This is a genomic window from Collinsella sp. BM28 (genome assembly GCF_054551995.1).
On sequence record NZ_JBTOLJ010000001.1, the window covers coordinates 1609299 to 1724020 of the forward strand.

The 114722-nt window shown below is 61.8% G+C and carries 99 protein-coding genes (2 of these 99 cut by a window edge); 22 read left to right on the top strand and 77 right to left on the bottom strand.

Translation table 11 applies throughout. The features are described from left to right. Positions 1 to 106 carry the beginning of a galactose-6-phosphate isomerase subunit LacA gene (lacA, locus tag ACX9NZ_RS07075; RefSeq protein ID WP_294122666.1) on the bottom strand. Its footprint begins 323 nt before the window's first position, so only the first 106 of its 429 coding nucleotides appear in the window; the start codon lies at positions 104 to 106; its stop codon lies beyond the left edge, outside the window. Positions 107 to 409: 303 nt separating this feature from the next. Here lacA and ACX9NZ_RS07080 point away from each other — a divergent pair, with 303 nt between their 5' ends. Beyond that, on the top strand, positions 410 to 748 hold the full coding sequence (locus ACX9NZ_RS07080) for a PTS lactose/cellobiose transporter subunit IIA (RefSeq protein ID WP_294122663.1): 339 nt from the start codon (positions 410 to 412) through the stop codon (positions 746 to 748). Here the strand turns inward: ACX9NZ_RS07080 and ACX9NZ_RS07085 are convergent. Next, a complete protein-coding gene (locus ACX9NZ_RS07085; protein WP_407496264.1) occupies positions 745 to 1794 on the bottom strand; it encodes a LacI family DNA-binding transcriptional regulator in 1050 nt (349 codons plus the stop codon). The genes ACX9NZ_RS07080 and ACX9NZ_RS07085 overlap by 4 nt on opposite strands. A 286-nt stretch (positions 1795 to 2080) precedes the next feature. On the opposite strand from ACX9NZ_RS07085, the gene ACX9NZ_RS07090 reads away from it, so the two are divergent. Beyond that, a complete protein-coding gene (locus ACX9NZ_RS07090) occupies positions 2081 to 3895 on the top strand; it encodes a PTS transporter subunit EIIC (protein ID WP_407496263.1) in 1815 nt (604 codons plus the stop codon). Between the two features lie 33 nt (positions 3896 to 3928). Continuing rightward, the gene (gene lacG / locus ACX9NZ_RS07095) at positions 3929 to 5374 is read left to right on the top strand and encodes a 6-phospho-beta-galactosidase (RefSeq protein ID WP_294122657.1); all 1446 of its coding nucleotides are present in this window, start codon (positions 3929 to 3931) and stop codon (positions 5372 to 5374) included. A gap of 357 nt (positions 5375 to 5731) precedes the next feature. On the opposite strand, the gene ACX9NZ_RS07100 is transcribed toward lacG, so the two are convergent. The 7 genes from ACX9NZ_RS07100 to ACX9NZ_RS07130 all read right to left on the bottom strand — a co-directional run bounded on the left by ACX9NZ_RS07100 (position 5732) and on the right by ACX9NZ_RS07130 (position 12378). Further along, on the bottom strand, positions 5732 to 6337 hold the full coding sequence (locus ACX9NZ_RS07100) for a hypothetical protein (RefSeq protein WP_294122652.1): 606 nt from the start codon (positions 6335 to 6337) through the stop codon (positions 5732 to 5734). A gap of 70 nt (positions 6338 to 6407) precedes the next feature. Next, entirely contained in the window at positions 6408 to 7895 is a 1488-nt protein-coding gene (locus tag ACX9NZ_RS07105; RefSeq protein WP_407496262.1) for an arylsulfatase, read from the bottom strand. 82 nt (positions 7896 to 7977) lie between these two features. Further along, positions 7978 to 9474 (bottom strand): sulfatase-like hydrolase/transferase, encoded by a 1497-nt coding sequence (locus tag ACX9NZ_RS07110; RefSeq protein ID WP_294122646.1) that lies wholly within the window; start codon positions 9472 to 9474, stop codon positions 7978 to 7980. A gap of 98 nt (positions 9475 to 9572) precedes the next feature. After that, the gene (locus ACX9NZ_RS07115; protein WP_407496261.1) at positions 9573 to 10403 is read right to left on the bottom strand and encodes a PTS system mannose/fructose/sorbose family transporter subunit IID; all 831 of its coding nucleotides are present in this window, start codon (positions 10401 to 10403) and stop codon (positions 9573 to 9575) included. After that, complete coding sequence (locus ACX9NZ_RS07120) at positions 10403 to 11212, bottom strand: PTS mannose/fructose/sorbose/N-acetylgalactosamine transporter subunit IIC (RefSeq protein WP_294122642.1); 810 nt, start codon at positions 11210 to 11212, stop codon at positions 10403 to 10405. The genes ACX9NZ_RS07115 and ACX9NZ_RS07120 overlap by 1 nt, the downstream gene beginning before the upstream one ends. Before the next feature lie 82 nt (positions 11213 to 11294). Then, a complete protein-coding gene (locus tag ACX9NZ_RS07125) occupies positions 11295 to 11771 on the bottom strand; it encodes a PTS system mannose/fructose/N-acetylgalactosamine-transporter subunit IIB (protein WP_294122640.1) in 477 nt (158 codons plus the stop codon). A 169-nt stretch (positions 11772 to 11940) separates the two neighbouring features. After that, a complete protein-coding gene (locus ACX9NZ_RS07130) occupies positions 11941 to 12378 on the bottom strand; it encodes a PTS sugar transporter subunit IIA (RefSeq protein WP_294122638.1) in 438 nt (145 codons plus the stop codon). Positions 12379 to 12634: 256 nt separating this feature from the next. Between ACX9NZ_RS07130 and ACX9NZ_RS07135 the strand changes: the two genes are divergently transcribed. Both ACX9NZ_RS07135 and ACX9NZ_RS07140 read left to right on the top strand, forming a co-directional pair. Next, on the top strand, positions 12635 to 13399 hold the full coding sequence (locus tag ACX9NZ_RS07135; protein ID WP_407496260.1) for a DeoR/GlpR family DNA-binding transcription regulator: 765 nt from the start codon (positions 12635 to 12637) through the stop codon (positions 13397 to 13399). 21 nt (positions 13400 to 13420) lie between these two features. Continuing rightward, entirely contained in the window at positions 13421 to 14185 is a 765-nt protein-coding gene (locus ACX9NZ_RS07140) for a DeoR/GlpR family DNA-binding transcription regulator (protein WP_407496259.1), read from the top strand. 73 nt (positions 14186 to 14258) lie between these two features. Here ACX9NZ_RS07140 and nagA read toward each other — a convergent pair whose 3' ends face one another. The 8 genes from nagA to ACX9NZ_RS07180 all read right to left on the bottom strand — a co-directional run bounded on the left by nagA (position 14259) and on the right by ACX9NZ_RS07180 (position 21249). After that, entirely contained in the window at positions 14259 to 15419 is a 1161-nt protein-coding gene (nagA, locus tag ACX9NZ_RS07145; protein WP_407496258.1) for an N-acetylglucosamine-6-phosphate deacetylase, read from the bottom strand. 213 nt (positions 15420 to 15632) lie between these two features. Next, complete coding sequence (gene agaS, locus ACX9NZ_RS07150) at positions 15633 to 16799, bottom strand: tagatose-6-phosphate ketose isomerase (RefSeq protein ID WP_407496256.1); 1167 nt, start codon at positions 16797 to 16799, stop codon at positions 15633 to 15635. A 255-nt stretch (positions 16800 to 17054) separates the two neighbouring features. Further along, a complete protein-coding gene (locus tag ACX9NZ_RS07155) occupies positions 17055 to 17786 on the bottom strand; it encodes a GntR family transcriptional regulator (protein ID WP_118652544.1) in 732 nt (243 codons plus the stop codon). Between the two features lie 169 nt (positions 17787 to 17955). Further along, the gene (locus tag ACX9NZ_RS07160; RefSeq protein ID WP_294122623.1) at positions 17956 to 19053 is read right to left on the bottom strand and encodes a PTS system mannose/fructose/sorbose family transporter subunit IID; all 1098 of its coding nucleotides are present in this window, start codon (positions 19051 to 19053) and stop codon (positions 17956 to 17958) included. Continuing rightward, positions 19043 to 19840 (bottom strand): PTS mannose/fructose/sorbose/N-acetylgalactosamine transporter subunit IIC, encoded by a 798-nt coding sequence (locus ACX9NZ_RS07165; RefSeq protein WP_302742331.1) that lies wholly within the window; start codon positions 19838 to 19840, stop codon positions 19043 to 19045. Before ACX9NZ_RS07165 ends, ACX9NZ_RS07160 begins: the two co-directional genes overlap by 11 nt. Positions 19841 to 19939: 99 nt before the next feature. Continuing rightward, complete coding sequence (agaB, locus tag ACX9NZ_RS07170; protein ID WP_118652538.1) at positions 19940 to 20422, bottom strand: PTS galactosamine transporter subunit IIB; 483 nt, start codon at positions 20420 to 20422, stop codon at positions 19940 to 19942. A 99-nt stretch (positions 20423 to 20521) separates the two neighbouring features. Beyond that, on the bottom strand, positions 20522 to 20806 hold the full coding sequence (yajC, locus tag ACX9NZ_RS07175; RefSeq protein WP_118652536.1) for a preprotein translocase subunit YajC: 285 nt from the start codon (positions 20804 to 20806) through the stop codon (positions 20522 to 20524). Further along, positions 20806 to 21249 (bottom strand): PTS sugar transporter subunit IIA domain-containing protein, encoded by a 444-nt coding sequence (locus ACX9NZ_RS07180; protein WP_407496254.1) that lies wholly within the window; start codon positions 21247 to 21249, stop codon positions 20806 to 20808. Before ACX9NZ_RS07180 ends, yajC begins: the two co-directional genes overlap by 1 nt. Before the next feature lie 456 nt (positions 21250 to 21705). Here ACX9NZ_RS07180 and ACX9NZ_RS07185 point away from each other — a divergent pair, with 456 nt between their 5' ends. Both ACX9NZ_RS07185 and ACX9NZ_RS07190 read left to right on the top strand, forming a co-directional pair. Next, complete coding sequence (locus ACX9NZ_RS07185; RefSeq protein WP_302742325.1) at positions 21706 to 22317, top strand: NADPH-dependent FMN reductase family protein; 612 nt, start codon at positions 21706 to 21708, stop codon at positions 22315 to 22317. Positions 22318 to 22407: 90 nt separating this feature from the next. After that, positions 22408 to 23847 (top strand): M20 family metallopeptidase, encoded by a 1440-nt coding sequence (locus ACX9NZ_RS07190; protein WP_294159587.1) that lies wholly within the window; start codon positions 22408 to 22410, stop codon positions 23845 to 23847. 130 nt (positions 23848 to 23977) lie between these two features. Here ACX9NZ_RS07190 and ACX9NZ_RS07195 read toward each other — a convergent pair whose 3' ends face one another. Beyond that, positions 23978 to 24793, bottom strand: coding sequence for a ZIP family metal transporter (locus ACX9NZ_RS07195; protein WP_199588809.1), 816 nt, complete (start codon positions 24791 to 24793; stop codon positions 23978 to 23980). Between the two features lie 404 nt (positions 24794 to 25197). Here ACX9NZ_RS07195 and ACX9NZ_RS07200 point away from each other — a divergent pair, with 404 nt between their 5' ends. Beyond that, positions 25198 to 25521: a YbjQ family protein gene (locus tag ACX9NZ_RS07200; protein WP_118652528.1), complete on the top strand. Its 324-nt coding sequence runs from the start codon at positions 25198 to 25200 to the stop codon at positions 25519 to 25521. 268 nt (positions 25522 to 25789) lie between these two features. On the opposite strand, the gene ACX9NZ_RS07205 is transcribed toward ACX9NZ_RS07200, so the two are convergent. Next, a complete protein-coding gene (locus ACX9NZ_RS07205) occupies positions 25790 to 26209 on the bottom strand; it encodes a peptide deformylase (RefSeq protein ID WP_118652526.1) in 420 nt (139 codons plus the stop codon). 158 nt (positions 26210 to 26367) lie between these two features. Here ACX9NZ_RS07205 and ACX9NZ_RS07210 point away from each other — a divergent pair, with 158 nt between their 5' ends. Continuing rightward, the gene (locus tag ACX9NZ_RS07210; RefSeq protein ID WP_118652524.1) at positions 26368 to 27003 is read left to right on the top strand and encodes a flavodoxin family protein; all 636 of its coding nucleotides are present in this window, start codon (positions 26368 to 26370) and stop codon (positions 27001 to 27003) included. Positions 27004 to 27118: 115 nt separating this feature from the next. Here the strand turns inward: ACX9NZ_RS07210 and ACX9NZ_RS07215 are convergent, their stop codons facing one another. Further along, entirely contained in the window at positions 27119 to 28570 is a 1452-nt protein-coding gene (locus ACX9NZ_RS07215; RefSeq protein ID WP_407496252.1) for a M18 family aminopeptidase, read from the bottom strand. Positions 28571 to 28888: 318 nt separating this feature from the next. Between ACX9NZ_RS07215 and ACX9NZ_RS07220 the strand changes: the two genes are divergently transcribed. Beyond that, a complete protein-coding gene (locus tag ACX9NZ_RS07220; protein WP_407496251.1) occupies positions 28889 to 30301 on the top strand; it encodes an FAD-dependent oxidoreductase in 1413 nt (470 codons plus the stop codon). Between the two features lie 26 nt (positions 30302 to 30327). Here the strand turns inward: ACX9NZ_RS07220 and ACX9NZ_RS07225 are convergent, their stop codons facing one another. The 5 genes from ACX9NZ_RS07225 to ACX9NZ_RS07245 form a co-directional block, all read right to left on the bottom strand. Beyond that, the gene (locus tag ACX9NZ_RS07225) at positions 30328 to 30873 is read right to left on the bottom strand and encodes a hypothetical protein (RefSeq protein ID WP_294122611.1); all 546 of its coding nucleotides are present in this window, start codon (positions 30871 to 30873) and stop codon (positions 30328 to 30330) included. A gap of 62 nt (positions 30874 to 30935) precedes the next feature. Further along, positions 30936 to 31721: a DUF4430 domain-containing protein gene (locus ACX9NZ_RS07230; RefSeq protein ID WP_294122609.1), complete on the bottom strand. Its 786-nt coding sequence runs from the start codon at positions 31719 to 31721 to the stop codon at positions 30936 to 30938. Between the two features lie 18 nt (positions 31722 to 31739). Continuing rightward, positions 31740 to 34400 (bottom strand): outer membrane protein assembly factor BamB family protein, encoded by a 2661-nt coding sequence (locus ACX9NZ_RS07235; RefSeq protein ID WP_407496250.1) that lies wholly within the window; start codon positions 34398 to 34400, stop codon positions 31740 to 31742. A 282-nt stretch (positions 34401 to 34682) separates the two neighbouring features. After that, positions 34683 to 35705, bottom strand: a complete 1023-nt coding sequence (locus tag ACX9NZ_RS07240; protein ID WP_407496248.1) for an aldo/keto reductase — start codon at positions 35703 to 35705, stop codon at positions 34683 to 34685. 425 nt (positions 35706 to 36130) lie between these two features. After that, positions 36131 to 36370 carry a hypothetical protein gene (locus tag ACX9NZ_RS07245; RefSeq protein ID WP_294159569.1) on the bottom strand — a complete coding sequence of 80 codons (240 nt, stop codon included), beginning with the start codon at positions 36368 to 36370 and terminating at the stop codon, positions 36131 to 36133. 273 nt (positions 36371 to 36643) lie between these two features. Here ACX9NZ_RS07245 and ACX9NZ_RS07250 point away from each other — a divergent pair, with 273 nt between their 5' ends. After that, positions 36644 to 37036, top strand: coding sequence for a MerR family transcriptional regulator (locus ACX9NZ_RS07250; protein ID WP_118652509.1), 393 nt, complete (start codon positions 36644 to 36646; stop codon positions 37034 to 37036). A gap of 26 nt (positions 37037 to 37062) precedes the next feature. On the opposite strand, the gene ACX9NZ_RS07255 is transcribed toward ACX9NZ_RS07250, so the two are convergent. The 17 genes from ACX9NZ_RS07255 to ACX9NZ_RS07335 all read right to left on the bottom strand — a co-directional run bounded on the left by ACX9NZ_RS07255 (position 37063) and on the right by ACX9NZ_RS07335 (position 58419). Then, positions 37063 to 37236, bottom strand: coding sequence for an LbetaH domain-containing protein (locus ACX9NZ_RS07255; RefSeq protein ID WP_199588807.1), 174 nt, complete (start codon positions 37234 to 37236; stop codon positions 37063 to 37065). 76 nt (positions 37237 to 37312) lie between these two features. Further along, complete coding sequence (locus ACX9NZ_RS07260; protein ID WP_304291546.1) at positions 37313 to 38563, bottom strand: FAD-binding protein; 1251 nt, start codon at positions 38561 to 38563, stop codon at positions 37313 to 37315. Continuing rightward, positions 38560 to 39357, bottom strand: a complete 798-nt coding sequence (locus tag ACX9NZ_RS07265; RefSeq protein ID WP_294159566.1) for an electron transfer flavoprotein subunit beta/FixA family protein — start codon at positions 39355 to 39357, stop codon at positions 38560 to 38562. Before ACX9NZ_RS07265 ends, ACX9NZ_RS07260 begins: the two co-directional genes overlap by 4 nt. Beyond that, positions 39354 to 40967 carry an FAD-binding oxidoreductase gene (locus ACX9NZ_RS07270; RefSeq protein ID WP_407496245.1) on the bottom strand — a complete coding sequence of 538 codons (1614 nt, stop codon included), beginning with the start codon at positions 40965 to 40967 and terminating at the stop codon, positions 39354 to 39356. Before ACX9NZ_RS07270 ends, ACX9NZ_RS07265 begins: the two co-directional genes overlap by 4 nt. 227 nt (positions 40968 to 41194) lie before the next feature. Next, entirely contained in the window at positions 41195 to 41851 is a 657-nt protein-coding gene (locus tag ACX9NZ_RS07275) for a gamma-glutamyl-gamma-aminobutyrate hydrolase family protein (protein ID WP_407496243.1), read from the bottom strand. A 2-nt stretch (positions 41852 to 41853) separates the two neighbouring features. Then, entirely contained in the window at positions 41854 to 42600 is a 747-nt protein-coding gene (locus ACX9NZ_RS07280; RefSeq protein ID WP_118652499.1) for an amino acid ABC transporter ATP-binding protein, read from the bottom strand. A gap of 122 nt (positions 42601 to 42722) precedes the next feature. Beyond that, positions 42723 to 43580 carry an amino acid ABC transporter permease gene (locus ACX9NZ_RS07285; protein WP_118652497.1) on the bottom strand — a complete coding sequence of 286 codons (858 nt, stop codon included), beginning with the start codon at positions 43578 to 43580 and terminating at the stop codon, positions 42723 to 42725. Beyond that, on the bottom strand, positions 43577 to 44236 hold the full coding sequence (locus ACX9NZ_RS07290; RefSeq protein ID WP_118652495.1) for an amino acid ABC transporter permease: 660 nt from the start codon (positions 44234 to 44236) through the stop codon (positions 43577 to 43579). The genes ACX9NZ_RS07285 and ACX9NZ_RS07290 overlap by 4 nt, the downstream gene beginning before the upstream one ends. A gap of 210 nt (positions 44237 to 44446) precedes the next feature. Beyond that, entirely contained in the window at positions 44447 to 45436 is a 990-nt protein-coding gene (locus tag ACX9NZ_RS07295) for a glutamate ABC transporter substrate-binding protein (RefSeq protein ID WP_118652493.1), read from the bottom strand. 173 nt (positions 45437 to 45609) lie between these two features. Then, entirely contained in the window at positions 45610 to 47412 is a 1803-nt protein-coding gene (locus ACX9NZ_RS07300) for a 1-deoxy-D-xylulose-5-phosphate synthase (protein ID WP_302742307.1), read from the bottom strand. Positions 47413 to 47634: 222 nt separating this feature from the next. Then, a complete protein-coding gene (locus ACX9NZ_RS07305) occupies positions 47635 to 49059 on the bottom strand; it encodes an MFS transporter (protein WP_330006172.1) in 1425 nt (474 codons plus the stop codon). A gap of 277 nt (positions 49060 to 49336) precedes the next feature. Next, complete coding sequence (locus ACX9NZ_RS07310; RefSeq protein WP_294122588.1) at positions 49337 to 50017, bottom strand: methylated-DNA--[protein]-cysteine S-methyltransferase; 681 nt, start codon at positions 50015 to 50017, stop codon at positions 49337 to 49339. Between the two features lie 332 nt (positions 50018 to 50349). Then, on the bottom strand, positions 50350 to 54024 hold the full coding sequence (locus tag ACX9NZ_RS07315) for an FtsX-like permease family protein (RefSeq protein WP_407496239.1): 3675 nt from the start codon (positions 54022 to 54024) through the stop codon (positions 50350 to 50352). Between the two features lie 12 nt (positions 54025 to 54036). Continuing rightward, positions 54037 to 54738, bottom strand: coding sequence for an ABC transporter ATP-binding protein (locus ACX9NZ_RS07320; protein WP_294159546.1), 702 nt, complete (start codon positions 54736 to 54738; stop codon positions 54037 to 54039). A 184-nt stretch (positions 54739 to 54922) separates the two neighbouring features. Continuing rightward, complete coding sequence (locus tag ACX9NZ_RS07325; protein ID WP_294159544.1) at positions 54923 to 55774, bottom strand: DegV family protein; 852 nt, start codon at positions 55772 to 55774, stop codon at positions 54923 to 54925. A gap of 182 nt (positions 55775 to 55956) precedes the next feature. Next, complete coding sequence (locus tag ACX9NZ_RS07330; protein ID WP_304291563.1) at positions 55957 to 56982, bottom strand: aspartate-semialdehyde dehydrogenase; 1026 nt, start codon at positions 56980 to 56982, stop codon at positions 55957 to 55959. A 72-nt stretch (positions 56983 to 57054) separates the two neighbouring features. Further along, entirely contained in the window at positions 57055 to 58419 is a 1365-nt protein-coding gene (locus ACX9NZ_RS07335) for an aspartate kinase (protein ID WP_118652481.1), read from the bottom strand. 241 nt (positions 58420 to 58660) lie between these two features. Between ACX9NZ_RS07335 and thrC the strand changes: the two genes are divergently transcribed. Then, positions 58661 to 60175 (top strand): threonine synthase, encoded by a 1515-nt coding sequence (gene thrC / locus ACX9NZ_RS07340; protein ID WP_330006165.1) that lies wholly within the window; start codon positions 58661 to 58663, stop codon positions 60173 to 60175. 165 nt (positions 60176 to 60340) lie between these two features. Here the strand turns inward: thrC and ACX9NZ_RS07345 are convergent, their stop codons facing one another. Continuing rightward, positions 60341 to 60640: a DUF2442 domain-containing protein gene (locus ACX9NZ_RS07345; protein WP_118652477.1), complete on the bottom strand. Its 300-nt coding sequence runs from the start codon at positions 60638 to 60640 to the stop codon at positions 60341 to 60343. Between the two features lie 225 nt (positions 60641 to 60865). On the opposite strand from ACX9NZ_RS07345, the gene thrB reads away from it, so the two are divergent. Both thrB and ACX9NZ_RS07355 read left to right on the top strand, forming a co-directional pair. Continuing rightward, positions 60866 to 61747, top strand: coding sequence for a homoserine kinase (gene thrB / locus ACX9NZ_RS07350; protein ID WP_317440177.1), 882 nt, complete (start codon positions 60866 to 60868; stop codon positions 61745 to 61747). A 147-nt stretch (positions 61748 to 61894) separates the two neighbouring features. Beyond that, positions 61895 to 62833: an aldo/keto reductase gene (locus tag ACX9NZ_RS07355; RefSeq protein WP_118652473.1), complete on the top strand. Its 939-nt coding sequence runs from the start codon at positions 61895 to 61897 to the stop codon at positions 62831 to 62833. Between the two features lie 183 nt (positions 62834 to 63016). On the opposite strand, the gene pflA is transcribed toward ACX9NZ_RS07355, so the two are convergent. From pflA to ACX9NZ_RS07395, 8 genes are all read right to left on the bottom strand, one after another. Further along, complete coding sequence (pflA, locus tag ACX9NZ_RS07360) at positions 63017 to 63835, bottom strand: pyruvate formate-lyase-activating protein (protein ID WP_118652471.1); 819 nt, start codon at positions 63833 to 63835, stop codon at positions 63017 to 63019. A 173-nt stretch (positions 63836 to 64008) separates the two neighbouring features. Continuing rightward, positions 64009 to 65598 carry an IS3 family transposase gene (locus ACX9NZ_RS07365; RefSeq protein ID WP_407496995.1) on the bottom strand — a complete coding sequence of 530 codons (1590 nt, stop codon included), beginning with the start codon at positions 65596 to 65598 and terminating at the stop codon, positions 64009 to 64011. A 376-nt stretch (positions 65599 to 65974) separates the two neighbouring features. Beyond that, positions 65975 to 66226, bottom strand: a complete 252-nt coding sequence (grcA3, locus tag ACX9NZ_RS07370; RefSeq protein WP_040360482.1) for an autonomous glycyl radical cofactor GrcA3 — start codon at positions 66224 to 66226, stop codon at positions 65975 to 65977. Positions 66227 to 66367: 141 nt separating this feature from the next. Continuing rightward, positions 66368 to 68482 (bottom strand): formate C-acetyltransferase, encoded by a 2115-nt coding sequence (gene pflB / locus ACX9NZ_RS07375; protein ID WP_118652469.1) that lies wholly within the window; start codon positions 68480 to 68482, stop codon positions 66368 to 66370. Positions 68483 to 68774: 292 nt separating this feature from the next. Then, positions 68775 to 69116 (bottom strand): arsenate reductase family protein, encoded by a 342-nt coding sequence (locus tag ACX9NZ_RS07380; protein ID WP_294123632.1) that lies wholly within the window; start codon positions 69114 to 69116, stop codon positions 68775 to 68777. A 110-nt stretch (positions 69117 to 69226) separates the two neighbouring features. Continuing rightward, the gene (locus ACX9NZ_RS07385) at positions 69227 to 70558 is read right to left on the bottom strand and encodes an MFS transporter (protein ID WP_118652465.1); all 1332 of its coding nucleotides are present in this window, start codon (positions 70556 to 70558) and stop codon (positions 69227 to 69229) included. Positions 70559 to 70567: 9 nt separating this feature from the next. Next, positions 70568 to 72082 (bottom strand): M20/M25/M40 family metallo-hydrolase, encoded by a 1515-nt coding sequence (locus ACX9NZ_RS07390; protein WP_294123630.1) that lies wholly within the window; start codon positions 72080 to 72082, stop codon positions 70568 to 70570. Between the two features lie 91 nt (positions 72083 to 72173). Further along, entirely contained in the window at positions 72174 to 73109 is a 936-nt protein-coding gene (locus ACX9NZ_RS07395; protein ID WP_118652463.1) for an undecaprenyl-diphosphate phosphatase, read from the bottom strand. Between the two features lie 218 nt (positions 73110 to 73327). Between ACX9NZ_RS07395 and ACX9NZ_RS07400 the strand changes: the two genes are divergently transcribed. After that, complete coding sequence (locus tag ACX9NZ_RS07400; RefSeq protein ID WP_294123628.1) at positions 73328 to 73765, top strand: universal stress protein; 438 nt, start codon at positions 73328 to 73330, stop codon at positions 73763 to 73765. 215 nt (positions 73766 to 73980) lie between these two features. Here ACX9NZ_RS07400 and ACX9NZ_RS07405 read toward each other — a convergent pair whose 3' ends face one another. From ACX9NZ_RS07405 to ACX9NZ_RS07425, 5 genes are all read right to left on the bottom strand, one after another. Beyond that, the gene (locus tag ACX9NZ_RS07405; RefSeq protein ID WP_294123626.1) at positions 73981 to 76500 is read right to left on the bottom strand and encodes a phosphoketolase family protein; all 2520 of its coding nucleotides are present in this window, start codon (positions 76498 to 76500) and stop codon (positions 73981 to 73983) included. Positions 76501 to 76730: 230 nt separating this feature from the next. Then, the gene (locus ACX9NZ_RS07410) at positions 76731 to 77750 is read right to left on the bottom strand and encodes a LacI family DNA-binding transcriptional regulator (protein ID WP_294123624.1); all 1020 of its coding nucleotides are present in this window, start codon (positions 77748 to 77750) and stop codon (positions 76731 to 76733) included. Between the two features lie 206 nt (positions 77751 to 77956). Then, entirely contained in the window at positions 77957 to 78874 is a 918-nt protein-coding gene (locus ACX9NZ_RS07415; protein WP_294123622.1) for an ROK family protein, read from the bottom strand. 101 nt (positions 78875 to 78975) lie between these two features. Beyond that, positions 78976 to 80511 carry a DUF5605 domain-containing protein gene (locus ACX9NZ_RS07420; protein ID WP_294123620.1) on the bottom strand — a complete coding sequence of 512 codons (1536 nt, stop codon included), beginning with the start codon at positions 80509 to 80511 and terminating at the stop codon, positions 78976 to 78978. A 77-nt stretch (positions 80512 to 80588) separates the two neighbouring features. Continuing rightward, the gene (locus ACX9NZ_RS07425; RefSeq protein WP_407496650.1) at positions 80589 to 81887 is read right to left on the bottom strand and encodes an MFS transporter; all 1299 of its coding nucleotides are present in this window, start codon (positions 81885 to 81887) and stop codon (positions 80589 to 80591) included. 340 nt (positions 81888 to 82227) lie between these two features. Here ACX9NZ_RS07425 and ACX9NZ_RS07430 point away from each other — a divergent pair, with 340 nt between their 5' ends. After that, positions 82228 to 82875: a TetR/AcrR family transcriptional regulator gene (locus ACX9NZ_RS07430; protein ID WP_118652451.1), complete on the top strand. Its 648-nt coding sequence runs from the start codon at positions 82228 to 82230 to the stop codon at positions 82873 to 82875. Positions 82876 to 82925: 50 nt separating this feature from the next. On the opposite strand, the gene ACX9NZ_RS07435 is transcribed toward ACX9NZ_RS07430, so the two are convergent. The 3 genes from ACX9NZ_RS07435 to ACX9NZ_RS07445 form a co-directional block, all read right to left on the bottom strand. Continuing rightward, positions 82926 to 84221 carry an ATP-binding protein gene (locus tag ACX9NZ_RS07435; protein WP_294123616.1) on the bottom strand — a complete coding sequence of 432 codons (1296 nt, stop codon included), beginning with the start codon at positions 84219 to 84221 and terminating at the stop codon, positions 82926 to 82928. Between the two features lie 247 nt (positions 84222 to 84468). Continuing rightward, positions 84469 to 85776, bottom strand: a complete 1308-nt coding sequence (locus ACX9NZ_RS07440) for an apiosidase-like domain-containing protein (RefSeq protein WP_294123614.1) — start codon at positions 85774 to 85776, stop codon at positions 84469 to 84471. Positions 85777 to 85934: 158 nt separating this feature from the next. Beyond that, a complete protein-coding gene (locus tag ACX9NZ_RS07445; protein ID WP_118652445.1) occupies positions 85935 to 87383 on the bottom strand; it encodes a PTS transporter subunit EIIC in 1449 nt (482 codons plus the stop codon). A 490-nt stretch (positions 87384 to 87873) separates the two neighbouring features. Here ACX9NZ_RS07445 and ACX9NZ_RS07450 point away from each other — a divergent pair, with 490 nt between their 5' ends. The 3 genes from ACX9NZ_RS07450 to ACX9NZ_RS07460 all read left to right on the top strand — a co-directional run bounded on the left by ACX9NZ_RS07450 (position 87874) and on the right by ACX9NZ_RS07460 (position 92471). Next, positions 87874 to 89211 (top strand): prolyl oligopeptidase family serine peptidase, encoded by a 1338-nt coding sequence (locus tag ACX9NZ_RS07450; RefSeq protein WP_118652443.1) that lies wholly within the window; start codon positions 87874 to 87876, stop codon positions 89209 to 89211. A 265-nt stretch (positions 89212 to 89476) separates the two neighbouring features. Beyond that, positions 89477 to 90988 (top strand): nucleoside hydrolase-like domain-containing protein, encoded by a 1512-nt coding sequence (locus tag ACX9NZ_RS07455; RefSeq protein WP_118652441.1) that lies wholly within the window; start codon positions 89477 to 89479, stop codon positions 90986 to 90988. 217 nt (positions 90989 to 91205) lie between these two features. Continuing rightward, positions 91206 to 92471: an ATP-binding protein gene (locus ACX9NZ_RS07460; RefSeq protein ID WP_158574784.1), complete on the top strand. Its 1266-nt coding sequence runs from the start codon at positions 91206 to 91208 to the stop codon at positions 92469 to 92471. 243 nt (positions 92472 to 92714) lie between these two features. Here the strand turns inward: ACX9NZ_RS07460 and ACX9NZ_RS07465 are convergent, their stop codons facing one another. Further along, positions 92715 to 94142: a 6-phospho-beta-glucosidase gene (locus ACX9NZ_RS07465; RefSeq protein ID WP_407496654.1), complete on the bottom strand. Its 1428-nt coding sequence runs from the start codon at positions 94140 to 94142 to the stop codon at positions 92715 to 92717. A 464-nt stretch (positions 94143 to 94606) separates the two neighbouring features. On the opposite strand from ACX9NZ_RS07465, the gene ACX9NZ_RS07470 reads away from it, so the two are divergent. Beyond that, positions 94607 to 95713, top strand: a complete 1107-nt coding sequence (locus tag ACX9NZ_RS07470) for an ATP-binding protein (protein ID WP_407496656.1) — start codon at positions 94607 to 94609, stop codon at positions 95711 to 95713. 119 nt (positions 95714 to 95832) lie between these two features. Here ACX9NZ_RS07470 and ACX9NZ_RS07475 read toward each other — a convergent pair whose 3' ends face one another. The 15 genes from ACX9NZ_RS07475 to ACX9NZ_RS07545 form a co-directional block, all read right to left on the bottom strand. Continuing rightward, positions 95833 to 96477: a DUF4867 family protein gene (locus tag ACX9NZ_RS07475; RefSeq protein WP_407496658.1), complete on the bottom strand. Its 645-nt coding sequence runs from the start codon at positions 96475 to 96477 to the stop codon at positions 95833 to 95835. A gap of 123 nt (positions 96478 to 96600) precedes the next feature. After that, positions 96601 to 97581, bottom strand: a complete 981-nt coding sequence (locus ACX9NZ_RS07480; protein ID WP_407496660.1) for an alpha/beta hydrolase — start codon at positions 97579 to 97581, stop codon at positions 96601 to 96603. Positions 97582 to 97686: 105 nt separating this feature from the next. Beyond that, on the bottom strand, positions 97687 to 99057 hold the full coding sequence (locus ACX9NZ_RS07485) for a PTS transporter subunit EIIC (protein ID WP_407496662.1): 1371 nt from the start codon (positions 99055 to 99057) through the stop codon (positions 97687 to 97689). 68 nt (positions 99058 to 99125) lie between these two features. After that, a complete protein-coding gene (locus tag ACX9NZ_RS07490) occupies positions 99126 to 99965 on the bottom strand; it encodes a PRD domain-containing protein (RefSeq protein WP_407496664.1) in 840 nt (279 codons plus the stop codon). Positions 99966 to 100163: 198 nt separating this feature from the next. Further along, entirely contained in the window at positions 100164 to 100652 is a 489-nt protein-coding gene (locus ACX9NZ_RS07495; RefSeq protein ID WP_407496666.1) for an S-ribosylhomocysteine lyase, read from the bottom strand. A gap of 169 nt (positions 100653 to 100821) precedes the next feature. After that, positions 100822 to 102312 (bottom strand): FGGY family carbohydrate kinase, encoded by a 1491-nt coding sequence (locus tag ACX9NZ_RS07500; RefSeq protein WP_407496668.1) that lies wholly within the window; start codon positions 102310 to 102312, stop codon positions 100822 to 100824. Positions 102313 to 102368: 56 nt separating this feature from the next. Continuing rightward, positions 102369 to 103310, bottom strand: coding sequence for a transketolase family protein (locus tag ACX9NZ_RS07505; protein WP_407496670.1), 942 nt, complete (start codon positions 103308 to 103310; stop codon positions 102369 to 102371). Next, positions 103303 to 104139 (bottom strand): transketolase, encoded by an 837-nt coding sequence (locus ACX9NZ_RS07510; RefSeq protein ID WP_407496672.1) that lies wholly within the window; start codon positions 104137 to 104139, stop codon positions 103303 to 103305. The genes ACX9NZ_RS07505 and ACX9NZ_RS07510 overlap by 8 nt, the downstream gene beginning before the upstream one ends. Positions 104140 to 104306: 167 nt before the next feature. Continuing rightward, positions 104307 to 105707 (bottom strand): L-fucose/L-arabinose isomerase family protein, encoded by a 1401-nt coding sequence (locus ACX9NZ_RS07515; RefSeq protein ID WP_407496674.1) that lies wholly within the window; start codon positions 105705 to 105707, stop codon positions 104307 to 104309. Positions 105708 to 105990: 283 nt separating this feature from the next. After that, on the bottom strand, positions 105991 to 106308 hold the full coding sequence (locus tag ACX9NZ_RS07520; protein ID WP_117793902.1) for a PTS lactose/cellobiose transporter subunit IIA: 318 nt from the start codon (positions 106306 to 106308) through the stop codon (positions 105991 to 105993). A 2-nt stretch (positions 106309 to 106310) separates the two neighbouring features. Beyond that, positions 106311 to 106613 (bottom strand): PTS sugar transporter subunit IIB, encoded by a 303-nt coding sequence (locus ACX9NZ_RS07525; protein ID WP_407496677.1) that lies wholly within the window; start codon positions 106611 to 106613, stop codon positions 106311 to 106313. 90 nt (positions 106614 to 106703) lie between these two features. Then, positions 106704 to 107975, bottom strand: a complete 1272-nt coding sequence (locus ACX9NZ_RS07530) for a PTS sugar transporter subunit IIC (RefSeq protein WP_407496679.1) — start codon at positions 107973 to 107975, stop codon at positions 106704 to 106706. Between the two features lie 93 nt (positions 107976 to 108068). Then, positions 108069 to 108470, bottom strand: a complete 402-nt coding sequence (locus ACX9NZ_RS07535; RefSeq protein WP_407496681.1) for a putative collagen-binding domain-containing protein — start codon at positions 108468 to 108470, stop codon at positions 108069 to 108071. Between the two features lie 39 nt (positions 108471 to 108509). Further along, positions 108510 to 109691, bottom strand: a complete 1182-nt coding sequence (locus ACX9NZ_RS07540; RefSeq protein WP_407496683.1) for an apiosidase-like domain-containing protein — start codon at positions 109689 to 109691, stop codon at positions 108510 to 108512. Between the two features lie 29 nt (positions 109692 to 109720). Continuing rightward, a complete protein-coding gene (locus tag ACX9NZ_RS07545; RefSeq protein ID WP_407496685.1) occupies positions 109721 to 111193 on the bottom strand; it encodes an alpha/beta hydrolase domain-containing protein in 1473 nt (490 codons plus the stop codon). A gap of 153 nt (positions 111194 to 111346) precedes the next feature. Between ACX9NZ_RS07545 and ACX9NZ_RS07550 the strand changes: the two genes are divergently transcribed. Then, positions 111347 to 112342 carry a LacI family DNA-binding transcriptional regulator gene (locus tag ACX9NZ_RS07550; protein WP_118652413.1) on the top strand — a complete coding sequence of 332 codons (996 nt, stop codon included), beginning with the start codon at positions 111347 to 111349 and terminating at the stop codon, positions 112340 to 112342. Here the strand turns inward: ACX9NZ_RS07550 and ACX9NZ_RS07555 are convergent. Next, positions 112323 to 113360, bottom strand: coding sequence for a LacI family DNA-binding transcriptional regulator (locus ACX9NZ_RS07555; protein ID WP_407496687.1), 1038 nt, complete (start codon positions 113358 to 113360; stop codon positions 112323 to 112325). The genes ACX9NZ_RS07550 and ACX9NZ_RS07555 overlap by 20 nt on opposite strands. 241 nt (positions 113361 to 113601) lie before the next feature. On the opposite strand from ACX9NZ_RS07555, the gene ACX9NZ_RS07560 reads away from it, so the two are divergent. Continuing rightward, entirely contained in the window at positions 113602 to 114480 is an 879-nt protein-coding gene (locus ACX9NZ_RS07560; RefSeq protein WP_330006534.1) for a MurR/RpiR family transcriptional regulator, read from the top strand. Between the two features lie 100 nt (positions 114481 to 114580). Here ACX9NZ_RS07560 and ACX9NZ_RS07565 read toward each other — a convergent pair whose 3' ends face one another. Further along, a protein-coding gene (locus ACX9NZ_RS07565) for a YitT family protein (protein WP_330006533.1) crosses the window boundary here: on the bottom strand, positions 114581 to 114722 show its 3' portion. It continues 605 nt past the right edge of the window; only the last 142 of its 747 coding nucleotides appear in the window; its start codon lies beyond the right edge, outside the window; it ends in the stop codon at positions 114581 to 114583.

Below are 114722 nucleotides of genomic sequence, written 5' to 3' on the forward strand. Positions count from 1 at the left end.
GGGTCTCGGACAGGTCCACGACCTCGTGGCCGTCCTCGAGCAGCGTCTCCTTGACGAGTTCCTTGAGCGGCATGCCCGCCGCGTCAGAACCGATGACAACCCTCATGTTGCCCTCCCTTTGTATCTTTGGCACGCCCTTGCGCGCCCTGTGACCTTGTTCACAGTTATCAACATAAGCAAACATCTTCAAACATGCAAGAACGTTTTCGAACGTACGCAGATCCCGTCTTACCTGGCAATGTCTCACGTGCTCATACCGTTTATCGTCGTTTTCCTACCGCTCGCTCTGTCCTGGAAAATGTTGATTTGTTTGCTTTTGTTGAGATGGTACGGTTTATTCCGCCCGGTTGTATTGGCTCTTATTTTTTTACACCAAAATGAGCACGTGCTCATTGTGAATGGAGGGACTATGGCAACCAAAGAGGAAATCTCCATGATCGGATTCGAGATCGTCGCGTACGCCGGCGATGCCCAGACGGATCTGATCGCCGCCTGCGAAAAGGCCCGCGAGGGCGATATCGAGGAGGCGCGCCGGCTTCAGGCGTCGGCGCACCAGGCGCTCATCGACGCTCACGACGTGCAGACCCGACTGCTCTCCCAAGAGGCGGGCGGCGGCGAGATGGACGTCACGTTCATCATGGTCCACGCACAGGACACGCTCATGACCACCATGATGCTCGAGAAGCAGGCGACGTTCACCATCGATGCATATGAGCGCCTCGCCGCGCTCGAGGCGAGGCACGCCTAAGCGCGCCTCGCGACCGTGGAGCGCTCGATGATCTCGCCGGGCAGGCGGATCGCGTCGACGCTCCCCTCCCCCGACACCTGCGCGAAGAACTGATCGAAGGTCCTGCGACCCCGCTCGCGCAGGTCGAATCGAACCGTGGTGAGGGTGTTGTGCGGCACCATGCCCTGCAGGGAGTCGTCGACACCCACCACGCTCACATCCTCCGGGACGCGCCTGCCGTGGATGCGCAGCGCCGTCATGGCGCCCATCGCCATCTGGTCGTTCGCGACGTACAGCGCCGTCATCTCCTCGTCCCGGGCGAGCTTCGCCCCGAGCTCGTAGCCGCTGTCCGCGGTCCAATCGCCGCGCAGGGGCTCGACCGCCTCCAGGCCCGCCGTATCCAGCGCATCGCGCCAGCCCTGCAGGCGGAAGTCCGCTGTGATGGAACCCGCGGGGCCCGCGAGATGCCTGATATGCCGATGCCCGCGCTCGCGGAGGTAATCTACGACCATCGTGGAGCAGCCGTATTGATCGGAGTCGATCGTGGTGCAGCGCGGATGCTCCTTCATCGAGATGATGATGGTCGGCAGCCCCTGCACGGGCTCGAATTCCTCGAAATCCTCCACGGCCCTGTTCGTGTTGAAGACCATGCCGTCGACGGGCAGCTCCGCCAGGCGGCGCGCGACGTCGCGCAGGCGCACCGGCCCGCCCTCATCGAACTCGACGAGCGTCACGGCGTACTTGCAGTCGCGCGCCGCGGAGACGATGCCGTCGAGTGTGGCGACGTTGCCGGCGCGGGTGATGTCGAACATGCACAGGCCGATGCACCCGTACTTGCCCCCGCGCAGGGACCTTCCGGCGAAACTCGGGTAGAAGCCGAGCTCGTCCATGGCGTCCATGACCCGCTTGCGCGTCTCCTCGACGACGCACGACTGGCCGTTGACCACGCGCGAGACCGTCTGGCGGGACACCCCGGCGAGCCGGGCGACATCTGCCATGGAGACCGCGCGACCGCTGCGCGCACCCGTCGCGGCGGCGCCGTCGCTGCTTGTTACCGGCTCACTCACTCCTGTGGACCCCTCTCGGCGTACATTTGCTGCATTGCGCCCACTGTACCATCATCCCCGCGCCGCGGCCAACCGCCACGTCGCGCCTAAAATCACCCAAAATGGCCGCTCGCCGAGCGGAATCGACCGTCCACGGGCTTAGAAACGGTCGATTCGCCCCCTCCCTTCGCGGTATGTTAACGTGCTCATTGTCAGTATGGGCACGTGCTCATTGCGGCGAGACAACCGGGCCCGCATCGCCGCACGAGATACCGCCCGTCACGTGCAACCCTCGTATGGAGGATCAATGGACAAGCTCATCACGCTCATCGAGAGGGGCAAACCCTTCTTCAACGCCATCGCGCGCAACAAGTACCTCAAGGCGATCCGCGACGGCTTCATCTCCATCATGCCGATTATCATCGTGTCGAGCATCTTCCTGCTCGTCGCCGCCGTCCCCAACGTCTGGGGATTCTACTGGCCCACCGAGGTCAACGACGTCCTGATGAAGGCCTACAACTACTCGATGGGCATCGTCGCCCTCTGCGCCGCGGCGACCACAGCCAAGCACTTCTGCGACGCCCAGAACCGCGACCTGCCCAAGGGCAACCAGATCAACTTCATCTCCGTCATGATCGCCTCGGTCATCGGCTTCCTGCTGCTCTCGAGCGACGCCATCTCCCTCACGCGGGACGGGGTGACGATATCAGGGCTCGCGAACGGCTTCCTCGGGTCCAAGGGTCTGCTCACCGCCTTCATCGCGGCGTTCACCACGGGCATCGTCTACAAGTTCTTCGTGAGCCGCGACATCACCATCAAGATGCCCGAGCAGGTGCCGCCCAACATCTCGCAGACCTTCAAGGACATCCTTCCCTTCTCCGCCTGCCTCGCGCTGTTCTGGGCGTTCGACTTCGCCTTCCGCAGCGTCTTCGGCTTCTGCTTCGCACAGGGCGTCATCCAGGTGTTCCAGCCCCTGTTCACCGCCGCCGACGGCTACCTCGGCCTCGCCCTCATCTACGGCGCCATGTCCCTGTTCTGGTTCGTGGGCGTTCACGGCCCCTCCATCGTCGAGCCGGCGATCTCGGTCGCCCTCGTCTCGAACCTCGAGCTCAACATGGCCATGTACCAGGCGGGCGAGCACGCGACAGCCGTCCTCACCAAGCCCGTCCAGGACTTCGTCGTCGCCATGGGCGGCACGGGCGCGACGCTCGTCATCTGCTTCATGTTCGCGTTCCTCGCGAAGTCCAGGGAGATGCGCGCTGTCGGCCGCGCCTCCGCCGTGCCCGTCTGCTTCGGGGTCAACGAGCCCTTCCTGTTCGGCGCGCCGCTCGTACTCAACCCCATCTTCTTCGTGCCCTTCATCGTCGCCCCCATCGCCAACATCTGGACCACAAAGTTCTTCATCGACGTGCTCGGCATGAACGGCTTCATGTTCAGCCTGCCCTGGACTACGCCCGCACCCCTGGGAATCGCCATGGGCCTCGGCCTCCAACCGCTCGCGTTCCTGCTCATACCCGTCCTGCTCGCGCTCGACTTCGTCATCTACTACCCCTTCTTCAAGGTCTACGACAGCCAGAAGTGCGCCGAGGAGGCGGAGGTCGAGGAGGCGGAGCTCGCCAAGCGCGCAGCGAGGAAGCAGGCAGCCATGACCGACGCGTTCCAGGGCAAGGTCGACAACGCAAGCGTCGCCAGCGGTGCCGTCGCCGAGGCCGCGGCGTCCATGGCGGCCGAGAAGCGCCGCGCCCGCGGCGAGAAGCCCGCAGCGGAGGCCGAGGAGGGGCGCGATGACCGGTTCGCCGGCCTGAACGGGCGCCGCGTCCTCGTGCTCTGCCAGGGAGGCGGTACCTCGGGGCTCCTCGCCAACGCGCTCGCCCGCGCCGCGCGCGACCACGGCATCGAACTCGAGACCGCGGCGGACGCCTACGGCAGCCATATTGACATCATGCCCGACTTCGACCTCGTGATCCTCGCCCCCCAGGCGGCGTCGTACTTCGATGACCTCAAGGCCGATGCCGAGCGCATGGGCGTCGCCTGCTGCGTCACCCGCGGCAAGCAGTACATCGACCTCACCCGCGACGGCGAGGCGTCGCTCGCCTTCGTCGCCGAACAGCTCGACCTGTAGCACCAAACCCAACCACCCGACTGGAGGACATCCATGAACGATCAGATTCCCGCCCAGGAGCTCGCAGCACAGGGGCGTTTCCCCGCCGACTTCGTCTTTGGAGGGGCGACCGCCGCATACCAGGTGGAGGGCGCCTGCCGAAGCCACGGGAAGGGCAAGGTTGCATGGGACGACTACCTCGCCGAGCAGGGGCGCTTCTCCCCCGAACCGGCCTGTGACTTCTACAACCGCTACGATGACGACCTCGAGCTTTCCGAGCGCTTCGGCATGAACGGTATACGCGTATCGATCGCCTGGAGCCGCATCTTCCCCGAGGGCGGCACGGGCGAGCCCAACCCCGAGGGCGTCGCGTTCTACCACGACCTCTTCGCCAGCTGCCATGCGCACGGCGTCGAGCCCTACGTGACGCTCCACCACTTCGATTCCCCCGCCGCCCTGTACACGAACGGAGATTTCCTCAACCCCGAGACGATCGATGCGTTCGAGGCGTACGCCCGCTTCTGTTTCGATGAATACGGCGACGAGGTGACGCACTGGTTCACCTTCAACGAGATCGCCGCCGCCACGATCAACCGGTACGTGGAAGGGACATGGCCCCTGGGCAAGCGGGTCTGCCTCCACGAGTGCCTGCAGGCGCAGCACAACACGATGCTCGCGCACGCCCGCGCCGTGCTCGCCTTCAAGCGCGGGGGGCACCGGGGCTCCATCGGCGTCATCCACGCGCTCGAATACAAGTACCCGTACGATCCGAACGATGCGGCCGACATCGCCGCCGCCGCCAACGACGACGTGCTGCAGAACCGCCTGCTGCTCGACGCGACCTTCCGGGGCGACTACGCGCCCGGGACCATGGCGATCATCGAGCGCCTCTGCGCCGCGTCCGGCGGCTCCGTGACGTTTCCCGAGAGTGACCTCGCCATCATGCGCGAGGCCGCCCGACTCAACGACTGCCTCGGTATCAACTACTACCAGAGCCGCTTCCTCAAGGCCTATGACGGCGAAAGCGACTTGCACCACAACGGCACAGGTGACAAGGGCACCGGCCGCTGGCGCGTCGCCGGCGTGGGCGAGCGCGCGCTGCGCCCCGGCATCCCCACCACGGATTGGGACTGGATCATCTACCCCAAGGGGCTCTTCGACCTCATGATGGACATCGCGCTCCGCTATCCCAACTACAAGGAGCTCCTCATCACCGAGAACGGCATGGGGCGCAAGGACGAGCTCGTCGACGGCACGGTGGACGACGCCGAGCGCATCGAGTACGTCGAGGACCATCTGCGCTGGGCCCTCAAGGCCGTCGAGTGCGGCGTGAACGTCACCGGTTACTTCATGTGGAGCCTGCAGGATCAGTTCTCCTGGACCAACGGGTACAACAAGCGCTACGGGTTCTTCCACGTCGACTTCGAGACGCAGCGGCGCACGCCCAAGGCGAGCGCGTACTGGTTCAAACGTGTCGCCGAGACCGGACGCTTGGCGTAAAGCGACAGCTCAGTATCCACCCAAACCGTCGTCGGCAATGCAGCAGGAGGCCGAGCGCGGCACCGGGCCAAGCGCCCCAGTCGGCGTGAAACCGCGACCAAAACCGATTGGATGGAGCATCCCCGCGCCACGATACGCCATGGCGCATCACCAATGTGAAAAAGCATGGGTTTGAAACGACGTCTCCCGTTTCAAACCCATGATAAATCACATTATCAAGCCCTTTTATGTGAGGAACCATAGGTTTGAAACGAAGCGTTGATTTCAAACCTATGGTTCCTCACATTGCGGAGACCGCAAGCGGACAGACTGCGGACTGACGGAAGTCGGAACAGGCCACCTGCGACGGCTAGCCTGCTACTTGAGCGCCGCCTCGAGCGCCTTCTCCGCACGCGCGTAATAGTCCTTCGCGCGGCCCTGCTCGCCGCGGTTCTCATATTGGAGCGCGAGAAGCTGGTACAGACGCGCCTGCTCGACCTTCGGGGCGTCCTTCACCGCGCGCTCCATCTCCTCGATGTAGGCCGACGAGCCGCACAGGAAGATCTCGAAGGTCTCGCGGCTGGCGCGTGCCACATCGTCGCCGCCGTTCGCCTCGAGGATGGTGAGCATGCGCCGGGCCTTCTCCTTGTCCTCGACCTCGACGTAGAAGCTGAACGCCTTGATGGCGAGCGCCAGCTGCTGCTGCTTGTTCATGCGAAGCGGCAGCATCTGGTCGAGCACGCGGGCGGTCGCCTCGTCGTCCCCCATCGCCAGGCAGGCGTTGAGGCGCATGAACAGGCGGTTGTACTCCGGGTACAGGATGTTCATCACGGGACGGTCGAGCACGGCAAGGTAGTTGTCGAAATCCTGCTCGGCCATGTAATGCTCGAGCTTCGCGAACGTGGTCCGCTTCTGCACCTCCACGTAGATGAGCGCGGCGAAGGCCGCGATCAGAACGATGATGCCGATCGTCTTCATGTCCATGATGTCCCCCAACGCCCCGCCCCGGACAACCGTGGGGCGGGGCGACTCGTCCCCTGACGGGAATTCTTATCTATCGATGCGCACCGCGCGGGTGCTCGAGCACGAATACGGGCTTGCGGCCCACGACAAGCTTACCATCTTCGACGTAGCCCTCCTCGCGGCCCTCCAACTCGGACACGAGTGCGGCACGGAGCTCCGCGATGCGCTCGGCGCATGCGGGGTCGTCGATGAGGTTGCGCGTCTCGCGCGGGTCGGCATCCAGGTCGAAATACTGCTCGACGCCCGTCTGGGTGAACCAGAGGTACTTGTCGTGGGGCGTCACGATCCACTGGTTGGACTGCTCGGCATCGCGGGCATGCTCTCCGTGCACGTAGGCCCTGTCGAGCGCCGATGCGCCGGAGAGCTCGCCCACCAGCGAGGAGCCCTCGACGCCCTCGGGGATCTCCAGGCCGCACAGGTCGAGCAGGGTGGGCATGAGGTCCATGAGCTCGACGAGGCTCTCGCTCTTGCCGGTCGCGCGGCCGCCGCCCGCCATCTCGATATTCTTGCCAACGTGCACGATGAACGGGATGCGCGCCGAGCCCTCATAGGGCAGAACCTTGCGGAACAGGCCGTGGTCGAACAGCATGTCGCCGTGGTCGGAGCAGAACACGATCACCGTGTCGTTGTAGGTCTCGTCGTTCTCGAGGGCGGTCAGGAGCCTGCCAATCTGGTGGTCCATGTGCGTGATGCACGCGTAGTAGCCGGCGAGCGCCTGACGGCGGAGCTCGGCGTCGCGGCACCCGTGGATGCTGTCGTAGATCATGCCGTCGCGCTCGGTCGCCTCGACGTCATCCCAATCACCGACCGCGGGCTCGCGCAAGTCGGCGTCGCGGTACAGGTCGAAATACGCCTGGGGCGCATCGAACGGCGGATGGGGCCGCACAAAGCTCGTCATGAGGAAGAACGGGCGCGTGCGGTCGCGCGTCTCGAGAAAGCGGATGGACTCGTCGACCACCCAGTTGGTGGGATGGAGGCGCCCCTCATACACCCAGGGATGCGTGATCCAGGAGTTGTTCTCGACTCCGGTCCCGTTGACGTCGGCGAATTCGCCCAGCTCGTTCTTGAGGAATCGCATGTAGTCGTCGGAGACGTTCTGGTGCATCCAATACGGCAGGTTCGCCTTGCGGTAATGGCCGATGTAACCGTCGTGCAGGCGCATGTGTTCGAAGCCGCAGCCCAGACGAGGCGGATGAACGTGCATCTTTCCCACGACCGCGGTCTGGTACCCGCCGTCGCGCATCTCCTCCGCCATCATGTGGTCGTACTCCCAGTCGACGCCGTCGCGGTATCCCACGCGGCCGGTGCCGGCCGGCGTCTTGCCCGTGAGCAGCGTGGCGCGCGCCGGGATGCAGCTGGGGCACGCCGAGTACGCGTTCTCGAACAGCATGCCATGGGCGGCGAGCGTGTCGAGGTACGGCGTCTTCACGTCCGGGTGTCCGTCGATGCCCAGGCAATCGCCGCGCATCTGATCGCACATGATGAGCAACACGTTGGGCCGCTGCTCCTTGTGTGCCATGAGGGCTTCCTCTCTTGACCGAAGCGCCCAAAACGAAGGTCGTTTCGGGCGCATGCGTTTCATTTCATAGTAGGCCAAACGGCTACGCCAGGCCGAGCCGGACCTTCTGCTCCGCCGGGGACTCGTGCTCCTCAAGGCCGCGCAGCAGCAGCTCGATCATGCGCTGTTCGCGCTCGTCGCCCGCACCTGCCAGGTTCTTTTTCTGGCCGTAGTCGTCCTCGAGGTCGAACAGCATGGTCTCGGCGACCTCCGCGAGGGGCGTCGCGCTCTCGATCTGCGCAGGCTTCCTGCACGGGATCTTGAAGAGCGGGTAGCGCGTACGGGCGAAATAGCGCCCGCACTCGATCTCCTCGGGACAGTCGGAGCCCATCTTCTTGCGGATGGTGTGCGGCAGCGCCGCGTACTCGAAACACGGCTCGTTGCTCGGCACGGGGGCGCGGAAGTACGTATAGCGGCCGTCCGTAACGTTGACGGTCATGGCGTGCACGCCGTACAGCGCGTAATCGCGGGTGGGAGCCTCGGCATCGGTCACGAGGGGCATGAGCGAGACGCCGCGGACGTCGGCGGGGATCTCGCAGCCATGGGCCTCGAGCACCGTGGGCATGATGTCGATGGCCTGTGTGAGCTGATGCGCGTGCTCACCGGCGCGGGCGTCGCCCGGGAAGTGGACGATGAACGGCAGGTGCGCGAGCTCGTTGTACAGGTGCATGTAGTTCTTGCCCATGTAGTCGCGCTCGCCGAGGAAGTAGCCGTGGTCGGTCGTGACCATGACCATGGTGTCCTCGAGCATGCCGCACTCCTCGAGCTTGTCGATGAGCTTGCCGAACCAGCGGTCGGTCATCGTCACGAGGGCCTTGTAGCGGCGCTGGATGTAGTCGACGGCGCCGTCATTGAGGTCAGTATCGGAGACGCGCTTGTACTGCGGGGTCTCGAAGTAATCGCGGTCGAGGTCCCCCTTGCCGCCGTACATCTCCATGTACTCGTCGGGCACGTCGAAGGGCTCGTGGGGGTCGAAGGCCTCGACCATGAGGAAGAAGTCATCCTTGCCCTTGTTCCCCTCGACCCAGTCGCAGGCGGACTGGAAGGTCTTGGGGCTCGGCATGTCCTCCTCGTTCGGCCACAGCCCGCGGTTCTTCTGGTACTGCTCGCGCACGCGGCCGTAGAAAGTCTCGGGCATGTTGTCGGGCTCGTCGATGCGACTCACCCACGGGTCGCCCTCCTGGCCGCGGTAGTAATCCCAGGTGTTGAACTCCTGGAGATAGCCCTCGCCACCGGTGCGCAGGTAGTGGCAGTGGTCGGTGGTGATGTGACAGAAGTTGCCCTGCGCGCGCAAGCAGGCCGGCAGCGTCACGTCGAAGGGCTCGATGGGACCCCAGGGACGCTCGAGGAAGTTGTAGCGGCCGGTGAGGATGTCGCGGCGGGCGGGCATGCAGGGCGCAGACCCGATCCAGTGGTTGTCGAACACGCAGGAACGCGCGGCGAAGGCATCCAGATTGGGCGTCTTCACGTCGGTCGCGGGGTTGTAGCACGACAGGACGTCACGCCGAAGGGTGTCCATCAGGACAAGGACGGTTCTCATCGGGATCCTTTCACGGGTATTCTCGAAAATGGCGCGCGCCCAAGATGAGGGTCGCGCGCCATATCAGAGGTGATGTGCTCGGGGCGATACAGCGCCGACTAGGCGAAGATCTTGAACGCCGGGAAGTAGTAACCGATCGCGGCGAACACGAGGGCGAAGACGATCAGGCCGATGATGATCTGAGCGGAGTTCTTGCCCTGGCCCTTCTTGAGCAGGTGATAGCAGATGAAGGTCAGCAGGACGGGCAGCGCAAAGGGCAGGACCTTGTCGAGCTGATCCTGGAGCACCAGCGGGTCGCCCTCGCCGAAGGCGAACTGCACGGCGAGCTTCAGCTTGACGGTGGTGGCGATGAGGCCGCCGGTGACCATGACGCCGAGGACGTTCGCAAGGTTGCCCAGGCGGTCGAAGACCTGGACGCCGGCCTTCTCGACGAGATCCATGCCCATCTCGTAGCCCTTGTGGAGGCCGAAGTACTTCAGCGGCCAGTAGAGCAGGTTGATGAGGAGGAACATCACGAGCGGGCCCACGATGGAGCCGTTGTCGACGCACATGGAGGCACCGATGGAACCGGCGATCGGGAACCAGGTGAGGTTCAGCAGGGAGTCGCCGAGGCCGGCGAACGGGCCCATGAGCGAGGTCTTGATGCCGACGACGGTGTCCTTCTGGTCCTCGTCGGTGGACTCCTCGATGGCGGCGGTGATACCCAGGATGAACGGGATCGCCAGCGGGTGGGTGTTGAAGTACTCGAGGTGGCGCTTCATGGCGTTGACGCGCTCCTCCTTGGGGGCGTCCTTGTAGAGCTCCTCGAGGACGGGGGCGAAGCAGTAGGTCAGGGACAGCGACTGCATACGCTCGTAGTTGTGGGCAAACTGGCAGCCCTGGGTGCGCAGGAGCACCTTGTTCAGGGTGGACTTAGAAATCTTTCCCATTAGAGATCGTACTCCTCGTCATCATCATCGGAGCCGGCGGAGACGGCAGCGGGGGCGGGCTGGTTCTTCTGACCCTCGGTAATGACATCCCAGATACCGGCGGCGGCGCAAGCGGCCAGGGCGATGCCCACGGTCGGGACGTTGAGGAAGGCGGCCATGATAAAGCCGAGCAGCAGGAAGATCCACATGCTCTTCTTCATCATCATGGTGAGCAGCATCGCCAGGCCGACGGCGGGCATCATGCCGCCGGCGGTGGAGAAGCCGGAGAGGACCCACGGAACCTGGTTCTGCAGGAAGTTCATGATGTCCTCGATCACGAAGGAGCCGATGCCGGTGGCAATGAACACCGGGATGGCGCGGGTGAGGAAGAAGCAGAAGGCGCCGGTCCAGAAGTACTTGTTGACGGCGTTGAACTTACCGGACTCGACGGCCTTGTCCGCGGCGTGGACGAGCGAGACGTTGGTGGTCATGACCAGGATGTTCAGCTGCTGGACGAGCGTCGCGGTGGGGATGCCGATGGCGACGGCAAGGGCGATAGCGGAAGCGGTGTCGCCGCCACCCATGATGCCGAGGGCGGCGCCCACGATGGTGCCGGAGATGACATCCGGCGGAACATAAGCGCCGATGTTGTTAACGCCGAGCCACATGAGCTCCATGGTGGCGCCGATCATGATGGCGGTCGGCATGTCACCCAGGATGATGCCGACGCCCACGGACGCCAGCAAGGGCTTACGGAAGCCCAGGTGAGGACCGAACTGGTCCCACGTGCACAGGCCCGCCCAGATGGCGAGCAGAAGTGCCTGAAGCATACGCTCTCCTTCCAAATATACCCGGTCGGCCTAACCGGCCGGGCTCACTCCGAGCCCCTCTTGCCCGAAGCAGGTACCGAACTTAGTAGTTCTTCAGGAGCTCCGACACGGGCTCCTTGGAATCGCGGGTGGTCGTCTGCATCCAGCACTCGACGCCCATGCCGATGAGCTCCTCGAAGGCGGCCTTCTCCTCGGCGGTGACGGACATGTTCTTGTGCAGGCGGTGGCGCTCGTCGTTAAAACGCATACCGGAGACGTTGAGGTAGTCGAACGGCAGGCCGTTCTCGTGCAGCTTGAGCGCGTCCATGGGGTTGGTGAACAGCACCATGGTGGCCTTCTTGAGCTGAGTCTTCTTGAGCACGTCGATGAACTTGTCCACACCAAAGACGGTGACCTTGATCTCGGGGACCGCGAGGCCGGCAACGGACTTCTGGACGGGGTCGTTGGCGACCTTGTCGGAAACGATGATGGCGGACTCGATGCCGTAGTCGGGGATCCAGGTAGTTGCGACCTGACCGTGAATCAAGCGGTCATCGATGTCGACGAGCTTAAGTGCCATGATATTCTCCTTACCGTTCGCACTTGCGTTAGTTGCTACTTGCGTGTGTCTACCCGCTCTTCCGTCTCGCCGATCGCCTCGATTGGATGCACACGCGGCGAGAGGTGCGGATGAGGCGCGCCCCTTGGGGGTGGAGGCGCGCGCCTCCGAGGTTGACGCAGGGGTCCTCTTAGAGGTCGAGATCGTCCTCATCGTCCGCGGCGACGACGGGTGCCAAGATCTCCTGCTGGGCGCCGGCGTGGGCGGCGGTGAGCTGGGCGCGGACTGCATCGACGGAATCGAGGCCATCGCGGGTGAGCAGGAGCTCGACCACCACGGGCATCGAAAGTCCGGTATATGCCACCATGTCCATGCCGTTGAGCAGACAGCGAGTCGTCACGTTGAACGGGGTGCCGCCGTAGATGTCGCAGATCGTCACAACGAGGTCGCACTCGGCGTCGAGCGTCTCGTAAGCCTCGCGCATCTCCGCCTCGAAGGTCTCCAGGCTCTTCTCTGCCGTGAGACCCAGGGCGACAACATCCTGCTGCTTGCCCGCGATCATCTCGACTGCACCGAGCGCGGCGAGGGCGAACTCTCCGTGGCTTGCGAGGATCACGCCGATACGCATATGCGTTCCTTTCGTTGTTAACTTATGTTCGTTTTACAACGGTTATGTTCGTTGATGTTTGATTGTATGTCAAGTTTTGTTTGAGTGATTTACGTACGAACAGGCTTTTTTCTTCGTTCTGCATCGAACTTTTCGGCAAACGTGCTGTTTTTACCGATGAGCGGTTTTATGTTGTTGTTTGTTCTCTCGATGTTTAATAATGTTGTTCGATTGATTGTTTGTTTTGACCGCTTTTTCAGCACATCCCGGAGGCACCATGAAATCCGAGCGTCAGCAGGTGATTCTCGACCTGCTCCAACAGCGCCAAACGGTGACGGTCAAGATGATCGCCGACACCCTGCGCGTCTCCGACATGACCGTTCGCCGCGACCTCGCGGAGATGGCTGAGGACGGACTCGTCGTGCGCGTCCATGGCGGCGCGCAGCTCCCGCGCAGCGCGCGGGGCAGCTCCCTTTTGCGCGTGCATTCGCACGAGGAGAAGAAGCTCCGTTCCGTCGAACAGAAGCGCGCAGCCGCCCGCGCGGCAGCCAAGATCATCCAGCCCGGCGACACCATCTTCCTCGGCGGAGGCACCACGCTCGAGCTCATGTGCGACTACCTGCCCAAAGCGGATATCAGAGTGGTCACCAACAGCATGCCGGTTCTCAATCTGCTCGCCGATAATCCCCATGTCGAGCTGTTCTTGGTCGGGGGCACCCTGCGGCAGGACACACGCGTGTTCACCACCCCCTACGGCAGCCGCGCGTTCTACGGGATGAGCACCAGCAAGGCGTTCGTCTCCGCAACGGGCGTGTTCGGCAACGAGGTCTTCGGGTCCCATCCCGACGTCGGCGTGCTCCTCGGCGACGCCTGCGCCCGCGCCAATGAGTCCTACCTCGTACTCGACGCGGACAAGGTGGGCGTGCGCGACTTCTGCTCGTTCACCACCCTCGACCATATCGCTGCGGCGTTCATCAATCCCGAGGCGAGCGCCGAGGCCGTTGAGGCGCTCGAGGCATACACCACCGTCGTCACCGAGTAACCGAAAGAACCCGTGATACTCATGCTTAAATCCCAGCGTCATGAGCAGCTTATGGACCTGTGCTCCCAGCGCGGCGTCATCTCCGTGCGGCAGGCCGCCAAGATCTTCGGCATCTCCGAGATGACGGCGCGGCGCGATTTCGATGAGCTCGCTTCCACCGGCGAGGTCGTGCGCGAACACGGCAGCATCCGCCTGCCCGAAGTCGCGCATGCCGTTCCTGCCGAGATCCCCTATTTCGAGAAACTCGCGGTCCATCAGGAGGAGAAGCGCAAGATCGCCGAGGCCGCATGCGCGCTCATCGAGCCCGACGACACCATATTCCTGGGACCGGGATCGACATGCGCGGCCATCGCGCGCGCCCTGCCGGCGATGCGGCTGCGTGTGGTGACGAACAGCATCATCGCCCTCAACATGCTTCAGATCCACCCCGGGATGGAGGTCTGCTGCCTGGGCGGTCAATACCGGAGGAGATCGGGTTCGTTCGTCGGACCGGTCGCCGAGGACTCGCTCGCGCCGCTTGGCATCGACAAGTGCTTCGTCGGTACGAACGGCGTGGTCTCGGGCGCCATCTCCTGCTCGAACCTCGAGGAGGGTCGCATCCAGGCACTCGCGTGCGACCGCGCCGCCTCCCGTTTCCTCGTGTGCGACTCCAGCAAGCTCGAGCAGCTCGACTTCTACAACTTTTACAGCCTCGACCGGATCGATGCGGTCATCACCGATGCCGGGGTCACCGATGATCAGCGCCGCCCCATCGAGGAGTGCACCAGCCTCATCATCGCGCGATGATTCCACCTTACAGAAGCGCGCCCCGGGCTTTGTGCTCGAGGCGCGCTTTGTGTCTGCGGCTATGTGTCTGACGCTATGCCTTGTAGACGCTCTCGCCGCCGAGGTAAGTCTCGGCGAGGGTGAGGTCGGGGTTCAGCACCACGAAGTCGGCGTGGCGGCCGGGGCGGATGGAACCGCACTCGTCGGCGATGTCGTTGGCCTCGGCGGGAGCCTGAGTAGCCATGTAGATGGCCTCGGCCTTGGTGGCAACGCCCCAGTCGGCGACGTTCTTGACGGCGTCCTTCATGTTGAGGATGGAGCCCGCCAGCGAGCCGCCGTCCTTGAGACGGGCCGTGCCGCCTGCGACAACGACGGGCAGCTCGCCCAGGAAGTAGTCGCCATCGGGCATGCCGCCAGCGCACATGCAGTCGGTGATGAGGGCGACGTGCTCATGGCCCTTGGCGCGCATCACGATGCCCGCGGAGATGGGGTTGACGTGGTGGCCATCGCAGATGAGCTCGGAGTAGGACTTATCCTGGCTGGACAGGGCGGCGCCCACCATGCCGGGCTCGCGGTGGTGCAGGCCGCTCATACCGTTATAGGTGTGGACGAAGACCTTGGCACCGGCATCGAGGCAGGCCTGAGCCTGGTCGCAGGTGGCCGCAGAGTGGCCGAGCGCCACGACAACGCCGGACTTCACAGCCTCGGCGGTGAACTCGACCGCGCCGTCATACTCGGGGGCGACGGCGATCTTCTTAACCAGGCCGTGCGCAGCGGTCTGCCAGGCGTTCAGCTTCTCCATGGTCGGGGCGGAGAGGTAGGCGGGGTTCTGAGCGCCCTTGTACTTCTCGGTGAAGAACGGGCCCTCCAGGAAAATGCCCTGGATGCGGGCGTGCGGGGCATCATCGCCGGCCTCGACGTACTCGGCAACGGAGGCGCAGGCGGCCTCGAGCTGCTCGGTGCTTGCCGTGAGGGTGGTGGGAAGGTAGCTGGTCACGCCGTTGCGGAGGATGCCGCGGGACACCGCGGCGACGCTCTCCGCCTTGCAGTCCATGATGTCATGGTTGTCAAAGCCATGGATGTGCGTGTCGACATAACCCGGGGCGACCTCGTAACCGGAATAGTCGCGGATCTCGCACTCGGGGGCATCGGTCACGTACTCGCCGAAGACGCCGTCCTCGACCATAAGGTACCCACCGCGGGCAACGCGGGTCGGAAGGTAGAAGGCATCGGCTTTGATTGCATAGGTGCTCATGTGTTCTCCTAACACGAATTTGATGCACATATTGCGGTTATACCCAAAGGCGCTGCGGAGTCCGTCATAACGCAAGCGCGTTTTCGTAAATAAAAGTCGCCCACCCGTCCAAGGACAGGGCGGGCGCTTCAGGTCCATAGGCGGCGCGTAAAGCAAATGGTGCAATCAGGGTATGTCCCCAATTGCACCATGGCCCTCAGTCCTTGAAGGCGATTAGGCCTCGAAGGGGTGGATGGTCACGCCCTTGACGACACGGTTGACGGTGCCGGAGGGAGACGGGGTATCCGGGGTGTTGCCCACGCGCACGGAGTTAAGCAGGGAGATGACCTGCGCAACCATGACGAACGGAAGAGCGAGGTAACCCTCGGGCAGCGCATCGAAGCCGGAGAAGGTGAAGGCCTTGCCGTCGAACTTGGTGGAACCGTCCTGCTGGATGGCGATCGTCTTGGCTGCGATCTGATCGCCGTTGATCTCATTCAGGATATCGAGGTCGTACTGACGGGTGTACTCGTCGTTGCTCATGTACACGAACACGAGAGTCTTGTCGTCCACGAAGGACTTCGGCCCATGGCGATAGCCCATGCAGGAGTCCCAGGAAGTGGCAACGAGACCGTGAGCGAGCTCGAGGATCTTGAGTTGAGCCTCCTGGGCGAGACCCACGAATGAACCGGAACCCAGGTAGGTCACGCGGTTGAAATCGCCAGACAGGAACTCTGCGATCTCGGCCTCGCGAGCAACGACGTCCTCACCCATCTTAGCGGCCTGCTCGACCCAAGCGGTCTTCTGCTCGAGGGATGCGGTGTCGAAGATAAGGGTGGAGAGCAGGGTCATGCAGCTGTAGGAGCCGGTCATGGCGAAGCCCTTGTCGTTGGCGCGCGGGATGAGGATGGTCAGCGCGTTCGGGTCATCGGCGGACTCGACGGCGAGCTTACCCTCAGGAGCGCAGGTGAGGTTGATGAACTTGACGTTCTTGACGAACGTCTTGGCAACCTGGACGGCGGCCAGGGACTCAGGGCTGTTGCCGGAACGGGCGAAAGAAACGAGGACAGTGGGCACATCCGGGTTCAGGAAGTCGCGGGGAGCCGAGACGATGTCGGTGGTTGCGATAGGCTTGAAGTCGTACAGCTTGGTGTCGCCAGCGTGACGGAGGTAGGGGGCGCAGGTGTCGCCGACGTAGTCGGAGGTGCCGGCGCCGGTGAACACGACGGACAGACGGCCCTCGCCCATGGCGCGCGCGTCGGCCAGGAAGGACTCGATGGCCTCGAGGTTCTCACGATAGATGTTCAGCGTGTCGAGCCAAAGCTCAGGCTGCTGCTTGATCTCGACGGTGGTGTTATAGCCGCCGATCTCGTGGAGTTCCTCCGAAGTCTTCTCGAACATGGATGATACCTCTCTTTCTGGCTAACGCCTTTACTAGTTGTTTTCATTATAAGCTGGTTATGTGGTTGTAACCAGTTAAGCCAGAATTGCATGCGTTTGACACATATTGGCACCGAGTTTGAAGACCACTCGATCCGTGCGTCCAACACATGCGATATTGGTCCGGCAACGGGAACACATGAGGCCCCCTCACAAAGCGGTGGCGGCCATGTACTCCGGTTGACGGGCCCGTGCCACTTTGGCACTCGGCGGACCCTACTCTCCCCTGCGGTGCAGGACTTTGTACTTGAATTGGTCTGCACGAGCAACGGAAAGCGTGTACTCAACGACCTCGTTAGACGCGTTGTACGTAGTGCGTACCAAATCCAAGACGGGCGCGCCTTCGGAAATACCCAACAGGTGGGCGTCGGCGGGACGAGCGATGCTTGCGAAGAACTCCTCTTCTGCAACGCTGATTTTCTCGCGATACTCCTTCTCGATGATGTCGTAAAGGGGCATCGACTCGAGGAGAGGGCGCTTGAGAGTGAGGAACTTGCGCACCGGCAGATACGAACGCTCGACCATCATCGGCATGCCATCGGCGGAGCGAAGACGCTTGATCTTATACAGCTTCTCGCCTAGGCGCACGCCCATGTGCTCGGAGAGGTTCTTATCCGCTTCAAAGTCGCAGAACTCAAGGATGGTCGTACGCGGCTCGCGCCCCATCGAGCGCATTTGATCGGTAAAGCTGTAGGACTGCATGAGGTTGGTGGTCTGCGCGGAACGGTCCGCGACAAACGTGCCACGACCGTGCTGACGCACGACGAGGCCCATACGCTCAAGCTCTTGCAGGGCGAGGCGAACCGTCGTACGGGAAAGTCCGTAGCGCTCGGAGAGCTCACGTTCGGAGGAAATCATGTCGCCCGCACTGTACTCATGCTCGATCTTATCGGTGAGGATGTCGACAAGCTGATCGTATAAAGGCTGTTTGCGCGCAGCGACCGCCATGATTGAAGCCTCCGACAGGGCTATCCAAATGACCCAACCAAGGCCAACTGCATCCGGCTAGAGTCATGATCATACGTACGAAAGAAGAAAAACCCGGCGTGGGCGCGAAGACCCACGCCGGGCGAGAAGGCGCATCTGGGGGAGATTTGCCCTCAAGAGGCAACTGGAATTACCAGAGACCAGTCCACCAGGTGATGCCGAGCCACTCGTTGAGAGGCAGGGCGCCAAGGATGCCGATGATCAGCATGAGAACGATTCCCTTGATGGGGGTGAAGTTCTTCTTGGCGAACAGGAAGTAAAGCAGAAGCACGAGCGCGAGCGGCACGAGCTTGGGCATAACGGTGTCGAGCGTGGAAGCCACGGAGAAGGAAACCGGGGACTCGGTGACCTCACCATAAGTGACGGAGCTCATGCCGTTGCCAAGATCGACGATACCGCACTCGACCTCGTTGCCGTCAGCGTCGGCAGCCTTGAGGGCAGCGCCGTCCATGTCGGTCATACCGAGGGTACCGGCCTCAGCCTCTTCGGTGTCGATAGCGAGGTCGGCGAAGTTCTCGGCCTCCTCGTTGGAAACCACAACAGTGTGAGCGGCAACGCTACGGGTGGTGCCGTTCGGGATGTTGAGGTTGATCTGGGTGCCACCCATGTTGACCGTCAGGGCGCCAACCACGAAGCAGCCCATGATGGCGGCAGCGCGGGTGAAGGCCTGCATGTTGGAGGTCAGGGAGTCGATGGCGGAGGTGCCCATCTTGTAGGCCCAGTTCATCAGACCAAAGCGGCAAGCGAACAGAGCCGCGTGGAAGACGATCAGGAAGATGAGCGGGGCAATGATGTTGCCCTCAATAGCCATGTTCGAGGTGATGCCGGCCGTGATCGGCACGAGCGTCAGCCAGAACAGAGCGTCGCCGATGCCGCCCAGCGGGGAGGCAGCGGAAATACGCACGGAGCGGATGGTCTGGGTATCGACCTTGTTCTGCTCGAGGGAGAGCACGATACCCATAACGAAGGTGACCAGGAACGGGTGCGTGTTGATGAAGTCCAGGTTGTGGTACATCGACGCAGCGAGGTCGTTCTTGTTGGTGTGAACCTTCTCGAGGCCCGGAACCATGGCGAAGAGCCAGCCGCCGGACTGCATGGTCTCGTAGTTGAACGAAGACTGGAGCCAGTAGGAACGCCAAACCATGCGATTGAGCGTCTTCTTATCGACGTTCGGTGCAGGAGTCAGGTCCTCATACTGTGCGGGGACAGTGAACTCATTAGATGCCATCGCTCATATCACCTCCGTCAAAAGCAGCGCCCTTGAGCTCGGTCTGCTGCTGGAAGTCCCAGAAGGCGAGACCGAAGCCAATGATGGCCATGATCAGGAGCTCAGGCTTGGCAAGCGAGGGGATGCCGTGCACGATGGTCGTGAGACCAAAGCCGAGCAGGAAGAAGGCCCACATGTCGCGGGACATCATAATCTTCAGCAGGATCGCGAAGCCGACGAACTTCATCATGCCACCGGCAGCGGAGAGACCGTTGTTGAGCCACTTGGGCACCATGTCGACAACAGCCTGACCAGCGGTGAGACCACCGATGAAGAACAGGGTCACGATGAAGGCGAAGATGAGGCCGAGGATGACCTCGGAGATCACGGTCAGCTTGGTGATAGCCTTGGTGTCGGCCTTCACGGCTGCGGCACGGAAGGACTCCATGAGCGGGGCGCGCAGGGTGAAGAACAGGGTGACGCCGTACTGGCCCAGCAGAGCGAACGGAATCGCGGTCGCAACGGCGACGTTGGGATCCATCTCGAGCGTGCAGGCAAAGACGGCCGCCATGATGCCACCAATAACAGCGTTCGGCGGCTGAGCACCACCGATCGGCATGTTACCGATCGTCATGAGCTGATAGGTACCACCGACGACGAGGCCGGTCTGCACATCGCCGAGGATGGCGCCGATGATCGGGCCGGTGACGATGGGCTGGTACAGGGACTCGGTGAAGTCGAACTGGTCGATAGCGGCAATGAAGGTCACCAGGAAGACCAGGGCGATCTGAAGGAAATTCGCTTCCATCTTATGCTCCTCCTTTCAAAGTTACTTTCTCGTACTAAGTGTTACGACCGAGGCGATTGTTCGCCCCGTATACAAACAAACTGCTCGCAATCCCCCACATTACGCAAACAGCTTGTTGGTATCCTCAACGGGCGTGCTGGGCACGCGCTGGATGGAAAGCTCGACGCCATGCTCCTGGAGCTTGCGGAAGCAAGCCACGTCGTCGTCGTCGACGGCGACGGTCGTAGCGACCTGACGCTTGCCCTCGGCCATGTGCATGTTGCCGATGTTCAGCTTCTTGATCGGCACGCCACCCTCGACGAGCTTGAGCGCGTCCTGAGGAGAGTCGAGCACGATGAAGATCTTCTGGGCCGGGGAGGCCTTGTGGATGACGTCGATCGTCTTCTGGATGGAGAAGAAGCGAGTCTGGACGCCGGTGGGGGCAGCCATCTTCATGAGATTCTGGCGCATGGTGTTGGTGGACACCTCGTCATTGGCGACGAGGATGAGGTTGGAGCCCAAGGTGGAGTTCCACTGGGTGGCAACCTGACCGTGAATCAGACGGTTGTCGATACGGGTAAGAAGAATGTTAGGCTCTGCCATTGCGATCCGTTCCTTTCGTATTCGCTGATTGGCCTATTGCACTGGGTTCGCGCGTTCCGCTTGGCGGTGCCGTTCCCCTTGATGCCGTGTAGAGAATGACTACTTGACGATTTCCTGGATGGCGTAGCGGGAGACATCGAGGGTCGCGCCTGAGCGAACCTTGACCTCGACGACGTCGCCTTGCACGCTCTTGACCTCACCGAAGATGCCACCGCCGAACATCACGCGCTGACCTGCCGCGAGGTCGGTGTGGATGTGCTCGAAGTACTTGACCTTCTTCTTCATGTTGGCCTTGGACCACAGGAAGTAGACGAGGCCCATGACCGCCATAATAAGCAGCAGGGCAACGGAAGAGGCGAGGACGTTTTGCCCGAAGTCAGCCATTAAATGCCGTCCTCTTCGGTATCGTCATCGGCAACGCCCATGACGGAGGCGAGGGACTGGCGGGTGACGGCCTGCTGACCCACAGCGACCGCCTGCTCGGCAAGGGCGGTCACGTTGGTCGCGCCATTACGGGCGAAGAGCAACTCGATGATCATGGGCAGGTTGGAGCCGGTGACGATCTCGAGCTTGTCGACATCGTTGGCGATCATCATGGACTGGTTGAAGGGGGTGCCTCCGAGAAGGTCGACGAAGACGATGACGCCCTCCTCGCACTCGCCGTGCATCTTGGTGATGGCGGCGCGGAGGTCATCACCATACGTGGCGGCCTGAGAGCCCTCGAACGGGACGATCTCGAAGTTCTCCTGATCGCCGGCGACCATATCGAGCGCACTCTTGATACCGTCTGCGAAGTGTCCGTGACCAGTCAAAATGAAACCGACCATCAATCCCTCTTTCTCGCTCTTCGGCTGCGCCGTTCGCACAGCACTGGTAGTAACCACGTAACAAGTGATATTCACTATAGCAGTTGTGGATGTTCTGTTCCCGAGTTTTTAATCTTTTCTGTCTCTCATACCGTTTACCGGAGTTTTTCGACCGTTCATCCCTTATACAGCTTTTCACCTGCATGTTTATCCGTGTACAACATCGCTCCTGTTCGAACAAGATAGCCGCATCCGACATCCACCCTGTTTTTCGGCCCTATGTATACCCTGATATCCGCTTGACCGAGTTGTGCAGAAATTTTTATATTGGTATGAGAAAGAACCAGAGGTATTACAACGCGGACACCATGTGAAGCATCACCCCATCATCGAGTGGCGCCCCGCTGACGCCACCTCCTCAGGTAAAGCGATTTCGCTATGATTGACATTTGTGAATCGCGTACGAAAGGTCGTCCCATGGATCTCAGGACCGTCATCGTCTACCGCTCGAAGCACCACGGCAATACCAAGAAACTCGTGGATGCAATTGTCACGGCACACCCGGAAATCGACACGATCGATGTCGGAGCACTCGGGAAGAACGAGTATCCCGACCTCTCCCCCTACCATGTCATCATCATGGCATCTGGCATCTATTACGGCAACTTTGACAAAGACCTCCTGCGCGTTGCCGACCACTGCCTACGTGACGGCGACAAGGTCGTAGGACTCATGACCTACGGCGGTCAGGCAAAATTCAACGGCCGTGACCTCGACGGCGTCTGCCGCATGAAATTCGCCAACCTACTATGCATGTACGGATGCCCCGGCTTTGACACCTACGGGCCGTTCAAATTGGTGGGTGGCATGAACAAGGGCCGCCCCAATCAGGAGGATATCGACGGTGCCGTGGCCTTTTACGACCGGTTGGTCGAGGATTACGGCGAGATCATCATCGAGGAGCGCGCCAAGCGCGACAAGCAAGACGCCTTCAACGCCGCGCATCCAGCTGGCGGCCTGATGTCCAACATCAAGCGCTCGGCGAAGAAGATCGCTAAGAAATTCGAGAAAACCGACGACGCCCAGTAGCGCTGCATCGACATTCAATTGCACATCCCACACCCCGCACTCTCGCGGTAAGCTAGAGGTGCTTGTTTTTACGGACAAATGGGGTGGACCATGGCACAGACCAAGGCACAGCAAATCATGGCGAGTTCGAATGAGCGCTCGGGCGAAGAGATCACCTCGGCAATCCTCGCAATCGCCGCCGAATTCGAGCCCTACATCATCCGGCAGCGCCGTCATTTCCACAAACATCCTGAACTGAGCCTGCAGGAAGTCCGCACGACCTCTGACATTGCCGGCCAGCTCGACGCCATGAACATCCCCTACGAGCGCCCGCTCAAAACCGGCCTGGTCGCCACGGTGCGCGGCACGGCGCCAGACGCCTATCGCGCGGACGGAACACCGCGCCGCCGCCTGCTCATGCGCGCCGATATCGACGCGCTGCCGGTCACCGAGCGCACGAACGAAGAGTTCGCCAGCGTCAACGAGGGATGTATGCACGCCTGCGGTCACGACTGCCATATCGCCATGATGCTCGGCACGCTACAGATTCTGCGCCACATGACCGATGACATCCATGGAGAAATCCGTGTGGTGTTCCAGCCCTCCGAGGAGAATGGATCCGGTGCGCGCATGATGTGCGAGGCGGGCGTGTGCGAGGGCGTGGATGGGGCGTTTGCCATGCATATCTGGAGCGAGGTTGACGCCGGGACCATCAGCTGCGAGCCGGGGCCACGCATGGCCAACACCGACTGGTTCCGGGTGGATGTGCACGGCACGTCCTGCCACGGAGCCATGCCTCAGCGCGGCAGCGACGCCGTCATGGTCGCCGCTGAAATCGTCAATGCCCTGCAGACCATCGTGAGCCGCGAGCTCTCCCCCTACGAACCTGCCGTGGTGACCGTGGGCAAATTGCATGCGGGCACGGCGCGCAACGTCATCGCCGGAGAGGCGCACCTGGAGGGAACCGTGCGCACGTACTCCGATGCCACCCACGAGCTCATGCCCGCGCTGATCGAGCGCATTGCCGTGCATATCGCCCAAGCGCATGGCGCCGAGGCCGAGCTCTCCGACTACACGATCGCGAACTACAAGGTCGAAAACGAGGTGGAGGCAAGCGAGCGCTGCAGGCGAGCCGTGCTCAAGACACTCGGCCCCGAGGGCGAGGGACACTACCGCGGTACCATGTCGGGTGAGGATTTCTCCGAGTACCTCCGGCGCGTTCCCGGCGTACTGGCCTTTGTGGGCTGCCGCAATGCACAAATCGGCGCCACGTTCGCGCAGCACTCCTGCTACTACAAGGTCGATGAGGCCGTTTTGGCCAAGGGGTCTGCAGTCGCAGCGCAATATGCCATAGATTATTTGGCAGAGCCCACGCAAGAGGAACTTGATGGACCGTTGGTCAAGCGTGTCGCCGAAAAGAACCCCCAGCTGGCCGACACCCTACGCGAAGCTCGAAATGCCACCGTCGACGCCCACCATGCACTGCGCGATGCCCGCGAGGCGCGTGCTGCCGCCGCACGTGAACTGCACGACGCCCGCCACGAAAAATAGGCATTGAAGCGCAAAGCGTCCCCGGCGCCCGTATCGAGCACTTCAACTTGGTGACGCGGTGGGGCTCTGGAGACTCCCAGGGGCCCCAACCGCGTCACGCATTGCATCGACGGCGCATACAGGGCACGCCTTATCCGAGGGCGACGTCCAACACCATCATGATGACGAACCCGGCAATGACGCCCAAGGTCCCGATATTGGAATGCTCACCGAGGTGTGCCTCGGGAATGAGTTCCTCGACCACAACGTAGATCATGGCACCCGCGGCAAACGCGAGCATCCAGGGCATAAACGGGGCGATCTGGCCGCTCACCAGCACCACCAGGATGCCAAAGATGGGCTCCACGATGCCCGAGAGACTTCCCAGCACGAATGCCTTTCCGCGAGTCATGCCCTCACGACGCAGCGGCAGCGAAATGGCCGCCCCCTCGGGAAAGTTCTGTAGACCCATGCCGATGGCAAGCGCCATGGCCATGCCCAGATATGCGGTCGCCTCGGCACCGCTCGCCTGCCCCGCCATCGCGAACAGCAGGCCCACACTCATGCCTTCGGGGATGTTGTGGAGCGTCACCGCCGAAACGAGCAGCGTGGTACGCTTCCAGCTCGTTTGGATTCCCTCGGGCTGCTCTCCTTCCGCATGCAGATGTGGCAGAAACGTGTCGAGCGCCATGAGGAAGGCCACACCGAGCAAAAAGCCACCCGCAGCGGGGACCCAGCCGACCTGCCCAAGCTCCTCGGCCTGCTCGATGGCGGGGTTGAGCAGGGACCAGACACTCGCAGCGATCATCACGCCGGCCGCGAACCCGAGGAAGATGCGGTGCGTAACCGCGCGGTCCTTGCGAAAAAAGAACACCATCGCGGAGCCAGCGGTGGTCATGAGCCATGTAAAGCCGCATCCCATCGCCGCCCACGCGAGTGCTTGCATAAGATTCGCGTCAAATTGCATACGATTTGAGCCTTTCTTGATCTGGATTCTCAACTGTGGTCAAAATACCCTAATGTTGCGCCGGCAATTCCCAACACTGGTGACAAAACCCGAGGATTTGCACAGGTAAAACCGGCACGACGGGAGAATCGACGGCTCAAGAGACTGCGGCATTGGATAGCCCAGACGCTTTACCTGCGAAAACAGCCAGCCATCGATTATGCACTCTTGTCCATTGGTCTCGATTTTGCGCACTATTAGGGTATTTTGACCACTCTTCAATATCCACACGAGTGGGTATAAGCGCTGCAACACCGATATGGTCGAACGACCACGGTCCACGTGGTTCCTCCGGTCGATGCGAGCGCGCGGACATGGCGACCATGCGAGCAGAGGGCGGCGATGCCGTCCGGAAAGGAGACGCAGTGCTCACCATTACCACCACCAACAGTCTCGATGGCTACGAGGTCGTTGAGTATCTGGGCATCGTCACCGGGGAGGCCGTGAGCGGCATCAACATGTTCCGCGACATCGGCGCGGGGCTTCGCAACGTCTTTGGCGGGCGCTCGGCGGGCTACGAGGACGAAATGGCCCAGGCGCGCGAAGAGGTCCTGCACGAGATGTCGCAGCGTGCAGAGAATCTGGGCGCGAACGCGATCATCGGCGCCAACGTAGGCTACGAGACGTTCGCCGAGATGATCATGACCACGGCGTGTGGCACGGCCGTTCGCGTGCGCCGCAAGGCGTAGGACCAGAGACCTGGGGCCTGAATCGGATCAAGAGCTCGGAACCGTGGTTCGCGGGGCGGAATGGGCGCCCGAAGCCCGACCACGGTGCGCGACGCACACGCCCGAAACCCGACCACGCCGGGCGGGCCGCATCCTCGCGGCCATCCGGCGGCGTCGTGCAAAGGCTTTCGAGACATACAAGAGGCCTCCCTTTTCTCATGTCCAAGAAAAGGGAGGCAGCTCAAGGTCCGCGCGAGGGACCGGCTCTCACAATCGTCCGAAAAAAGCGTTAAACCAGCTTGCCCTGGCAGTGATCGCACATGTGCTGGATGAGCTCGGCGCCCCACTCCACGAAATCGCGCTTGCGGGCCCTGAGCTCGCCGTCGACGAGCTCGTCGTAGGAGACCTTGATCTTGGCGAAACGGGTCACCTTCACGGAGCCCTCGCGGGTCAGGCAGCTCTCCTCTGCCTTGTAGGCGCCCATGCCGAACAGGACCTTGGGGTTGAACATCACATGCGCGTTGCCCTCGTCGTCGGCGAGCGCGATGATCGCCTTGGTCACGCCGATCTGGTTGGCGGCGAGGCAGGCGGCGTCCTCGATGGACAGCAGAGTGTCCACCAGATCCTGGGCGACCTCTGCGTCGGCGGCAGTGGCGGGCTCACACGGGGTGGACAAGACGGCCTCGTCCTTCACGAGCTCCTTGATCATGAACGGTCCTTTCTCGACCGAGGCCGCAAGGCGACCCCGTCATTGCATGCATCTGCGGAACTATACCAGATGGCAGCTGGTTCAGACGCGTCGCGTGCCCGAGGCGCTGGGTATAACGGCACAACAGCACTACTGGACACACAACGGAGGGAGTCCCTATGAAGGTCATGCTCGTCAACGGCAGTCCGCACAAGCACGGGTGCACCGATCGCGCACTCGAGGAGGTCGCGGCAGAGCTCGGGCGGCAGAACATCGACGCCGAGATATTCTGGATTGGGGCCAAGCCCGCCGCAGGATGCATGGCATGCGGACGGTGCCGCCAGACGGGCGCCTGCATCTTCGACGACGCCGTCAACGAATTCCGCGCGCTCGCCGTCGATGCCGACGCCTTCGTCTTTGGCGCACCGGTGCACTACGCACACGCGAGCGGATCGCTCCTGAGCTTCATGGATCGGCTCTTCTACTCCAACGGGCACGCCGGCGCCCCGGATGTCCTGCGCTTCAAGCCCGCCGCGGCGGTCGTCTCCGCACGGCGCGGCGGAACCACCGCATCGCTCGACGACATCCAGAAGTTCTTCACCATCTCGCAGATGCCCATTGTGAGCTCACGCTACTGGAACATGGTGCACGGCAACACCGCCGAGGAGGTCGAGCAGGATCTCGAGGGGCTATGGACTATGCGGCAGCTCGCCCGCAACATGGCCTGGATCCTGCGATCTCTCGAGGCCGGGCGCGCCGCTGGTATCGAGCTTCCCGAGCAGGAAAGCCCAAAGCCGACGAACTTCATCCGCTAACCGCGAGGCAGGGCGGGCAGCCACATCGCGATGGCAGCCGCGTCGCAGAAGGGGGCGACGGCGTCGCGAGGGGGCGACGGCGTCTCGGAGGGAGCAGCAGCGTCGCGATGGCGGGCTACGCCAGCTCGACGCCCTCCGCCCCGTCGATGCGGATATCCGCTCCGTAAAACGCCGCCAGTGCCTCGATCGCGAGCTCGACGTCGCGGGCGCCGGCGGTCTCCACGCAGGAATGCATAGCGAGCTGGGCGCAGCCCACATCGACCGCATGGACGCTCACCTGCATGTTGGAGATGTTGCCGAGGGTCGAGCCGCCGGCCTTGTCGCTGCGGTTCGAAAAGCACTGGTGCGGAATCTCCGCATCGTCGAGGATCGCGGTAAGGACGGCGCGGCTGAACGCATCCGTGCAGTAATGCTGGTTGGCGGCCTCCTTGACCACCAGGCCCGCGTTCATCTGCGGACGGGCGAGCGTGTCGGCCAGCTCCGGATGGGCCGGATGCAGCGCGTGAGCGTTGTCGCAGCTCACGAGCATCGAGGCCGAAAGCGCTCGGCACAGGTCCTCGGGCGCATACCCTAGGGAGGCGTTGATGCGCGAGAGCGCGTCGGCGAGCAGCGTCGACGCGGCGCCCTGCTTGGTGCCCGAACCGACCTCCTCGTTATCGAAGCACGCATACACCGTCACGGCGTTCGCGTTGCCCCGGGCGATGAACGCCTGCAGCGAGGTGTAGGCGCACATCAGGTCGTCGAGGCGCGGAGAGGAGATGAACTCGTCGGTGGCTCCCCACACGCGGCCCTTATCGGCGTTCACGAGGAACAGGTCGCGCGCGACAATCTGCCCCGGGTCGACCTCGAGGGCATCCGCGATCAGCGTGTCAAGCGAACCGCGGCCCAGGTCTCCGGCGGAGACGAGCGGGAACAGGTCGCTTGCACGATTGGGCGCAAACCCTTTGTTGACCTCGCCGTTCATATGGATGGCGAGGCTCGGGATGAGCGCGACGCCGCGGTTGAGCGCGACCAGGCGGCTCTCGATGCGGGCCCCGTCGCGCACGAGCACGCGTCCGGCGAGGGACAGGGGACGGTCGAACCAGGTGTAATCCATCATCCCGCCATACGCCTCGGTGTCGAGGCGCAGGTAGTCCGCAGGCCCCTCGACCTCGGCGTCCGATTTCACCTTGAAGCACGGGGAGTCCGAATGCGATGCCGTGAGCTGGAAGTGGTACGGCGCGCCGCCCTCGGGCACCGCGCCATGCGGACCCGCCGCGTCGGCCTCGGCCCCTTTCTCCCCGATGCCGCCCCCCTGCAGCCCATCGACGACGGCGCCGTCGCAGCGGGCGGAGACGCCCTCTCCCACGCGCCACGCGACGACGCTCGACCCGTTTCGCTGGGAGTAGTACGCGCCACCCGGTCGCACGTCCCACGCATCGCCCTCGGGCAGGTACGTGAAGCCCGCCTCGTCCAGGCGGGCCCGAATGGACGCCGCGGTGTGGAACATCGTCGGGCTCTCGTGGATGAACGCCAGCAGGTCCTCTGCCGGCGACGGCTCTACGGACTTGCGCTCGAATGGATTCATGTCGTGGCCTCCCGCCTCTCACCGCCCAACAGGCGGCGTGTATACGCGTCCGCTCCATGGTCGCACATGTGCCCGTGCGATGCGATGCGAAAGACCAGGCACCGCAATGGCGTCACGCCCCTCCGGCCCCGCTGAGGCATCTGGACCCCACGATGGAGCCGATGCGCGCGAGCGGCACCGCCCGTCCATTTACCGAACAGCGCTTGCTATTTGCTTCTATTTCTATATCATTTCTCAACGAACTACGCTGCAGGTGGAAGCACCTGCCACATCGCGTCGAGCGCCACGGCGCGCCGATGCCCATCGCAAGGAGACCCCATGAGCGCCACCTCCGCCCCCAAGACCGTAGCCGTCGTTGGATGCACGCATGCCGGCAATTTCGCCGCCCAGGCCATCCTCACCGCGCACCCCAGCTGGACCGTACACGTCTTCGAGCGCAACGACACGCTGTCGTTCCTCTCCTGTGGCATCGCCCTGTGGGTGGGCGGCCACGTGAGCGACCCCAACCGCATGTTCTACTCCTCCCCTGCCGCGCTGGCCGAACTGGGCGCGAACATGCACATGCGCACCGATGTGCTCTCCGTGGACGTTGCCGGCAAGTCGCTCGTCGCGCGCGACCTCGAGAGCGGCGAGGAGACCACCTATTCCTTTGACAAGCTCGTCGTGACCACCGGTTCCAAGCCCGTCATGCCGCCCATTCCCGGCTTGGCAGAGGGCCTCGAAGACGGCCGCGTCATGCTCTGCAAGAACTGGGATCACGGCAAGGCGATCAAGGACCATGCCATGAAGGCGTCCTCCGTCGCCGTCATCGGCGCGGGCTACATTGGCGCGGAGCTCGTCGAGCAGTTCAGCGAGGCCGGCGTCCATGCCATCCTCATCGACGGCCTCGACCGCGCGCTGGCCAAGAACTTCGACGCTCCCATCACGGAGCAAGTCGAGGTCGAGTATGCCGAGCACGGCGTCGAGCTCGCCCTGGGGCAGATGGTGACCGAGTTCCGCCTGAACGAGGGCGGCTCAGGCGTGACCGTGGTGACCACCGCCGGCGAGTACGAGGTCGATTACGCCATCATGGGCGCGGGCTTCCTGCCGCGCACCGACCTATTCGCGGGACAGCTCGAGACCCTGCCCAACGGCGCCATCAAGACCGACGAGTACATGCGCGCCTTCCTCACCGGCCATGACAAGGCCTGCGCCGACGTCCTGGCAGCCGGCGACTCCTGCACCGTGCTCTACAACCCCACCGGCACCTACGACTACATCCCGCTCGCCACCAACGCCGTGCGCCAGGCCCTGCTCGTGGGCGCCAACATCGAGGAGCCCGTGCAGAAGTACCTGGGCACCCAGGCGACCAGCGCCGTGCAGCTCTATGACCTCTCCCTGGCTGCAAGTGGCCTGACCCAGGCGGGCGCCGATGCCCGCGGCGTGAACGCCCGCTCCACCACGCTCGTCCAGGACTACCGCCCGGACTTCATGCTCACCACCACGCCCGTCACGGCAACCCTCACCTGGGATCCCGAGACCCGCCGCGTGCTCGGCGCGCAATTCCTGTGCCGCCACGATGTGGCCGAGGCCGCCAACGCGATCTCCATCGCCATCCAGGCGCGCTTCACCATCGACCAGCTCGCCAGCGTGGACCTGTTCTTCCAGCCCAACTTCTGCCAACCGGTGAACTTCATCGGCGCCGTGGCCATGCAGGCCGTGGCCGAGCAGGACGCGGGCGACGCGGAGTAACCGATAGGCAAACAGCCCTCTTAGAGTCAGTCCACGAATCGCCAAAGATTCGTGGACTGACCGTTTTCCGCACGTGCCTCATCAACGCATTCATCGGCAAACCGAATTAGTTCTTCTTGATCGCCCTGCATCACATACGCGATCCGCCCGTCAAACAGCGCGACCGACGAACCATTGGGGGCGTAGTCGGAATAGCCCGGGCTGTATGTCACACTGACCAGCTCTTTTCCCGTAGTGTCATACAGAGTTAGACCGGTGAAGTAGCCACCAGCCCAGCCGATCTGGTCCTTTTTATACCGATCGTAATCGAGCCACTCAACAAAGGTCGCATGCTCCAGGATCTCCCGCGCGTGCTCGATGTGATCCGGGTCGTCGGTTTGCCGCGTACCGTCTGGGCCCAATGCCGGGTAATTATCGATTTGAAGAGTCGCGGCGGTTTCAAATGAGCCGAGCTCAAGTGTTCGAGGCTCGCCTCGGAAGAGTTGCGTAAGTACGAAAACGAGGACTGCAGCTGCAACGAAGATTGCAAGGACAATCATTAAGACCTTTTTCAGCGTCCGTTCTGCACCCATCAAACCGCCTCCGTCTCTTTACCGACATACAGCCGAGGTCGAGCCCATTATATATCTCTGGCCTATTTGACCTTAACGAATGTCCATTGGATGGCATCCCCGTCGGAGAGCGTGTAGGCGCTACACGCGTAATTGGGCTGCGAGCCGTTCACCGTGTACGTCCAACCCGTGTTGGTGCCCGCTGCCACGCCGTTGATCGACGTGACATACGCGCCGAAGGCGCCCCATTCGGCCAAAGGCGACCAGCCGGTGTTCGCGAGCGCGTCATACACCGTCGCCCCCTCGTCAAACGTCAGCGTTACGGGACCGACCGCGCTTCCGCCCCCAACGGTTCCATCCGCGGAAATGGTCACGGTGACGGTACGGGGCTCGGAGCTTGTAGAGTCTTGAGCGTCCGATGAGCCCGATGCGCCCGACCCGGCGCTCGAAGAACCCGAGCCGTCTCCGCCCGCGTTCGATCCCGTCTTGTCCTTGTTGCTCGCATCACTCTTGCGTCCGGACGATGCTCCGCCAGAGGCATCGTCACCAGCGACGGGCTCATCGACTGCATCGGACGCATCCTCGGAGGCATCCGCCTCATCGAGTTCCGGCTCCTTGCTCGCGGTGGACGAGTCGCTCGTCTGAACACTCGATCCCTCGCCTTGCGCCTCGGCGCCAACGGGAAGCCCCCCGCCCGACACCAGCGACCACGCGGAGCCGCCGATAAGCGCAAGGCACAGCAGCACGGCGATGGACACGAACGTGAGCTGCGTGCGGTTCAGAGTCCGACGCTCCGGATGGGGCTCGGTGGCTCCCAGCTTGCCTTCCTGGCTCTCGGTTTTGATCTCGTCCCGGTTCTCGTCTTGCATCTTCGATCCTCCCTGCACCTACACGCGACGACGGAACAGCCAAAAGCCGATTCCGGCAAGGCCGATCACCCCGGCAGCCATGCCCGCGACCGGCAAGACCATGTTCAGGGGCGCATTTGCCATGTCGTCCGCATACGTGGCCGCATGCGTGGCAGCCGTGCGGGAAGCCGTCTTCGATCCGATCTCCGAGGTCTCCGCAGAGGCTTCTTCCGACGTCTCGCGCGCCTCATCACCATCGTTCGCCGACTTCTTGGTGTTGCCGCTGGCGTTCTTGATGGCCTTCTTCGCCGTGGTGAGCGGCGTGCCCACCGGACGCGCGCCCGCATTGGGCTCGTTGTCCTTTTGGGGTGTCTCGGTCGAGGGCTCGTCATCGCTGCCGTCGGAGCCGCCGTTGTCGGTGTTGCCGCTGTCGATATCGCCAGTGTCGGATCCACCGCCGGCGTTGTCATCGCCGCCCTGGTCGCCGCCCTCGGTCGCAGCCGAACCGATGGCGAACAGCGCGCCCGAATCGTTCACGTAATACAGCGTGCCATCAGGGCCAACCGTGATGGACGCCATGCAGTAATTCTGATGATCGGCGTCAGGGGTGTAGATGAGGCTCGCGTCCGTGTCACCCAGACGGTAACGATACACGCCTCCGGGATTGCAATTCGCCGTAAAGTACACGTAGGTCTCGCCGTTTTGAACGGACACAACGGGAGCACTTTTGACCTCTGCGCTCGTCGCCTGCCCGTTCGTATCTCCAACAAAGGCATGGCCGTCGATCGTCGACACTTCGCTCACCGACAGCGACTCCGCATCGATCACCGCAAGCACGCCGTAATAGGCCTTCACCCATTTGCTTACCTGGGTGAACGCTTCGGACTGACCGCCCACGAAGAGCTTGCCACCAGATATGGTCGGGGTGGAGGTGGAGGTCTTTGCGAACTTCACCTTGCCCGTCTCGCTCAAGATGCCGGCGTCACTTAAAGAAAGGCGATGCAGGACGCCATCCATGCTCACCACGAACAGCGTCTTGCCGCCATCGCTGGTCACTACGGTCGACCTCACCGAGGCACCCACATCGACGCGCGAGACCTCCGCTCCCGTCTTGGCATCGCGTGCGATAACGGCACCCGCATCATCACCAACCACCACGTATGACCCGGCAAGCGCCGCGCCCGACCAGTAGTAGCCCTTCTCAGAGTTCTCCTGAGACCAGAGGACCTTGCCCGTCTGGACATCAACACACACAAAGTTGCCACCATACGTAGTGGACCAGTCCGCCACTGCAGTACCGAAGTACACGCACCCATCGCCGAGCGTCAAGGTGCTGAGGGATTGCTGATCGCCTTGCTCGGTCGCGGAAAGGGCGGGCGTCATCCACAGCGTAGCCAGGCGGTCGGCGGTCAAGGCCTGAAGGCGACCTCCCGAAAGAGGCACGATAATGCGGCCATCCACATAGACCATGCGGGCAATGGAGTTGATGGGCGCCACCAAGGTGCCCTCGCGCTCGGTCTCGCCGGTTTCCGCGTTGAGCTGCAGCAGTTTTGAACCGGCAGCGATATAAACGTAATCGCCAACGTAAATGGGATCGGAAACGTTCGTGGCCCAATCGGCGGAATCTTTAATCTGGGTGACCCACGACTCTTTGACCTCGTCCGTGGGCGTGGGTGCCGTGGTGTTCGATCCGCTGGCGTACCCCGGCCATGCGCTGTCCCAATCGGGACGCTCGGCATCGGGCTGCGGCGTCACCGGCGAAACCTCGGGGATGGCCGAGCCGTACGCGGAGTATGCCCAGGTGATTACGTCACCGGTCTTGAGCATCACACTGCTCGCTCCGACATCGGAAGCCGTACCGTTGACGAAAAGCTGCCAATACTTGCCCGTCTCTTGGTCCCAGCCGAGCTTTTCGCCCGTATACGGCGAGGCGATGGTGTTCAGATAGAACCCATAGCTGCCCATTCCATAGTCAGCGTCCAAACCGCTCTCATTGAACAGTGCTTCGGTCGCGTCTGCCGCCGTGGGGCCTGCTGCCGTTACGTCGGTGGCCGCAGCCCCCAACGCCGTCGCTTCGGCAGCCGACTCGTCCGCCTCGGCCGTATCGGCCGTCGTGACCGTCGCGGCTTCGGCCTTGAGCGCCATCTTGGCATTGCCCGTCCATTGCACGTCGACGTCATTCGCGTCGGGCCCTATGACCGCAATGGAAACCTCGATAACCTGAGCGTCATCGTTGGTGACATCGGCTTCCTCTTTGCCAGTGCCTGTGGCCTCATCCGCTCCCGTCGCAGCGGCATCGGCGCCATCTGCCTTGACGGCAGATTCGTCGCCGTCGGCATCTACGGTGCCGGCACTATCGCTGGGGGACGAATTCCCTGCGGCATCGGCGGCGTTCGCCTCGGCTTCGCCATCAGATTCAACGGCGCCCTCGGCATCCTGAGCCTCATCACCCGCTTGCCCCACGGTTGCCGCGAGTCCGCCCTCGGCACCCTGCTCGCTCGCTGCGCCAAGATTCGCATTGGTTGCCGCCAATTGCGCTCCGTCCGCGAGGGATTCCACCGCAGCCGCATCCGCGCCGAGTGCCTCGGCAAAGGCGGCAGTGGGCACCTGCCCCACTGTCATTGCAAGTGTGAGTGCCGCCACCAACGCGCGGCGGACAACGATGTGACGGCGCGAGGCCGCCATACGGGTTCTGGCCATCCAGACACCCCTTTCATCCAGGGCCCCGCCCATCCCTTTGGACGTTCGCAGATAGAGAGGCGATCCGACTCATCCTCATCGCCGCATGCGCGCGCCGTCCGATCTGCGACGCGTCATCCGCATGCGTGGGAATCACGGTTACTGGAATAGCCGGGGACTCGCACCCCGATTCTCCTGGCGACGAGGCACGCGCCTCGCTGCCGTGCGTCTCCGCACCATCTATCGAGCCATTGTCATATCTGGAAAAGCATACCGTAAGTGCAGCACAGGCGCGAAGAAAGACTACGCGAGCGACGGCGAGCGATTCTCGGCGACGACGCCCACCACCGCATGGGGCACGTAGGGATCCTCTATCGCCGTGATCTCCTGGGGCGTGAGCACGAGGTCGCACGCGGCAACGGCGCCATCGATATGATGCGGTTTTGTCGCCCCCACCACGGGGGCGGCCACCTTGGTGAGCAGCCAGGCCAGGGCGACCTCCGTCATAGCCGCGCCCCGTGCCCCCGCGATGCGCGCGATAGCCTCGATGACGGGCGCATCGACGTCCGCCGTGGCGTCATACTTGCCGTGCGCATATGCATCGAGTTCGAGGCGTTTACTGGTCTGACCGGGGGCCTTGGCGAGCCTTCCACCAGCGAGCGCGGAGTACGGCGTCAGCGCGATCCCGTGGGTCGCCGCAAGGGGCACCATCTCGCGCTCGTCCTCGCGGGCAATCGCGTTGTAATGTCCCTGATAGCCCGAAAATGGGGTCCAGCCGTTGGCGCGGGCGATCGCGTTCGCCTCGGCAAGTTGCCACGCATAGCAATTCGAGATGCCCAATGCGCGTATCTTGCCCGCCCGAACCTGGCGATCGAGCGCGGGCAGCAGCTCCTCGATGGGGGTATTCCAATCCCACATGTGGTAGATATACAAATCGACGTAGTCCATGCCCAAGCGGGCGAGACTCGCATCGAGCAATCGCTCGATCTTGGAATCGACCGATTCCGGCCCGCGATCGCCCGGCCGCTCCCCCGCAGGGGCGTGCAGTCCGCCCAGGACGAACTTCGTGGCGACGACCACACCATCGCGTCTCGCGTACTTGGCGAGCGCCCGGCCGACGTACTCCTCGCTCGTCCCGTTTTGATACCCCATGGCCGTGTCGAAGAAGGTGATGCCCTCTCCCAGTGCACGTGCGATAATCATCGCGGACTCCTCGTATCCCAGGGTCCAAGCGTGCTGACCGTTGCCGGGATCGCCGAAGCCCATGCACCCCAAGCAGATGCGAGAGACTTCGATATCCGTCGTGCCCAGCTTGGTGTACTGCATGTCGCCTCCCATTTCTCTGGCAGCCCCGGCATTATGCGCGATGAAGTGACCGAGCGCAGCCGTGATGCGGATTCCATGAGCCCCTTGAGCTCGAACCCTGACAATCGGCCGCGCCATATGGCGATACTAGGACTTTGAGTCGGCTCCAAGGCAAATCTCCCCTTGGTGACCCGAACCCAAATCACCACATCGCCACATTCGCCACGGAGGCGGCCGCAAGGCAGGTATCGAACCTTAAGGCAAAACGGGTCGTCCTAAGCCATTTTTTGGCATATTCCGCAAACAAGTTGAGCTTTTTCGTACTCGCATCGCACATCGCCGAGTAGAGGAGGCATGCAAGCAGTTGCAACCTGCGCTTTTACTGCTGCAAACACGCGTCTACTCGGCGAAACCTAATATCGATACGAAAAACCTCAAGAAGCAATCTATAACTGGCGAATCGGCGTGCTTCCTTGGTCGCGATGGGGTGCGCGTTCGCGCTCGGAGGGCACCTCCCCCAACGTGCCCTGGTCGACCTCCTCGCCTAGATGCGACGCGTAATCCAAACGCTCGTCCGTGGGTTTGGTCGCCACGGACCACTTCCTCATCACGCGCGGGATGGCGAGATAGCCAATGAGGGCGCACACCACCAGCAGCAGCACAAAGAACAGCATTTCAGTAGACATGACCGCTCCTTTCGACGTGGTCTCAGCGCGCTTTGCGACACTTCTGTCCTACCCCAAACGGATGGCCTCAAGCGCATCTTTCCGTCAGCGGCGCAAGCCCTGGCTCGAATGCCGGCGCAAGACCAAACATCAATTTGCTTGCCCTTGAGTGAGCTCCAAGTCGTACGATGGAGAACAGATCGCGGGCCGCACGCGTGCGCGCCCGTGCGCCCAGTGAGCACGCGCCCGCCGCAAAGATGCGCGCCCGCCGCGCGCACGTCGAAAGGAGCCGCCATGCGCATCGCCGAAGTCGCAGAGGAATATGGGATCAGCGCCGACACCCTCCGCTATTACGAGCGGATCGGGCTGCTCCCGCGCGTGCGTCGCAATGCCAGCGGCATCCGCGATTACGACGAGGACGATTGCATGCGCGTATCGTTCATCAAGTGTATGCGTGGCGCGAACGTCTCCATCGAGGCGCTCATCGAGTACATGCAGCTCTTCGAGCAAGGCGATGCAACCCTCGAGGCGCGCAAGCAGATCCTCATCGAGCAGCGCGATGCGGCGCGCGAGCGGCTGGAGCGCATCCAGGCGGGGCTTGATCGCCTGGATTACAAGATCGCCCATTACGACGAGCTTCTCGCCGGGCATGGCGGCAGCGTCCCCCAATGCCCAGAGTCCAACTAGCCGCCCGACCTCGAACTCCCCGTTGTCTAGAGATTCTTGACGACCCGCGCGGGGACGCCGGCCACCACCGTGCGAGCCGGCACATCGCGCGTCACCACGGCCCCGGCGGCGATAACCGCTCCGCCCCCTATGGTCACGCCCTTGGCTCGATGAGCAATGAATGCGTCGAGCCCGTCTTGCCCAATCACCGTTGTCTCCATGTTGATCTCCATCTGTGCCTGCCAGCCGTACGCGAGCAGCGTACAACCTGAAGGTAACTCCAGGTCAAATCCCCTCCTACAACCTGGCCAGCAGCTCTTCGGCGACCTTCACGCAATCACCCACGACCTTGTACTGCGCCGATGCGAAGATGGGAGCATCGGGGTCCTCGTTGACGGCGATGACCGCCTGCGCGCCAGACATGCCCGCCAGATGCTGGATGGCCCCCGAGACCCCCAGGCTGATCAACAAGCGTGGCGCGACCGACACGCCCGTCTGCCCCACTTGACGCCACGGATCGCACCAGCCCGCCTCCACGATCGGGCGCGTGCAGCCGAGCTTGCCGCCCAGCGCATCGGCCAGATTGCGGGCGATACCGAGGTTCTTCTTCGAGCCGATGCCGCGACCCACGACCACGAGGACGTCTGCATCCGTTATCGAGTCGGCCGCCGAGGAGCGCTCGACGCCGAGTAGGCGCACACGCGGGGCGAGACGGTCGTCGAGCGGGACGTCGGAGACCGTCCCGACGCGGGCCCCATCGGGCTCGGGAGCGGCGAAGACCCCAGGGCGCACCGTGGCCATCTGAGGACGATGCGCGGGGCACACGATCGTCGCCATGAGGTTTCCGCCGAACGCCGGGCGCGTCTGCTGGAGAAGGCCCGTTTCCGGATCGACCTCCAGCATCGTGCAATCCGCGGTGAGGCCCGTCTGAAGGCGGACGGCGACGGCGGGGGCGAGCTCGCGGCCGAAGACCGTCGCTCCGTAGAGCAGCGCCTCGGGCCTGCGCTCGCGCACCAGCGAGCAGATCCACTCGGCGTGGACCTCGGCGTCGAAGGTGGAGAAGCGCGCGTCACGGCAGCGGATGACCTCATCCGCGCCCACGGAGATGAGGAGCGCCGCGTTACCGGACGGACCGTCGACGCTCTCGCGAGGCGGGAGCGCAGATTCGAGATCGGCCGCCCCCGTCCCGGGCGCACCCTCGGCGAGCAGGGCGACCACGCGGCATCCTCGCCCATCGGCGAGCGAGCGGGCCTTCCCGACAAGCTCGAGGGCCACATCCAGCGCCCTTCCCGCCTCGTCGACCTGCGCGAAGACCCAGTAGTCGCGGTATTCATCGAGGTCTTGGGGTCCGGAGGTGCCCCCGCGCTCGATCGAGAGCGCGTCCACCGGACACGCATCCACGCAGGCACCGCAGAGGATGCAGCCGTCCGTCGCCCGGGCCTTGCGTGCGCCCCACGGCCCCTCGACCTCGATACCGGCATTGCCGCACGCGCGCACGCAACGCGCGCACCCGATACATTTCTCAACGTCGATCAGCAACCCGCTCACAGCGCCATCCCCCTCATGACCTCGACGATCTGCTCCGCCTGAGCGGCGGCGTCCCCCGTGATCTCGACTCCCCGCGCATCGCCCTCGGGCACGAACGAGCGCACGACCTGCGTCGGGGACCCCGCAAGGCCGATGCGCGCGGCGTCCGCGCCGGCCGCCTCCGCCGAGAGCACGGAGATCTCCGCGTCCTCCGCCGCGAGGATGCCGGCGATGCTCGCCATGCGGAGCTCCGCAACGTCCTTGGCGACGGTGAGCACCGCGGGCAGGGGGACATCCACCGTTGCCACGCCCGCATCGGACTCACGCCGCACCGTCACGGTCCCGTCGGTGACGGCCGGCAACCCCGTAACGCCCACCGCGCACGGGATCCCCAGGGCGCCAGCGAGCTCGGGGCCGATCTGCGCCGTGTCGCCGTCGACCGCCATCTTCCCGCACAACACCAGATCGGGCACGCCAAGGCGCGCAATCCCGCACGAGAGGGCGTAAGTGGTGGCAAGGGTGTCCGCCCCGGCGAACGCGCGATCCGAAAGCAGCAGACCCGCATCCGCTCCACGCGCGATGCAGTCGCGCAGCAGCTTTTCCGTTACGGGAATCCCCATAGATAGGACGGTCACCGTGCAGGCCTCGCCCGCCGACCGGCGCTCGTCCTTGATGCGCAGAGCCACCTCAAGCGCAACGGCGTCGAATGGGTTGATGACCGCCTCGCCACCATCGCGGATGATGGTATGGGTTTTGGGGTCCATCTTGACCTCGGTGCTGCCGGGCACCGCCTTGACGCAAACGACGATGTTCATCGTGCAGCCTCCTCGATACCGTCCGGCTCCCCCACGGCCGCGTCGAGGCGTGCCTCGTCGAACAGGTTCCCGCGGTTTAAGCGCCCCGTGGGGTCGAACGCCGCCTTGAGGCGCGCCATCTCGTCCACATGCGCCTCGCCGTACATGGTGAGCAGGAAATCGCGCTTGATCTTACCCACGCCGTGCTCGGCGGACACCGCGCCGCCCATGGCGGTGACCTCACACGCCCACGCGCGGAACAGGTCCTTGCCCGCGGCGAAGTCGGCCTCGTCCCGCGGCAAGATGTTCACGTGCAGGTGGTTGTTCCCAATGTGCCCCCACGCGGCGGATTCCAGCCCGGCCTCGGCCAATGTGCGCCGGTACAGGTCTACGACATCGTGCAGGCGCTCGTCTGGCACAGACATGTCTGAGCCAAGTTTGGTGATAGAGGGGGTCACGCGTCGCCTGCGATCGATGAGTATGTTCACGCACTCGGGCACAGCATGACGGAACAGGCGTTGACGCTCGCGGTCCACATCCGTACGCGCGACCCACGTGTCCCGCTCGCTCCCGCCCACTTCTTCGAGCAGGGAACCAAGCTCGCGCAGCGCCTCCATCGCCTGCGTTTCGCCATCGCATTCCAGCTCCACGAACACGCACGCACGGTACGCATCCGGAACCTCTGGCAACGACGCGAAGGCTGCTCCATCCTCGCGCGTCGTGCGCAGGATGTCGAGAGCCGCCCCGTCGAAATACTCAAACGCGCTCGCGCAATCGAGCGCGGGGCGAGCTCGCACGACGAAATCGAGAGCATGCCCCTCGTCCTCGAAGAAGCAATTAACACCCCAGGTCACCCGCGGCGCCGGCATGAGCGCGAGCTCGAGCTCCGTGATGATCCCGAGGGTTCCGTCGGATCCGATGAACAAGTCCACGGCGTCCATGTCGTCCGCGATGAAATAGCCCGATGCGTTCTTTGCGCGCGGCATGACGTAGGTGGGGAGGTCCACGCGCATCGTGGTCCCCTGCTCCGTAGCGAGCTCCAGCGCGCGGCCCTGCGCGCACACGTCGCCTCGGCGCAGTGCCAGCGTCTCCCCGTTCGGGAGCACCACGCGCAGTCCGCTCACGTGCGGACGCATGGGGCCGTATCGGTAACTGCGCGCACCGGAGGCATTGCATGCGGCCATGCCGCCCAGACAGGCGGACGTCTCCGTGGGATCCGTGGGAAAGAACTGCTCGGGGCCGGCGTAGAACGCCTCAAGCGCCGCGCGAGAAGCGTCATCCCAGCCATGGGCGGGCAGGCTCTTCGCATGCAGGTGACGACGCAGTTCCGATAGGACCACGCCTGGCCCGACTCGCAAGAAGAACGCACCATCGGCCGCCTGACGCAGCCCCTTGTACGCATTCATGCGGACGAGGCTCACCACATGTCCCCCATGCGGTACCGCACCGCCCGCCAGGCCCGTGCGGGCGCCCTGTACGGTGATGGGCGTCGCGGGATCGAGTTCGGAAAGAATCGAACGAAGCTCGTCTTCGCACGTGGGGAAGGAGATCGACTCCGCCTCGCCGGTGCTGCGCGATTCATCGCGACGATACTCGTCGTATTCCGAAGCCCAGGGGCGTATCATCTGCATGGCATACCTCTTTACTTGAGTGGAGTGCTCCACTGTATCATGCCATGCAATTGTTTCCGATTGGCAAACGGGTGCGTATTCCAGTACCGTCTTCTCCGAACATGAGCCGATGTCGTCGAAGCGCGTCAGCCGCGGGCGGCGTCGACGAAGGCACGCCACAGCTTGAAGTCGGTCTCGAGCCTGCGCCAGGTGTACTCGGGGTGCCACTGCACGCCCAGGCAGAAGGGCTAGCCCTCGACCTCGATCGCCTCCGGCACGCCGTCGGTGGCGACTCCCGTGAGCCGCACGCCCTTGCCGAGCTTGTCGACGCAGCAGTGGTGACTCGAGTTGACCTGCACCTCGCCCTGCCAGTCGAGCACGCGCGACAGCAGAGAGCCGTCCTCGACCGCGATGGGATGCGCGGGGTCGTGCAGGATGGGCAGATGGCGCCAGTGCACCTTGCCCTTGGGGACGGGCAGGCTCGGAACGTCCATGCACAGGGTGCCGCCCAGGGCGACGTTCAGGATCTGCATGCCGCGGCACGTAGCGAAGAGGGGCTTGTGCGCGGCGAGCGCAGCCTTGATGAGCTTCAGCTCGAAGGCATCGCGCTCATGGCAGAGCAGGCGCTCGTCATACGGCTCCTCGACGCCCCACAGCGCCGGGTCGACGTCGTGCCCGCCCGGGATGGCGATGCCGTCCGCCATCTCTATATAGCGGGCGATGACGTCCTCGTCCTCGGTGAGTGTCATGATGAGCGGCAGTCCGCCCGCGGCGAGGATCGCCTCGAGGAACACGGTGGCCCCGGTCTCCTCGGGCGCCAGGCGCTCGGGCATCTGAAGGCAGGGCTTGGGCTGCTCCAGGCGCGGGGCGATCAGGATTATCGGTCGGTCGTCTGCTGAGGTCATGCTTAGTGTCCCTTGATGGAGTCGAGAAAGTCACGGGCGCGTTGCGTGGTCGGGTGGTCGAAAAACTCGTCGGGGGCGCCCTCCTCGACAATGGCCCCGTCCGCCATGAAGACCACGCGGTCGGCGACGCGGCGGGCGAAGTTCATCTCGTGCGTCACCACGATCATGGTCATGCCCCGGCGCGCCAAATCGACCATGACGTCGAGGACCTCGTTGATCATCTCGGGGTCCAAGGCGGAGGTGGGCTCGTCGAAGAGCATCGCCTTGGGGCGCATGGCGAGCGAGCGAGCGATGGCGACGCGCTGCTGCTGGCCGCCGGAGAGCTGGGCGGGGACCTTGTGTGCCTGGGACGCGACGCCCACGCGCTCGAGCAGCTCCATCGCGCGCTCCTCCGCCTCGGCCTTGGGCAGGCCCAGCACCTCGGTGGGGCCGATCGTCACATTCTGCAAGATGCTCATGTGCGCGAACAGGTTGAAGCTCTGGAACACCATGCCGAGCTCGGCGCGCATGGCGGCGAGTTCCCGCCCCTCCTCGGGAAGGGGCTGGCCCTCGATGATAATCTCGCCGGAATCGATCGTCTCGAGGCGGTTGATGGCACGGCAGAGCGTCGATTTGCCGGAGCCCGAGGGGCCGATCACCACAACGACCTCGCCCTTTCCAACGGAAAGGCTCACGTCCTTGAGCACATGGAGTTCTCCGAAGTGCTTGTCCACATGGCGGAGCTCGATGATCGGGGTCTGTTCTGACATGTCTCGTCCAATCTTTGAGCGGCGCGGGGAGCGCCGGAAAACCATCCTACGGGGCAATGCGGGCCACCCCCGCGGGAGGGCGGGGCGCCCACGTGCCCGCCGGAGCCGCGAGGGGCGTGGCCTTACGCGGGGTTGGTGCTGTAGCGGCTCACCACGCGGGTGCCACTGCGGCGCGCCACGTACACGGAAAGCTGGTTGATGGCGTAGTTGAGCAGGATGTAGATGACCGCCACGACCAGGTAGGTGCTCACCAGGGCGTCGTAGTTGGTGATGAGTACGCGGGCGTTCTGCAGCATGTCCGGATAGCTCACCACGTACGCCACGGTGGTGTCCTTGACCACGACCACCAGCTGCGAGATGAGCGAGGGGATCACGTAGCGGATCGCCTGGGGCAGCACGATCTTGAGCTTGACGCGGAAGGGCCTCATGCCGAGCGCGAGCGCCGCCTCGGTCTGCCCGCGCGGCACGGCGTTGACGCCCGCGCGAAAGACCTCGGCGAGGACGCCCGAGGCGGCGAGTGCCACGGGCAGCGTGATCATCCAAAACGACGACATCTTGATGCCGTACTGCGGGACCACCAGGAAGAAGAAGTAGATCAAAAGCAGGCTCGGCACGCCGCGGAAGAAGTCGGTGACCACGCGGCAGAGCGCGGCGAGCGGTCGGATGCCGCTCGTGCGCCCCAGCATGAGCGCGAGCCCCAGCACGAGCGCGATAGCGCCGGCGGTCAGCGCCACCGCGAGGGTCCCCCGCAGGCCGGCAAACAGGTACGACCAGGTGCTCATCTGCGTGAAGAACATCCAGTACCTGGGATCGAGCTGGCCGGTCGCCCAGAACTGGTGCACCACGAACGCGAGCAGCATCGCCACGGCCACGGCGCTGACCGCCGTTCCGATGCGGATCTTGACCCGCGTCTTGGGGCCGGGGGTCTCGTACAGGGCGTCGCGGATGCTGACGGCGCCCGAAGTTGCCTGCGCGCTCATCGGACGATCCTCACCTTCTTGTCGATGCGGTTACCCACGAAGGCTATGGCGACCGCGGTGAGGGCGTAGCCCGCCGCGGCGATGCCGAAGGCCAGGATGCCGCCGGTGGAGCGGGTGTTGATGTAGGACACCACGCCCGTGAGCTCCGGCGGGTCGAGCGGGACCTGCGAACCGAGGGAGGTGGTGAGCAGCACGGCGATGAGCAGGTTGGTCATGGGCAGGACGGTGGTGCGCAGCGCCTGGGGGATCACGATCCGGCGGAGCATCTTCCCAAAGGAGAGGCCCAGCGAGCGGGCGGCCTCGATCTGACCAACGCCGATGGTGTTGATGCCGCTCATGAAGTTCTCGGAGCCGAAGGCGGAGGCGACGAGGATCACCGTGAGGATCACGCAGGTACGGTAGGGCAGCACCAGGTTCAGGCTCGGCAGCGCGTACACGATGATGATGAGCAGCGACACGCCCGGGATGTTGCGGAACACCTGGACGTAGCCGTCGCCCAAAACGCGCAGCGGCTTAAAGGGCGACACGCGCATCACCGTGACGGCGATGGCGACCAGCATCACCAGCGCGAAGCACAGCGCCGTCATGCCCCACGTGGACAGCAGCGCCTCCCAATAGTTCCGCCCATAGGTGGCAAGCAGCTCAGACAGCCCCATGAGCTCCCCTTCCCCGACTTCTCATCCACAGCGGCCCGTCCCGACTGCACGCAGCGGGACGGCCGCCCGATTCCATACATGGTATGCGAAGGGCGCCCCGCCCGCCCGGCACAACATCTGTCCCAAGCGGACGCGGGCGCCCCGCATATCCCAGACATCACGCGGCGGAGGGCCCGTCCTCGCAGGACCGCCGCCGAGCGCATGGCGAACTTACGCGCCGATCGCCGGAGGCTGCGGAACCTCGTCGATCTCGGCACGGTCGCCGATGCAGAGCTTCCACAGCTCCTCCCACGTGCCATCCTCCTCGATCTGGGAGAGGAAGGCATTCACGAACTCGACGCCGTCGGAGTCGAGCGGCAGGCCGATGCCGTAGAGGTCCTCGGGGCCGAACGGGTCGCCGGCCATCTTGTACTTGCCAGGCTGCTTCATCATGTCGGAGAACAGCATGTTGCGGTCGATCACGTAGGCGTCAACGCGACCCTGGGCGAGAGCGCTGCGGGCCTCCTCGTCGGTCTTGAACTCCTGCAGCTTGGCGTCGGGGCAGACCTCCTCCATGATGCTCGGGCCGGTGGACCCGGACTGGGCGGCGACGTTCTTGCCAGCGAGGTCGTCCACGCTCGCGATGTCGTCGTTGTCGGCGAGGACGAGGATGGACTGCTGCGTGCTGTAGTACGGGCCGGCGAAGGAGATGAGCTTCTTGCGGTCCTCGGTGATGGAGTAGGTGGCGAAGACGGCGTCGACCTGATCGTTCTGCAGGACGGACTCGCGCGTGTCGGACGTGACCTGAGTGGTCTCGAACTTGGACTCGTCGCCCAGGATGTAGCGGACGAGCAGCTGGGACAGGCCGGCGTCGAAGCCGCGGAGCTTGCCGTCCTTCTCGTTGAGGAGGCTGAAGAGCATGGAGGTCTGGACGACGCCCAGGCGCATGGTACCGGCCTCCTTGATTTTGCTCGCCCACTCGCTCGCGGCGACGGTGGCGTCATCGGCAACGGAACCGGCGGCGATCAGCTTGTCATATGCATCGGCGTCGAGCGCCACGGGCTCCTGGTCCTCGGCAACATCATCGGTGGAGGCAGAGCCGGCGGGCGTGGACGCGGGCGCCTCGCCGCAGGCGGCAAGCCCGAGCGTGGCGACGCCGGCGGCGGCAGCGCCGAGCACCTGGCGACGGTTGAGCATGAACTCGCGGGTCGTACTACTCATGGAAAATCCCCTTCCATTAGAGGCGATACGTTAACCTACCAAATTACAAGGTTAGATTACAGGCGTCCAAAAACACTTGTAAGGTGTTATGCCCCAAATACCCTAAGTTGTAACAAACACCATGATGGTTTCTTTTTTGCCGGGTCGTTACGCTTGCGCGCGCGACATCCGGTCTATCTGGCGCTACGCCCCGCATCCTCGGACAGCAGGCACCGTACATCGGCAACGACGCCCTCAACTGTCACGCCGTTCTCGGCAAGCAGCTCATCGACATCGTAACGGTCGGGGAAACCCTTGGACACGCCATAGCACAGCACGCGGGAGTCCGTGCCACCCAGATACCGCGCGACCTTCTCGCCCCAGCCCCCCTCGAGCACTCCGTCCTCAAGCGTCACGACCACCGTATGCGCTGCAGCGATCTCGTTCAGCGTATCTTCGTCAAGCTCCGTGGCGAAACGCGGATTCACGAGCGTTGGAGAAAGCCCCTCGCCCATCAGCGCATCGCACACCCGCTCGCCAAGGCCAAAGAAACTGCCGAGCGCCAACACGGCCACATCCTCGCCCTCGCGGACCACTTGGTAATGCGGCGTGTCGAACGATAGCCGATCATCACCGGAAACGAGCCCAGGCCGACTCTCGACCCCGTTGCCGGGAACGCGAATCACCACGGGCCGTGCATCCTGCGCCATCGCCCAATCGAGCATGGCCTCGTATTCCTCGCGGCACGCAGGGGCAAGGCAACGCAGGTTGGGCATGCCCCCCATGAGGGCGAGGTCGAAGAAGCTCAGGTGGGTGGCGTCGGAGGTGCCGAACACCGAGGAGCCGAAGTCCAGGAACACCACGGGCAGGCAGTTGAGGCACACGTCGTGCCAGAACTGGTCGTAGGCGCGCTGCATGAATACGCCGTACAGACCCAGGACCGGCTTAGCGCCCGCGCGAGCAAGGCCCGCCGCATACGTCACGGCGTGCTCCTCGGCAATGCCCACGTCCACGAATTGCCTGCCGGCGCGTGCACGACGCCAGGGGGTGAAACCCATGATGTAGGGCGTTGCCGCCGAGATTCCCACCACGCGCGAATCTAGCTGCATGGCGTTCAGCAGATAGGCGCCGGTGATGCCGGCGTAGGTCTCGGAATCCTCGCAGCGGTTGCGGGGGAACACGTCATAGCTGCCCGACTCGATATCGAACGGCCCCACGTGGTGCCAACTTTCCGAATCCGCCGCCGCAGGCTCGTAGCCGGCTCCCTTGGTGGTGCACACGTGCACCACAATAGGATGGTCGACGTCGCGGACATCGCGAAGGACGCGCTCAAGCTCGGCCTCGTCATTGCCCTTGGCAACAAAACGATAATCGAGCCCCAGGGTGCGGAAGAAATTGTTGGGGGCCTCGCCACCGGTCTCGCGAAGCTCCGCGAGGTTGCGGTAGAGGCCGCCGTGGTTCTCGGCGATGGACCAGCCGTTGTCGTTCACGATAACGATGACCCCGGAGCCCAGCTCGGCCAGGGCGTCAAAGCCCTCGAACGCGAGCCCGCCCGAGAGCGATCCGTCGCCAATCACGGCGACTACGCGATAATCCTCGTCTTTAAGGTCGCGAGCCTTCGCCATGCCGCAAGCAAGGCTTACCGACGTGGAGGTGTGCCCCATGGAGAACAGGTCATGTTCGGATTCATCGGGATTGGAGAAACCCGAAAGCCCGCCGAATTCCGATGGATCGAGATAGTTGCTCGCGCGACCCGTGAGCATCTTATGAGCATAGGTCTGATGCGAAACATCGAAGACGATCTTGTCGTGCGGGGAATCGAATACACGGTGCAGAGCCACCGTCAACTCGACGACGCCCAAATTGGACCCAATGTGACCTCCCACCGAAGCGGAGCTCACCAGAATGGCGCGACGGATCTCCTCGCAAAGAATCGGCAGGTCACAGGGCTCGAGGTCCTTGACGTCTTGCGGCGATGAAATGCGTTCCAGCAGCATGCGTGCGACGAACCTCCCTGGACGCCGAAAAGTAGCAACGTATTGTTTCAGAGTACCAGTTTCCCACACTCCGGTGATGAAGATGTGCGTCATCCGCCGAACGGCAAGCACGAAGTGCGCCGTGGCCGCGTGACTTGCGACCGCCAGCGCCCGTCTCCAACTGCTCCCCAGCTGCTCCATCCGCCCGCAGCTGATCAGGTACGCCCAGCGAGGAGGACTTCCTTAAACCCGCTTGTGGCGTTTAAGAGCGCGGGCGACGGTCAGGGCGAACCCCACGGCAACCAAAACGGCCGTGATCATGTACACCACGCGATAGCCGGAGAGGAAGATGTCGGGCCGGCCTTCAACGAACGCCGTGACCGGGTGCCCCGCGGCCGCGCCCATCTGCCCGTAGAGGATGGAGGTGGAACCGGAGATGCCGATCGCCATGCCCAGGTACCGAGCGAGCGCGCTGGCGCTACCGGCGAAGCCGAGCATCTCAATGGGCACCGACCCCATGATGAGCGAATTGTTGGGCGACTGGAAAATCGACGTACCGCATGACGCAAGGCCCAGGCAGAACAGGATCCAGGGAATGGAGGCGTCCATCCCCAGCGTCCCAATGAGATACAAGCCGACGCTGAACGACGCCAACCCCACGCACGTGGGCACCTCGCAGCCAATGCGATCGGACACCGCACCGGAAATAGGACCGACAAGTGCGTTGGCCAGGGGGATAACGCAGAAGATGAGACCGGAGAGACCTGGATCGAACCCTCGAGCGTCCTGGAGATAGAACGGCGTCATGAGTTCGTAGACGCCAATCGCCACAAAGCTGATGAACAGGCAGATAAGGTTCACCACGAAATGCCTATCGCAGAAGATGCCAAACGCCACCAAAGGCTGTTCGACCGCACGCTCGTGACGGACGAACAGAACGAGCAGTATAACGCCCACCGCAAACGAACCGGCAACAAGCAGCCCGGGGTTGCTCTGCAGCATGGTGACGGACAGGAATGTGAGCAACATGCCGGGGACGAGTAGAACCGCGCCAAAGACGTCCATGGTCCCACCCTCGACTGTGGACCCTGTGCGCGGCAGAGTAAATCGGCCCAGCACAAGCGAGAGCACACCCACGGGAACGTTGATGAGGAAGATGTACTCCCAAGGCATCACCGCCACGATGAAACCGCCGAGCACGGGCCCGCACATCATGCCGAGCGCGACAAAGCTCGCCAACAGCCCCAACGCGCGACCGCGCTCGCGAGCGGGAAACGCCTCGGTGATGATGCCCATGTTGTTCGCCATGGCCGATGCCCCGCCGATGCCTTGCACCGCACGGGACACCACAAGTGCGGGCAGCGTGGTGGAAAGGCCGCACATGAGTGAACCGATGGTGAAGATCACCACGCCGAACTCGAAGAAACGAACCTTGCCGTGCAGGTCGCCCAGGCGCCCGAACACGAGCAGGAACGCGCACATGGTAAGCAGGTAAACCGATGAGACCCATTGGATCTGACCAAGGCCGGCTTCCAGAGCCTTCTGCATCACGGGGAGGGCCACGTTGACGATGCTCGAATCGAGCGTAGCCATAAAGGTCATGATGAGCACCGTGAACAGGATGGCCCATTTGTTCGGCTTCTTTGCCGCATCGGTCGTTTGACTCATGCGCGCCCTTTCCACATAAAAGCGGGTTCCCACCTCATAGCAGCATGAGCTGAGAACCCGCGTCGGTTCGGTTGCGCTATTTTTGCATGGAACGGCGCGAACCTCCATGCACATCTCGTCACTTCATGCCAAAACCAAGGCTGCCGCGAAAGGTAACTCTCGCGGCACTCTCGGCACGAATATGCCGAAAATCCTCCGCGAAAGTACACTCTCGCGGATGTTGTGGACACGTGAGGAAGTTGTCTGCACGCGTATGCGAGGTTGTCGAAGGCCTCGGTTACCGCGCCGCCTCGAGCTCGAGCAGGGCGCGTTTGCGCTCCACGCCACCGGCGTATCCGGTGAGCGATCCGTCCGCACCCACCACGCGATGGCAGGGCACGATGATCGAGATGGGATTTCGGCCCACTGCCGCACCAACGGCACGCGGAGAGGGCGTCTTTGCGGCATCGCCTTCCAGCCCCGCTTCCGTGAACCCGCGGCGACGCGCCACCCGATGGGCCAATTCGCCATAGGTGACCGTCTCGCCATAAGGGATCTCAAGCAACGCGACCCAAATCGCATGTTGGAACTCGGTGCCCTCGATGTGCAGAGGTGGGGTCCAACGCGGCGCTTGACCGGCGAAATACGCGTTCAGCCACGCCCATGCACGCTCGAGCACGCCCACCGCAGCGGTATTCCGCGGGTCCTCGGCGTTCAGGGGGCTGCACCCGGATACGGCATCGCAGCCCTCAATCTTCTCGCACGTGACGGCAGGTGCGGCCTCGGCATGCGGCTCGGCATGCACGGCAGCGTTCACCGCGTCCTCGAATACACCTCGCTCCATGTCAAAGGAGGGCTCATCGCCCTCAAGCGTGGAGCCGTAATGCGCTTGGTCGGCAAACCACAAACCCGTGAGCCCACGCGCGTCGGCGGCAAGCGTGATGTCGCCTAGCGGCGAGTGGTAGGTGGTGGTTATCATGCGGTCCCCCTTACAGCACAGTCGATTCATTGTACCGCCGCCACAAGGTCACCTAGCCTGGCACGTTGGGATATATACGGTACGCAGTGTGGCTTCGCTTCACTCCATAAAACACCGCTACGGTATATATCCCAGCGCTCCCCCCTTCCGCACCTGCAGCGCTTCAACCTCTTTATCCCGCCTGCATAGGTAAATGAGTTCAAAAGCACTCAATCGCCGATTTAGCCGAGCACGAGGCGTGGCGGGCCTTATATACCGTAGGAGCGTTTTTGTGGAGCGAAGCGGAACCACGCTCCGGAGCGTATATAAGGCCCGCCACGAATCAGGTGCAGCTACTCGGCGCTCTTGAGGGCTCCCACCATATCGATCTTGTCGAGGCTGCGATTGGTCATCTGGTTGATGATGAGCGTGAACACGAGCGCCATGATCGAGGCGAACACATACGTCTGGGGCTCGACGATCGTGTCGAAGAACAGCGACGGCATGCGCAACACGTACGTAAGGAACCGCGTGATGAGGTACCCGAGGGGCCATCCCGCCACGATGCCGATGAGCGTGAGGACAATCGTCTCCTTGTTGATGTAGCGATACACCTCGCGCCGGCGGAAGCCCAGCACCTTGATGGTGGCGAGCTCGCGTTCGCGCTCGGAGATGTTGGTGTTGGACAGCGTGAAGACCACGGCGAACGCCAACGCAGCCGCCATGACCGTCACCACGTACACCACCACGTCGATGATCTTGAAGCTCTCTGAGAAATCATTGGCGATCTTGGTGGAGCTCGACACACTCACGAACGTGTTCCCAGCAGAGAGCTCATCAGCAAGGGCGATCTTTTCGGCATCCGTGCCCTCGAGACTGACCAGGAACGCGTTGGGTATGCACGGCTCGCCAAAGGCCTCTTGGTAGGCACTCTCCGTCATGAAGATGAAATTGCCCAGGAAGTTAACGGTAATACCGTCCACGCGGGCACTGCCGGTTTGCAAGGCGGTGTCCTGCAGCGCGAGCTCGTCGCCCAGGCCAAATCCCAACACCTGCTCGGCGTTCTTCGTGATGAGCGCTCCGTTATCCTCACGCGGGAGTCCAAGCTCCTCGCCGCCCATCGCCGGAGCAAGGAACGAGGTATGGGAGCCGTCCTCGGTCTTCATGTAGGCAGACAGGTCCGCGTTGTCGGGGACAACGATGAGCTGGATGTTCTCCTTCACGCCGCCAAACTCGGCGGTGACCGTATCGACGCGCGCCTCGAGCATCGTGTCGATGGCACCCGTGGCGCGCAGTTCGTCCTCACCCTGGGAGAAGTCCGCGTCGGCCGTCACGGCCAGCAGGTCGTAGCGCACGATGCCCTCCGAGCCGTACTGGCGCGGCTTGAGCGAGATCACCGTGTCGCGAATGCCCAGGCCGCAGATCATGAGCGCGGTGCACCCGGCAATACCGAAAACCGTCATGAGGAAGCGCTTTTTGTAGCGGAAGAGGTTGCGCGCGCTCACCTTGTTGAGGAAGGAGAGGCGCCGCCACACGGGCGTGATGCGCTCGAGCAGGATGCGCTTGCCCGCGCGCGGGGCCTTGGGGCGCATGAGTGAGGCAGGCGTTTCCCTGAGCACGTGGCGGCACGCGAGAAACGTTGCGCCCACGATTCCGACGGCGAACAGGGTGATGCCGAGTGCCGCCGTGAACGCGTTGAAGTGCAGCTGGAACGGCGGCAGCGCGTACATGGTGGTGAAGATGGTGAAGATGATCTCGGGCAGCACGATGAAGCCAAGGGCGTCGCCTGCAATGCCGCCGGCCAAGCATGCGGCGAACGAGTAGATGAGGTACTTGGAGAGAATACGGCCGCGGCTGTAGCCAAGCGCCTTGTACACACCGATGAGCCCGCGATCTTCCTCGACCATGCGCGTAACCGTAGTGAGGCTGATGAGCACCGCCACCGTGAAGAAGATGAGGGGGAACACCGTGGCGATGGATTCGATGGAGCTCGCGTCCGATTCGATGCTCGCGTAGCTGGCAAGCGAGCTGCGGTCCTGGATGTACCAGGTGGCGCGCTCGATGCCATCCACCTCGGATCGGGCGTCGGCAAACTTGGCATTCGCGCTAGCCTTTTGCTCATCGAGCTCTGCTTGACCCTCGGCGGCTTCGGCGGAGCCCTCGGTAAGCTCGGCTCGTCCGCTCTCAAGCTGCGCCTCGGCGCTGGCGCGCTGTTGGTCGAGCGTGGCCTGCGCCGCCTCGAGCCGCCCCAGGCCCTGGTTCGCCTTGGCGCGAGCCGCGTCGAGCTGCACCTGGCCAGCCTCGATCTTGCCGAGCGCCGCCTGCACCGTGGGCTTGCTGAGCACCGCGTCCGCGATGTCGTCGGCTTGCGATGACATGTCGGAAAGCTGGCCCGAGAGCGTCGTCAGCGTGTTCTTGATGGTGAGGACCCGGTTCTTGGCCTCTTGGATATCAGACTCGTTTTCTGGATATGCGGAGACGAGTGCCTTGATCTGCTCGATCTGACCTGAGAGATCGGGGCGAATGACGGCAAGCCGGTCGAGCGCGGCGAGCGCCTCCTCCTTCGCCGCGGGATCGCCGACGGGCAACCGGTCGAGCGCGGCAATGATCCCGTCGCAAAGCTCCTCGGCCTGCTGCAATTGGCCAGACGCCTCGTCAATATACGCCGTGATGGCCGTGGTGAATTCCGCCTTTGCCGTGGCGTCACCCTCCAGCAACCGCTGCCAAGCGGCCTCCGGCCACGTATGGCTGGTGAGCCCGCTGTTCATGATCGCCTTGAGCGTTGCGGCTCCCGACTCAGCCTGAGCTATCTGCGCGAGAGCCGACTCAGCTTGAACGCGTCCAGCGTCGAGCTCGGTCTGTCTGGCGTCAATGACGGCCATGCCGGAAGTCAACTGCGTGCGAGATGCATCGAGCTTGGCCTGAGCGTCCGCAAGCTGGCGGCGCGCATCCGCCCCTTGCGCCGCGAGCGCGGCCTCGCCCTCGGCGATCTGAGCGAGCGCATCATCGATCTGGGCCTGTGCATCTTCGAACTGCTTGTCCGCCTCCGCCTGCGCGTCGTCGACCTCTTTGCGTGCATCGGCTTTGAGGCCCTCGCTCCGTGCCTCCTCGCGCTGCTCGCGAATGTCCTCAACGCGCTGTTTCACCTCATCGACCATATCCTTGTACTCATCGGAGTAGGTCATGAGATCTGCCGCGCCTTTTACCGTGAGGTAGGCAACGGTGAACGTGCCACGGTCCAATACGGCGCCGGGCGTGAGGAAAAATGCGTACTGCGATCCTCCCGAGCTGCGAAAGCTCATAGTTTTGCTACCCGCGTTCACGTCCATGGGGTCGAGCACGGAAGCTGTGATCGTGTACTCGCCGCGCTTGAAGATGGCGGAGGAGCCTCCCGCTGCCAGGGCCGTATCGTCAGCGGCGTCGGCGGTCCCCGTGGCATCGGCGGTCACCGCAGCGCCGGCGGTTCCCGCGTCGTCGCCCGCTTCGCCAGCGTCGTCGGTGGCCCCTGCGGCGCTGGGCTCCTCGCCTTCGCCCTCGAAGGTCACGGTATCACCGATCTTCTTGCCGCTCACATCGAGGTACTTCTGCGTCACGGCGACCTCGTTGACATCGCGCGGCAGGCGCCCCTCGATCACCTGGGGTTCATTCATCCCCGCCGGCAAGAGCGCCTTGAGGTCAACCTTCGCGCTTGCACCTTTGACCTGAGTGTATGCCGTTTCGGAATACCCGCCCTCTACCACATCGACACCGTCTATCTTGGCCAGGGCCTCTATATCGCCCTCGTCCAGACCCAGCGTGGATTGGATCGAGATATCGAACAGCCGCTGGCTGTCGTAGTAGCTGTCGGCGGTGAAGCGCAGGTCGTCGCAGGCGGCCTTGAGGCCGACGAGCATCGTGGCGCCCAGCGCGGTGATGACGAACAACGAGATGAACCGCTTGAGATTGCCCGTGATGGTGCGGGCGATGTCCGTTCTGAACGCGTTTGGACGCCGGTTACCGGAACGACGGTCCGTCTTTCTCCCCTTCATAGACACCGTCGCTTACCACTCGATATCGGCGATGGGTGTGGGTGTGGCGTTCACGCGCATGTCGGTCACGCGGCCGCTCTTGAAACGGATGAGGCGGTCGGCCATGGGGGCGAGCGCGGAGTTATGCGTGATGATGAGGACCGTGATGCCATCGCGACGGCACGTGTCCTGCAGCAACTGCAGCACTTGCTTGCCCGTCTGGTAATCGAGGGCGCCCGTGGGCTCGTCGCACAGCAGGAGCTTGGGGTTCTTGGCCAGCGCTCGGGCGATGGATACGCGCTGCTGCTCGCCACCGGAAAGCTGCGAGGGGAAGTTCGCCATGCGCTCGCCCAGGCCCACCTTGCGCAGGCACTCGGCGGCGTCAAGGGAGTCGGGGCAAATCTGGGAAGCGAGCTCGACATTCTCAAGCGCAGTGAGGTTGGGCACGAGGTTGTAGAACTGGAACACGAAGCCCACGTCGGCGCGGCGGTACTCCACGAGATCGTCCTCGGTCGCCGCACTCACGTCGCGACCATCTACGACGACATGCCCACTCGTGGCGGCGTCCATGCCGCCCAGGATGTTGAGCGCGGTGGTCTTGCCCGCGCCGGAGGCGCCGAGGATCACAGCGAGCTCGCCGCGCTCGACCTCAAACGACGCCCCGTCCAGCGCGTGGACTTCGGCATCACCCGAGCCATAAACCTTCGTCACATCGCTGAACTCGATATATGCCATACGCGGCGCTCCCGTTGCGTGGGTTCCCATAATGAATTGATATACCCACAAGTATAGGCATCAGGCAGATACGTGGGCAGCATGTGCGAATATCGAACCACATCGACCCGACAGCTTGGAGAATACCGATCGCGCTCTTTGCGCTGGCGGACGTTGCGGTGCCTGCGCTCGCAAGAGGACGTGGTTACTTTTGTAGCAGGACCGCGCCGAAGGCGGTGGGGCCGCAATGGCTGGAGATCACGCCACCAACCTGCGTCCACGCGATGTCCTCGAAACCGAGCTCGCGGGCATATACCTCCATGTCGCCGCGCAGTTCCTCGGACAGGCCCACGGAATACGCGAGGCCAATATGCGAAAAATCGATATCGCCCTTCTCGACCATGTGGTCGAGGAACGCACGGGCGCACTTGAGCATGGAGCCACGGAACTTCTTGGTGGCGACGAATTTACCACCCGCGACCTCGATGCACGGCTTGATCTTGAGCAGATGCGCACCAAGGAACGCCACGTTGGAGAGGCGACCGCCCGCCTTGAGGAAGGCGAGGTCTGTGGGAACGAAGCCCAAAAGCACGCGGTCCATCACGCTCTCGACGAAGGAGAATATTTCCTCGACCGTCGCATCGGGGTTCGCCTCGATATACTTGGCGGCCTCGACGACAATGAGCGACTGACCCACAGAGACGAAGCGTGTATCCATCGAGTACACGTAGTCGCGGCCCTCGGCGGCGATCTTAGAGGACTGATGCGAGCAGGTGGTCACCTCGGAATACGCAAGGTGCAGGATGGTGGCTTCGGGCTGCTCGGCGTGGATGCGATCGTAAACCTCATTGAAGTCCGCAGGAGAACAACCACTCGTCTTTGGCATCTGACCCATCTCATTGCAGCGCGAGTAGATCTCAAGCGGATCGATCGAGCCGTCGTCCACCGTCTCGTCCCCCATCGTCACGTGCATGGGAACACTCACGATTCCGTAGTGCTCACGCAGCTCCGGCGTGACATCTGCGCCGGATTCGACCACGATGACATACTTGCTCATACAGACCACGACCATTCCTATCGTATTCAGACGCGAAAGGCGCCGCCCGCACATCCGTGCAGACGACGCCCTCCGCTGTCATTCCGTGCTTCGACTAGATTGTACACACTTTACTTAGTAGTGTTGCTTTACTCGTGGACGGTTTCGATTGCCGTTGAGCAGCTGCACGCAACGTACGCGGCCTACTCGCAGAGCAGCTTTGCAATCTGGACCGCATTTGTCGCCGCGCCCTTGCGAATCTGATCGCCGCAGCACCAAAACGTGATGCCGCGCAGCGCCTCCGGATTGGAGATGTCGCGGCGGATGCGGCCGACCCAGATGAGGTCTTGGTCGGTCGTGTCCAGCGGCATGGGCCAACGGTCGTGCGCGCTCTCTGCGTTCAGGTCGTCCACAAGCTTCACGCCAGGTGCAGCGGCAAGGGCCTCGCGCGCCTGCTCAAGTGTGATGTCGCGCTCGAACTCGAGCGTGATACTCTCGGAATGCGAACGAACCACCGGTACGCGCACGCAGGTGCAATTAACGCGGAGCTCGGGCAGATGCATGATCTTGCGCCCCTCGTTTTGCATCTTCATCTCCTCGGAGGTGAAGCCCTCGAACTTCTCGCCGCCGATCTGCGGGATGAGGTTGCTGGCGAGCTGCGCGGCGAATGCGCTCGGTGCGGGAATCTCCTCGCCGCGCCCCATGCAGCCGATCTGCTCCTCGAGCTCTCGCATGCCCGGGACGCCGGCACCACTCGCGGCCTGGTACGTCGAGACGATCATGCGCTTGACACCGGCGATTTGGTGAAGCGGCCAGGTGGGAACGAGGCCGATGATGGTGGCGCAGTTGGGGTTGGCGATGATGCCCTTGTGGTTGAGGGCATCGGTGGCGTTGATCTCGGGAACGACCAGCGGCACGTCCGCATCGAGGCGGAAGGCGTGCGAGTTGTCCACAACCACCGCACCGCGCTTGACGGCCTCGGGGTAGAGCGCGAGCGCGATGTCGTCCTCCGCCGCGCCGAGCACGATGTCGACCCCGTCGAACGCCTCGGGTGCCGCGGCCTCGACCGTGACCTCGCCCCACGGAGTCTCGACGACCTTGCCGGCCGAGCGCGGGCTCGCAAGCAGCTTGAGGGAGCCAACCGGGAACTCCTGCTCCTCCAGGCATTGAAGCATCTGCGTGCCCACCGCTCCGGTGGCGCCCACGATGGCGACGGAATATGTCTTCATGTTGTCCCCCTTCTCAAAAGGATATGTCGAATGCCACCCTCACATGACGTGACGAGCGGGCGCATGCTCTGCTTAAAACGGGCTCGGCGTCGGCTCGAGATCGGCCGTGGTAACAATGCCGTTCTCATCGGAGAACGCCTCGTAAATGGTCTTGATGGCGCGGTCAAAATCGCGCTCCTCGACGCCGACGATGATGTTGATCTCGTCGCAGCCCTGGGTGATCATGCGGACGCTCACGCCCGCCTCGCCCAGCTTGCCGAACAGGTGCCCCGAGATACCGGCGCGCCCGCGCAGGTTGCGGCCAACCGTCGCAATGAGCGCCAGGTTCTCGACAACCTCAATCTCCAGCGGCTCGACTTCCTCCTGGATATCGGAAACGAGCGAGTACAGGGAGTCCTTGACGTCGGCGGCCTGAACGACTGCGGCAAACTGGTCCACACCCGTGGGCATGTGCTCGACCGAGACACCATAGCGCTCAAAGACGGACAGGGCACGACGCATGAAGCCAATGCGGCTCTTGGTGCGGTCACGCGAGACGTTGATGGCGAGGAACCCGCGCTTGCCGGCGATGCCGGTGATGATGGGCTCGGAATCGCCCTCTTTGGCGGTCTCGGAAATGATGGTGCCCGGATCCTCGGGCGCATTGGTGTTTTTGATCACGAGCGGGATGCCGGCATCGCGCACGGGGAAGACGGCCTCCTCATGCAGGACGCTCGCGCCCATGTAGGAGAGTTCGCGAAGCTCCTCGTAGGTGATGCGGGGAATGGGCTGCGCGCCCGGCACGATGCGAGGATCGGCGGAGAGGAAGCCCGAGACGTCCGTCCAGTTCTCGTAGAGATCAGCCTCCAGGCACTGGGCGAGGATGGAGCCGGAGATGTCTCCGCCGCCGCGGTCGAGCAGGCGGATCTTACCCTCCTTGGTGGCACCGTAGAAGCCGGGCATGACGAATCCGCCTTCGCGGGCGTTTTCCTTGACGAGCTCCGCCGTGCGCTTCATTGAGAGCGTGCCGTCGTGGTGGAAGGCGACCATATCCGCAGCGTCGATGAACGGCAGCCCCAGGTACTCGGCCATGAGGCGCGCAGTGAAGTACTCACCGCGGCTCACAAGCTCCTCGGTGGTGTACCCGCCGGTACGGGCGCGCTCGGCAAACGCCGCGAACTCATCGCGGATCGGATAGTCGAGGTTCAACTCGTCGGCGATGTCGAAATAGCGCTGGCCGATGTCGGTAAGCAGGTCCTCGCAGGAAACGTGGTAGTTCACGTGAGCGTCTACGAGATACAGCAGGTCGGTGACCTTGGTGTCGGCCTTGGAACGGCGTCCGCACGCACTCACCACCACGAAGCGGCGTGCCGGGTCGGCGTCGATAATCGCCTTGATCTTGCGGAAATGCTCGGCGTCGGCGACGGACGAACCGCCAAATTTGGTGATCTTGATCATGGTGCGCAGAAACCCCTCCCCAGCGCTTGCCGCAAACGGGCAGCGCGACATGACACGTAGGCTGCCACTTTACCATGAGCTAGTAGGGCAGCTCAAAGGTGTCACCATTGTTTCCAAATAAAGAACGTCATGTGGAATGGCGCTGTAAAGGCCCGCGCCTGCGTTCACTTTAGCCGGCCGGAGCGGGACGCTCTGGTACCATGAGCTCCATCTATGCACCCAATCGTGAGGAGATCGCAGTATGGCGACGTACCACAGCACGCGTTCACGTACATCTGAGCTCAGCTCCAAGCAGGCGATTCGACGCGGCATCGCGCCGGACGGCGGTCTGTACGTGAGCGACGCGCTGGGCGAGGCCACCATCAACCTCGCCAGCCTCGCCTCCAAGGACTACTTCGAGCTCGCACGCGAGGTGCTCGGCGCGCTCCTGCCCGACTACAGCGCCGACGAGATCGCCGCCTGCGTTTGCGAGGCCTACGAGGGCACCTTTGCCAGCGACGAAGTCACCCCCGTGGTGCCGCTCGCGCAGGCCCCCAACGCCGATGGCGTGCCCTCCTACGTCCTCGAGCTCTGGCACGGCCCCACCAGTGCGTTCAAGGACGTTGCCCTGCAGATGCTCCCCCGCCTCATGGCCCGCACGGCTGACTCCGCCGCTGAGGATGCGCCCGCCAAGATCCAAATCGTCACCGCGACCTCGGGTGACACCGGAAAGGCGGCGCTTGCCGGCTTTGCCGACGCGCCCGGTGTGGGCATCACCGTCTTCTATCCAGAGGGCAAGGTCTCCCGCGTGCAGGAACTCCAGATGAGTACGCAAGAGGGCGGCAACGTCACTGTCTGCGGGGTGCGCGGCAACTTCGATGACGCTCAGAGCGCCGTCAAGCGCATCTTCGGCGACACCGAGCTCGCCGAGCACCTGGCAGAGCAGGGCGTGATGCTCTCCAGTGCCAACTCCATCAACGTCGGCCGCCTGGTGCCGCAGGTCGTGTATTACTTCGCTGCCTATGCTCAGCTCCTGCGCGCAGGCGCCATCGAGCCGGGCGATGCGGTCGAGTTCTGCGTGCCCACCGGCAACTTCGGCGACATCCTCGCCGGCTACTACGCCAAGCGCATGGGTCTGCCCGTGGCCAAGCTCGTCGTGGCAAGCGATAAGAACAACGTGCTCTACGATTTCCTCACCACCGGTACCTACGACCGTCAACGCCCCTTCTACACCACGACGTCGCCGAGCATGGATATCCTCATCTCGTCCAACCTCGAGCGCATGCTCTACTACCTGAGCGACGGCAACTGCGAACTGGTCGCGCAGCTCATGGAAAGCCTCAGCGGCGAGGGTTCCTACACCCTGCCCGCCGACTTGCTCGCCCGCATCCAGGAGGTCTTCGGATGCGGTTGGACCGACGAGGACCAGGTCGCGAACGCCATCAAGGAGTGCTGGGACGCGAACGGCTACGTGATCGACCCGCACACTGCATGCGGCTTCCACGTCCTGGCTGAGCAACCAGCCGCCCCGGATGTCAAGGCGCGCATCCTGCTCTCCACGGCGAGCCCCTACAAGTTCCCCCGCGCCGTCGCCGGGGCGCTCGGCCTGTTCTGTCCTCCGAGCGACTTCGCCTGCATGGACGTCCTCGCCAAGGCGACCGATACCACCGCGCCCGAGCAGCTTTCCACGCTCCAGGACAAGCCCGTCCTCCACACCGACGTGGTCGATATCGACGATATGCCCACGTACGTGGAGAACGCTGCCACAGCGCTGTAGAAGATACGTATATGGGTTCCGGCGTGTTTCATCCGGCGCTCGAACAATCCTGACTCGCACGAAGGCCACTTAAGGTGGCCTTCGGCTCATGCGGAACTCGCGGCGGACGAAACACGCCGGAACTTGAGCATACTACCCATGCGTAAGTCGCCGTGATAGTGAGAGTTAGGCCGCCTCTTCGGCGAGCGGATCGGCAACGCACTCGCTCGTCTCGTACATGCTCCAAGGGTCCAAATCAATACAAGCAGCTTCATCATGGTTTCCGGCAACGTCCCAAGCAACGGCGTCATTCATAACTGTCAACCTGTTTGAAAAGAAATCTTCATCTGATAGGCGGGCAAATACACCGCCCCGCTCGATGAGGGGCTTGATGTCTGCACGGCGCACCGACCCGTCAGAGAAATACGCATACACGGTATAATCGTCGCCTGCAAGCGCCTGGACAACGCGGGGCAAATACTCCATGTGGCACCTCCTACATCAAAGGATCAATTGGATTGAGAGGCTTGCCCGCAGCCGCCAATTCCCAATTTTGCATCAATTCATCTTCCCAAAAACAATGCAATAACCGGCATAGGCACTCATTTCAACGGCGTGAAAAGTAACTTTATTGTACCCGCGCGCTCATGCCTTAAGAACAGCCCCTGATAGGATAGTAAGGTGAGTTTCATCCTCAAGAAGGAGAGCCCCATGATCAAGATCACTGTTCCCGCTACGAGTGCGAACCTCGGCATCGGCTATGACACGCTCGGTATGGCCGTGTCGCTGTACTCGCATTTCACCTTCGAACGCTCGGACGAACTCGAAATCACGGGTTGCCCTGTGGAGTTCCAAAGCGAGAACAACCTCGTGTACGTCTCTTTCGTCGACGCCCTGCGGGAGTGGGGTGAGGAGCCCTTCCCGGTCAAGCTCGACATCCATACCGAGGTGCCCGTGGCGCGCGGTCTCGGCAGCAGCTCCACCTGCGTGGTCGCTGGCATCATGGCAGCAGCCGCCCTCACCGGCCATACCGTCGACCGCGCTGAGCTCGTCCGCATCGCCACGTCCGTCGAGGGGCATCCCGACAATGTGGCCCCCGCGATCTTGGGCGGTGCCGTGTGTTCCTTCACGCCCGAGGGCGGCCTGCCGCGCTGCCTTCGCTATGACGTGAGCGATCGCTTGCGCTTCATCACCATCATCCCGCCCTACGAGGTCCATACGAGCGAGGCGCGCAAGGTGGTTCCGCAGGAGGTGCCGCTCTCGAACGCGGTGTGGCAGATGGGCCGTATCGCCGGCATGACGCGCGGTCTGGAGACGGGCGACCTCGCGCTCATCGCCGACGCGAACGACGATCGCCTGCAGGAGCCCTATCGCCGGGCACTCATCCCCGACTACGATGCCATCCGCGCCACGTGCCTGGACGGCGGGGCGGGAACGCTGTGGATCTCCGGCTCCGGATCGACCCTCATGGCTGTGACTGACGATACTATCGTCGCCAAGTTCCTGCAGGTGCGCCTCCGCGAGGCCTTCCCCGCCTGCGAAACCCACATCCTCACCTGCGACACCGAAGGCGCGCAGATCGAGTACCTCTAATTTCCAACTGGGGACGTAGTCGTTCTGCAAAACTTGCGATTTGGTATTGACAGCAGGCTTTCGTCAGCTGTCACGATCCCTTACTCAAGTTCTATCATGGCTATGATGCTTGTTTCCGGCATTCGCCCATACCTCGAAGGGAACCCCATGAACTACCAAACAATCGGATCGACTGAGTACGAGGCGAGCCGCATCGCAATGGGCGTCATGCGCATGGCTGGAAAAACGCGCGATGAGGCCCGCGACATCGTCCAGACGGCACTCAACTGCGGGATGAACTTCTTCGATTCCGCCGACATCTACGGTGCGGGCGAAAGCTCACGCGTCCTGGGGCAGGCCCTGCACGACCTCGGGGTCGCCCGCGACGATGTCATCCTCCAGACCAAATTCGGCATCGCTCCCGACTTCACCGGGAAGCGCAACGGCATCTACGACTTCTCGCGCGACCACCTGCTCTCCTCGCTCGAGGCCGAACTCGAGCGCCTGCAGACCGACCACGTCGACTTCGTGCTCCTGCATCGCCTCGACGCCCTCTGCGACCTCGACGAGCTCGGCGACACCATGGCCCACATCGTCGACTCCGGCATGGCGCGCCACATCGGCGTGAGCAACATGGGCCCCTGGAGCTGCGAGATGCTCCAGGCCAATCTCGATCAGAAGCTCGAGGTCAACCAGCTCCAGTTCGGCCTGTGCCATGCCGGCATGGTGCGCATGCAGATGCACGAGAACATGGAGGACGACGCCGCGGCCGACCGTGATGGCGGTGCGCTCTCCTACGCGCAGCTCACAGGCATGACCATCCAGGCCTGGAGCCCTCTTCAGTACGGCATGTTCGCAGGAACCTTCATCGATAACGAGCAGTTCGCCGAGCTCAACGGCGTCTTGGCCCAGATCGCCGAGGAGCGGGGCGTCTCCAAAGAAGCCGTTGCAATCGCCTGGATCTTGCGTCATCCCGCCCGCATGCAGGTTATCTCGGGTTCAATGGATCCCGAGCGCATTCGCGCCATCGCCCCCGGTGCCGATGTCGAGCTTACTCGCCAGGAATGGTACGACCTTTATATCGCCGCGGGTAACGACCTGCCATAAGACGGAAAATGTGTTCGTGACGTGCACAAACGGTGCTGACATCATGAACGAGTTGAAAACCGTTTTCGATGGGGAGCATGCGGGTACATCACTAGTACTCCACCCCTCACAAAAGGCGGCGCCAGGTCTCTCCACCGGCGCTGCCTTTTTGTCTTTGAAAGGAATGCCAGGTAGAACTAAGGGCTAACCCTGGCAGTTGTGTTCCGCTGCCCTGCCCATACGCAGCCCATGCAGGACCGCTTCGCGCAACTCGGGAATGCGACCCTTGTCCATAGCCGGCACATCCTTGAGCGGATACTCGATCCCAAGCTGCTCGTACTTCACGATGCCCATGGTGTGATACGGCAGGAGTTCCAGCCCCACCACATTGCGCCAGGGCGCGATCAGCCTTCCGAGTGCCTCGCATTCCTCGACCGTGTCGGTGATCCCGGGGACAACCACATGGCGAATGACGACCTTGATCCCGCGTCGCGCGAGCTCGTCACCGAACGCGATGATGTTGTCCGGTGCGCAGCGGGTCAGGTCCTTATGCCCCTGCGGATCGCTGTGCTTGATATCGAGTAGGACGAGATCGGTCTCCGAGAGCACGTTCTCGAACCGCTCCGGACGCTTGGGATTGTACGCATAACCGCAGCTGTCCAGGCACGTGTGGACGCGCCCGTTGGGGTTGTCGTGCATCGCCTTGAAAAGATCGCCCACGAACTCCGGCTGCAGCAGGGGCTCTCCACCCGTGACTGTGATCCCGCCCGTGCGGTAAAACGGGCGGTTGCTCTCGAATTCGCTCATGATGCGTTCGACCGTCACCGGGGTGCCCACACCCTCGCCCACGGCCCACGTGTCGGGATTGTGGCAATATGCGCAGCGCATGGGGCATCCCTGGGTGAACACCACGAATCGCACACCGGGCCCGTCGACCGTACCCATGCTTTCAATCGAGTGCACACGCCCGAGCGCGTAGCTCGATACCTGGTCCTGCAAGCCGTCCAACTGCACACGCGCCATGAGCCATCTCCCCCTTCATCTGTGGTATCCAACGCAGTCACATTTAACCGCTAGGTATCATACCCTGTTGGACATCCATTGCCCCAACGCCTTCAGCGAAATCTTCCTCGCAGCCGCAATGAAGATCGCCTAAGCCATCAGCTGGGGCTGCGGCGGAAAAGTTGGACCGTTCCCTACGCTGCAAGTCCCAGGCTCCGACGGTACTGCGCCGGGCTCATGTAGCCCAGATTGCTCTTGAGCCTCCCGTCACGGTACCACGACAGGTAGGCATCGAGCCTGCCCATGAACTCCTCCATGGTCACCCCGGACCAGTCCTGCCCATAGAAGAACTCCACCTTGAGCCTCCCGAAGAAGCCCTCCGCCCTCGCGTTGTCCGGGCTGCACCCCTTCCTGGACATCGACCTCACCAGCCCATGCTCCTCGCATATCCTCAGCCAGCCGGGCCAGCGGTAGTGGCAGCCGCGGTCGCTGTGCACCTTGGGATGCTCGCCCTCGCGCAGCTGCCTGCATGCCTCCAGCAGCGAGGAGTTCGCCATCTCGGCGTCGGGGGAGGTGGACGACGACCAGCTGATCGGCATGCCGTCGAAGCAGTCCACGATGGGCGACAGGTACACCTTCCCTGCCGGGATGCGGAACTCCGTCACGTCGGTGACCCACAGCTCGTTTGGCCTGTTCGCGCCGAAATGGTGCTTCCCATCCTCGTCCCTCAGCAGGTTGCCGGGGGCCTCCGATATCTCGCCCGCATAGGAGCTGTAGCGCCTCCTCCTCTTGGGCGCGCGGGCGGCGAGGCCCTCCTGCCTCATGATGCTGCGCACGGTCCACTCGCCGATCCCCGCATCCGGCCCGGCCCCGGAGTTGACCTGCGCATATATGCGCCTGTATCCGTAGGTCCCGCCGCTCTCCTCGAATGCGGCCCTGACGGCCTCCCGGGCGGCGGCGCGCTCCGGGCCCTCGCCCCTGGCCAGGGCCCCCTTCGCGTACTCATAGCTGCTCTTGGCCATGCCCACGGCGGCCAGCAGCTCCCGGAGGCTCCACCTCCCCCTCAGCGCCTCCACCATCGACGCCTTCTCCCTGTTCGTCAGCCGGTTCGGGTCGGTGCCCGGGTCTTTTTTTACGATCTCGAGGGTCGCCTCGCGCACGTCCAGCTCGAGCTGCACCTGTCTGAGGCGCGCCTTCGCCTCTCTCAGCATGTCCTGCAGCTGCCCGATGTCGTCGGGAAGCTCGTCGATCTCCTTGGCCACGGGAAGCCCTTTCTCCTGGTGTCTCCCTCCATTATGGCCCATGATCTCCCTGCGCCATGCGTAAGGCGCGGTCCGCGACACGCCGTTCCGCTCGGCGACCTCCGCCGCCGTGCCCGTCCTGGCCTCGAGCTCCGCGACCACCTGCACCTTCCTTTCCAGGGGCACGGGGCCCCGATCCGGGCTCGGGCCCCTGCGTTTCCTCTGGCCCGGCGCATATTCGTCGATCCACTCGCCGAGCAGCTGGCGGCTCTTGGGATAGCCGAGCGCCCTCGCCGTCCGTGCCAGGCTCCTGCCATGGCCGAGGTAATAGTCGACCGCGGCGCGCTTCATCGCGTCGGTGTATGTCGGGTCGGAGACGGACTTCCGGACAGGCACCACGCCGGTCCTCTCGTATTCCCTCCACCAGCCCCTGAGCGTCCCCCGGTTGGGATACCCCAGCTCGGCAATTGTGTCAGCATAGCTATGGTCGAACCTGATGAATGTCTCGAGGGCGCTCCTTCTCTGCTCCTCGCTGTATGCCATGCGATGGCCTCCTTGAACTCCTTTGGTCCAAGTTCTCCACCGCAGTCCCGCTTTGACATACAAAAAACGACAATGTGTACCAAATTTCGCGTCTTAATGGCGATTTGGCGATGCCAGATCGGTGCCCTTGCGCATTTGCGCCATGTTTAACGATCAGATCTGCTCGCATGCCGGCGTTGATCCCACATTTCGCGCAATTGTACGCGGATACGCGCTGAAACGAACACGCTTTGGGATAGACACGCTACCCGGCGGTACACATTGTCGATTGTTGTAAACTCATATCTTCAATGGGTCATTGGAAGCCCCCATGCGCAAAGACGGGCGCCAGGTTATCCTGGCGCCCGTCTCGTCACATTCGCTCTGCTATCGCGAATTAGAAGCCCTCGTGGAAGGTACGGGAGATGACCTCGTCCTGCTGATCCTTCGTGAGGTTGTGGAAGTTAACGGCATAGCCGGAAACACGCACGGTGAGCTGCGGGTACTTCTCCGGATGGGCCTGGGCGTCGAGAAGCGTGTCACGGTTGAACACGTTGACGTTCAGGTGGTGGCCACCCTTCTCGGCGTACGCGTCGATCATGCTCACGAGATTGTCGGCCTGCGCCTGCGGGATATCAGCGACCTTCATGGTGTTCTCCTTTTCTTGTTTGACGCCCCAACGCGCCAGAATAGGAATTGTTACTGAAAGTATATCAGTAGATGCCGCGCCGGTACGCCAGAATTACGACCGGCGCGGAAACATTACAGACGGACCACGTGGCCCGCGATCTTAGCGATCCTCAGAGCCCTCAGGAGCGGAGGAGTCGGTGCAATCGCAGCAAGCAACCGGGTTCTCGAACTCGATGTCACCGAGGTCGATGTCGCCAAAGAAGACCTCGTCCTCCTTGCCCAGCGCGCCCGGCACGATGGAGAAGGTGTTGGAAATGCCGTCCTGCGCGTCGCGGAACGGAAGCTTGGAAACCGAGCTCAGAGACGCGATGGCGCCATGGCTGTCGCGCTGGTGCATCGGGTTGGCACCCGGGGCGAACGGCACGCCGGCCTTACGGCCATCGGGCGTGGCGCCGGTGTTCTTGCCATACACCACATTGGAGGTGATGGTGAGGACAGAGGTGGTGGGCACGGAGTTGCGGTAGGTCTCGTGACGACGGATGCACTCCATGAACTCATGCACGATGTCGTGGGCAAGAGTGTCGACGCGGTCGTCATCGTTGCCGTACTTGGGGAAGTCGCCCTCGATGTTGAAGTCGACGATGACACCCTGCTCGTCGCGGACGGGGTGAACCTTGGCGTACTTAATGGCAGACAGGGAGTCGGCCACGACGGAGAGGCCGGCGATGCCCGTTGCGAACCAGCGATGGACGTCCTTGTCGTGCAGGGCCATCTGAATGGCCTCGTAGCAGTACTTGTCGTGCATATAGTGGATGATGTTCAGCGTGTTCACGTACACGCCGGCAAGCCACTTCATCATGTCCTTGTACTTGCTCATGACGTCATCGAAGTCGAGCGTGTCGCCCTCGACCGGACGGTACTTAGGGCCGATCTGCTTGTGGGAGACCTCGTCCACACCGCCGTTGAGTGCGTACAGAAGGCACTTGGCGAGGTTGGCGCGAGCGCCGAAGAACTGCATCTCCTTACCGACGCGCATGGAGGACACGCAGCAGGCGATGGCGTAGTCGTCGCCGTGGTACACGCGCATGACGTCGTCGTTCTCGTACTGGATGGACGAGGAGGCGATGGAGGTCTTGGCGCAGAACTCCTTGAAGGCCTGCGGCAGGTGCGTGGACCACAGGACGGTCAGGTTCGGCTCCGGGGAGGTGCCCATCGTCTCGAGCGTATGGAGGTAGCGGTAGCTCATCTTGGTGACGAGGGTACGGCCGTCAACACCCATGCCGCCAATAGACTCGGTGACCCACTGCGGGTCGCCCGAGAAGAGGTTCTGGTACTCGGGGGTACGAGCGAACTTGACCATGCGGAGCTTCATGATGAAGTGGTCGACGAACTCCTGGATCTGCTCCTCGGTGAAAGTGCCATTCTTGAGGTCGCGCTCGGCGTAGATGTCGATGAAGGTGGAGGTGCGGCCAATGGACATGGCGGCGCCGTTTTGATCCTTCACGGCAGCCAGATAGGCGAGGTACATCCACTGGATGGCCTCCTGGGTGTTGGCAGCCGGGCGGGCGATGTCGAAGCCGTAGAGCTTACCGAGCTCGATAAGCTGCTGCAGCGAGCGAATCTGCTCGGAGAGCTCCTCGCGCAGGCGAATGTTGTCCTCGTTCATGACGGAGGGGGTGGAGGACTTCTGAGCCTGCTTGTCCTTGATCAGGGCGTCAACGCCGTACAGGGCCACGCGACGGTAGTCGCCGATGATGCGGCCACGGCCGTAGCCATCCGGCAGGCCGGTGATGATGTGGGCGGAGCGGCAAGCGCGCATCTCGGGCTTGTACACGTCGAACACGCCGGCGTTGTGCGTCTTGCGCTTGTTGGTGTAGAAGTCGACGATCTCGGGGTCGACCTCATAGCCGTGCTGGGAAGCGGCCTGGCAGGCGATGCGGATACCGCCGTTGACGTGCAAGGCGCGCTTGAGCGGCTTGTCGGTCTGGAGACCGACAATGGTCTCGCGCTCGGGATGCTCGGCGTCGATGTAGCCGGCCGGGTGCGACAGGATACCGGTCACGACCTTGGTGTCCATGTCGAGAACGCCGCCCTGCTCACGCTCCTTGAGCATAAGGGCCATGACGTCGTCCCACAGCTTGGTGGTGCGCTCGGTGGGGCCCACCAGGAACGACTCGTCGCCCTCGTAGGGGGTATAGTTCTTCTGGATGAAGTCGCGGACGTCGACCTCTTTGGTCCAATTACCGTCCTCGAAGCCTTCCCATGCCTCCTGCATTACCTGACCACGCTCCTTGTCGTGCTGTCGGGACGGCTCTCGCCCCGATATCCGGCATCCCCGAACAGCGGCCAGCCATCCCCATGCGCCACTCGCCGAAAAAACGCGCGCGTTTGAGTGAAAATAGCAACCGTTGGCCGAAGATTTATTCACGCTTGCAAGGATACCATAGCCGCAGGTGATTCGGTTTATCGTAATTGGGACTTTTTCTCGTTCATTTTATCGTTCTAGGCTGCTCCAGAGCCTCCCGCGTGTAGGTCCTTCCACGCAGCCCTTCCGTGGCCACCGTCCCCTACTCCCAGGTCTTCCAGACCTCGGGGCAATACCCCACGGTCGCCTTGGCGCCGTTGCGCACGATGGGCTCGCGAAGGACCTGCTGGTTCTCGAGGAGCTTGTCGAACTTCTGGCTCTCCGCCAGGTAGGTGATCAACGCGACGGTGTCCTGGTCCTTGGCGCCCTGGTCGATCACGGCGTCGATGCCGCCGGCCGCGCGCATCACGCTCTGGAGCTCGCCCTTGCTCATCTCCTTCTCGCGCAAGTCGATGAACTGGAACTTGATGCGCCGCTCTTTGAAGTAGCGCTGCGCCTTCTTGGTGTCGAAGCTCTTCTTGGTGCCGAAGATCTGGATGTTCATAGGGCCTCCGCCTCTCGTGGTCATGGTCTCGCATGCGCACAGTATGCCAGAACGTCGGCACGACAAGCGGGGGCCGGAGCGCCGTCCGCCCGCAGGAAGCGCTCCGACGTTTACGCCGAGGCCGATTCGCGGCGCGCGACCTCGTCAATCAGGACCGTGTCGCCATGGCGCGCTGCCGCGATAGCAAACAGCATGAAGATGCCCATGAGCGCGATGTAGGCGAAGAGCAAACCGGGGGCGACATCCATTACGATGCCCGACAGGATGGGGGTCGCCACCTGCGCCGCCATCGAGACCGTGTAGTAGTAGCCCGAGTAGCGACCAACGCTGTTCGCGTCCACCACCTCGAGCAGCATGGTGTACACGCACATGTCAACGCCGCCCAGCGCGATGCCTATGGCGAGGAACACGAGGTAGAAGACGGGGCTGAACCCGGGAATAAGCCACAGGGCTACCGGTGCAAGAGCCATGACGAGCGCCGACGCCACGGCAACGCGCTTACGTCCCACCTTGAGCGAGAGGTTAGCAAGCGGCACATATCCCGAGAGCGCGCCAACTATTGTCACGATGTTGATAATCGCGTAGCTGCCGCCCTCCATGTTGTAAAACATATCAGCATAACGCGAGATATTCGTGGTCATGGCGTTGTAGCTCATGTAATAGAAAAAAGTTGCGGCCAAGAGCATCGCAATCGAAAAGAGTACGGAGCGGTCGGTGATCTTCGCACGGCCGCCTGCCTCGGGTGAGTCGTCGACCATGATCTCGGACTCCTCGATCCCCATCTTAAGGCTCTCGTCATGCATTTTTTGCACGAGCTGTGGCTCGCGCACACGGATGGCGTACACCACCGCAGAACCCAGGATGACGAGCGCCTGCAGCATGAACAGCGGAATGTAGTTGGGCATGTCACCGGAGGGCACCATCACCGCAATCGCCACGAGCATCGCGCCCGTGCCCGCGTAGCCCACCATCTTTTGGATCGAATCGGCCTTGGTGCGCAGCGGGCGTGGCGTGATATCGCACACGATCGCGACGGTCATGGTGCGGTACATGCAGATGGCGAACAACGTGAGGAGGATTGCGAAGATGAGCAGCGGCAGGCTGCGCATCCCGTTGGCGACGGCGATAAGCGGCACGCTGAAAGCGGCAATCACCGACCCGATCAGGATGAACGGCGTGCGGCGACCGAGGCGGCTTGCACAGCGGTCGGACAGGATGCCGAACAGGGGTAGCAGCACGAGACCGAACACGTTGTCGATCGCCATGACGGCACCGGTAGTCATATTGTCCAAGCCGAACGTCCCCGTGAGCATCTTGGGAACGATGCCGTCAAAGACCTGCCAGAAGCTGATCATGCCCATGAACGGCAGCGAGGCGAGCGCGACATGCGCGTAATCGAGCCTGGGCGCTCGGGAGGTGCGGGCCTTGTTCTCTCCAGCCATGTTCATCCCCTATCGAAGCTCGTCGAGATTGCGCAGGAACGCCATGTAGAACTCGATCCCGCGCTTGTACACGTCCACGCCGATGCGCTCATTCGCCGTATGCAGCAGCGAGCGGGCCTCACCCGAGTAGATAAAGCCGCCAAAGCGGTACACGCGCTCGCAAATCTCGCAGAACTCCCGGGAATCCGTGCAGGAGTTCTGCACGTACGGCGCAAAGCCCGCCTCGGGATACACTCCCGCGACGCAGCGATGCAGGTAATCGAAAGCGGGGTCGTCCTCGAACGGGCTCACGGGCGCGGGCTCAGTGTAGGGCACGGCCTGCTCGATCTCGATGGTGACGTGGTCGGGGCTCACGCCGCACGCTCGGCACGCCTCCTCCGCGCGCTCACGGGCGCGGTTGATAGCATCCGTGACCGTCTCGAACGGGGCGATACGGACGTTGAAGTTCGCCGTTGCCACCGTGGGGAGCACGTTGTGGGCCGGCGAGCCCTGCAACTGGGTGAGGGCGTAGGTGGTGCGGATCATCGCACCCATCTCGGGATTCGACGACATGATCTTCGATACGAGTGGACGCGTCAGCCACAGATTTGAAAACACCATGCGGTACAGGGTCGAACTGCGGCTCGCAAGCTCCATGAGGGTCGCGTCGAGGGCGCGCGTGAACTCGGGCTTACCGGGATTCGCGGCGATATGCTCGCACACGCGGGCGAGCAGGCGCGGGGCGTCGTTCTCGGCGGGCGTCGATGCGTGGCCGCCATCGGCGCGCGCCGTGACCTTGAGGTCGACATGCCCTTTCTCGGAGACCCCGACCATCGCCACGGGCTCCTCCACGCCCAAGGGGGCGTCTGTCGCCACCGCGCCGCCCTCATCCATCACCATATAGGGGTGGATGCCGTGCTCGCGCATCCACGCAACCGCCTGCCGCGCAGCCGGACCCGCAACCTCCTCGCCGTTCGACGAGAAATACCAGACGTCGCGCGGAGGCACATAGCCCTCACCGATCAACACGTTCATCGACTCGAAGATCGCCGCGGCGATGTTCTTAGTGTCGAGCGAACCACGGGCCCAGATCTCGCCGTCGTGGATCTCGGCGGCAAACGGGTCGTGGTCCCACGCCTGACCCTCAGTTGGCACTACGTCCTGATGTGCCATGAGCACGATCGGGTCGAGGGCGGAATCAGCACCAGGCCAACGCATGAGCAGGCCGAACTCGTCGAACATGGTGAGTTCGCACACCTCGAACACGCGGGGGAACTGCTCGCGCAGGGTGGGCACCCAGGCCTCGAAGGGCGTGCGATCCACGAGTGCCGGATCGTCGCGCGAGATGGTGGGCACCCGCAGGAGCGCCCGGAATCGCTCGACCGCGTCATCCCCCGCGTGGTAGCCCTCTGCTGTGAGCGGTGTACCCGCGGGCGCACTCGGACGCAGGCCCGCTGCGCGCTTCGCACATGCAATTGCCGTGACACCCGCCACCGCGCCCACTGCGGCACCTGCCAGCGCCACCGTCGTGCCCATCTTGCCCATGGCTCCTCCTCGTACATGAGAAGGCGCGCCGCCCCCTCGGACAGCGCGCCTTCAGTTTTCGTTATCCGTCTACGAAATGGTAGCACGTACTTTAGGCAAGTAGAGCAAAATACCCCAGCACCGCGATGCCGAGCACAATGCGGTAGATGCCGAACGCTGTGAAATCGTGACGGCGGACAAATCCCATGAGCCACTTGATCGCAATGAGCGAGACCACAAAAGCGACGGCGCAACCCACACCGAGGATGGCCAGACCGCTCGCGTCGAACACGCCGCCCTTGAGGAAGAACTTGACGAGCTTGAGGAAGCTCGCACCGAACATGACGGGAATCGCCAAGAAGAACGTAAACTTGGCGGCAACGGAACGCGTGGTGCCCAACAGCAGGCCGCCGATGATGGTGGAGCCGGAGCGCGAGGTACCGGGAATAAGCGAGAGCACCTGGAAGCAGCCGATGCCAAGGGCGGTCTTGTAAGAGAGATCCTCGAGCGAGGTGATGGAGCCAAAGTCGCCGCCTTGCGTGGGCTCGATAGCGACGGCGGGAGCCGCAAAGTGGGCTCCCCCGGGACGGGCGTTCGCCGCGGCTTCCTCGGCCACGCGCGCCGCAAGCTTCTTGGCGCGCCAGCGCTCGATCACGATGAACGCGACGCCATAGACGATGAGCGCCGCAGCGACGACCCACGCGTTATAGAGGTGCTCCTCCATGAAGTCATCGAGCGGGATGCCGATGATCGCCGCAGGCAGGCAGCCCACGATGATCTTGCCCCACAGGCTCCACGTGTCGCGGCGCTCCTGCTTCGTCTTGCCAAAGCCAAAGGGCAGCAGGTCGCGCAGGAAGAGCACGCAAACGGCGAGAATAGCGCCAAGCTGGATCACGACGAGGAACATGTTCCAGAATTCCTCGGTGACGTTGAGCTTGATGAACTCGTCGACCAAGATCATGTGCCCCGTCGAGGAGATAGGCAGCCACTCCGTGATGCCCTCGACCAAACCGAGAAACGCGGATTTAAGCAGTTCGATGACGTCCAAAGGACCTCCCCCAGTTTCAACCGTATAACATGACCGCAAGCGTGGCGCAGTCAAATCATTCTTCCGCCTATTATCGCCCCTCTTCGCCCGCTGCACCGAAAAAGCACGCCGTTCGCGGCATGTTACGCACCGGAAACGGGCAATTGGGTATAACTGTGGCATGGTAAAGCACCAAACGGTGGGTACACGGAAGCCCGCCACAGGCCAAGGAGGTCACCATGCACGAAGGTTATTCCAAGGTATTTGTTGCCCTTGACGGTACCGACCAGCAGGATTTCGTGCTCGCACGCGCCATCAAAGTCGCCGCGAACAACGGCGCTGCTCTTGTTATCGGTCATGTCATCGATTCGACTGCGCTCGAATCCGCTGGATCCTACCCCGCCGATCTGATCCAGGGCCTGCAGGATGCCTTTACCAACTCCATCGCGGCCCAGGTCGAGGAGGCCAAGGCGAACGAGGCGATTCCCTCCGTCGAGGTCATGATCCGCGCCGGGCGCATACGCGAAACGCTCAAGGACGAGATGCTCGACGTGATCAAGCCCGACCTCGTACTCTGCGGCGCCCGCGGCCTGTCCTCCATCAAGTACGCGCTGCTCGGGTCGATCTCCACGTTCCTGCTGCGCAACACCGATTGCGACATCCTGGTCGTGAAGTAGTCGCTCCCCACCGTCCGGGATGGGTAATTCCTTCGCAAACGTCCTTGGAAAGCCACCTTCGGGTGGCTTTCCTGCGGAATGTTTGCTCAAGAAATACCCATCCCGGTCGTTCGCTTTATACTTCGCGAGAACTTAAAACTCGAGCAAACGTCAAACGGTGCATCACCCATACAGGCGATGCACCGTTTTCATATATGACCGTTCGGGAAAGCCGGCTACTCGTTGTCACCGGCGGTGAGTTGGGTGGCATTGAGCGCCGACTCGGTGTTGGCGGCGGCATCGGGCCACACCCAATCGGTGAACGCGGGATGGTCGTAGCCCTCCTCCACGGCGAACTCGAACGCCTCGAGGCGGAACGCCTCCCATGCCTCGATCTGCTCGGCATGCTCGGACTCCCCGCGAGCGCCGTCGATCAGGCGCAGGGCCTCCGCCGCAAGCGCCCAGCGGTCCATGTTGTTCAGGCGCAGCATGTCGAACGGCGTGGTCGTGGAGCCCTTCTCCTCGTAGCCGTGGACGCACCAAGCGTCATGGCCGGGACGCGCCCACACCAGACGGCGAATCGTACCGGCGTAGGCGTGGAAGCAGAACAGGACCGGCTTCTCGCCCGTGCCGAAGAACTCGGTGAAGCGGTCGTCCGAAATCGCCTGATCGTTCTCGCAGGCGTTCTGAATCTTAAGCAGGTCGACCACGTTCACGAACCACACCTTGACACCATGGCCGCGTAGCAGGTCCACGGCGGCAAGCGCCTCGAGCGTGGGCACATCACCGCACGTGGCGATGACCATGTCGGCGTCTTCCAGGTTTTCCGCAGTGCTCGCCCACTCCCAAGCGGCCAGGCCCTCCTCGAGCTCAGCGCGCGCCTCGCCCACGGTCACGAAGGTCGGCGCAGGCTGCTTGCCGCAGAAGATCGCGTTCACGCAATCCGTGGACCGGTAGACGCGCTCCGCAACCGCGAGTGCCATGTTCGCATCGCAGGGGTAATAGGCGTTCACCACGTGCGTGTCGTTCGCCTTGTTGAGCAGGACGTCGATGAAGCCCGGGTCCTGATGGGAGAATCCGTTGTGATCTTGGCGCCACACATGGCTGGAGAGCAGGATGTTCAGACCGGAGATCGGAGCGCGCCATGGGATCTCGCGGCGACATGCCTCGAGCCACTTGCAGTGCTGGTTCACCATGGAGTCGACCACATGGACGAAGCTCTCGTAGCTTGACCACACACCGTGGCGGCCGGTGAGCACGTACGCCTCGAGGAAGCCCTCGCACTGGTGCTCGGAGAGCTGCTCGATCACGCGGCCCGAAGGCGCGAGCAGGTCGTCGTTGTCGGCATCCGCGTAATGACCCGCGAGCCACTGCTTCTTGGTGGCGGCGTAGGCGTCCTGCAGGCGGTTCGACGCCGTCTCGTCGGGGCCGAAGATGCGGAAGTCGTCATTCGCGGCGAGAACGTCGGCGGTGTAGGCACCAAACACGCGCGCCGCCTCGGTCGCGCCCCAGCCGTGACCCTTCTCCGCCACCGGGACCTCATGAGCGTGGACGTCGGGCAGCACGAGCTCGCGGCGAACCGTGCCACCGTTGGCGTTGGGGTTGGCGCCGATGCGCAGATTCCCCTCGGGCATGAACGCCGTGACCTCATCGCGGATCTGCCCCTCAGGCGTGAAGAGCTCCTCCGGCTCATAGGAGCGCAGCCAAGAGCGCAGCACGCGGAAATGCTCGTGGGTGTCGCGGGCGTCCGCCAGCGGGACCTGATGCGCGCGCCAGGAGTCCTCGGTCTTCTTGCCGTCGATGTGCTTGGGGCATGTCCAGCCCTTGGGCGTGCGGAAGACGATCATCGGGTACACGGGACGGGTCTCGTCACCCATCTCGGCGTTGGCCTTGATGTCGCAGATCTTGCCAAAGACCTCCTCAAGCAGGCCTGCGAAGCGCGCATGGATGGAGGCGTGCGGCTCGTTGTCGAATCCGGCGACGAAGAAGTGGGGCTCGTACCCCATGCCCTCGAAGAACTTGGTGAGTTCCTCGTCGGAGATGCGCGCTAGGATAGTGGGGTTCGCGATCTTGTAGCCGTTGAGGTGCAAAACGGGCAGGACGATGCCATCGGTCTTGGGGTTGACGAGCTTGTTCGACTGCCACGAGGTCGCCAGCGCCGCGGTCTCGGCCTCGCCATCGCCCACCACCGCCACGGCGAGCAGGCTCGGATTGTCCATCACCGCGCCGAATGCATGGCTCAGCGTGTAGCCGAGCTCGCCGCCCTCGTGGATGGAACCGGGGGTCTCGGGCGCGAAATGGCTCGGGATACCGCCAGGGTACGAGAACTGGCGGAAGAACTTCTCGAGGCCCGCCTCATCATCCGTGATGTCGGGGCGGATTTCACGGTAGGTGCCGTCGAGCAGGGACTGCGCGGTGCCCGCGGGACCGCCGTGCCCGGGCCCCATGAGGAAGATGGTGTTCTGGCCGTGGTCGGCGATCAGGCGGTTCACGTGGCCGAACAGAAAGTTGATGCCCGGGGTGGTGCCCCAATGGCCCACCAGGCGATGCTTGACGTCGACGCGGCCGAAATCGCGCTGCTCCCCCGTCTTGGCATCGGTCCAATCGGGGCGCATGAGAGGATTGGAGCGAAGGTAGATCTGACCGACGGACAGGTAGTTGGCGCAACGCCAGTACTTATCCACGCCGGAAAGCGCCTCCGCGCTCACCGGACCGTCGAGCTTGGTCCACGGGGTGCCGATCACGGGTTGAGTCATGGCTTATTCCTCCCACGCAAAGGCGGGACATCGTTCCGCCTTTCGAATATCGTTAAGCCGAGTGTAAACGATAAAACGTTTTATCAGAAATGATAAAACGTTTTTTCTAAATATCTATAATTCTGTTTGCTATTGTTTACCCTGTTGGCAATTTGATTAGATATGGTTCGGATGAACGGCTCGCAGGTGCATGCGGCAGCGCGCCGCATGTCCGCACGCACGGGTCGCGGCTAGTTTGCAATGGGTGCGACACTTGCCTGGCATACCAAGCGCGGAGCCAGCACGCGGTCCTCGAATGCGCGGTCGGCACCCTCCCCGATTCGAGAGAGCAGCAGTTCCATCGCGTTGTCGGCGAGCTTCGAGACGTTTTGCTCGATCGCCGTCAAAGCCGGCTCGAATAGGGCGTCCGCAGCGGAGTTGTCGTAGCTCACGAGCGAATAATCGCGCGGCACGCGCTTGCCGTGCGCATACAGGCACTTCAGCGCTCCAAGAGCAATGTTGTCCGAACTCGCAAAGACCGCCGTCGCATCGGTGCCGAGCACCCGCTCCGTTGCCGCCGCACCGTCGGCGATATAGTAGTCGCTCTCGAACACCAGGGAATCATCCACGGAAACACCGTGGGACTCCAGTGCACGCCGATATCCCGTAAGGCGCGCGTTGCCGGTGTGTGAAGAGGTGTTAACTAGACATGCGATGCGCGTATGGCCCTGTTGCAGCAGGCAATCGGTGGCGAGAAAACCGCCAAGCTCGCTGTCGAAGCGAACCCTATCGCAGCTCACGCCCTCGATAAAACGGTCCACCATCACCAAGGGAACCGGCAGCGATGCGAGGCTCTCGACGAGCTGCTCATCGGCATCGATCTCATGCGCCGTCACCAACATCAGGCCGTCCACGCCGCGATTGACCAGCAGACGTACGATCTCTTCCTCATGTTCAGAGGACACATCGGAATTCATGATGAAGAGGGCATACCCCCGCTCGCGGCACCTGACCTCCAAGTTTCGGGCGAGCGAGGAGAAGAACCGGCTCTCGATGTTGGGGACGATCAGGCCGAACGTCCTGGATTGCTGCATAACCAAGCTACGGGCGATTTGGTTGGGGACATAGCGTTTGCGCGCCGCGACCTCTTTGATCCGCTTGCGGTTTTCTTCGGAAATGCGGCACGGGCGGTCGTTGAGAACCAAAGACACGGCCGAAGGGGACAATCCCACTTCTTGGGCGATTTCCTTGAGTGTCACCTTGGCGGCCATATTCCCTCCCGTAAAAAAGACGGACGTCGGCACATGCCGACGCCCGTTGCAATATTGCCGCACATACACGACTTGGTCAACGGTTTTACCACTGAACGGTCGGTCGCACGCCCCGCACGGTCGCCAGCCTACGCGAGCGGTTCGAGGATCACCAGCGCGTCGTGGCTAGAGGGATGCTGCTCGACGCGCGTTGAGCCAACAGCACGCTAAGACTGCGCCAGACGCATCGCGCCCTGAACGGCACCGTACAGGTTGGCGTCGTTACCGAGCTGAGCGGCGACCACGTTGGGCCTCGGGAACCCGGCGAGCGGACCCGCGAAGCCCGAGAGCGCGACTTCCATCTGCCTCTCGAGTGCCTCCATGAGCTCGGGGTGGCAGCTGATACCGCCCGCGATGGCGAACACGTTCGGATCAAGAACGGCCTGGAGGTTGAGCAGCATGTTGTCGAACATGAGCGCGTAGCGATCGAGCCCGCGCCGTGCGGCCTCGTCGCCCGCGGCGACCCACTCGAACGCCCTGCGCCCGTCCACCGTGCCGTCGTCCTCCAGGCCCTTTTCGGAGAGCATGAGGGCCACCAGCGTGCGCCAGCTACCCGTCCCGCCGAAGATGTTCCCCATGGAGACCGGCGCCTGCGCGTCGTTGCGGATGAAGCTGAACTCGCCCGCGAATCCATTGGCGCCGCGCAGGACCCTGCCGTCCACGACGATGCCGCCGCCGATGCCCGTGCCGATCGCGAGCACAACGCCCGTGGAGGCGCCGCGCAGGGCGCCCGCGGCATACTCGCCCAGAGCGCAGCACTTGCCGTCGTTGTCCACGGCGACCGGCATGTCGAAGCGCTCGCGCAGCAGTCTGCCCACTGGGCAACCGTCCATATAGGTGAGCGCACCGCCCCGATGGATCACGCCGTCCGGATCCCCCTCGTAAATGCCTCCGGGGGCGCTCACGCCAATCGCCCGGACACGGTCCGCGTACGGCTCGACGATCTCCATGAGGGTCGAGACCGCCTCTTCCGCAGTGGAGAAATCCGTTGGGATAGACCCACGCTCGCGAATGGAGAAATCTTCTCCGAGGACCGCCCACTTAACGCTCGTCCCGCCGATATCAATACCAAAAAACTCGTCCATCCCTTTTCCTTCATCTACATGCCGCCCGTGTAAGACGTGCGGCCACCGTGCGAGCGCGCAATGCGGCCGAACGGGGGCAACCTCGAGTCGAGGCAGTACGGCTACTCCGCCTTGACCGTGCGCACGCGCAACATCATGTACTGACGGCTGGGCAGATCGATTCGGAACGCACCCTCAAACGTCTGCGGCAGGGTCTCGACGGTCATGTTCCACGTGTCGATAACGTCAACCTGGTAGCGCTTGCCCTCGTCTCCGGTGAACTCACGATACGCCGGGCGGAAGAAGCCGAAGTACATGAGGACGTCATCGGTGCCCTTGCCCATGGAATCGGCCATGCACGTCACGTCCCAGGTGAAGGTCCCGTCAATCACGCCGATCTCGTCGGGAACCCAATCCATTCCACTCGGCAGCGACTCCATGTAGGAGCGGCAAAACGCAATACGCTCGGGAGAGTCGCCGTACAGCTTGCCGCCATGCGCCCACCAGAGCTTGGGTCCGCGGTCGACAAAAGTCTCGCCGTGGGTCACATAGCCACCGCGCAAGCAGCCCTCCCAGAACCGACGAACCTCTTCCTCGGCGGTGAGGTTGCCCCAGCCCCAGTTGATGTTGCCCTCGTAACCAGCCTCGTCAACGATCACCGGCTTACCGTACTGGGCGCGCAAGTCGACCACGCACTCGGCGGTGCGCTGCAAATCGCAGCGCTGCCAGCTCACATGGGTGATCCAGGGATGGCTATGGTCGAAGATCTCGCGGCAGTTGTGGATTGAGCGCAGGTGGCCGTACGGGTCGTTGGCCATGACGATGCGAGCGTACAGGTCCCAATCCTCCGCCGGCTTCCAGGGCAGGAGATCCCATTCGTTCGCGAGGCTCCACCACACGTTCTTGTAGGCGGCAAGGCGACGCACCGCATACGTGAGATAGAAGACGTCCTCATCCTTGGTCATGCGGGAGAAGCCCCAGTCCTCGGGTTTGTCATACGGGTGCAGCAGGATAATATCCGCCTGGATGCCAAGCTCGTCGAGCTGGGAGATGCGCTTCTCCAGGTTCTCCCAAAACGGCTCGTAGAACTTGGTATGGTCGAACGCCCCCTTGGAGCCCTCGAACGCGTACATCGCCGGATCCTCCACGTTGTAGTCGTAGAACTTGGGGAAGATGCACATGCGGATCTTGTTGAACGGGGCGTGGGACAAGGTCTCGAGCGTCTGCTCTTGAAACTCCTCGTCCTGATTGGTCCACGCGTAGCACGTGGTACCAAAGGGCAGGTAACGCGTACCGTCCTCATAGGCAAAGGTGAAGTCGTTCTCCGTGCTGAACGGGGCCTCGCGCGGCAGGACGTCGCGGGCACGAAGCACGCGACCATGGTTGTCCCCGCTCGCCGGCGTCACCTCGAACGAGCCCTGTACTCCGTTGAGGGCGGAGTCGCTGGAATGCGTGGTGTAGTTCCACGCGCCAGCGCTTCCGGGCATGAAATTGACCCCATAAGTGCCATCACCCTTGTAGAATCCGGGCACGTCCACGGCATCCCCGCCGTCAGCGCGTTCGAAACGAGCGCCAAACGTCACGTCGACATATGGATTGCCTTCAGCGGTGCCCTCAAGCTCCACGCTGAAGACCTTATATTGCTCTACAGACTTCATGGTTTCCTCCCATTTTGGAATGATCAATCTACAGGCGCCCGGGGCTACCTTGAGCTCCCCGGGCGTATCTCCAGGATTTACTTGACGCCCTTGATGAGCGCGATGAAGACGAAGCCAACCACGACAAGAACGATCGCGACGGGGAAGGCCATGAAGTAGGAGCCGGTGGCGACCACGATGGACGATGTGACAATGGGTCCAAGAATCTGGCCGATGGTGTTGGCGATGTTCAGGATGCCGAGGTCCTTGCCAGCTTCTTCCTTGCTTGGGAGAACGTCAACGTTCAGCGCTTGGTCAACGGAGGAGTAGATGCCGTAGCCCAGACCGGCGAGCAGTGCGAAACCGTACATGCCCATGACGGACTTGAGGATCCACGGCGCGGCGATGCCAACGGCGATAAGCAAGGTGGCGACCGCGATGATGGGCTTACGCGCGCCGAGCTTGTCGGATATGGCGCCCGATGTCAGTGAGGAGATGAGGGAGACCACCATGATCACAACGGACATGGAAGACAGGACCGCTCCCGCCTCGGCAACGGGCAAGCCGATGTACTTCTCGAGAATGTAGAGCTGGTAGCCATTGACGCAGAAGTAGCCAAAGATGAGGAGCAGACGACCGACCAGGGCAAGGTAGAAGTTGCGGCAGTTCTTGGTGGGCGGAACGAACATCTTGAGGAGCGAGACGAGGTTCAGCTCCTCCTTCTTCTTCTCGCCATCCGCCAGCGCGGCAGACTTCTCACGAGGCCAGATGATGATGGCGAGGATGCCGGTGAGCAACCAGGAGACCGTGCCGATCACAAAACCGGGGACCGGGTTGGAGAGGAACTGCGTGCCGATGATGGTACCGACGGACTGACCGGCGGTGGCACCGCCGCCGTAAAACGCCGAGAGCGTGCCGCGCTTATTGAGCGGGATGCGGTCGGACAGCACCGCCACGGCGGGCGCAAGCATGCAGTTCAGACCGATCTGGAGGACGCACCACGACGCGACGATCATGGGAAGTGTGGTGGCAACCGAAGTGCTCCAGAACGCGGCACCGCAGATGAAGCCGCCCACCACGATGAACGGCGTGCGCTTGCCAAAGCGAGAGTGGCAGTGGTCGGAAAGGGCGCCGAACACGAGGTTCGACACGAGCGCGAACACGGAACCGACGGAGTTCATGGTCGCCAGAATCGCCTCGGGCTGACCGATTCCCAAACCGTTAAAGCGCTCGGGGAACAATACGTTCGAGCCGATTGTGCCGGACATCATCCACATGACGCCGAAGATGATGAAACCGATCATGAAGCGCCATGTCTCCGTTTTCGGCATGGGCTTTCCCGTGTCGGGGGCAATGACATTCTCGTCAAACGTCGCTGTTGCTGTCTGCTGGGCCATGAGATTGGCTCCCTTCGAAGTGGTGATGCGCAAAAGGAGGCGCACCCTCGAAGCCACAAGGAGGGGTTCTGCCTTGGATTCGAGGACGATCGGGAGAGAGGTTGCGATCTGGGATGCGCCAGCACGTTACTTACTGAGTACTAAGTAACTTACTATCTGCATAGTAAGGTTACTTAATACTCAGTAAGTACTTATCTATGCAAGCGGTATGAATCCCTAGGTGAACGGCATATGCTCTCCACGAAAGCAGAGTGCGGCGTCAACCATTCGCACGAATTTCAGCTAGCATTGGGAGGGCGCGGGCATATTCCCACCCGCGCCCACTTGAGGAGAACCACGAATGACCGAAGCATCCCCCAAAAAATCTGTGCGCACCGCAGCGAAGCGCAGCGTCGCCGCACAGGAACGCCTCGACCAAATCGTCCAGGCTGCCGTCCGCCTTATCAACGAGCGCGGCTACACCGGCATGTCCCTCCAGGCGGTCGCCGATGCCGTAGGCATTAGCCAGCCCGGCGTCTTGCATTACGTGGGCAGCAAGCACGGACTGCTCCTAGAAGTGATCCGACACTACTACGATCGCTGCTCATCGGCCGATGACTATGTTTCGCTCTTTGCACCCGGCGGGGCCCTCGAGGGACAGCAGCCGAAAATCCCCGAGTACTGCCGCCTCGTCGTTGCCGAGAACAACAACCAGCCGGAACTCGTCATGCTGTTCCAAACGCTTAACACCGAGGGCATGAGCACGGCGAGCCCAATGCACGACTACTTCAATAAGCGCTCGAAGAACATCACCGACCCGGAGCAGAAGATTGCATGGAGCGTGCCGGAGGGGGTCAACGCGCACGACACGTTCTCCTGCGCCATGGCGGCGATGTACGGCCTTGAGGGGCGCTGGGTTGCCCGTCCGGATGAAATCGACTATCCCGCAGAATGGGCCAAATTCGAGGACGTTCTCTTCCCCCTCCCCTTATGGGAGGGTTATCGATAACGGCGCGGTAACTTTTCGCAACATCGAAATCGGCAGAAATTGAGTTAACTCTACGCTCCAAGCTCCGTGATGGGTATGACATAGACGCCACTCGGCATTTTCCACGTATATGATGCCTTGCCGACGAGCACCGCCAAAAACGAAGGGTCTGCATTGCGCGCCGCTGGGTTGCGAGCGATTTTATCCCTCAAGCGTAGCAAGTTCGCCTCCGCTGCGGGCACCTTTTCTTCGCTCAACTTGACCTCGAATGCCCCCCACCTCCCATCAGGCAGTTCGACAACAATATCCACCTCAAGCCCGTCAGCGTCGCCGTAATAGGAAACGATGGGATTCGGCATTGTGCCCAATGCGGTGCTGTACACGCGAACGTCACGAAGGCACAGCTCCTCGAATAACGTACCGAATGTCTGCGTCTCGCGTAACAAGCGCTCGGGAGACATTCCCAGCAACGAAGCGGGCAGTGAGGGATCCGTAAACGTGCGTTTTGGCTTTGAGCGAATCCTGGACTTAGATTTGATAGGAGCGTCCCAGCCAACCTGGTTTTCTATAAAATACTGGTCCTCGAAAAACGAGACGTAGGGTTCCAGCTCACTTTGAAAATACGATGCTGCGACACCCGATGGCACAACTCCCTCATGCAAATCGGCGTACATCGTGCGATACGTCAGGGACGTCCCCATGTTTCGCGCCAGCGACGATGCGCATCTCCGAGCCATGCGCGAATCAAGTCCGGCCTTTACCGCGCTCACAGAAAATAGTGCATCCAGGTATTGCGCCGCGATATCTCCGACCAGTTCATCATCGCCCTCGAGCGCCGCGGGCCATCCACCTCGGCAAATCGCATAGGCAAGCTTGCGTACATCAGTCGATGCCACACCGCCAACAAACTGGCCTTCGAACAATCCACGAAGAGAGACCGCCCCCGTTGACTCCCCGCTCTCGAATAAACTCATGGTGCGCATGGGGACCGTCGCTATCCTCCCTGCACCGCTGTGCGAGACTTTACTCTTATCGACCGTCGAGGAACCCGTCAACAGATACATGCCACGCTTGTTGCCATGCTCGTCTACGCTTCGCCGCACCGCGTCCCAAACTGTCGGAACGTCCTGCCATTCATCAATCACATGGGGGAGCTGCCCTTCGAGTGTTAGAGATACGTCAAGCTCCGCCATACGACGAGTGCCCGCATCGTCCAAATGAGCTATGCTCGCCGCCTGTGCCATGCTCGACCATGTTTTCCCGCAGAACTTCGGACCGGCAACCTCCACGGCGCCGAATGCCTTCATCCTCCGTTCGATAATCGAATCTGTCAGTCGAGGCAAATATCCGGAAGGCTTAAGACCCATACATATCACCTCCGCGTGAACGGGCAATGAATTTAGTATAAATAATTTTCGAGCGACTTTTATCGAATTTTCGAGCCTATTTTTCTGAAAAATCGAGCCATTATTTCTGAATTTTCGAGGCACGTCAGTCACGAACGCGCTCAGTTCGCGAAATGATTGACCCGCACGGCAAGAAGCCCCAGCGCACTTGGCACTGGGGCTTCATTACTTCGTTGCGGCATAGACAACTGTCAGACAAGCAAACCGCCTAATGCGCGGCCGGCTTGAGGATCACCAGCGCGTCGTGGCCGAAGGGATGCTGCTCGACGCGCGTCGTCCCCGTCTGGGCGTCCACGCGCATGGGCAGATGCGCCACGCGCTTGTCCTCGAGATCGAATGCGATCGCCTCCATATCGGCAAACGGCCCATGGAGCTTGAGCGCCGTCGTACGCGGCAGGTAGGCGACCACGCGATCGCCCACGCGCGCAACGCGGATGGCCTCGCGGGCATCGTCCAGCAGCTCTTGGGCGGGCACGACCGCGTGAAAGCCGCCCTCGGTTAAGGAATTGAGCACGTGGGGCACCATGCCATAGTCCCACACGCCAGGGAACTGCAGGCACTCCTGCCAACGGAACGGCATGTCGAAGCCCTCGCCCAACACCGATCCCTTGCTCTGTGCCGTCTGCCAGTTCCATACGCCGTGCGCGCCGTACGTCAGACCCGCCGCGGCGCCCGAGAGGATGCCCGACCAGGCGCTTGCACGACAATCCTGGGCCGTGAAGCGCCAGTACACGTTGCGGCTCGCGCCCATCTGCTCGTAGCAGGGCTCTGAATTCAGCAGGGGCTTTTGGGGATAGCTCGCACGGAAATCCTCGGGGAGCTTCCACGCCTCGCTCTGACCCTCGTAATTATGGCCGGGCTGGTACATGTAGAAGTCCAAACGATCGATGAACCGCTCGGGAATCGTGCGGTTGGCACGGTTGATGTGCATGCACCGAAGGGCGTTCGGCGCCAGCTCGCACACGGCGGAAAGGCCCTCCTCGTAATAGCGAATCGCCTCGTCCGACTTGAAATCGGTATCGCCCGTAACCACGTAGACGGGATCGAACTCGCCAAGATGCCTCACGACGCGCTCGATATGGGGGCGGATCTCGTCGAGCGGCATGACGGGCGCGCCGAGCTTCTGCGCGATCATCGACCCCCACGTACCCGGGATGTAGTTGCACCACAGCAAGACGAGCGCCGGGCGGATACCATACTCGACCGCCATCCGGCACATCTCTCGGGCGCGCTCCCAATACGCCTCGTTGGGGGCAGACCAGTCGAACACCGTCCCGTCCTCGCTGGCGTACGGGTAGATGCCGAGGTCCGGGCGACAGCGATCCCACTGCGGAAGCGTGTTGACCTGCAGCACGTTGATGCCCTGCTCCGCTCGACGCGCGAGGTAGTACTCCCAATCGGACAGTTCGATGCTGGTAAAGGCGCTCCAGCACGTATCCGCCAGCCAAAACCAAGGCTTCCCGTCGAGCGTGAAGCCGTCCTTGCGGTCATTCACCGCGAGCTTGCCAAGTCCCATGCGATTCCCTTCTCTTCTCGACCCGTACCCGTAGTCGAATTATCGGATAGCAGATTCGATAACGAAAGCCCCGCCGGGCGGATGCCGAGCGGGGCCCTGAGTCAATGTAGGCGAGCGGCGGGGGCCATCTCAACCTACTCAGAAATGCGCGTTACACGCTAGGCGAGAGCCGGAGCCTCTTCCTCGTCCATCTCGGCGAGCTCCTCCTTGGAGAAGCCGGTCGCGAACACCACGGCGGCGGCGATGACGAAGGAAATTGCCATGCCGACGATCGCCCACACGGTGTTCATCTGGCCACCCTGCAGGTAGTTGGTGAAGACCAGGAAGTTGGAGGCACCGCCGGCCAGGTAGTAGGTAACACCCATGAGGCCGGAGAACACAGCGCCGATGGCACCGCCAATGAACATGCCGAGCATGGTGCGACGGAAGCGCATGAGGATACCGAAGAGCGCGGGCTCGGTGACGCCACCGGCGATAGCGGAGATGACGTAACCCAGGGCAAGACCCTTCTCGTCCGGGTTCCTCATCTTGAGGAAGGCACCGAAAGCGCAGCCCCAGACAGCGGCCATGGCGCAGTTGGTGGAAACGAAGACGAAGGGATCGTAGCCGGCGGCGATGATCTGAACCTGAGCGAGCAGGATGACGGGCATGTGCATGCCGCAGACCACGAAGAGCTGCCAGAAGGCGCCGAGGACGGCCATGACGATCAGGATGCCGATGCCGCCGAGGTCAGCAAGACCAAAGAGGGCGTTGGCGATGAGGCTGCCGATCTCGTTGCCGATCGGGGCGAGAACGATGAAGGCAATGGGGATAGTGACGATCATGGTGCAGAACGGCGTGAAGACCGTGGACAGCACGTCGGGCATGACCTTCTTAAAGAACTTCTCGACAAAGTAGAGGACCGGCACCGAGAGGATGATCGGCAGGACGGACTGCTGATAGTTGGCAGCGGCGATCTGGATGCCGTAGACGGAGATGATTCCGCCACCCTCCTGAGTCGCGACGCTCACGACGGACGGGGCCATGAGGGCGCCGCCGAGAAGCATGCCCAGAACCGGGGAAGCGCCGAGCTTCTTAGCGGCGGCATAGCCCAGGTAGATGGGGATAAAGGTAAACGTGGCCTCGTACAGGGTGGTGTAGAGGAACGTGTAGGTCGGGTCGGTGTCGGAAAGGACGCCGAGCATGGTGGGGCCGAGGACCGCAGCGATGGTGCGGAACAGACCACCGGCCATGAGCAGCGGAATCAGCTGGGTCATGGAACCCGACAGGTAGTCGAGGATGATGTTGGGCAGGTTCTTGAGCTCGAACTTCTCCTTAGGAGCGTCGAGGTTCTCGTCGACCGCGGCACCCTGCTTGACGCCGGACATGGCGACGAACTCGGCGAGCACCTTGGGCACGTTCTGGCCAATGACGACCTGGAGCTGGCTGCCGGCGAACTGGCAACCCAGAACACCCTTGACCTTCTTGATCTTCTCCACGTCGGCCTTGCTGTTGTCCTTGAGCGTCAGACGCAGGCGCGTCATGCAGTTGGTGGCGACGGCAACATTCTCCGCACCGCCCACGAGCTCGAGGACATCGGTGGCAATCTGCTTGTTATCTACTGCCATGGGACCCCTCCCCATATCATCGTGTGCCTACCCGTTTGGACGTAGGCACGCCTTTGGCCCGGCGACTATAACCCCTTACGGCTGCCGAGCCCTTGGATACGCTGTCGTAAACAATCTGTTTACTGAACGTTTACAGCGTTTAGTTTACACGGAGCGTTGAATTTGTGGTAGTTTTGCCGTTTGCAGTCCGGTGAACGGTAGGAAATCGGGGGTGAAGGTAATTGAATGCCGAGGCATTGCATATAGATCCGTTTATTTATAAATGGTCGTTTACGTGGGATTTTATATAATCTGGCACCTCAATGCCTTGTTGATTCATCAACAAAAGCCCTGTTAGATAGTAGTAGACGAGTGTTTAGTAATTCATTGAGCGTTTGATGCGACCGTTTACCGAGTTCATCTGCTTATTCTCTAATTCTGCTTTACACTAAACATATTTAGATTGTATTGCCGTGATTGTTTAGCACGCGCGGCATAAGGGAGGCAGCTCATGGAACTCAAATCGTGCGCCTACGCAACCGTCACCACCTTGGGCGACTTTGGCCCCTGGATCAGCAAGGTCGTTCTCGACCTGCCCTGCACCGTGCGCGCCAACGATATCGATGCGAGCACTTTCCATATATATGTAGAGCGTCACGAGCGCACGGGCGAGATCCTGATGCGCAAGGAGCATGGCGCCGACCATGCCGCACCCTCCGTGGGTTACATCGATGTTCTCGCCGCGTATCCGTGTGACGAAAACGGCCGCAAGCTCGCCGTGGGCACCCATGTGGCACTCGAGGTCGCCGAGCAGCGCCTGACCAAAAAGATCGAAGGCGGCGTCATGGGCTCGCGCATGCTCGATGACCAGCTGCACATCACGCAGCTCGCAGCTCTTCCCGGCAACGACGGCGACGATCCCACCTGCGGTCTGGCCTTCGACACCTGCCGCGGCGATATCTGCCCCGCGCTCAAGGGCTGGAGCAACGCCACGCAAAAGACCCCCGTCAATGGCATCGCGCTCGAGTACGGCTTCTTCGAGCCCAGCTTTAAGGCCGAGGATTCCGCCTGCTTCAATCCCTTTGCGCCCGAGGCCACGGTCGTGCCCCAGAAGGCCCCGCTCGTGGTGTACCTGCACGGCGCCGGCGAGGGCAAGGGCTCCACGCAGGGCGAGGGCGCCACGCGCGCCTATATCGGCAACCGCGTGACGGCCATTAGCCAGGCGCAAATCCAGCGCTACTTTGGCGGCTTTGCCTGGGTGCTTGTGCCGCAGTCTCCCACGTTTTGGATGGACAACGGCGTCGAGCAGCTCGGCCGCTCCAACCAGAGCATCTACTCCCCCGTGCTCAAGGCGCTCATTGACGAGTTTGTCGCCGAGCATGCCGAGCGCATCGACACCGACCGCATCGTGGTCGCCGGCCTTTCCAACGGCGGCTTTATGACCCTGCGCCTGTGCGCCGACTACCCCGATTTCTTCGCCGCCGGCCTTCCCTGCTGCGCCCCGTGGTACAACGCCACGGACGAGGACGTCGCCGCACTCGCCAAGACGCCGCTGTGGTTTACGCACTCCAAGGGCGACGAGCTCGTGTCGCCGCAGCAGACCGTGCTGCCGCTCACGGCACGCCTGCATGACGCCGGAGCCAACGTGCACCTCACGTACTTTAGCCATGTCGAGGACCTGACCGGACGCTATCGCGAGGCCGACGGCTCGCCTAAGAAGACGTTCAACCACGGCGTGTGGATCCACCAATTCAACGACCTGTGTTATCAAGACTTCGACGGGGGCAACGTACTCATCGACGGCGAGCCGGTGGGCTGCTGGGAGTGGTCGGCCAGAGTTTCGAGGTAGCCATCCCATCGGGGGCCCTGGCCTTTAGTTTTGTAAACGTCCTCGCGCCTGAGCCCCGCCTATCCTGCTCCTTCGGAGCATCGGATAAGCGGGGCCCGCGCTGCGGAGTGTTTACAAAACTAAAGACCAGGGCCCCTAAGTTAACGTTGTTCGAAACGCTGGACGAGCGCTTCCGGCAGCACGCCGGATCGGTGGCGATGGGGGCGTGGGTCCCGTCTTGCCTTGCGCGTAACTGGCTGAATTGATTTTGGTTGGAGCTTTTCTTATGTCCCAGAGTTTGACTCGGGTGATTGTTACTACTGATATGGAAGTCGATGATATGAACTCGCTCGTTCATTTGGCTCTGTATCTTAACTTGCTTGACGTGCAAGCTGTGGTGTATACGGCTTCGCAGTATCACTTTCTTGGGGATGGGGTTCATACGCTGGGCGAGGTGAATTCGCATTGGCGGACCAAAGGGCGTCGCTCTTATGAGTGGGCTGTTGTGCCTCATGAGCCTGATTCGCTGGCCGGCGAGCTTCGCGAGTATCGACCGTTTCCCGAGCATTGGATTGAGAGCCTCTGGAGTAATGAATATGCTCAGGCTTGGCCACAGTTGCAGGCGAATGCGGACGCTGCCGGTGAGTCTCCGTTTCCCACGCCTGCCCAGATGATCGAGCGCACCTTTGTGGGAAATGTTGCCTTTGAGGGTGATGTGGCTGAGGAAACTGAGGGGTCTCGCGTAATTGCTCAGGCGATTTTGGACGATGATCCGCGTACGTTATGGCTGCTCAGCTGGGGTGGCATGAACACCATCGTTCGCGCCCTCATGAGTATTGCCGAGCGTTATCGCGCCACGCCCGAATGGCCTGCCGTGCAGCAGCGGGTCTATCAGAAGGTGCGCGTGATGGGCGTTGCCGATGGCGTAGGGCAGGACAACTCATGGCTCGACCATGGGCGCGAGCTCTTTCCCGAGCTCATCTTTTGGTGCATGCCTTATATGTATGGCGGCTATGTCGATGCCAAGACGGCTCAGCCCGATACGCTGCCGCTGTTTAAGGCCCCTTGGCCCGAGCTGAATCTCACGCAGGGCAACGGCCCCCTCATGGCACGCTATATGCTCTATGGCGACGGTAAGGTCTACGAAAACGAGCCCGAGCGCTTTCAGTTTGGCAAGCATGCCCGTCTGGATTGGGGTCTAGAAGGCATACCCGCGATGCAGTTTGAGCGCGGCGACTTTATGGCCGAAGGCGACAGCATGACCTATATTCCGCTGCTGCCGTTTGGCCTGCGCGGTATTGACGACCGCGACTTCGATACGCTACTCGGCCGCATGTTTCTTGATGGACACCCCGATGCGAAGGCGCCCGCCGATTTTACCTCCATCAGCACGCCCGCAGACGACAATCTCAATCCCTACCTGCGTGCTTATCAGGAAGACTTTGCCGCCCGCGCGCAATGGTGTGCCCATGATCCGGCCATCTGCTCGCATCCGGCGCATGTTGTCGAGGTTGCGACCGACCGCAGTGCTACAGCCGGTGAGCGTGTCGCCCTTTCAGCGACCATCGTCGACCCCGACGGCAGGGGCTTCGATGCGCATTGGGATGTCGCCGTGGACCCGTCGAGCTATGCAGGCGTCCAGGATCTGTCGCTGTGGCATGAATGCGCGATGGACGCCGCTTTCATCGTGCCCGCCGACGCACGACCCGGCGACCGCTTCGTGCTCACCCTCACCGTCCAGACGCGCGCCGAGCGCCCCTGCACCCGCTACGCCCAGGTCGCCGTGACCGTGGCGTAGCAAGGACGGCGTCCACATTCGACAGCCGCCACATTCGACAAGGAGTGTCCCCAACTGCCACTCATTTAAGAACGTCCCCAACTGCCAACTCAGACAGTAGATGTTTAATCTGTTTCGTTAATTGAAATGCGTAAATATGGTTAGTCAAAGAGTTGAAGTTTGGTTAAATAATAACTGTAATTTCGGTTAAACGCACTGGTAAACAATGGTGATAATTATGCCAAAGAAGTACTACACTAGAATTATCGAAAATGAGCTCGACCAGCTGCTGGGCATATTCGGTGCCGTTCTCATCGAAGGACCGAAATGGTGCGGGAAGACGACCACAGCCGAGACCCGTGCGGCGTCCAGGCTCCTTCTCATGGACCCGTCCCGCAACTTCGAGAATCGCTTACGCGCCGAGACTGACCCAGCTCTTGCCGTTTCCGGCGAGGTGCCACGGCTAATTGACGAGTGGCAGGAGGTTCCGAAACTTTGGGACGCGGCACGGTTTGAATGTGACAACCGTGGCGGTGAGCCTGGCCAGTTCATATTTACGGGGTCGGCAACACCGCGAGACGACAAACGTCCGATGCACAGTGGCGCTGGAAGGTTCGCCAAACTGCGCATGGATACCATGACGCTTTTCGAACTTGGGAAATCCAGCGGTGCAGTTAAGCTATCGGGCATTATTTCTGGCAAAAAGTTCAATGGCGCTTTTGGGTCGCTGGATTCTGCCTCGATTGCCGAGTGCGTTGTTCGTGGTGGATGGCCTGCGGCGGTCGGACACGATGCGCGGGCTGCGTCCGCGATGGCCAAACGATACATCGACATAGTTGCCGAAGAAGATTTGTCCCGTGTCGACGGCCCTCGCCGCGACCCTGAAAAGGTCAAAGCTGTCATTGAATCGCTTGCGCGCAATGAATCCACTTTGGCGACACTCAAAACGCTCGTAGCCGATCTTGGTGGAGAGGTGTCGAGACAAACGGCGTCATCATACATATCTCTTCTCGCTCGGGTTAATTTCGTTCGCGATATTCCCGCATGGAACCCTGCAATGAGATCTCCAGTGCACCTAAGAGAATCGAAGAAGCATCATCTCGCTGACCCGTCACTAGCGGCCGCTGCGCTCGGGGCGACTCCGGAGACATTACTTCTGGACTTCAAGACGCTTGGACTGCTTTTTGAATCGTTGGCCCTTCATGATTTGTGGGTTTATGCGCAAGCAAATGGAATGGGTCTCTATCACTATCACGATTCTCGCAATCTAGAGGTCGATGCAGTCATTGCGGCTCCCGGTGGAACGTGGATTCCGATCGAAGTTAAACTCAGCTCTGCTCAAATCGAAGAGGCGTCTGACAGTCTCGTTGCTGTCGAGAAGCGTATGGTCGCTGCCGGAAACAACCCGCCAGTTTCGAAAGTCGCAATCATTGGATTTGGCTCACAAGCCTATGTCACTGACCGCGGCGTCCAAGTTGTTCCGCTGGATGTTCTCGCGCCGTAGTGCAATTGCAAGTTTTAACTTCTTTTGCTTTCTTTCACTTCTTTTAACAAAACGCCCGGTGGGCATTAACTGCTCGCCGGGCGCCTTGGTTAGGACGTTATAAAGCAGGACTTCCGAAACACGGCGGTCAGGTCCGCCTCCTAAGGTCCTGAGGTGCTTGAGATTGGGAGCGACAAGCCCGACGAAGCGTACTTTAGGTACGCGAGGAGGGTTGGAGCCCCAAGGTTGAGTGCCTCAGTGCCCTTAGGCCAGGTCCTCGCCGTTGGTCGCGATGACCTTCTTGTACCAGTCGAAGCTCTTCTTCTTGGAGCGCGCGAGGGTGCCGTTGCCCGCGTCGTCGCGGTCCACGTAGATGAAGCCGTAGCGCTTGGACATCTCGCCCGTACCGGCGGAAACCAGGTCGATGGGGCCCCACGTGGTGTAGCCGAGCAGGTCGACGCCGTCCTCGGTCACCGCATCGCGCATGGCCTCGATGTGCTGGCGCAGGTAGTCGATGCGGTAATCGTCGTTGATGGAGCCGTCCTCCTCGACGACGTCCTTCGCGCCCAGGCCGTTCTCCACCACGAACAGCGGCTTCTGATAGCGGTCGTAGAGGTCGTTGAGGGTGATGCGGAACCCGAGCGGGTCGATGGCCCAGCCCCACTGGCTCTCCTTGAGGTAGGGGTTCTTGGCGCCGGCGAAGGCGTTGCCCTCGGTCTTGGCGGCGTCGGAGCCCTCGCCGGCGGCGCAGCGCGTGGAGTAGTAGCTGAAGGAGATGAAGTCGACCGTGTTCTCAGCCAGGATCTGCTTGTCCTCCTCGGTCATCCCGACGTCGATGCCCTCGCGCTCGAGCTTCTTGAGCGCGTACGCCGGGTAGTAGCCGCGGCTCTGCACGTCCACGAAGAAGTAGTTGTCCTGGTTCTCGAGCTGGGCGGCGCGCACGTCCTCCGGGCGGCAGCTGTAGGGGTAGTAGCTGCCGGCGGCGAGCATGCAGCCGATCTTGACCTCGGGGTCGATCTCGTGGGCGATCTTGGTTGCCCAGGCGCTGGCGACGAGCTCGTTATGGGCGGCCAGGTACTCGACGGCCTCCTTGTCCTCGCCCTCCTCGAACACCAGGCCGGCGCCCATGAACGGCAGGTGCAGGATCATGTTGATCTCGTTGAAGGTGAGCCAGTACTTCACCAGGCCCTTGTAGCGGGTGAAGATCGTGGTCGCGAGGTTCTTGTAGAAGTCGATGAGCTTGCGGTTGCGCCAGCCACCGTATTCCTTGATGAGGTGGATGGGGCAATCGAAGTGCGTGATGGTCACGAGCGGCTCGATGCCGTGCTTCCGGCACTCGCGGAACACGTCCTCGTAGAAGGCGAGGCCGGCCTCGTTGGGCTCGGGCTCGTCTCCGTTGGGGAAGATGCGCGTCCATGCCAGGCTCATGCGGAAGGTCTTGAAGCCCATCTCGGCGAAGAGGGCGATGTCCTCCTTGTAGTGGTGGTAGAAGTCGATGCCGCTCTGCGCGGGGTAGTAGTAGCCGTCCTCGAAGTCGAGCATCTTGCGCACGCCGGCGCCCACGGCGAAGCGCTCGGGGCCGTGCGGCATCACGTCGACGTTGGCCAAGCCGCGGCCATCCACGTTGTAGGCACCTTCGCACTGGTTGGCAGCCGTTGCGCCGCCCCACAGGAAGTCTTTACGGAAAGCCATGCATCAACCCTTTCACACGCTGTTTGTCGTAGTTTCAGTATCCCCGCAAACGGGCCTCTCTCAACAACAGCAGCGCAGGCCGACACTTCTTTTCGCGCGCAGGCGCTCGGCAGCTGCCCCCGTCTGACACTTTTTGATACCTGCCCGCCCAAACCACCACAAAGGGGACAGGCACCTTTGCGGCGGATTGGGCACGGTTTGTCTCGATCTGTAACAGTTAGGCAGCCAAAACCGGGCCTGGCGTTACAGGTCGAGATTTTCGGGCGGGCCCCTGCGGTTTGTCTAAATCTGTAACAGGTAGAGACGATTTAGCCCGCTAGATGTTACAGATCGAGACAGAAGATTCTAGTCGCAGGTGATGTCGAGGTTTTGCCGGTGAAGCCTACGTGACCGCCTTCGCTCAACAACTCATTTGACTAAATAGGAAAGAAAGGAAAAAATAGGAAAAAAAGGAAAGGAGACTTATGACTGAACCCATCTTCTCCCCCTCATTTGGAAATCGCCCCTCTTATCTAGTCGGGCGCGAAACGGTAATTTCGACATTCATATCCGGCCTTGAGCAGGAGCCGGGCAATCGCGACCGAGCCATGCTCATGCTTGGTCAGCGAGGCAGCGGCAAGACAGTTCTTCTGTGGGAACTTGCCGATCGCGCACGCAAGCTCGGCTTCGTTGTCGCCACGCCTACCGTGGCCTCCGAGGATATGCTCGAGCGCATTGTTGAGAAAATCCAAGAGGCAGGCGAGCCTTACGTCAACAAACGCTATCTTCCCAAATTCACGGGTGGCAGCCTGAGTGTTTTTGGGTTCTCGGCAGGCCTCGAGTTCACACGAGACGTGCAGGAGACCAAGAGTTTTCAGTTCAAACTCACGCAGCTTGCGCGCAAACTGACCGAGCAGGAACACGGCATCCTCATCCTCATCGACGAGCTCCAGGCAAATTCGCCTGAGATTAGACAGCTCGTCACCGCCTATCAAGAACTGGTCGGCGAACGACTCAACGTCGCACTCGTCATGGCGGGCCTTCCGGGAGCCGTCTGCGCAACACTCAATGACCGCGTGCTGACGTTTCTCAACCGCGCTCGCAAGGTCACGCTCGAACCGCTTTCGGTCGGAGATGTCGACGCCTATTACCAGCGGGCTTTCGAAGAGCTCTGCCTTGATATTCCAAGCCATCTTCGCCTCTGTGCCGCTCGCGCGACCCAAGGCTCACCCTATATGCTGCAGCTCATCGGCTATAACATCGCCAATCGTTGCAAGGCTGGAGAACGTGCAGCGCGCGAGCAAATCGACGGAGCCATCGAAGCGTCGAAGGTCGATTTCGAAAACGATGTCTGCGAAACGACGCTCGCCGCGTTATCGGACCAAGACGTCGCGTTTCTCTCCGCAATGACTGATGACAAAGACGCCGTGTCTCGCATTTCTGATGTTGCGAAGCGCATGTCAGTCACACCCGACTATGCGCAAAAGTATCGCCGGCGCCTCATCGACGCCGGCGTTATCGAACAGGCGCGCCGCGGTTACGTGCGCTTCGCCGTCCCATATATGGCTGATTACCTGAGCAGCCAGCTCTAGGCAACCACCACGAAGGAGACAGGCACCTTTGTGGTGGCTTGGGCAGTTGCGGTGAAATACTTCCTGTTTTGCGGCCCGCGGTGCCTAAACAGGAAGTATTCCACCGCAAGTTAATGCAGTTAGTCGCGGGTGATGTCGAGGTTCTTGCCGATGAGGCCTACGTAGCCACCCTCGGCAGCCTTGAGGCTGTCAGCATGGCAGAGAACCCACTTGTCAGCCTTCCAGTAGCAGTAGCTGTCACCGGCAGCAGGCATGTCGGTTGCAGCCTCGGGGCGCGGGCCATTGGTGCCAGCGGGCAGCGCCACCATCACCTGGAAGCCACCGTCGTCGACCATGCACGGCGTGTAGTGCAGCGTGGTGTTGAAAACCTCGACAACCTTGCCCGCCGGCACGCGGAACGCCTTGACCTGAGCGGTGTCGAGCTTGCCGTCCTCGATCTCCCAGCGATGCGCCACAAGCAGGATAAAGTCGCGGGCGCCCAGGTTAAACTCGCTGGCGCGGTGATACTCCAGACAGTTGAGCTGTGTGTTGTGGCCGTTGCACCAGCCCAGCTGGAAAGGACGGCCGCCAAACATGAGAAAGCCCAGTTTATCGGCACCCTTGACGCCCTCGAGCTCCGACGCGCTTTCCACGTACTTGCTGCCCTCGGGGATGGGCGTGGCCGCAAGCGCCTCGACAAGCGGGGCGGTCAGGCTGGACGGCACGTCATCCCACACGCGACCATAGGATTTGAACTCGGGATCTGATACAGAGTAGATATGCATGTTCGCACCTGTTCGTTTATGTGACAGTATGAACATTCTAGAACATCATTCATCCACGACCACGATCAATACCGAAAACATTGCATGACGAAATCACCCGCTCAAAAAGCGACATGCAGCTTCCTAGTCGAGATAATCTTTAAGAAACTCAATAACGCTCATACACCAGTAGTCGGTCTCCGGCGCATGGGGCTTCATCAATGCGTGCCCCCCTTCTGAATACATGACTCCCTCATGGTGTACTCCAGCTGCATCCAGAGCATCGACCATCTTTTCATAATTGTCGGGCGATACAATATCATCGTCAGCGCATTGCCAAAGATATGTCGGAGGATACTGCTCCCACACATGCTGATTAATACAGAAATCATCGAGCGAGTCGCGACCAGCCCCGCCGCACACCGAATCAAGAAATCTATTGTCTGATGCGTTCTCAAAGCCATGAAGATCAATCGGTGCATAACACAGGGCCAAGGCTTTTGGCGCCTCGCATCCGTAGGACGCAAATCCCTTGTTGTCCGTCCCCCACTCGGCAGTTAAATGCGCACCAGCAGAAAAGCCGATAACTGCATAACTTTTTGCGACATTAAATATCGCTGAATTCTCCAGGACAAAACGGACGGCTCGATTTAAATCGTCGATTGGGCGCGGCATCAAAGGCTCGACCCTCACCCTGTATGACAGCACGAACACGTTATAGCCCGCATCGTTGAGCTCGGGGGCAACGGGAAAGCCTTCCACTTGATGACAAACGCTCTGATAACCTCCGCCCGAAACCGCAATGATAAAGGGAGCCCTAGGTCTCCCGGGAAAGAAGAACAGTTTCGTATTGCGCCGAGTCGGATCACGGATGCAGTCGGCTTCATCCCAAATATCGTAGGCAACCTGCCTCCCGTCATCCACGAGCTCGACAATTCGATTCAATCCACGCAAAACACGAGCAGTTTCATATGGATTAGCATCAGAATTCATATGAGACACAATGGGTTTATTCCACATGCGCTCCCAAGTTGAAGGCCGGCAAAGCATAAGGTGCTCGCCAAAGCCAGCGAACTCAGGAAGGAGCGCGATTTCGCCAAACGTCATATCGGCAGTAATTGTCATAGCCAGTCACTCCAAAAATGAGGGTGGGCTCGCGTGAATCAACGGCAAGCCCACCACATGCAATCTGCCGCGGGGTTTTCGGCAGCTTACATCCCGAATAATTGTCTACTCCACTACTGCCTCTTCATCAGGGCGATACAGGATGTAAACGAGAACGAAGTTAAGAATTAAACCGACGACATTGCAAAGAATTGCGCCGATGAGGCTGCTCATATCACCAGAAGGATCCATATAACCGGGAAAGCTAAAAATGCCGCTCGACGTCATAACGAACGTACAGGTGTTGAAAATCGCCGGAATAACAGCACTGATTGCTCCGGCGACCATGGAAGCGATAATGATCTTCTTGTGCTCCAAGATGATGCCGTACAGCGCCGGTTCCGTAATCCCGAAAAAGCCCGTAATGGCACAGCTGAACCCAAGACTCTTTTCACTCGGGTCCTTCGAGCGGAGGGCAAACGCCAAACAAGCGCCGACAACACCCATGCTGCAGCAGAGAAGTCCAAGGATAGGATCGGAGCCGACGGTCATAATATTGTTGATGGAAAGCACGATCAGGGCCCAATGGAGTCCAAGGGGGATCATAACGAGACCGAATATCGGCCCGAGAATAACGCCGCAAAGGACGGGGCTGAACTGATAGACCGCCAGCACTGCAGCCGCAAGCAAAGAGCTCGCCTGCTGAATAACGGGGCCGATCACAAGGAGCGAGACGGGGGCGACAACAGCAACCGTCAGGAACGGGACGAGCGCAAATGCCACAACATCGGGAAGAACCGCCCGCAGCCACTTATTAAGAACGGATGCGAACCAAGCCGCCACGATAGCAGGAAACACCGTGGAGGAATAGCTCACCATTGTGAACTTCATGCCGAGCAAATCCAGCGCATCGCCCGCTCCGGCCGCAGCAACGAAAGTCGGATAAACCAGGATTGCGCCGAGTACCGCACCGATATATCGATCGGTTCCAAAGAACTGAGCAGCAGATGATCCGACAAGAACGGGCAGGAAATACATGCAGGCATTTCCCATGCCGTACAGCAGAGTGTATATTCCGCTCTCGGCGGAAACAGCACCCGCCGTCGTCAGAATACTAAGGATGGCGTTTATCATTCCGCATGCGATCAAGGCAGGAAGAACGGGCATCATGATGCCGCTGATGAACTTCATTAACTTTCCCAGCAAGCCCTTAGTCTCTCCTTCGCTTGCCTCGGAATCTCCGGCATCAATCCCGGTTTCCTTGGCAACGATTTCATAGACCTTATCGACCTTAGGTCCCACAATCACCTGATATTGCCCCGCGGAATGGCGAATGTCGATCACGCCATCAATCGCCTTGACTTTTGCATCGTCTACGATGCTTTCGTCCTTAAGGTTGAACCTTAAACGAGTCATGCAGTGAGCTACAAATGTAACGTTGTCTGCGCCGCCCACCATCTCGAGAATCTCGGCAGCGAGCTTGGTTGTATCCGCCATAAATACCATTTCTCCCATGTTGAGTTTTATATGTAACCATCAGCAAAGCGCGCGCCTTTGCCAACTAATTACCTTGTTTTCGATGCAATTCGATTGATGTGCATCATGAGGTAGAGTCTTTCTTCGTCTATAAGTTCCCGCCCCGTCAGCCGGCTGAGAACAGAAGCAATATCATCGGCGCACATTGATGCCACCGGATATTCTTTTTTGAGCGAGAGGTACATCTTGCGGTTGTCGCTCACGATGCTTTCGCCAGAGTTCAACCTATTGAATAAGTACTGAAGATGGGTTGCGAACCTTGCGAAATCGAAACCTTCCCGATCAACTTGAATGCCAAGCCGATTTTCAACAGCAACGGTTGACTCCTCCAGAACACGATCGTAGATATCCGCGCTAAACTCTTTAACTACTTCGCATGAGTCCGAATCGGCCATGTTATTGATAAACGCCATGGCAATTCCAACTGCCTCATGAGCTGGAAGCCTAACGTTAAGACGTTTCCTGATTATCCTAAGTGCATACTCGCCGATTTTAAATTCGACGGGATATTGTTGGCGGACATCAAACGATAAAGGCATGCGGACAACGATTTTTTGCTCTTTGCGCTTAACCGCATACGCGATATGGTCCGCAAGGATAAACGGCAAATTAGGGCTCACCTCATAAGGCAGCAAACCTGTCGACATATCAATAACATCCGAGGTAAGCTCGAGAAGCTCGTCGGGGACCTCGTCAACGAGAGCGATGTAGCGAGAGCTAACGTTATAAAACGTTCGTTGAATCTCCGAAAGAGGGACCTCATCTCCGACATTCTTAAACCCCAGACCACGGCCGAATGCAACCAACTGTCTGCCATTTCCATCGACACAGAGGACAGCGCTGGTATTAATTCGTTTAACAATTTCCATGTGCCCCCCTAAACAGAACAAGGCTCCCGAAGCAGAATCCGACAATCAATGTCAACAGATGCTGCTTCAGGAGCCTTGCCTGAATATCACTCTGAGAACTAGTTTAAGCGAGCTAGTGCTAATGACCTCGAATAAACACTTCTAAACAGTTAAACGGTCGATATCTCCGTGTGAACGGTTTGAAGGCAGAGGGCGGCCCTATGCCTGCTGGTAGTGCAGGTGCTTCTCGTCGATATCGGCCAGGTTGCGGTCGAGATAGCGACGCGCGAGCCAGTTTGCCATGGGGAGGTTCTGGTCCAGGTAGTTGCCGCACTCTTCGGGAGCGGCTCCGGGGACATCGCCCTCAAAGTCGGCGACAAACTCAAACAGCTCGCGCACGAGCGGCAGGATCTCCTCGCTCGTCACTTCGCCAAATACGACGAGGTAAAAGCCCGTGCGGCAGCCCATGGGGCCAAAGTAGACAATGCGGCTCGACCACTCGGCATGGTTGCGAAGGAACGTCGCGCCCAGGTGCTCGATGGTGTGGCACTCGGCCGTGTTCATGACCGGCTCCTTGTTGGGCGTGGTCAGGCGCAGGTCAAACGTGGTGACGGCAGCACCGGTCGCCGGATCGCGGTCGATGCGGCTCACATACACGCCAGGCTCAAGCAGCAGATGGTCAACGGAAAAACTCGCGATGCGCTCCATGGCAGATCCTCTCGGTAGTCAATTTAGGACGGGGCTCTTTTAGCTGGTTCGAATGGTCGCACCAATCATACCAGTCAAAAAAGCCCCGTCCCAAATTGACCACCTGGGACGGGGGTCAATGAGTTTTTAATCCCCGTCCCAGAAAAATCCTTGGGCGACGCGCAGCCGCCTAGGCAGTGTACGAGATGGTGGCGGCTACGGCGTGGCGCCAGCCGGCGATCTTTTTGGATCGCTCGCCGGCGGGCATCGACGGCTCCACGATGCCGCGAACGCCGTAGACGTCAACGACGTCGCGCGTGTACATGCCCAGCGCAATGCCGCAGGTCCAGGCCGCACCCAGACCGCTCATCTCGTCGTTGCTCGCAATGCGGATGGGCGAGCCGACCAGGTCGCTCTCAAACTGCATCAGGTACGCGTCGCGCGTGGGGCCGCCGTCAACACGAAGCTCGGCCAGTGCCGCACCCGAATCCTCGACCATCGCATCAATCACGTCAAAGATTTGATAGGCGATCGACTCGTCGGCGGCCTTCACGAACTCCGCGCGACCCGTGGTGCGCGTCATGCCAAAGACGCAGCCCTCGGCGTCACTCGCCCAGTGCGGCGCGCCCAGACCGGTAAACGCCGGCACAAAGTAGACGCGGCTCGCCGGATTGGCGGCGTAGCACAGGTCGGTAACTTCCTCGGGGTTATTGATGAGCTCCAGATCGTCGCGCAGCCACGTCTTGACGGCGCCGGCGTAGCTCACGTTGCCCTCGAGCACGTACTCGGTCACGCCGTCCATGCGCCATCCAAGCGAGCTCGAAAGCCCGTGCGAGCTGGCGACGAACTCGTCGCCGACGTTCATCATGACCGAGCTGCCGGTGCCATAGGTCGCCTTGGCCATGCCGCGGCTATGGCAGCCCTGCGCAAACAAGGCGGCATGGCTGTCGCCGAGCACGCCGTGAATGGGCACGGGTGCCGGCAAAAAGCCGCCCAGGTCCGTCATGCCGAACAGGCCATCGGAATCGGTCACCTGCGGCAGGCAGGCCACGTCAACGCCAAAGGCCTCGCACACCGGCTCGCTCCAGCAACCACGGCGCAGGTCAAAGAGCTGCGTGCGGCTGGCGTTGGACCAGTCGCAGCGGAACTCCGCGCCGCCCGTGAGCGTCCAGACCACCCAGGCATCGATGGTACCCAGGCACAGCTCGCCCGCCGCGGCAGCCTCGGCAGCAGCGGGAACGTTCGCGAGGATCCAGGCCATCTTGCCCGCCGGGTAGTAGGGCGAGAGCACCAGACCCGTCGTGTCACGCACCAGCTCGGCCACACCCTCGCGCGCGGCCAGCTTGTCGCACAGCTCGCGGGCGCGGGCGCACTGCCACACCACGGCGTCGCACAGCGGCTCGCCCGTCGCGCGGTTCCAGGCAACGGTGGTCTCGCGCTGGTTGGAGATGCCGATGCCGGCGATGTCGGCCGGATCGACCCCGGTCTCCTCCACCACAGCGCGCGCCACGGCCAGCACATTGGCGGCAATCTCGGCCGGATCATGGCTCACCCAACCGGCCTCGTTGACAATCTGGCGATGCGAGCGGTCGGCACGATGAATCAAATGGCCGCCCTCGTCCACCAGCAGCGCCTTGGTGCCCTGCGTGGATTGATCGATTCCGATGATGTAGCGGCCCATGGCCACCCCTTTCAAAACGAATGTGACAAAGGGACGGTCCCTTTGTCACATTCCAGTTACTCTGCGGGCAGGAACTCGGCGACCGTCTTTGCGATTCCGGCACCCGTCAGGCCGTAGTGCGCAAAGACCTCGGGGCTCGTGCCGGTGATGACCGGCGCGTCGGGCAGGGAGAGGCACTTGACCGGACGCGGGCAATGCTCGCCCACAACCTGCGCGACCATGGAGCCCAAGCCGCCGAAGGGGCTGTGCTCCTCGACCGTCACCACCGCGCGGGCGGAGCGGACGGCCTCCTCAACCGCCTCGGCATCGAACGGCTTGACGCAGTACATGTCGAGCACGGTGGCAGAGACGCCCTGCTCGGCGAGCAGGTCGGCGGCGTCAACGGCATGGCGCACCATCTCGCCCGTGGCGACGATCGCCACGTCCGCCCCGCGGCGCACCCACGTGGCGCGATCCATCTCGAACGGGCAGTCATCCTCGGCGTACACGTCCTCGACGGGGTTGCGACCCACGCGCACGTAGGCCGGCTTGTCATCGCGCACCAGCTCCTGCATGAGCGCGGCGGTTTGGAATCGGTCGCTCGGCAGGTACACGCGCATGTTGGGGATCGCGCTCATAGCGGCGATGTCCTGCGCGGAGTGATGGCTCATGCCCAGCGCGCCGTAGCTCACGCCTCCCGATATGCCGATGAGCTTGACGTTGGTGTTCGAGTACGCGACGTCGACCTTGCACTGCTCATAGGAGCGCGTGGTGAGGAAGCACGCCGGGCTCGCGGCGAAAGGCCGCTTGCCCATCGCGGCCATGCCGGCGGCGGTGCTCACGAGGTTCTGCTCGGCGATTCCCATCTCGACGGAGCGCTCGGGATACTCATCGAAAAACGGCGTGAGCGATGCCGATCCGCGAGAGTCGGAGCAGAGCACCACCACATCCTCGTCGTGGGCAGCCGCAGCGAGGAGCTCGTCGCAAATGACCTTGCGGTTGGGGATGGAGTTAGGCATGGCAGGCCTCCTTGTGGGCGGAGAAATCGGCGATGATCTGGGCATACTCCTCGGCATTGGGCAGGTGGTGATGCCAGCCGGCCTTGTCCTCCATGATCGGGGAGCCGTAGCCCTTCACCGTGTTGAGGATGATCACCGTGGGCTTTCCCTTGGTGCGCGACGCCAGGCCGAGCGCCTCGTCGATCGCGGCGACGTCGTTGCCGGGGATGGACAGCACGTTCCAGCCGAACGACGCCCAGCGCTCCTCCTGTGAGTCCTGCTTCATCACGTCCTCGGTGCAACCCGAGATCTGCAGGCGGTTGCGGTCCACGAGCGCGCACAGGTTGTCGAGCGCGTAGTTGCCGCCGCTCATGGCGCCCTCCCACACGGAGCCCTCGGCGAGCTCGCCGTCGCCCATGATGGTGTAGACGCGCGTGGGCCGCTTGTCCATGCGGGCGGCGAGCGCCATGCCCACGGCCACGGGAAGGCCGTGGCCCAGCGAGCCGGAGTTCATCTCGATGCCGGGCAGCTTGTTGTTGGGGTGCCCGATATAAGGGCTTCCGAACTGGGAGAACCGGGCCTTGACGTCATCGAGGTCGAGATATCCCTCATGGCAAAGCACCGCGTAATACGCCTCCATGGCGTGCCCCTTGGACAGGACGAACCGGTCGCGGTCGGGGTCGTCCACGCGGTCCGGCGCGATGTTCAGATGGCGCGCGTACAGGACCATGAGCGCGTCGATCACGCTCATGTCGCCGCCAATGTGACCGCCCTTGCCGGCCATGATAATGTCGACGCAGTCGCGGCGCAGGTCCCACCGCAGCGTCTCAAGCTCCTCGATAGTTGCCACAGATAACTCCTTTCAGGAGAGCGCCCCATATGAGGCCTTCGCGTTTCCACAGTGCCCGAGATTTGGGCGAAAGAGGAGCGAAGCGTACTTCGGTACGTGAGCGACGATTGAGCCCGAAGATCGGGTGCTGTGGTAGCGCGCCGGCACGTTCCGACCGAGTAGCCCCGTTACTCACCGCGCAGGTAGGCGCGAACCTCCTCCTCGATGGGGTCGTAGAGATCCGGCTTGACGCCGATGTACTTGCACGCCTCGTATAGCACCGGCACGACGTCGGCATGGATGGCGACGCAATGGTGGATGTAGGGCCCCTCGACGATCTTGGTCTCGAGGCGCTTGAGGTTGTCCACCTCGACCCACAGGTAGGTGCCCATGCCCTTGGGGCCGTCGATGCCACGGGCGCGGCCGAGCAGCATCGAATACTCGCCGTTGTCGCCATCGAACCGGCAGAGGGTCAACTCGCCGTGCTTGGCTTCGGCCGTCAGCGCGCCGGGGTGATCGAAGGCCAGCGGGTAGGTGAGCTTGGGCTTGACGGCCGCGCAGCTGCAGGGCCAGGGGCCGCAGTGCTGCAGCAGCTCGCCGTTCTCGTTGTCGGGATGGCGGACCGTCCAGTCAGCAAACATGCCGCGATGGCGGCCCAGGTCGGCGGCCTCGACGAGCAGCGCGGTGATGGCGCCGTGGATGTCGGTCTCGCAGACGACGGGGATACCCATCTCGTTGAGGATGGCGTTGGCGGCGCAGGGCATAATGCCCAGCTCGTCCTGCAGGGCGTTCCAGCACTGGATGGCGCCGGCGTTGCAGCCGTACTTCTCGACCAGACGCTTCATGGCGATGGCGAGTCCTGCGACCGCGGGGACCTTGTCCTCGGGGATGCAGATCTCAAAGCTGTCGGCGATGTGGGCGAGCATGGCGGCCATGGCTTGCTCGTCGGCCTGGGCGTCGCGCACGGCCTGAACAAGCTCGGTCATGGGGATGGGCGAAAGCTGGATGTTGAACTTCTCGAGCAGCTCGCCCTCGTTGCACATGGTCGACCAGAAGTCGAACGGGCGGGTGGCCATCTGCAGGATGCGGGTGTGCTTGAAGGTCTTAACGACGTTGCACACGGCCAGGAAGTCCCAAACGCCGCGCTCGAACTCGGGATCAGTCAGGCGGCAGTTGGTCATGTAGGTGAAGGGGACCTGGAAGCGGCGCAGGACCTTGCCGGTGGCGAACAGGCCGCACTGGCTGTCGCGCAGGCGGGTGCCATCGGGCTCGGGGCGCTCGTCGCGCGGGCCCCACAGCAGCACGGGCAGACCGAGCTCGCGGGCAAGGCGGGCGCAGACGTACTCGGTACCAAAGTTGGCGTGGCACAGCATGATGCCGTCGACGCCCTCGGCGCGGAACTTCTTGACGATAGGCTCGATATGGCTGTCGTCGAACAGCAGGCCCTCGTCGTTGATGTCGTCGATATCAACGATGTCGACGCCGATCTCGCGCAGACGGTCAGCCGTCAGACCACGATACTTGATCGCGTCCGGCGCGCTAAAGATGCTGCGGCGCGTAGGCACAAAACCGAGCTTGATCTTATCCATGTACGTCCTCCCCTAGTCACATGTTCAGTAAACAGACTCATGTTTCGTTTTGTTCTGTTTACTAAATGTTTTACTCTTTTGTTTATTAGTTTAGCGCGAAATACCTGTAAACGGTAGAGAAATCAGCCTAAACGGTATGTAAACGTTCTGAACATACAGGGGGAACAAAAAAAGAGGGCCCCAAAGGACCCTCTCTGTCCACGCAAGTATGTAAACGGAACCAATGCCGTCCATCGCCGCGAGAGCACCGCCCGCGGCGACAGCCCGGCAACAGGGCCAGCGGCTACGCGCCCATCTTGCGATAGACGTCCACGAACTCCTTGGCAAGGATGCCAAAGCCCTCGGCGCTCATCAGCTGATCCTCGGCATGGACGACCAAAAGATCGATGCTCAGGTCCTCGCCGGCGGCAGTCTGCTGGACAAGGCCACCATGGGCAGCGTGGCCCTCGGCATAGTGCTGCTGGCCTTCCGCGATTTTTGCCTCGGCCTCTTCGAACTTGCCGTCACGAGCTAGATGAATCGCATCGATATAGCAGCTGCGCGCGCAACCGACACCTGCAATGATCTGAAAACTCTGAAGCTGAATCTCTTCCGTCGTCATGCCTACAGTCCCATCAGTTCCTTGGCCTGAGCCAGCGCCTTGGCACCGTCCATCATGCCGTAGGTAGTCATGGGGATCACGCCGACCGGAACCTCGGGGCACGCGGCAGAAACCTCGTCCTTGGCATAGCCGACCTGCGGCCCAAGCAGGATGCAGTCGGCATTGCGACCGATAGCGGCTGCCTCGCTGACAGCGTGGGCGGAAACCTCGCACTCCAGCCCCTCGACGTCGGCCGCCTTCTTGATGTTCTTCATGATGATGCTCGTGGACATGCCGCCGGCGCACATAAGAACGATGTTTTTCATTGCAGTTCCTTTCCTGTAACCCCTCACAGGGACTTATATATTTCGGAGATCAACGCGATCGGCCGAACCTACAACCTCATAGACAATGGCCTACTCGGCAGAAGCCTTTGCAGCAGCCTCCTCCTCGAGGGCCTGCTTGTCGGCCATCTTGACAAACGGGATAAACAGCAGGGCAACGGCGAGAATCGCACCGCAGACGATAGCGACCAGACCAAGACCGCCGGAAAAGAAGTTGCTAATGGGCAGCGGCACCACGAACGGCATGCTGATCGTCGGGTTAAAAGCGTTGCCAAGACCCAGCAGCAGGCCAATGGCGGCAACGGCGCATGCGACCGGCTTGAGCAGGATGAAGGGGATGAACATATAGGGGTTCATGGCAATGGGCGTACCAAAGATGATGGGCTCGGAGATATTGAAGATAGCGGGCACCAAAGCAATCTTGGAGAGCGCCTTGTAACGCTCGGACTTGGCCGTGAGCAGCGCAAGCTCCATACCCAAGGCGTCAACAGAACCCACGGAGAACATGATGATGAACGCCAAGTATGGCAGCGGCTGGCCGGCAACATATGCCTCGGTGTTGGCCAAGGCGCAGGCGCTGATAACCGGCATGTACACGCTCATCAGGACGCTGGGGTGAATACCAAAGAAGAACAGCAGGTTGCACAGCACAAAGTAGATAACGACGGCCCACGGGCTCGAACCGAGGAACATAACGGGCGCGGCAACGGTGGTGTTGATGAGGTTGAAGACGTCGCCGTAGGTCGTCAGGCCCATACCCCACTTAAGCAGCGCGGCCGTGGTGAAGATAACGATGGCGCAGAACATCGGAGATAGCGAATCGTTAACGAACTGAGGGACGGAATCGGGCATGGGGATGGCGATATGCTTCATAAGGAAGTTAAGCGCCTTCGGCACGATCAACGCCACGAGCAGCGCAACGAACAGACCCGAGCTGCCCAGATAACGGGTCACGATAAACGTCGAGCCGTCCTCGGCATGGCCAAGAGGAATCAGCAGGAGCAAAACGCCAATAGCCGCAACCGTCGACGTAAGGCCTTTGTTCCCGAGCACCTTGCCGTAGGAGTACGAGACCGAGGCGCACATGTAGATGGCGCCGAGGTTCATGGTAACGACCAGTACGTCGGTAATCGTCGCCGACATGCCGGTGCTGGCAAGGAACGCCTGCAGCGGCGGGATCGGCAGCCCGTTGATAATGGAGAGCAGCGCCACGCCCAGCGTAACGGGCATGGTCGCCATCATGCCGGACATAAGGCCCTTTACGACGTTAAAGCTACTCACTTTGTGGGCAATGGGGCCCACGTGCTTCTCGAGGAAGCCCTGCATCGAATCGAGAACGCTCATTTGTGTTCACTGATCCTCTCTAAACGAATCATCTAGCTGTCAAACGGGAAATTGCGGCCGACTCTTTCCCGCCTATGACCAATGGAAATATGGTTACGCCTTGAGCTCGAGGACGAGGAGCCAATCCCCAACCCCGGGTTTGTCAGGCAGGGTAATGCTGTCCGTGACGGCAGGGGCGTCCTCGCCGTCACGGTATGCGCCCGTGCGAGGGTTAAACCATCGGCTTGCATAGGCAGCGCCCGTCGGCACACCCTCGATAGCAAGCTTTTGGCGCACGGTATCGCCAAAGTACGCGACGATGCGCGAAAGGTCCTGGTTGGCGGTTGCCAGCGGAGCCTTGTTGGCAAACAGGTTGCCCGCATCGGTCGTTTCGTAGGGAGCGAGCTCCCAGAAGTGATTGTCTTCGTAGAAGGAACGCATGTAGCCCATCTGGACCGCACCTTCTCCGTCTACCGCCTGGGCCCAAGTAATGCCAAAGCGGTTGAAGATTGCCATAAAGGGGTCGAGCTCCTCAGGGCTTTCCCACACGTTGTCTCAGATTCCCTGGGCTCCGTAGGTATAGCCGGCGCCGCCGGCCTGCATGCAGATATACGCCACGCGGCGCAGCATGTCTGCGGTGCACAGGCGCGTACCCATCTCCTCGAGCGTCGAGCAAAACTCGTAGAGTGCCTCGCCCTCAACGAAGGGCTTGTCGTCATGAGCTGCCAGATAGTCAAAGTAGTCGCTTGCCTTGATGAGGTAATCGCCGTGACCGGCCTGGTTGAGCGTAAAGTCCATCCAGGGTTCATCCTGGTAGTAATCGGCAAAGGGGCGCTCGTTGGTATAGTGCGCCGTCGCCAGATGACCATAGCCGTCGCGTGCCTCAATCTCCAAGGCGACCTCACGCCAGCCGTCAAGCATGGCGGCTCGACCTTCTTTGCGGTATCCGGCAACCTCGCCGGCAAGCGTCCACACCATCGGATATGCACCGTAGCGCGCCACCAGGTAGCGGGCGAGGTGCCTTTGGTGTTCCACGGCATGCTCGCCGAGAATGGCAAACGCCCACGCTTGCCCAAGTGCGTTCACTAAGCCCGCATCGGCAATATAGGCCATGCGGCGGTCGAGCTCCCGCTGGTAGAAGGCCACATTAGGCACATCTTCCACGCCCTTGGCCATGCCACCGTCAATCCAATAGCGATCTCCTGCGCCCATGTCAGAGCGCAGGTTGGTCTGATAGACGGTAAAGCCCTGCTCAACGCGCAGGTCGACCATGCCGCGGAACTGGCTCGTCATGCCGGGATGGTTCGACGTATCCCAGCTCTCGCGGTAGGCAAACTCCCAATGGGTATCGCCCAGCCAAAAGAACGGCGTACCATCTGAATAGGCAAACATGCGCGAATCGTCTGCAACGCGGATAAAACCGTGGCGGTACAGATCGAGCTCGCCCTCGTACGGCACGGCCTCGACGTTGCCCGTGCGGCCATTAAGGCCGGTCTGCTCGGGAGCCTCGATAACATAGCTCCAAGCGCCGAGCTCGGTCGGAGCAAACGACACGCGATAGATACGCTCGCCGTCCCAGTAGGCCTCACGGCGAATTACCCTGCCGCTCGGGCCGGTGAACTCCGCCCAAATCTCAACATCCAAAAACGGGTTGTCGAACGAGCAGGCGCTCTCGAACGTCAGAATAACCGGACGCCACATCTCGGCGGCAGCGTTTTGATTCAACGTCATATCCATTGCAGACCCCTTTCTGGTCTTGGTGCCTACTAGTTCAGTCCTCGCTCGCTGGCGGACGTCACGGCAAAGTCAACGATCGCTTGGGCATCCTCGGCACAAATAAAACCTTGTGACACCTCGATCGCCGTATCGCGCGCACACAGAGCGCGATAGTTTTCGAGCGATCCGTACAGCTCCTTGAGCATCGATGCCGAAAACGACTCCATATGGCCAAACAGGCCATCCTTGTCGCTCGTCTTATCGACCGTGCCCTGGCCCGGCTCCACCAGGCTCGTGTTGGAATAGCGGGCAAACGGATGCTCGAGCAGGCAAGTGCGAAGGCCGCCCTTGGTGTTGCCCAAGGCATCCTTTACGTTCTCGCCGTTCGCGTCCAACTCAATGCGCGGACATGTTGCCGGAGCGGCACCCGTGCGAACCCAACGGAACAAGTTGCGGAAAGCGGCGTGGAAGAGGTACTGCGACGGGTAGGCGTTTGCCTCGGCGTGCTTGCCGACGTACACCGGCAAATGATCGATGCGCTTGAGGTCCTCGTCGTCCTGGTAATAGTCGACATAGCTCCACTGCGTATCGTGGGAAGCACCCGTCACCTCGTACAGCCGGTATTTAAAATCGGGGTCGTCGCTATCGGGCATAAGCGTGCGCCAACTCTCAAAGCGACCGTTCTCGCTTTCGGTCTGAAGGGCGATAAACGGCTCCTCGACGTGCTCGACGCGCAGCAGGTGGTGCGCATACCCTCGGTCGCTCTCGTACTGGTTGACGGGAATGCACATCGAGTGGATACCACCGCCGGACAGATATCCGTCGAACACGCGGCCACCGCGGCGCGCGTCCTCGCGATAGGCAAAGCTGTTAAGGTAGCGAAACAGATAGGCGCCGGACTGCGACCATCCCGTAAGGCAGATTGCCTGGCGAGGATAATCGCGGATCGGGTTGAGGTCGGAGTCCTCGCGCAGCAGCCAGGCAAGATCGGTCAGCATGTCCCAAAACAGGCCCGTCTCGTAGGAAATATCCATGTCGGGAAGCGCGCCGCCGCGCTCGAGCTGCTTCGGATCGTAGTCGAAGGGGCGCTCGGGAGTCGGGTTTGCCCAGCTCATAAAGCCATAGCGATCGGGATTGAATTCCTTGAGCTTGGCGATGGTGTTGGGCTTACTGGTGATGCCCACGTAGATGTCGCCGGAGCGCACAAACTCGCCGTAGCCCAGGATCCACATGCGCTCGATTTCCATGAACGACGTGGGGTTGATAATCTCGACCACCACATTGCCGCTCGCCTGCGCCGGATCTTTCGGGGCGCGAACAACGATGCGGTTGGAATAGGGGGCGTCCGCGGTCATGACCTCCACGCCGCCGTCTTCATCGGCAGTACGGTACACATTGGCCGTGCCATCGACGCGATACTCGCGCTCGGCGTAGCCCTTTGCGCTCAGATGACAGTAGCGCTCGGCGCTCGAAAACGGATAGCTCTCATCCGTGATGGGCATTTCGGAAATACCGCTGATCATCTTCGTCCCCCTTGTCGTTGCGTTTGTTGAGACAAACTCTACTGGGGACGCAACTTAACTTCTATCGATTCCTAAGTTGAGTTACTAAATATTTAGCTTAATGAACAGCTGAGTGTTAAGCTCACTTTTAGTTGTCAATCGTTAGGAATCACCATGGCCGTCACTGCAAAACAAATCGCCGACCAGCTGGGAATCTCGGCAGCGGCCGTCTCCCTCGCACTTAACAACCGACGCGGCGTAAGCGAAAAGACTCGCCAGTTAGTACTCAGCACCGCCGAGGCCCTAGGTTACGACTTTAGCAAGATTAAGTTTGAGCGCCAAAAGAGCGGAACCGTCGCACTGGTTGCCTTTAATCGACGCCGCATCTTCTCGAGCCCTTTCTTTTCCGACATGCTTGCCGGAGTCGAAGGCGCCCTGAGGCACGCGGGGTTCTCATTTTCACTGGTGAACTACTCGCCATACGAGAACATACAGGAGCAGATTGCCAACATCGCCGAGGCGCAATACGACGGCGTCATCATCCTTGCGACAGAGATGTTCGAGTCGGATTTTATGCCGTTCGCGTCGCTGGACTGCCCTCTGTTGCTGCTGGATTCATGCATGAACGTTGGGGTCGATACGGTCAAGATCGACAACGCCGCCAGTATGGCGCTTGCCGTACAGTACCTGTATTCGAAGTATGGATCTGTCCCGGGGCTGTTAGCGACACCCATTACCTTGGGCAACTTCGCCGAGCGACGCTTTGCCTACGAGCACGCCGTCAGTCAGCTAGCCGGGTCGGAAAAGTGTGGCATCATCCACGAGCTCGCCGTCGCTCCAGACGACGCATACGCAAACATGCTCGGCATCATCGATGCGGGCGAGCCCCTTGCCCAAAGCTACGCCGCCGTTTTTGATGATATTGCCATAGGTGCCATGAAGGCGCTAATGGAGCGCGGTTATCGCGTGCCCGACGATGTGCGTATCATCGGCTTTGACAACCACGTAGGCGGCACCTACGTGCAGCCGCGACTCACCACGTTGAATGTCCCATCGCGGTATATGGGCTCCCTTGCCGCCGGGCGCATCATCGAGGTCATAGATGAAAGCGAGCACCACCCTATCAGCATTGGAGTTGGAGTCTCCCTGATTAAGCGCGAATCGGCCTAGGTGTCCCATTCGTTGATTTCACACTGCGACGCTCTACGAAATACGTCGATACCATTGTCCGGCATGTATAAACTTTGGGGCTTCGGATGTTACCGACCAAACGCCTCACCGCGATCTCCCCCACCTCGTGCTTGAGCACGTGCACCGTCGTGAGCGGGGGATTCGAGAAGGCGCCGACGGAGAGGTCATCGAAACCGATGATCGACACGTCGCGCGGGACCTCGATACCCGCCTCAGACAGGGCTCGCAGGGCGCCGACGGCGAGCACGTCGTTATCGGCGAAGAAGGCCGTCGGCAGCTGCTCGCGCGGCGTGCTCGCGAGCCATGCGGCCATATCTTCATATGCCGTCTCGAGCGTGGTACCGAGCGACACGCGCCAGGCAGAATTCACTTCGATACCCGCCTCGGAAAGGGCGCGCTCGAACCCGCGCTCGCGCGCCTTGAAATTCTGAATGCGGAAATCACCGGCGAGATAGCCGATCTTGCGATGACCGTGCTCGATCAGACAGTTGACCGCGCGCAGGGTCGAATCCTCGTTGGACATCACCACGGCATCGAAATCGTATTGGTCGCTCCAGCTGTCGAGCACGATGATGTGCGCCGCGCAGTCACGGAACAGACGGAAATCCTCCTCCCCGAGCTCCGTGCCCAAAAGCACGATGGCGGCGGAAGGGTCGCCCGCGATCGACTCGACCTGGGGCCGCGCCGCATCCAAATCGGAGAAGTCGACGGAGACGAAGGAGGTGCTCATGCCGTGACGGCGCGCCTGGCGCTCGACGCCCTCGATCACCGACGGATGGAACGTGCTCTCATCGACGATCTTGCCGCTCTTCCGCGCAAGCACGAACGTGATGGCATCGGGCTGCGCACTCTGCTGATAGCCCATATTCTGGGCGGCCTCGCGGATGATGCGGGCGGTCTCCTCGCTCACGCTGCGCTTGCCGTTGAGCGCGTTGGAAACCGTCGCCGGGGAGAATCCCGTCGCGCGGCTGATCTCTCGAACGCTGACCTTGGCCATGAGAAGCTCCTAAACAACTAAACAAATGTTTTGCTATATGTATAGATACCGCAAAATGCTGGGAGCTACGGCGAGTATTCCGTAAACGGTCAGGTTGAACACGCGCCGACACCTGTTCCAGGCCCTCAACCGACACCTGCAGAACGATATCGCGGCTCCACCGGTGGCGAGACTTATCATTGATACGTTTTGATATCCTCATTTGATACCAATCCAACCATCTCCGCGTAGGGGGGGCGCCATGGACATCAAGCGACGCATGGAGCTGGCGGAGGGCTTCACGCCCGCCGAGCAGCAGCTCGCCGGCACCGTGCTGGCGCTCGGCGGCAGGCTGCACGGCCTCACCATCAAGGAGCTCGCCCGCGCGGCACATGTCTCGATTCCCAGCGTGCATCGCTTCTGTAAAAAACTCGGACTCGAGGGGTTCAAGGAGCTCAAGGTCGAGGTGGCGCGTGCCGAGGAGCAGCAGAGGCGCTCGGGCAACGTCGACATCAACTTCCCCTTCAATGCAGGCGAGAGCGCCGATGCGGTCCTCACGAGCATGGCGCAGGTCTACGAGACGACCCTCACCGACACACGCGAGGTGCTCGACGGCGTCGAGCTCGATCGGGCCGCGGGCCTTCTCGAGCGCGCGGCGTCGATCGACATCTTCACGCAGTCGCATAACCTCTACCCAGCCCATATGTTCTGCGACCGCCTGCTCTCCATCGGGCGCACCGCCACCTGTTTCGAGAGCATTGAGTCTCAGACGCGGGTCGCCCTCGCCGCGGACCCGACGCACGCGGCGCTCGTCATCTCATATTCGGGGTTAGGGCCCAATCTCACCACGATCCTGCCGATCCTGCAGGAACGCGGAGTCCCCACGGTCTTCGTCGGGACGCCGCGCGGCGGGCAACTCAACCCGGGCCTCAACGTGTACCTGCACGTGAGCGACAAGGAGAGCCTGCAAAACCGCATCACCCAGTTCGCCAGCCATATTGCCGTGCAATATGTGCTCGACTCGCTTTTTTGCTGCCTCTTCGCGCAGGACTACGATGCGAGCTTCGAATTCCTGGAACGGGCACTTCCCGCAACGGCCCTTCCCGCCCTCCGCGGCACCGAGCTCAGCCCCAGCGAATAAGCCAGCGTGATGCTCAATCGCCTGCGATAGTATCTACCTGCTATTTTACAATTTCATGAGCGAGTTTTTAGCAGTTGACTACAATTACATGAGCGAGTTTTCACCGACGAGCGGACATGCGACGCTCGTGCAGCCACTCGCCCAGCTCCTCCACATGGTCCCACGAGGCATCCTTCACCACGTCGATGACGGCCGACGAGATCGTAACCGTGATGAGTGAAAACGCAATCTTGACAACCGGG

Excerpts from the sequence above, each read along its gene's own strand:
- ACX9NZ_RS07080 (WP_294122663.1), top strand. The coding sequence starts at position 410 with ATGGCAACCAAAGAGGAAATCTCCATGATCGGATTCGAGATCGTCGCG.
- ACX9NZ_RS07090 (WP_407496263.1), top strand. The coding sequence starts at position 2,081 with ATGGACAAGCTCATCACGCTCATCGAGAGGGGCAAACCCTTCTTCAAC.
- lacG (WP_294122657.1), top strand. The coding sequence starts at position 3,929 with ATGAACGATCAGATTCCCGCCCAGGAGCTCGCAGCACAGGGGCGTTTC.
- ACX9NZ_RS07100 (WP_294122652.1), bottom strand. The coding sequence starts at position 6,337 with ATGGACATGAAGACGATCGGCATCATCGTTCTGATCGCGGCCTTCGCC.
- ACX9NZ_RS07105 (WP_407496262.1), bottom strand. The coding sequence starts at position 7,895 with ATGGCACACAAGGAGCAGCGGCCCAACGTGTTGCTCATCATGTGCGAT.
- ACX9NZ_RS07110 (WP_294122646.1), bottom strand. The coding sequence starts at position 9,474 with ATGAGAACCGTCCTTGTCCTGATGGACACCCTTCGGCGTGACGTCCTG.
- ACX9NZ_RS07115 (WP_407496261.1), bottom strand. The coding sequence starts at position 10,403 with ATGGGAAAGATTTCTAAGTCCACCCTGAACAAGGTGCTCCTGCGCACC.
- ACX9NZ_RS07120 (WP_294122642.1), bottom strand. The coding sequence starts at position 11,212 with ATGCTTCAGGCACTTCTGCTCGCCATCTGGGCGGGCCTGTGCACGTGG.
- ACX9NZ_RS07125 (WP_294122640.1), bottom strand. The coding sequence starts at position 11,771 with ATGGCACTTAAGCTCGTCGACATCGATGACCGCTTGATTCACGGTCAG.
- ACX9NZ_RS07130 (WP_294122638.1), bottom strand. The coding sequence starts at position 12,378 with ATGCGTATCGGCGTGATCCTCGCAAGCCACGGAGAGTTCGCCCTCGCC.
- ACX9NZ_RS07135 (WP_407496260.1), top strand. The coding sequence starts at position 12,635 with ATGAAATCCGAGCGTCAGCAGGTGATTCTCGACCTGCTCCAACAGCGC.
- ACX9NZ_RS07140 (WP_407496259.1), top strand. The coding sequence starts at position 13,421 with ATGCTTAAATCCCAGCGTCATGAGCAGCTTATGGACCTGTGCTCCCAG.
- nagA (WP_407496258.1), bottom strand. The coding sequence starts at position 15,419 with ATGAGCACCTATGCAATCAAAGCCGATGCCTTCTACCTTCCGACCCGC.
- agaS (WP_407496256.1), bottom strand. The coding sequence starts at position 16,799 with ATGTTCGAGAAGACTTCGGAGGAACTCCACGAGATCGGCGGCTATAAC.
- ACX9NZ_RS07155 (WP_118652544.1), bottom strand. The coding sequence starts at position 17,786 with ATGGCGGTCGCTGCGCGCAAACAGCCTTTATACGATCAGCTTGTCGAC.
- ACX9NZ_RS07160 (WP_294122623.1), bottom strand. The coding sequence starts at position 19,053 with ATGGCATCTAATGAGTTCACTGTCCCCGCACAGTATGAGGACCTGACT.
- ACX9NZ_RS07165 (WP_302742331.1), bottom strand. The coding sequence starts at position 19,840 with ATGGAAGCGAATTTCCTTCAGATCGCCCTGGTCTTCCTGGTGACCTTC.
- agaB (WP_118652538.1), bottom strand. The coding sequence starts at position 20,422 with ATGGCAGAGCCTAACATTCTTCTTACCCGTATCGACAACCGTCTGATT.
- yajC (WP_118652536.1), bottom strand. The coding sequence starts at position 20,806 with ATGGCTGACTTCGGGCAAAACGTCCTCGCCTCTTCCGTTGCCCTGCTG.
- ACX9NZ_RS07180 (WP_407496254.1), bottom strand. The coding sequence starts at position 21,249 with ATGGTCGGTTTCATTTTGACTGGTCACGGACACTTCGCAGACGGTATC.
- ACX9NZ_RS07185 (WP_302742325.1), top strand. The coding sequence starts at position 21,706 with ATGGATCTCAGGACCGTCATCGTCTACCGCTCGAAGCACCACGGCAAT.
- ACX9NZ_RS07190 (WP_294159587.1), top strand. The coding sequence starts at position 22,408 with ATGGCACAGACCAAGGCACAGCAAATCATGGCGAGTTCGAATGAGCGC.
- ACX9NZ_RS07195 (WP_199588809.1), bottom strand. The coding sequence starts at position 24,793 with ATGCAATTTGACGCGAATCTTATGCAAGCACTCGCGTGGGCGGCGATG.
- ACX9NZ_RS07205 (WP_118652526.1), bottom strand. The coding sequence starts at position 26,209 with ATGATCAAGGAGCTCGTGAAGGACGAGGCCGTCTTGTCCACCCCGTGT.
- ACX9NZ_RS07210 (WP_118652524.1), top strand. The coding sequence starts at position 26,368 with ATGAAGGTCATGCTCGTCAACGGCAGTCCGCACAAGCACGGGTGCACC.
- ACX9NZ_RS07215 (WP_407496252.1), bottom strand. The coding sequence starts at position 28,570 with ATGAATCCATTCGAGCGCAAGTCCGTAGAGCCGTCGCCGGCAGAGGAC.
- ACX9NZ_RS07220 (WP_407496251.1), top strand. The coding sequence starts at position 28,889 with ATGAGCGCCACCTCCGCCCCCAAGACCGTAGCCGTCGTTGGATGCACG.
- ACX9NZ_RS07225 (WP_294122611.1), bottom strand. The coding sequence starts at position 30,873 with ATGGGTGCAGAACGGACGCTGAAAAAGGTCTTAATGATTGTCCTTGCA.
- ACX9NZ_RS07230 (WP_294122609.1), bottom strand. The coding sequence starts at position 31,721 with ATGCAAGACGAGAACCGGGACGAGATCAAAACCGAGAGCCAGGAAGGC.
- ACX9NZ_RS07235 (WP_407496250.1), bottom strand. The coding sequence starts at position 34,400 with ATGGCCAGAACCCGTATGGCGGCCTCGCGCCGTCACATCGTTGTCCGC.
- ACX9NZ_RS07240 (WP_407496248.1), bottom strand. The coding sequence starts at position 35,705 with ATGCAGTACACCAAGCTGGGCACGACGGATATCGAAGTCTCTCGCATC.
- ACX9NZ_RS07245 (WP_294159569.1), bottom strand. The coding sequence starts at position 36,370 with ATGTCTACTGAAATGCTGTTCTTTGTGCTGCTGCTGGTGGTGTGCGCC.
- ACX9NZ_RS07250 (WP_118652509.1), top strand. The coding sequence starts at position 36,644 with ATGCGCATCGCCGAAGTCGCAGAGGAATATGGGATCAGCGCCGACACC.
- ACX9NZ_RS07255 (WP_199588807.1), bottom strand. The coding sequence starts at position 37,236 with ATGGAGACAACGGTGATTGGGCAAGACGGGCTCGACGCATTCATTGCT.
- ACX9NZ_RS07265 (WP_294159566.1), bottom strand. The coding sequence starts at position 39,357 with ATGAACATCGTCGTTTGCGTCAAGGCGGTGCCCGGCAGCACCGAGGTC.
- ACX9NZ_RS07270 (WP_407496245.1), bottom strand. The coding sequence starts at position 40,967 with ATGCAGATGATACGCCCCTGGGCTTCGGAATACGACGAGTATCGTCGC.
- ACX9NZ_RS07275 (WP_407496243.1), bottom strand. The coding sequence starts at position 41,851 with ATGACCTCAGCAGACGACCGACCGATAATCCTGATCGCCCCGCGCCTG.
- ACX9NZ_RS07280 (WP_118652499.1), bottom strand. The coding sequence starts at position 42,600 with ATGTCAGAACAGACCCCGATCATCGAGCTCCGCCATGTGGACAAGCAC.
- ACX9NZ_RS07285 (WP_118652497.1), bottom strand. The coding sequence starts at position 43,580 with ATGAGCGCGCAGGCAACTTCGGGCGCCGTCAGCATCCGCGACGCCCTG.
- ACX9NZ_RS07290 (WP_118652495.1), bottom strand. The coding sequence starts at position 44,236 with ATGGGGCTGTCTGAGCTGCTTGCCACCTATGGGCGGAACTATTGGGAG.
- ACX9NZ_RS07295 (WP_118652493.1), bottom strand. The coding sequence starts at position 45,436 with ATGAGTAGTACGACCCGCGAGTTCATGCTCAACCGTCGCCAGGTGCTC.
- ACX9NZ_RS07300 (WP_302742307.1), bottom strand. The coding sequence starts at position 47,412 with ATGCTGCTGGAACGCATTTCATCGCCGCAAGACGTCAAGGACCTCGAG.
- ACX9NZ_RS07305 (WP_330006172.1), bottom strand. The coding sequence starts at position 49,059 with ATGAGTCAAACGACCGATGCGGCAAAGAAGCCGAACAAATGGGCCATC.
- ACX9NZ_RS07310 (WP_294122588.1), bottom strand. The coding sequence starts at position 50,017 with ATGATAACCACCACCTACCACTCGCCGCTAGGCGACATCACGCTTGCC.
- ACX9NZ_RS07315 (WP_407496239.1), bottom strand. The coding sequence starts at position 54,024 with ATGAAGGGGAGAAAGACGGACCGTCGTTCCGGTAACCGGCGTCCAAAC.
- ACX9NZ_RS07320 (WP_294159546.1), bottom strand. The coding sequence starts at position 54,738 with ATGGCATATATCGAGTTCAGCGATGTGACGAAGGTTTATGGCTCGGGT.
- ACX9NZ_RS07325 (WP_294159544.1), bottom strand. The coding sequence starts at position 55,774 with ATGAGCAAGTATGTCATCGTGGTCGAATCCGGCGCAGATGTCACGCCG.
- ACX9NZ_RS07330 (WP_304291563.1), bottom strand. The coding sequence starts at position 56,982 with ATGAAGACATATTCCGTCGCCATCGTGGGCGCCACCGGAGCGGTGGGC.
- ACX9NZ_RS07335 (WP_118652481.1), bottom strand. The coding sequence starts at position 58,419 with ATGATCAAGATCACCAAATTTGGCGGTTCGTCCGTCGCCGACGCCGAG.
- thrC (WP_330006165.1), top strand. The coding sequence starts at position 58,661 with ATGGCGACGTACCACAGCACGCGTTCACGTACATCTGAGCTCAGCTCC.
- ACX9NZ_RS07345 (WP_118652477.1), bottom strand. The coding sequence starts at position 60,640 with ATGGAGTATTTGCCCCGCGTTGTCCAGGCGCTTGCAGGCGACGATTAT.
- thrB (WP_317440177.1), top strand. The coding sequence starts at position 60,866 with ATGATCAAGATCACTGTTCCCGCTACGAGTGCGAACCTCGGCATCGGC.
- ACX9NZ_RS07355 (WP_118652473.1), top strand. The coding sequence starts at position 61,895 with ATGAACTACCAAACAATCGGATCGACTGAGTACGAGGCGAGCCGCATC.
- pflA (WP_118652471.1), bottom strand. The coding sequence starts at position 63,835 with ATGGCGCGTGTGCAGTTGGACGGCTTGCAGGACCAGGTATCGAGCTAC.
- ACX9NZ_RS07365 (WP_407496995.1), bottom strand. The coding sequence starts at position 65,598 with ATGGCATACAGCGAGGAGCAGAGAAGGAGCGCCCTCGAGACATTCATC.
- grcA3 (WP_040360482.1), bottom strand. The coding sequence starts at position 66,226 with ATGAAGGTCGCTGATATCCCGCAGGCGCAGGCCGACAATCTCGTGAGC.
- pflB (WP_118652469.1), bottom strand. The coding sequence starts at position 68,482 with ATGCAGGAGGCATGGGAAGGCTTCGAGGACGGTAATTGGACCAAAGAG.
- ACX9NZ_RS07380 (WP_294123632.1), bottom strand. The coding sequence starts at position 69,116 with ATGAACATCCAGATCTTCGGCACCAAGAAGAGCTTCGACACCAAGAAG.
- ACX9NZ_RS07385 (WP_118652465.1), bottom strand. The coding sequence starts at position 70,558 with ATGGCTGGAGAGAACAAGGCCCGCACCTCCCGAGCGCCCAGGCTCGAT.
- ACX9NZ_RS07390 (WP_294123630.1), bottom strand. The coding sequence starts at position 72,082 with ATGGGCAAGATGGGCACGACGGTGGCGCTGGCAGGTGCCGCAGTGGGC.
- ACX9NZ_RS07400 (WP_294123628.1), top strand. The coding sequence starts at position 73,328 with ATGCACGAAGGTTATTCCAAGGTATTTGTTGCCCTTGACGGTACCGAC.
- ACX9NZ_RS07405 (WP_294123626.1), bottom strand. The coding sequence starts at position 76,500 with ATGACTCAACCCGTGATCGGCACCCCGTGGACCAAGCTCGACGGTCCG.
- ACX9NZ_RS07410 (WP_294123624.1), bottom strand. The coding sequence starts at position 77,750 with ATGGCCGCCAAGGTGACACTCAAGGAAATCGCCCAAGAAGTGGGATTG.
- ACX9NZ_RS07415 (WP_294123622.1), bottom strand. The coding sequence starts at position 78,874 with ATGGACGAGTTTTTTGGTATTGATATCGGCGGGACGAGCGTTAAGTGG.
- ACX9NZ_RS07420 (WP_294123620.1), bottom strand. The coding sequence starts at position 80,511 with ATGAAGTCTGTAGAGCAATATAAGGTCTTCAGCGTGGAGCTTGAGGGC.
- ACX9NZ_RS07425 (WP_407496650.1), bottom strand. The coding sequence starts at position 81,887 with ATGGCCCAGCAGACAGCAACAGCGACGTTTGACGAGAATGTCATTGCC.
- ACX9NZ_RS07430 (WP_118652451.1), top strand. The coding sequence starts at position 82,228 with ATGACCGAAGCATCCCCCAAAAAATCTGTGCGCACCGCAGCGAAGCGC.
- ACX9NZ_RS07435 (WP_294123616.1), bottom strand. The coding sequence starts at position 84,221 with ATGGGTCTTAAGCCTTCCGGATATTTGCCTCGACTGACAGATTCGATT.
- ACX9NZ_RS07440 (WP_294123614.1), bottom strand. The coding sequence starts at position 85,776 with ATGGGACTTGGCAAGCTCGCGGTGAATGACCGCAAGGACGGCTTCACG.
- ACX9NZ_RS07445 (WP_118652445.1), bottom strand. The coding sequence starts at position 87,383 with ATGGCAGTAGATAACAAGCAGATTGCCACCGATGTCCTCGAGCTCGTG.
- ACX9NZ_RS07450 (WP_118652443.1), top strand. The coding sequence starts at position 87,874 with ATGGAACTCAAATCGTGCGCCTACGCAACCGTCACCACCTTGGGCGAC.
- ACX9NZ_RS07455 (WP_118652441.1), top strand. The coding sequence starts at position 89,477 with ATGTCCCAGAGTTTGACTCGGGTGATTGTTACTACTGATATGGAAGTC.
- ACX9NZ_RS07460 (WP_158574784.1), top strand. The coding sequence starts at position 91,206 with ATGCCAAAGAAGTACTACACTAGAATTATCGAAAATGAGCTCGACCAG.
- ACX9NZ_RS07465 (WP_407496654.1), bottom strand. The coding sequence starts at position 94,142 with ATGGCTTTCCGTAAAGACTTCCTGTGGGGCGGCGCAACGGCTGCCAAC.
- ACX9NZ_RS07470 (WP_407496656.1), top strand. The coding sequence starts at position 94,607 with ATGACTGAACCCATCTTCTCCCCCTCATTTGGAAATCGCCCCTCTTAT.
- ACX9NZ_RS07475 (WP_407496658.1), bottom strand. The coding sequence starts at position 96,477 with ATGCATATCTACTCTGTATCAGATCCCGAGTTCAAATCCTATGGTCGC.
- ACX9NZ_RS07480 (WP_407496660.1), bottom strand. The coding sequence starts at position 97,581 with ATGACAATTACTGCCGATATGACGTTTGGCGAAATCGCGCTCCTTCCT.
- ACX9NZ_RS07485 (WP_407496662.1), bottom strand. The coding sequence starts at position 99,057 with ATGGCGGATACAACCAAGCTCGCTGCCGAGATTCTCGAGATGGTGGGC.
- ACX9NZ_RS07490 (WP_407496664.1), bottom strand. The coding sequence starts at position 99,965 with ATGGAAATTGTTAAACGAATTAATACCAGCGCTGTCCTCTGTGTCGAT.
- ACX9NZ_RS07495 (WP_407496666.1), bottom strand. The coding sequence starts at position 100,652 with ATGGAGCGCATCGCGAGTTTTTCCGTTGACCATCTGCTGCTTGAGCCT.
- ACX9NZ_RS07500 (WP_407496668.1), bottom strand. The coding sequence starts at position 102,312 with ATGGGCCGCTACATCATCGGAATCGATCAATCCACGCAGGGCACCAAG.
- ACX9NZ_RS07505 (WP_407496670.1), bottom strand. The coding sequence starts at position 103,310 with ATGCCTAACTCCATCCCCAACCGCAAGGTCATTTGCGACGAGCTCCTC.
- ACX9NZ_RS07515 (WP_407496674.1), bottom strand. The coding sequence starts at position 105,707 with ATGGATAAGATCAAGCTCGGTTTTGTGCCTACGCGCCGCAGCATCTTT.
- ACX9NZ_RS07520 (WP_117793902.1), bottom strand. The coding sequence starts at position 106,308 with ATGACGACGGAAGAGATTCAGCTTCAGAGTTTTCAGATCATTGCAGGT.
- ACX9NZ_RS07525 (WP_407496677.1), bottom strand. The coding sequence starts at position 106,613 with ATGAAAAACATCGTTCTTATGTGCGCCGGCGGCATGTCCACGAGCATC.
- ACX9NZ_RS07530 (WP_407496679.1), bottom strand. The coding sequence starts at position 107,975 with ATGAGCGTTCTCGATTCGATGCAGGGCTTCCTCGAGAAGCACGTGGGC.
- ACX9NZ_RS07535 (WP_407496681.1), bottom strand. The coding sequence starts at position 108,470 with ATGGCAATCTTCAACCGCTTTGGCATTACTTGGGCCCAGGCGGTAGAC.
- ACX9NZ_RS07540 (WP_407496683.1), bottom strand. The coding sequence starts at position 109,691 with ATGGATATGACGTTGAATCAAAACGCTGCCGCCGAGATGTGGCGTCCG.
- ACX9NZ_RS07545 (WP_407496685.1), bottom strand. The coding sequence starts at position 111,193 with ATGATCAGCGGTATTTCCGAAATGCCCATCACGGATGAGAGCTATCCG.
- ACX9NZ_RS07550 (WP_118652413.1), top strand. The coding sequence starts at position 111,347 with ATGGCCGTCACTGCAAAACAAATCGCCGACCAGCTGGGAATCTCGGCA.
- ACX9NZ_RS07555 (WP_407496687.1), bottom strand. The coding sequence starts at position 113,360 with ATGGCCAAGGTCAGCGTTCGAGAGATCAGCCGCGCGACGGGATTCTCC.
- ACX9NZ_RS07560 (WP_330006534.1), top strand. The coding sequence starts at position 113,602 with ATGGACATCAAGCGACGCATGGAGCTGGCGGAGGGCTTCACGCCCGCC.